This is a genomic window from Paraburkholderia sp. SIMBA_027 (assembly GCF_046535315.1).
Lineage (GTDB): Bacteria > Pseudomonadota > Gammaproteobacteria > Burkholderiales > Burkholderiaceae > Paraburkholderia > Paraburkholderia tropica.
The window spans coordinates 225,474-340,816 of record NZ_JAWRWY010000006.1 but is presented as its reverse complement, the minus strand read 5'-3'; the positions used below and the strand labels follow the sequence as shown (position 1 = coordinate 340,816).

Annotated in this window: 101 protein-coding genes, 2 tRNA genes and 1 pseudogene (1 of these 104 only partly in view); 45 read left to right on the top strand and 59 right to left on the bottom strand. The window is 65.1% G+C overall.

The genetic code is table 11. The annotated features are described in order from the left end of the window. The 3 genes in view from gspL to SB764_RS14180 are tightly spaced (at most 32 nt apart) and all read left to right on the top strand, a layout consistent with a single transcriptional unit that may run on beyond the window. Window positions 1–1,248, top strand: partial view of a type II secretion system protein GspL gene (gene gspL / locus SB764_RS14190; protein WP_410863844.1) — the 3' portion only. The gene continues 159 nt to the left of window position 1, outside the view; 1,248 of the gene's 1,407 nt are visible here — the last part of the coding sequence; its start codon lies off the left edge, out of view; it ends in the stop codon at window positions 1,246–1,248. A 32-nt stretch (window positions 1,249–1,280) separates the two neighbouring features. Continuing rightward, a complete protein-coding gene (locus SB764_RS14185) occupies window positions 1,281–1,775 on the top strand; it encodes a type II secretion system protein M (RefSeq protein WP_183713114.1) in 495 nt (164 codons plus the stop codon). 22 nt (window positions 1,776–1,797) lie between these two features. Then, window positions 1,798–2,577: a type II secretion system protein N gene (locus SB764_RS14180; protein ID WP_065061794.1), complete on the top strand. Its 780-nt coding sequence runs from the start codon at window positions 1,798–1,800 to the stop codon at window positions 2,575–2,577. Window positions 2,578–2,642: 65 nt separating this feature from the next. Here SB764_RS14180 and SB764_RS14175 read toward each other — a convergent pair whose 3' ends face one another. Further along, entirely contained in the window at window positions 2,643–4,301 is a 1,659-nt protein-coding gene (locus tag SB764_RS14175; protein WP_176079523.1) for an efflux transporter outer membrane subunit, read from the bottom strand. Between the two features lie 233 nt (window positions 4,302–4,534). Continuing rightward, window positions 4,535–4,843 carry a hypothetical protein gene (locus SB764_RS14170; RefSeq protein ID WP_410863841.1) on the bottom strand — a complete coding sequence of 103 codons (309 nt, stop codon included), beginning with the start codon at window positions 4,841–4,843 and terminating at the stop codon, window positions 4,535–4,537. A gap of 269 nt (window positions 4,844–5,112) precedes the next feature. Between SB764_RS14170 and SB764_RS14165 the strand changes: the two genes are divergently transcribed. Together SB764_RS14165 and SB764_RS14160 are read left to right on the top strand one after the other, a co-directional pair. Beyond that, window positions 5,113–5,658, top strand: coding sequence for a MarR family winged helix-turn-helix transcriptional regulator (locus tag SB764_RS14165; protein ID WP_074982879.1), 546 nt, complete (start codon window positions 5,113–5,115; stop codon window positions 5,656–5,658). A gap of 201 nt (window positions 5,659–5,859) precedes the next feature. Then, window positions 5,860–7,425, top strand: a complete 1,566-nt coding sequence (locus SB764_RS14160) for a DHA2 family efflux MFS transporter permease subunit (protein WP_410863839.1) — start codon at window positions 5,860–5,862, stop codon at window positions 7,423–7,425. Between the two features lie 33 nt (window positions 7,426–7,458). Here SB764_RS14160 and SB764_RS14155 read toward each other — a convergent pair whose 3' ends face one another. The 5 genes from SB764_RS14155 to ada all read right to left on the bottom strand — a co-directional run bounded on the left by SB764_RS14155 (window position 7,459) and on the right by ada (window position 13,251). Then, a complete protein-coding gene (locus tag SB764_RS14155; RefSeq protein WP_080180602.1) occupies window positions 7,459–8,184 on the bottom strand; it encodes an OmpA family protein in 726 nt (241 codons plus the stop codon). A 212-nt stretch (window positions 8,185–8,396) separates the two neighbouring features. Then, window positions 8,397–8,885, bottom strand: a complete 489-nt coding sequence (locus tag SB764_RS14150) for a hypothetical protein (RefSeq protein WP_183712980.1) — start codon at window positions 8,883–8,885, stop codon at window positions 8,397–8,399. A 239-nt stretch (window positions 8,886–9,124) separates the two neighbouring features. Then, window positions 9,125–10,747: a glutamate--cysteine ligase gene (gene gshA, locus SB764_RS14145; protein ID WP_410863837.1), complete on the bottom strand. Its 1,623-nt coding sequence runs from the start codon at window positions 10,745–10,747 to the stop codon at window positions 9,125–9,127. Window positions 10,748–11,050: 303 nt separating this feature from the next. Beyond that, on the bottom strand, window positions 11,051–11,998 hold the full coding sequence (locus SB764_RS14140) for a DNA-3-methyladenine glycosylase family protein (RefSeq protein WP_410863902.1): 948 nt from the start codon (window positions 11,996–11,998) through the stop codon (window positions 11,051–11,053). Window positions 11,999–12,057: 59 nt separating this feature from the next. Beyond that, a complete protein-coding gene (gene ada, locus SB764_RS14135; protein WP_410863835.1) occupies window positions 12,058–13,251 on the bottom strand; it encodes a bifunctional DNA-binding transcriptional regulator/O6-methylguanine-DNA methyltransferase Ada in 1,194 nt (397 codons plus the stop codon). Window positions 13,252–13,704: 453 nt separating this feature from the next. Here ada and SB764_RS14130 point away from each other — a divergent pair, with 453 nt between their 5' ends. Continuing rightward, window positions 13,705–14,127, top strand: a complete 423-nt coding sequence (locus SB764_RS14130; RefSeq protein WP_074982889.1) for a VOC family protein — start codon at window positions 13,705–13,707, stop codon at window positions 14,125–14,127. A gap of 34 nt (window positions 14,128–14,161) precedes the next feature. On the opposite strand, the gene SB764_RS14125 is transcribed toward SB764_RS14130, so the two are convergent. Next, window positions 14,162–14,716, bottom strand: a complete 555-nt coding sequence (locus SB764_RS14125) for a YaeQ family protein (RefSeq protein ID WP_065061802.1) — start codon at window positions 14,714–14,716, stop codon at window positions 14,162–14,164. A gap of 284 nt (window positions 14,717–15,000) precedes the next feature. After that, window positions 15,001–15,369 carry a surface attachment protein Sap1 gene (gene sap1, locus SB764_RS14120; protein WP_065061803.1) on the bottom strand — a complete coding sequence of 123 codons (369 nt, stop codon included), beginning with the start codon at window positions 15,367–15,369 and terminating at the stop codon, window positions 15,001–15,003. 370 nt (window positions 15,370–15,739) lie between these two features. Here sap1 and SB764_RS14115 point away from each other — a divergent pair, with 370 nt between their 5' ends. The 3 genes from SB764_RS14115 to SB764_RS14105 all read left to right on the top strand — a co-directional run bounded on the left by SB764_RS14115 (window position 15,740) and on the right by SB764_RS14105 (window position 17,323). Further along, window positions 15,740–16,366, top strand: coding sequence for a LysE family translocator (locus SB764_RS14115; RefSeq protein ID WP_065061804.1), 627 nt, complete (start codon window positions 15,740–15,742; stop codon window positions 16,364–16,366). 207 nt (window positions 16,367–16,573) lie between these two features. Then, window positions 16,574–16,735, top strand: coding sequence for a hypothetical protein (locus SB764_RS14110; RefSeq protein WP_167371405.1), 162 nt, complete (start codon window positions 16,574–16,576; stop codon window positions 16,733–16,735). A gap of 231 nt (window positions 16,736–16,966) precedes the next feature. After that, window positions 16,967–17,323: a hypothetical protein gene (locus tag SB764_RS14105; protein ID WP_065061805.1), complete on the top strand. Its 357-nt coding sequence runs from the start codon at window positions 16,967–16,969 to the stop codon at window positions 17,321–17,323. 104 nt (window positions 17,324–17,427) lie between these two features. On the opposite strand, the gene SB764_RS14100 is transcribed toward SB764_RS14105, so the two are convergent. The 4 genes from SB764_RS14100 to mnmE form a co-directional block, all read right to left on the bottom strand. Then, a complete protein-coding gene (locus SB764_RS14100) occupies window positions 17,428–18,450 on the bottom strand; it encodes a S1C family serine protease (protein ID WP_065061806.1) in 1,023 nt (340 codons plus the stop codon). 455 nt (window positions 18,451–18,905) lie between these two features. After that, window positions 18,906–19,118 carry a hypothetical protein gene (locus SB764_RS14095; RefSeq protein ID WP_231957654.1) on the bottom strand — a complete coding sequence of 71 codons (213 nt, stop codon included), beginning with the start codon at window positions 19,116–19,118 and terminating at the stop codon, window positions 18,906–18,908. 261 nt (window positions 19,119–19,379) lie between these two features. Next, window positions 19,380–19,580: a hypothetical protein gene (locus SB764_RS14090; protein WP_065062270.1), complete on the bottom strand. Its 201-nt coding sequence runs from the start codon at window positions 19,578–19,580 to the stop codon at window positions 19,380–19,382. 187 nt (window positions 19,581–19,767) lie between these two features. Beyond that, a complete protein-coding gene (gene mnmE, locus SB764_RS14085; protein ID WP_065061807.1) occupies window positions 19,768–21,168 on the bottom strand; it encodes a tRNA uridine-5-carboxymethylaminomethyl(34) synthesis GTPase MnmE in 1,401 nt (466 codons plus the stop codon). Between the two features lie 365 nt (window positions 21,169–21,533). Here mnmE and SB764_RS14080 point away from each other — a divergent pair, with 365 nt between their 5' ends. After that, window positions 21,534–21,959 carry a transcriptional regulator gene (locus SB764_RS14080; protein WP_065061808.1) on the top strand — a complete coding sequence of 142 codons (426 nt, stop codon included), beginning with the start codon at window positions 21,534–21,536 and terminating at the stop codon, window positions 21,957–21,959. Between the two features lie 139 nt (window positions 21,960–22,098). Here the strand turns inward: SB764_RS14080 and yidC are convergent, their stop codons facing one another. The 4 genes from yidC to rpmH all read right to left on the bottom strand — a co-directional run bounded on the left by yidC (window position 22,099) and on the right by rpmH (window position 24,811). Continuing rightward, window positions 22,099–23,772 (bottom strand): membrane protein insertase YidC, encoded by a 1,674-nt coding sequence (yidC, locus tag SB764_RS14075; protein ID WP_065061809.1) that lies wholly within the window; start codon window positions 23,770–23,772, stop codon window positions 22,099–22,101. Between the two features lie 29 nt (window positions 23,773–23,801). Further along, the gene (gene yidD / locus SB764_RS14070; protein ID WP_028211944.1) at window positions 23,802–24,032 is read right to left on the bottom strand and encodes a membrane protein insertion efficiency factor YidD; all 231 of its coding nucleotides are present in this window, start codon (window positions 24,030–24,032) and stop codon (window positions 23,802–23,804) included. A gap of 98 nt (window positions 24,033–24,130) precedes the next feature. Then, window positions 24,131–24,601, bottom strand: a complete 471-nt coding sequence (gene rnpA, locus SB764_RS14065) for a ribonuclease P protein component (protein WP_065061810.1) — start codon at window positions 24,599–24,601, stop codon at window positions 24,131–24,133. Window positions 24,602–24,676: 75 nt separating this feature from the next. Then, entirely contained in the window at window positions 24,677–24,811 is a 135-nt protein-coding gene (gene rpmH, locus SB764_RS14060) for a 50S ribosomal protein L34 (RefSeq protein ID WP_004198824.1), read from the bottom strand. Window positions 24,812–25,278: 467 nt separating this feature from the next. Between rpmH and dnaA the strand changes: the two genes are divergently transcribed. The 3 genes from dnaA (at window position 25,279) to gyrB (ending at window position 30,754) form a co-directional block, all read left to right on the top strand. Next, window positions 25,279–26,844, top strand: coding sequence for a chromosomal replication initiator protein DnaA (gene dnaA / locus SB764_RS14055; protein WP_183038439.1), 1,566 nt, complete (start codon window positions 25,279–25,281; stop codon window positions 26,842–26,844). Window positions 26,845–27,064: 220 nt separating this feature from the next. Beyond that, a complete protein-coding gene (gene dnaN / locus SB764_RS14050; protein WP_065061811.1) occupies window positions 27,065–28,168 on the top strand; it encodes a DNA polymerase III subunit beta in 1,104 nt (367 codons plus the stop codon). Between the two features lie 114 nt (window positions 28,169–28,282). Next, a complete protein-coding gene (gene gyrB / locus SB764_RS14045) occupies window positions 28,283–30,754 on the top strand; it encodes a DNA topoisomerase (ATP-hydrolyzing) subunit B (protein ID WP_074982903.1) in 2,472 nt (823 codons plus the stop codon). Between the two features lie 802 nt (window positions 30,755–31,556). Here gyrB and SB764_RS14040 read toward each other — a convergent pair. The 5 genes from SB764_RS14040 to adh all read right to left on the bottom strand — a co-directional run bounded on the left by SB764_RS14040 (window position 31,557) and on the right by adh (window position 37,441). Next, window positions 31,557–32,327, bottom strand: a complete 771-nt coding sequence (locus SB764_RS14040) for a PaeR7I family type II restriction endonuclease (protein ID WP_410863830.1) — start codon at window positions 32,325–32,327, stop codon at window positions 31,557–31,559. After that, window positions 32,317–34,143, bottom strand: a complete 1,827-nt coding sequence (locus tag SB764_RS14035) for an Eco57I restriction-modification methylase domain-containing protein (protein ID WP_410863828.1) — start codon at window positions 34,141–34,143, stop codon at window positions 32,317–32,319. Before SB764_RS14035 ends, SB764_RS14040 begins: the two co-directional genes overlap by 11 nt. Window positions 34,144–34,853: 710 nt before the next feature. Beyond that, the gene (locus tag SB764_RS14030; protein ID WP_410863826.1) at window positions 34,854–35,333 is read right to left on the bottom strand and encodes a GyrI-like domain-containing protein; all 480 of its coding nucleotides are present in this window, start codon (window positions 35,331–35,333) and stop codon (window positions 34,854–34,856) included. Window positions 35,334–35,437: 104 nt separating this feature from the next. Beyond that, a complete protein-coding gene (locus SB764_RS14025) occupies window positions 35,438–35,818 on the bottom strand; it encodes a DUF779 domain-containing protein (RefSeq protein ID WP_074983015.1) in 381 nt (126 codons plus the stop codon). A 102-nt stretch (window positions 35,819–35,920) separates the two neighbouring features. Continuing rightward, window positions 35,921–37,441 carry an aldehyde dehydrogenase gene (adh, locus tag SB764_RS14020; protein ID WP_074982907.1) on the bottom strand — a complete coding sequence of 507 codons (1,521 nt, stop codon included), beginning with the start codon at window positions 37,439–37,441 and terminating at the stop codon, window positions 35,921–35,923. 422 nt (window positions 37,442–37,863) lie between these two features. Between adh and SB764_RS14015 the strand changes: the two genes are divergently transcribed. Continuing rightward, on the top strand, window positions 37,864–38,064 hold the full coding sequence (locus SB764_RS14015; protein WP_065061815.1) for a hypothetical protein: 201 nt from the start codon (window positions 37,864–37,866) through the stop codon (window positions 38,062–38,064). Window positions 38,065–38,096: 32 nt separating this feature from the next. Here SB764_RS14015 and SB764_RS14010 read toward each other — a convergent pair whose 3' ends face one another. After that, a complete protein-coding gene (locus SB764_RS14010; protein WP_074982909.1) occupies window positions 38,097–38,414 on the bottom strand; it encodes a hypothetical protein in 318 nt (105 codons plus the stop codon). A gap of 241 nt (window positions 38,415–38,655) precedes the next feature. On the opposite strand from SB764_RS14010, the gene SB764_RS14005 reads away from it, so the two are divergent. Next, the gene (locus SB764_RS14005) at window positions 38,656–38,937 is read left to right on the top strand and encodes a hypothetical protein (protein WP_410863823.1); all 282 of its coding nucleotides are present in this window, start codon (window positions 38,656–38,658) and stop codon (window positions 38,935–38,937) included. A 108-nt stretch (window positions 38,938–39,045) separates the two neighbouring features. Here the strand turns inward: SB764_RS14005 and SB764_RS14000 are convergent. Continuing rightward, window positions 39,046–39,121: transfer RNA gene (locus tag SB764_RS14000), tRNA-Lys, on the bottom strand. 307 nt (window positions 39,122–39,428) lie between these two features. On the opposite strand from SB764_RS14000, the gene SB764_RS13995 reads away from it, so the two are divergent. Beyond that, window positions 39,429–39,833: a PaaI family thioesterase gene (locus SB764_RS13995; RefSeq protein ID WP_065061818.1), complete on the top strand. Its 405-nt coding sequence runs from the start codon at window positions 39,429–39,431 to the stop codon at window positions 39,831–39,833. A gap of 38 nt (window positions 39,834–39,871) precedes the next feature. Continuing rightward, the gene (locus SB764_RS13990) at window positions 39,872–40,765 is read left to right on the top strand and encodes a patatin-like phospholipase family protein (RefSeq protein WP_410863821.1); all 894 of its coding nucleotides are present in this window, start codon (window positions 39,872–39,874) and stop codon (window positions 40,763–40,765) included. A gap of 84 nt (window positions 40,766–40,849) precedes the next feature. Here SB764_RS13990 and SB764_RS13985 read toward each other — a convergent pair whose 3' ends face one another. After that, complete coding sequence (locus SB764_RS13985; RefSeq protein WP_065061820.1) at window positions 40,850–41,863, bottom strand: D-2-hydroxyacid dehydrogenase family protein; 1,014 nt, start codon at window positions 41,861–41,863, stop codon at window positions 40,850–40,852. A 420-nt stretch (window positions 41,864–42,283) separates the two neighbouring features. On the opposite strand from SB764_RS13985, the gene SB764_RS13980 reads away from it, so the two are divergent. Then, entirely contained in the window at window positions 42,284–44,134 is a 1,851-nt protein-coding gene (locus SB764_RS13980) for a phosphoenolpyruvate carboxykinase (GTP) (RefSeq protein ID WP_410863819.1), read from the top strand. Window positions 44,135–44,509: 375 nt separating this feature from the next. Continuing rightward, on the top strand, window positions 44,510–45,622 hold the full coding sequence (locus SB764_RS13975; RefSeq protein ID WP_065061822.1) for a LysR family transcriptional regulator: 1,113 nt from the start codon (window positions 44,510–44,512) through the stop codon (window positions 45,620–45,622). A gap of 165 nt (window positions 45,623–45,787) precedes the next feature. Here the strand turns inward: SB764_RS13975 and SB764_RS13970 are convergent, their stop codons facing one another. From SB764_RS13970 to dprA, 3 genes are all read right to left on the bottom strand, one after another. Continuing rightward, window positions 45,788–48,430 (bottom strand): DNA topoisomerase III, encoded by a 2,643-nt coding sequence (locus tag SB764_RS13970; protein ID WP_065061823.1) that lies wholly within the window; start codon window positions 48,428–48,430, stop codon window positions 45,788–45,790. Window positions 48,431–48,806: 376 nt separating this feature from the next. Further along, complete coding sequence (locus tag SB764_RS13965) at window positions 48,807–49,184, bottom strand: thioredoxin family protein (protein ID WP_410863817.1); 378 nt, start codon at window positions 49,182–49,184, stop codon at window positions 48,807–48,809. Between the two features lie 79 nt (window positions 49,185–49,263). Next, window positions 49,264–50,445, bottom strand: a complete 1,182-nt coding sequence (dprA, locus tag SB764_RS13960) for a DNA-processing protein DprA (RefSeq protein WP_410863815.1) — start codon at window positions 50,443–50,445, stop codon at window positions 49,264–49,266. Between the two features lie 490 nt (window positions 50,446–50,935). Here dprA and def point away from each other — a divergent pair, with 490 nt between their 5' ends. From def to htpX, 4 genes are all read left to right on the top strand, one after another. Further along, the gene (def, locus tag SB764_RS13955) at window positions 50,936–51,439 is read left to right on the top strand and encodes a peptide deformylase (RefSeq protein WP_065061825.1); all 504 of its coding nucleotides are present in this window, start codon (window positions 50,936–50,938) and stop codon (window positions 51,437–51,439) included. A gap of 56 nt (window positions 51,440–51,495) precedes the next feature. Further along, window positions 51,496–52,494: a methionyl-tRNA formyltransferase gene (fmt, locus tag SB764_RS13950; protein WP_065061826.1), complete on the top strand. Its 999-nt coding sequence runs from the start codon at window positions 51,496–51,498 to the stop codon at window positions 52,492–52,494. Window positions 52,495–52,657: 163 nt separating this feature from the next. Beyond that, window positions 52,658–53,305, top strand: a complete 648-nt coding sequence (locus SB764_RS13945) for a LysE family translocator (protein WP_065061827.1) — start codon at window positions 52,658–52,660, stop codon at window positions 53,303–53,305. A 214-nt stretch (window positions 53,306–53,519) separates the two neighbouring features. After that, window positions 53,520–54,371 carry a zinc metalloprotease HtpX gene (gene htpX / locus SB764_RS13940; RefSeq protein WP_065061828.1) on the top strand — a complete coding sequence of 284 codons (852 nt, stop codon included), beginning with the start codon at window positions 53,520–53,522 and terminating at the stop codon, window positions 54,369–54,371. Window positions 54,372–54,437: 66 nt separating this feature from the next. On the opposite strand, the gene SB764_RS13935 is transcribed toward htpX, so the two are convergent. Beyond that, window positions 54,438–55,562: a hypothetical protein gene (locus SB764_RS13935; protein WP_410863812.1), complete on the bottom strand. Its 1,125-nt coding sequence runs from the start codon at window positions 55,560–55,562 to the stop codon at window positions 54,438–54,440. A 261-nt stretch (window positions 55,563–55,823) separates the two neighbouring features. Between SB764_RS13935 and rsmB the strand changes: the two genes are divergently transcribed. The 10 genes from rsmB (at window position 55,824) to SB764_RS13885 (ending at window position 65,266) form a co-directional block, all read left to right on the top strand. After that, window positions 55,824–57,320, top strand: a complete 1,497-nt coding sequence (gene rsmB, locus SB764_RS13930) for a 16S rRNA (cytosine(967)-C(5))-methyltransferase RsmB (protein WP_176079476.1) — start codon at window positions 55,824–55,826, stop codon at window positions 57,318–57,320. Beyond that, window positions 57,317–57,907: a DUF4390 domain-containing protein gene (locus tag SB764_RS13925; protein WP_065061831.1), complete on the top strand. Its 591-nt coding sequence runs from the start codon at window positions 57,317–57,319 to the stop codon at window positions 57,905–57,907. The genes rsmB and SB764_RS13925 overlap by 4 nt, the downstream gene beginning before the upstream one ends. Next, window positions 57,897–60,323, top strand: a complete 2,427-nt coding sequence (locus SB764_RS13920) for a sensor histidine kinase (protein ID WP_065061832.1) — start codon at window positions 57,897–57,899, stop codon at window positions 60,321–60,323. Before SB764_RS13925 ends, SB764_RS13920 begins: the two co-directional genes overlap by 11 nt. Continuing rightward, complete coding sequence (gene esaR / locus SB764_RS13915) at window positions 60,324–61,013, top strand: response regulator transcription factor EsaR (protein WP_065061833.1); 690 nt, start codon at window positions 60,324–60,326, stop codon at window positions 61,011–61,013. A 93-nt stretch (window positions 61,014–61,106) separates the two neighbouring features. Next, a tRNA-Phe gene (locus tag SB764_RS13910) sits at window positions 61,107–61,182 on the top strand. 274 nt (window positions 61,183–61,456) lie between these two features. After that, window positions 61,457–62,191: a 7-cyano-7-deazaguanine synthase QueC gene (gene queC, locus SB764_RS13905; RefSeq protein ID WP_321890911.1), complete on the top strand. Its 735-nt coding sequence runs from the start codon at window positions 61,457–61,459 to the stop codon at window positions 62,189–62,191. A 184-nt stretch (window positions 62,192–62,375) separates the two neighbouring features. After that, window positions 62,376–63,008 carry a 7-carboxy-7-deazaguanine synthase gene (gene queE / locus SB764_RS13900; protein WP_065061835.1) on the top strand — a complete coding sequence of 211 codons (633 nt, stop codon included), beginning with the start codon at window positions 62,376–62,378 and terminating at the stop codon, window positions 63,006–63,008. Between the two features lie 21 nt (window positions 63,009–63,029). Beyond that, window positions 63,030–63,473 (top strand): 6-carboxytetrahydropterin synthase QueD, encoded by a 444-nt coding sequence (gene queD / locus SB764_RS13895; protein ID WP_110325590.1) that lies wholly within the window; start codon window positions 63,030–63,032, stop codon window positions 63,471–63,473. A 216-nt stretch (window positions 63,474–63,689) separates the two neighbouring features. After that, window positions 63,690–64,472: an HpcH/HpaI aldolase family protein gene (locus tag SB764_RS13890; protein ID WP_065061837.1), complete on the top strand. Its 783-nt coding sequence runs from the start codon at window positions 63,690–63,692 to the stop codon at window positions 64,470–64,472. Between the two features lie 41 nt (window positions 64,473–64,513). Continuing rightward, window positions 64,514–65,266 (top strand): tetratricopeptide repeat protein, encoded by a 753-nt coding sequence (locus tag SB764_RS13885; RefSeq protein WP_321941454.1) that lies wholly within the window; start codon window positions 64,514–64,516, stop codon window positions 65,264–65,266. Between the two features lie 106 nt (window positions 65,267–65,372). Here SB764_RS13885 and rodA read toward each other — a convergent pair whose 3' ends face one another. From rodA to SB764_RS13860, 5 genes are all read right to left on the bottom strand, one after another. Next, complete coding sequence (rodA, locus tag SB764_RS13880; RefSeq protein WP_110325259.1) at window positions 65,373–66,539, bottom strand: rod shape-determining protein RodA; 1,167 nt, start codon at window positions 66,537–66,539, stop codon at window positions 65,373–65,375. 9 nt (window positions 66,540–66,548) lie between these two features. Then, the gene (mrdA, locus tag SB764_RS13875) at window positions 66,549–69,008 is read right to left on the bottom strand and encodes a penicillin-binding protein 2 (protein WP_110325261.1); all 2,460 of its coding nucleotides are present in this window, start codon (window positions 69,006–69,008) and stop codon (window positions 66,549–66,551) included. A 102-nt stretch (window positions 69,009–69,110) separates the two neighbouring features. Further along, a complete protein-coding gene (gene mreD, locus SB764_RS13870) occupies window positions 69,111–69,623 on the bottom strand; it encodes a rod shape-determining protein MreD (protein ID WP_065061841.1) in 513 nt (170 codons plus the stop codon). Continuing rightward, window positions 69,623–70,747: a rod shape-determining protein MreC gene (gene mreC, locus SB764_RS13865; protein ID WP_176079473.1), complete on the bottom strand. Its 1,125-nt coding sequence runs from the start codon at window positions 70,745–70,747 to the stop codon at window positions 69,623–69,625. Before mreC ends, mreD begins: the two co-directional genes overlap by 1 nt. Before the next feature lie 326 nt (window positions 70,748–71,073). After that, window positions 71,074–72,117 (bottom strand): rod shape-determining protein, encoded by a 1,044-nt coding sequence (locus SB764_RS13860; protein ID WP_004189550.1) that lies wholly within the window; start codon window positions 72,115–72,117, stop codon window positions 71,074–71,076. A gap of 377 nt (window positions 72,118–72,494) precedes the next feature. Here SB764_RS13860 and gatC point away from each other — a divergent pair, with 377 nt between their 5' ends. The 5 genes from gatC (at window position 72,495) to SB764_RS13835 (ending at window position 77,809) form a co-directional block, all read left to right on the top strand. Continuing rightward, window positions 72,495–72,794 (top strand): Asp-tRNA(Asn)/Glu-tRNA(Gln) amidotransferase subunit GatC, encoded by a 300-nt coding sequence (gene gatC, locus SB764_RS13855; RefSeq protein ID WP_065061845.1) that lies wholly within the window; start codon window positions 72,495–72,497, stop codon window positions 72,792–72,794. A 182-nt stretch (window positions 72,795–72,976) separates the two neighbouring features. Beyond that, complete coding sequence (gene gatA, locus SB764_RS13850) at window positions 72,977–74,467, top strand: Asp-tRNA(Asn)/Glu-tRNA(Gln) amidotransferase subunit GatA (protein ID WP_065061847.1); 1,491 nt, start codon at window positions 72,977–72,979, stop codon at window positions 74,465–74,467. Window positions 74,468–74,470: 3 nt separating this feature from the next. Further along, a complete protein-coding gene (gatB, locus tag SB764_RS13845) occupies window positions 74,471–75,946 on the top strand; it encodes an Asp-tRNA(Asn)/Glu-tRNA(Gln) amidotransferase subunit GatB (protein ID WP_110325265.1) in 1,476 nt (491 codons plus the stop codon). Window positions 75,947–76,087: 141 nt separating this feature from the next. Next, window positions 76,088–76,930: a PPK2 family polyphosphate kinase gene (locus SB764_RS13840; RefSeq protein ID WP_074982927.1), complete on the top strand. Its 843-nt coding sequence runs from the start codon at window positions 76,088–76,090 to the stop codon at window positions 76,928–76,930. Window positions 76,931–77,029: 99 nt separating this feature from the next. Then, window positions 77,030–77,809 carry an exodeoxyribonuclease III gene (locus SB764_RS13835; RefSeq protein ID WP_065061851.1) on the top strand — a complete coding sequence of 260 codons (780 nt, stop codon included), beginning with the start codon at window positions 77,030–77,032 and terminating at the stop codon, window positions 77,807–77,809. A gap of 103 nt (window positions 77,810–77,912) precedes the next feature. Here SB764_RS13835 and SB764_RS13830 read toward each other — a convergent pair whose 3' ends face one another. The 8 genes from SB764_RS13830 to argB form a co-directional block, all read right to left on the bottom strand. After that, the gene (locus SB764_RS13830; RefSeq protein WP_234774572.1) at window positions 77,913–79,088 is read right to left on the bottom strand and encodes a M48 family metallopeptidase; all 1,176 of its coding nucleotides are present in this window, start codon (window positions 79,086–79,088) and stop codon (window positions 77,913–77,915) included. Further along, window positions 79,085–80,581: an AmpG family muropeptide MFS transporter gene (locus tag SB764_RS13825; RefSeq protein ID WP_410863807.1), complete on the bottom strand. Its 1,497-nt coding sequence runs from the start codon at window positions 80,579–80,581 to the stop codon at window positions 79,085–79,087. Before SB764_RS13825 ends, SB764_RS13830 begins: the two co-directional genes overlap by 4 nt. Window positions 80,582–80,649: 68 nt before the next feature. Next, the gene (gene metW / locus SB764_RS13820) at window positions 80,650–81,258 is read right to left on the bottom strand and encodes a methionine biosynthesis protein MetW (protein ID WP_065061855.1); all 609 of its coding nucleotides are present in this window, start codon (window positions 81,256–81,258) and stop codon (window positions 80,650–80,652) included. Beyond that, window positions 81,255–82,400, bottom strand: a complete 1,146-nt coding sequence (locus SB764_RS13815) for a homoserine O-succinyltransferase MetX (RefSeq protein ID WP_065061857.1) — start codon at window positions 82,398–82,400, stop codon at window positions 81,255–81,257. Before SB764_RS13815 ends, metW begins: the two co-directional genes overlap by 4 nt. A gap of 305 nt (window positions 82,401–82,705) precedes the next feature. Next, on the bottom strand, window positions 82,706–83,299 hold the full coding sequence (locus tag SB764_RS13810) for an HdeD family acid-resistance protein (RefSeq protein WP_065061859.1): 594 nt from the start codon (window positions 83,297–83,299) through the stop codon (window positions 82,706–82,708). A 103-nt stretch (window positions 83,300–83,402) separates the two neighbouring features. Then, complete coding sequence (gene slmA, locus SB764_RS13805) at window positions 83,403–84,089, bottom strand: nucleoid occlusion factor SlmA (RefSeq protein ID WP_410863805.1); 687 nt, start codon at window positions 84,087–84,089, stop codon at window positions 83,403–83,405. Between the two features lie 196 nt (window positions 84,090–84,285). Beyond that, complete coding sequence (locus SB764_RS13800; protein ID WP_410863803.1) at window positions 84,286–85,077, bottom strand: pyrimidine 5'-nucleotidase; 792 nt, start codon at window positions 85,075–85,077, stop codon at window positions 84,286–84,288. A gap of 51 nt (window positions 85,078–85,128) precedes the next feature. Then, complete coding sequence (gene argB, locus SB764_RS13795) at window positions 85,129–86,028, bottom strand: acetylglutamate kinase (RefSeq protein ID WP_065061865.1); 900 nt, start codon at window positions 86,026–86,028, stop codon at window positions 85,129–85,131. Between the two features lie 389 nt (window positions 86,029–86,417). On the opposite strand from argB, the gene SB764_RS13790 reads away from it, so the two are divergent. Next, complete coding sequence (locus tag SB764_RS13790) at window positions 86,418–86,681, top strand: cysteine-rich CWC family protein (protein WP_124260916.1); 264 nt, start codon at window positions 86,418–86,420, stop codon at window positions 86,679–86,681. Between the two features lie 56 nt (window positions 86,682–86,737). Here the strand turns inward: SB764_RS13790 and SB764_RS13785 are convergent, their stop codons facing one another. Further along, on the bottom strand, window positions 86,738–88,402 hold the full coding sequence (locus SB764_RS13785) for a hypothetical protein (protein ID WP_410863801.1): 1,665 nt from the start codon (window positions 88,400–88,402) through the stop codon (window positions 86,738–86,740). A gap of 131 nt (window positions 88,403–88,533) precedes the next feature. On the opposite strand from SB764_RS13785, the pseudogene SB764_RS13780 reads away from it, so the two are divergent. Next, a pseudogene (locus SB764_RS13780) lies at window positions 88,534–89,868 on the top strand (ATP-binding protein); the annotation flags it as partial. Between the two features lie 157 nt (window positions 89,869–90,025). Further along, complete coding sequence (locus tag SB764_RS13775; RefSeq protein WP_065061871.1) at window positions 90,026–90,568, top strand: response regulator transcription factor; 543 nt, start codon at window positions 90,026–90,028, stop codon at window positions 90,566–90,568. A gap of 69 nt (window positions 90,569–90,637) precedes the next feature. Here the strand turns inward: SB764_RS13775 and hslU are convergent, their stop codons facing one another. From hslU to SB764_RS13730, 9 genes are all read right to left on the bottom strand, one after another. Continuing rightward, the gene (hslU, locus tag SB764_RS13770; protein WP_065061873.1) at window positions 90,638–91,996 is read right to left on the bottom strand and encodes an ATP-dependent protease ATPase subunit HslU; all 1,359 of its coding nucleotides are present in this window, start codon (window positions 91,994–91,996) and stop codon (window positions 90,638–90,640) included. Between the two features lie 35 nt (window positions 91,997–92,031). Further along, a complete protein-coding gene (gene hslV / locus SB764_RS13765; RefSeq protein ID WP_065061875.1) occupies window positions 92,032–92,568 on the bottom strand; it encodes an ATP-dependent protease subunit HslV in 537 nt (178 codons plus the stop codon). Between the two features lie 360 nt (window positions 92,569–92,928). Further along, window positions 92,929–93,348, bottom strand: coding sequence for an RNA polymerase-binding protein DksA (dksA, locus tag SB764_RS13760; protein WP_065061877.1), 420 nt, complete (start codon window positions 93,346–93,348; stop codon window positions 92,929–92,931). Window positions 93,349–93,996: 648 nt separating this feature from the next. Next, a complete protein-coding gene (locus SB764_RS13755; protein ID WP_173816885.1) occupies window positions 93,997–95,103 on the bottom strand; it encodes a CobW family GTP-binding protein in 1,107 nt (368 codons plus the stop codon). Window positions 95,104–95,355: 252 nt separating this feature from the next. Beyond that, window positions 95,356–96,561 carry a class I SAM-dependent rRNA methyltransferase gene (locus SB764_RS13750; RefSeq protein ID WP_065061881.1) on the bottom strand — a complete coding sequence of 402 codons (1,206 nt, stop codon included), beginning with the start codon at window positions 96,559–96,561 and terminating at the stop codon, window positions 95,356–95,358. Window positions 96,562–96,705: 144 nt separating this feature from the next. Continuing rightward, a complete protein-coding gene (gene xerC, locus SB764_RS13745) occupies window positions 96,706–97,644 on the bottom strand; it encodes a tyrosine recombinase XerC (RefSeq protein ID WP_065061883.1) in 939 nt (312 codons plus the stop codon). Window positions 97,645–97,673: 29 nt separating this feature from the next. Next, window positions 97,674–98,375 (bottom strand): DUF484 family protein, encoded by a 702-nt coding sequence (locus SB764_RS13740; RefSeq protein ID WP_065061885.1) that lies wholly within the window; start codon window positions 98,373–98,375, stop codon window positions 97,674–97,676. Window positions 98,376–98,506: 131 nt separating this feature from the next. Continuing rightward, window positions 98,507–99,373 carry a diaminopimelate epimerase gene (gene dapF / locus SB764_RS13735; RefSeq protein WP_321903957.1) on the bottom strand — a complete coding sequence of 289 codons (867 nt, stop codon included), beginning with the start codon at window positions 99,371–99,373 and terminating at the stop codon, window positions 98,507–98,509. Window positions 99,374–99,433: 60 nt separating this feature from the next. After that, window positions 99,434–100,321 (bottom strand): lipid A biosynthesis lauroyl acyltransferase, encoded by an 888-nt coding sequence (locus SB764_RS13730; RefSeq protein ID WP_065061889.1) that lies wholly within the window; start codon window positions 100,319–100,321, stop codon window positions 99,434–99,436. 268 nt (window positions 100,322–100,589) lie between these two features. Here SB764_RS13730 and metK point away from each other — a divergent pair, with 268 nt between their 5' ends. Beyond that, complete coding sequence (metK, locus tag SB764_RS13725) at window positions 100,590–101,777, top strand: methionine adenosyltransferase (RefSeq protein WP_065061891.1); 1,188 nt, start codon at window positions 100,590–100,592, stop codon at window positions 101,775–101,777. A 103-nt stretch (window positions 101,778–101,880) separates the two neighbouring features. Here the strand turns inward: metK and SB764_RS13720 are convergent, their stop codons facing one another. Further along, window positions 101,881–102,237: a hypothetical protein gene (locus tag SB764_RS13720; protein ID WP_065061893.1), complete on the bottom strand. Its 357-nt coding sequence runs from the start codon at window positions 102,235–102,237 to the stop codon at window positions 101,881–101,883. Window positions 102,238–102,806: 569 nt separating this feature from the next. On the opposite strand from SB764_RS13720, the gene SB764_RS13715 reads away from it, so the two are divergent. Next, window positions 102,807–103,571 (top strand): phytanoyl-CoA dioxygenase family protein, encoded by a 765-nt coding sequence (locus SB764_RS13715; RefSeq protein WP_205994880.1) that lies wholly within the window; start codon window positions 102,807–102,809, stop codon window positions 103,569–103,571. Between the two features lie 86 nt (window positions 103,572–103,657). Here SB764_RS13715 and SB764_RS13710 read toward each other — a convergent pair whose 3' ends face one another. Then, complete coding sequence (locus tag SB764_RS13710) at window positions 103,658–103,864, bottom strand: DUF3185 family protein (RefSeq protein ID WP_065061896.1); 207 nt, start codon at window positions 103,862–103,864, stop codon at window positions 103,658–103,660. A gap of 228 nt (window positions 103,865–104,092) precedes the next feature. On the opposite strand from SB764_RS13710, the gene mgrA reads away from it, so the two are divergent. Further along, entirely contained in the window at window positions 104,093–105,136 is a 1,044-nt protein-coding gene (gene mgrA / locus SB764_RS13705) for an L-glyceraldehyde 3-phosphate reductase (protein WP_065061899.1), read from the top strand. Between the two features lie 188 nt (window positions 105,137–105,324). Beyond that, entirely contained in the window at window positions 105,325–106,410 is a 1,086-nt protein-coding gene (locus SB764_RS13700; RefSeq protein ID WP_080180595.1) for a fatty acid desaturase family protein, read from the top strand. Between the two features lie 178 nt (window positions 106,411–106,588). Here the strand turns inward: SB764_RS13700 and SB764_RS13695 are convergent, their stop codons facing one another. The 5 genes from SB764_RS13695 to SB764_RS13675 form a co-directional block, all read right to left on the bottom strand. After that, on the bottom strand, window positions 106,589–106,774 hold the full coding sequence (locus SB764_RS13695; protein WP_065061901.1) for a hypothetical protein: 186 nt from the start codon (window positions 106,772–106,774) through the stop codon (window positions 106,589–106,591). Between the two features lie 377 nt (window positions 106,775–107,151). Further along, window positions 107,152–108,420 (bottom strand): MFS transporter, encoded by a 1,269-nt coding sequence (locus SB764_RS13690; protein WP_410863797.1) that lies wholly within the window; start codon window positions 108,418–108,420, stop codon window positions 107,152–107,154. Between the two features lie 108 nt (window positions 108,421–108,528). Beyond that, window positions 108,529–110,109 carry an efflux transporter outer membrane subunit gene (locus tag SB764_RS13685; RefSeq protein WP_410863795.1) on the bottom strand — a complete coding sequence of 527 codons (1,581 nt, stop codon included), beginning with the start codon at window positions 110,107–110,109 and terminating at the stop codon, window positions 108,529–108,531. Further along, on the bottom strand, window positions 110,106–111,323 hold the full coding sequence (locus SB764_RS13680) for an efflux RND transporter periplasmic adaptor subunit (RefSeq protein WP_321903961.1): 1,218 nt from the start codon (window positions 111,321–111,323) through the stop codon (window positions 110,106–110,108). Before SB764_RS13680 ends, SB764_RS13685 begins: the two co-directional genes overlap by 4 nt. A 36-nt stretch (window positions 111,324–111,359) precedes the next feature. Beyond that, window positions 111,360–114,533, bottom strand: coding sequence for an efflux RND transporter permease subunit (locus SB764_RS13675; RefSeq protein ID WP_410863793.1), 3,174 nt, complete (start codon window positions 114,531–114,533; stop codon window positions 111,360–111,362). Window positions 114,534–115,343 lie beyond the last annotated feature (810 nt).

Genomic DNA, 115,343 nt, shown 5'->3' with positions numbered 1-115,343 from the left:
GTGCTGCTGATCGCCGCGCGCGACCTGCTGACCGTCTCCGCCACCGTGCCGCCGCTCAAGGGGCCGCGGCTGCGCCAGGCGTTGCCGAACGTCGTCGAGGATCATCTGATCCAGGACGCGCAGACCTGCCATCTGGCGCTCGATCCCGCGCGTCAGCCCGACGGCCGGCAGACTGTGGCCGCGATCGATCGCGGCTGGTTCCGCTTCCTCGTCGAAGGCTTCACGGGCGCGGGCCATCGCAACGTGCGTGCGGTGCCGGTGGCGCGCTGCCTGCCCGTGGCGCAGAGCGTCGTGGCGGAAGTCGCGACGGCCGAGGCGGCTGAGACTGCTGAAAGCGTCAAGGAAGCAGCCGCTTCAGCCGCTCCCGCTGCCACTGCCGCTGCCGCTGCCGCGCCCGAGATCGTCCCGGTGACGGCCTGCGTATTCGGCCCGGTGATGTCCACCGCGCCTACGCTGCTGCCCGATGCGGCGCTGCCGGTGTCCGCGGCCATGGGCGCGAGCGGCCTGCTCGAACTCGCGATCGTGCGCGGCGCGGCGGCCGAGGGCTTCGCGGTGCCGGCTGGGAGCCTCGCGGCCACCGTTTCGGCGCTGGCCGGCGACGCGCCCGTGACGCGCTATGTGCTGACCGGTTTGCCCGGCGAGCCCGCGAGCGCGGCCAGCAAGGCCGCGGCGCTGGCTGTTTTCCCCGGCGCGCAGCCGCTCGCCTTCGAGACACTCGCCAAGCGCGCGCTCGCCTGCAAGTTCGATCTGTGCCAGTTCGAGTTCGCCGCGCAGCCGTGGCGTCTCGACCGCGCGACGCTGCGCCGTCTGCGCGTGCCGATCGCGCTGGCGGCGGCGGCGCTGGTGGTGGCGATCGTCGGTGCGAATGTGCAGTGGCTGATGCTCTCGCGCCAGCAGGACGCCATGAACGCGCAGATGACCGAGCTGCTGCTCAACGCGTTTCCCAAGACGACCGTGGTGCTGGACCCGGCGGGCCAGATGGCGCGTCAGCTCTCGCAACTGCGCGTGGCGGCGGGTGAGCCGTCGCCCGACGATTTCCTCGCGCTCGCCGACGGCCTCGCGCGTTCGCTCGGCCCCGTGCCGGTCAACGGCATCGCGGCGCTCGACTATCACGACCGGCGTCTCGACGTGACCTTCAAACCCGGCGTGAACATCGACGCCGATCTGAACAAACGCCTCGCGCGCAACGGTCTCTCGGGCACGCAGGACAGCAGCAGCGGCAAGTGGACCATCAGGAGCGCATCGTGAAGACATCGGCTGTGGGCGGCGCTTGGGCCGACATGCTGCAGGAGCAGTGGAGCAATTTCTGGGACGCGCGCACGGTGCGCGAGAAGACCATGCTCACATGGGGCGGCGCACTGCTGGCCGTGGCGATCGGCTATTCGGTGCTGTGGGCGCCGGCCGCCGACGGCCGCGCGAGGCTGCGCGCCAACCTGCCCGCGATGCAGCGTCAGCTTGCGCTGATGACCGCGCAGGCTGACGAAGCGCGCTCGCTCGCGGGCGCGGCGGCGAGCGTCGCGCCGGGTGGTCAGGCGCTCAAGGACGCGCTGACCGCGTCGCTGTCCGATCACGGCATGCCGGGCGCGCAGGTGCAGATCATCGGTTCGTCGGTGCAGGTGCAGTTGAAGAACGCGTCGTTTCCCGCGTGGTCGGCCTGGCTCGACGACGTGCGCAAACAGTTCAAGGTGCAGGTGGTCGAGGCGCACATCACGACGCTCAAGACCGACGGCCAGGTCGATCTGACCGCGTCGCTGCAAAGCGCGAACGCACACTGAGCACGGCCGGGAGAACCGCTTCATGTCTTACTGGATGCGACGCGCGCGCGCCGCGCTGCCCTGGCTGTTCGTCGCCCTCGTTTCGGTGGCCGTCGTGCTGCTCGTGCGCCTGCCCGCGGCGTGGATCGCGCCGCAGTTCGCGCGCGCGACTCAGGGCCATGTCAATCTCGTCGATCCGCAAGGTTCGCTGTGGCACGGTTCCGCCACGCTGATGCTCGCGGCCGGCCACGACGTGCAGGGCGCGACGCTGCTGCCCGGCCGGATCGAATGGCGCGCCTCGTTCTGGGCACTGCTCACGGGCCGCGTGCGTCTGCAGATGCGTCAGACGGAGGCGATGCCCGACCCCGTCGACGTGGAAGCGACGCTGCGCGGCGCGAACATCACCGCGGGCGCGATCGCGGTGCCGGCCTCGCTGCTCGCCGGTCTCGGCGCGCCGTTCAACACGCTCGATCTCGACGGCAACGTGCGGCTCGCCTGGACGCCGTGGCGCGTGTTCGGCACCGACGCCTTCGGGCGGCTCACGGTCACGCTCGGCGACATGAGTTCGCGCGTCTCGCTGGTCAAGCCGCTGGGGTCGTATGAGGCGGTGTTGCAGGCGCAGGGCGCGTCGTCGACGCTCGATCTGAAGACGCAGAAAGGGCCGCTGCTGCTCGACGGCCACGGCACCTTCTCGCGCAACGCGTCGATGTTCAACGGCACCGCGAGCGCGACGCCCGATCAGCGCGAGAATCTCGCCGGTCTGCTGAATCTGCTGGGACGGCCGGTCGGGCCCGGCACGGTGGCGCTGAACTTCATGCGCTAAACCTCGCGCACAAGAAAAAACGGCGGCTCAGGCCGCCGTTTCTCGTTGTAGCGCGCTTGATGACGTTACTGCGCCCGCGTGCTCGCGGCGCCCTGCGTGGCCGCTTCGGTGGCGGTTTGCTGCGGTGAGGCGGAGGCGGAAGCGGAGGCAGAAGCCGCCGCCGCCGCGCCCGACGCCGGCACCGCTGCGGGCGCGCTGACGCTGCCGGTCTCGCGATCCATCTGCGTGGCGTCCCAGCCGCCGCCGAGCGCCTTCACGAGTCCCACCGACGACACCATGCGCTGCCCCGCGAGGCTCGCGAGCTTCTGCTGCGCGGTGAACGCCGTGGTCTGCGCGGTCAGCACGTTGACGTAATCGACCGTGCCCGCCTTGTACTCGTTCGTGACGATGGCCTGCGCATGCACCGCCGAATCCACCGCCTGCTGCTGCACGACGATTTCCTGCGCGAGGATGCGCTGCGAAGCGAGGTTGTCCTCGACGTCCTGGAACGCGGCCAGCACAGTTTGCCGGTAGGTGGCCACCTGCTGGTCGTAGGCGGCGCGCGCCGCTTCGGTCTGCGCGCGGCGCAGGCCCGCGTCGAACACCGTGGCCGCGAGCGACGGTCCGAGCGTCCAGAAGCGCGACGGCATTTGCAGCAGTTGCGAGAACACCGAGCTTTCGAAGCCGCCGCTCGCCGAAAGCGTGAGCGTCGGGAAAAACGCCGCGATCGCCACGCCGATCTGCTCGTTGGCCGAGGCCGCCTTGCGCTCGGCCGAGGCGATGTCGGGACGCCGCTCCAGCAGCGCCGACGGCATGGTGACCGGCACGACCGGCGGCGTGGCCGTGAGCGGCGATACCGGAATCGAGAACGACGAGGCCGGCTGGCCAACCAGCACGGCGATCGCGTGCTCGTCCTGCGCGCGCGCCACGCCGTTGTCGATGGCCGACGCCTGCGCGGATTGCAGCTGCGTCTGCGCCTGGATCACGTCGGCGCGCCCCGCTACGCCCTGCGCGTACTGGTTCTGCGTGAGCTTCAGCGACTTCTCGTACGCCGCGACGGTATCGTCGAGCAGCTTTTGCTGCGCGTCGAGCGCGCGCAGCGTGAAGTACGTCTGCGCGAGCGTGGCCTGCGCGGACAGGCGTGCGTTCGCGAGGTCGGCGGCCGCGCCCTGTTGGCTCGCCTCTTCCGAGCTGACCGTGCGGCTCACCTTGCCCCAGAGGTCGGGTTCCCAGGTGGCGTCGAGGCCCAGATTGACGTTGTTCGTGATGGTGCCGCTCGGGAAGCTGCCGCTCGCGTTCGAGACGCGCGTGGGCGTGCGCGAACGCGTGCCCGCGAACGAGGCGCTCACGACCGGAAAGTATGCGGCGCGCGCCTCGCCGACCAGCGCCCGCGCCTGGCGATATGCGGCGGCGTACTGCGCGACGGTCTGGTTGTTCGCGTTGAGCTGATCCATCAGGCCGTTGAGCTGCGCGTCATCGTAGATCAGCCACCACGGGCCGCGATCGGCGGCGTCGGCAGGTTGCGCGACCTTCCAGCCCTCCGGCGCTTCCTTGTAGGCCGCGGGCACGGCGCTGTCCGGCCGGTGATAGTCAGGCCCGACCGCGCAGCCGCTCAGGGCAAACGCGAGCGCCGCCGCCGCGCCCAGCAGCGCGAGCTTCGGCGTGCGGCGCGCACTGTGCAGATGAGCCGCGAACGTGGCGTCGCGGGCGGCATGAGAGGCGTGACGATCGATACGGCGGGACATGCAAGAAATTCCTGTCGATGCGGCTGGCGTGCAGGCGCGCGCGGCGATGAACGGTGTAATCGTTATGGCGACGTGGCCGCAGCGCGGTGGATCAGGCGGAACGGGCGCAGGCACACGGCGCGCGCGACGTTCGAGCGGTGCGGCCATGGTAGCGCACAGGCCGCGCGTCGCGCGCAATCTGTAAGGTTAAGCCGGGAACAGGGACGGATGTGTTACGGCGTGTGAGGTGCAGATTACGCGTCGTTACGGCAGCCTGCCGCGCAGAGCAGACGGCCGGTTGCCGAAGCCGGTGCGGCCTCGCTTTTCGCGCTGGCGGCGGCGGCCTTTGAAGCAGGCTTTGAAGCCGCGCCGCTGCGTGCGCGACGACGGTCGGCCCACAGCATCAGCACGACCGCGACCGAGCCGCCGGGCAGCAGGAACATGCCTGCGTAGAGCGCCGCCTTGCGCCAACGCGCCGCGCCGCCGGCCTGCGCAAAGGCAATCCGGGCAGTGCTGCTCACCGAGCGGCCGATGCCGCCGAGCGCGTGTTTGACGTACAGCATGGCGCGACCTACGTCGAAAAAAGTGAAGTGCGTGGAGTGTAAGTGGTTGCCTGTAATAATATTGACTATGCAATCAAATCACAACATACTTTGCGGCGCATCAATCCCGTTGTTGTTTTTACGCTGCGATAGCGACGAATCAATGACGAATGCTGCGACGCACTGACCGAATTTCCTGCGTATTTCCTGCCCAGGCAGAAAATTCTCAGGCTAGAATTCGCCCTGTTTTGCCCGTGTTTCGATTTGCCAGCGATGAGAGTGCTTTTCCCATGAACGACGGCTCCAACGTGTCCAGCAAGGTCGGCGTCGTGCCGAGTCTCGGCTACTTTCTGTCGACCGCCCGTAACGTGCTGGCCGCGCGCATGGACCGCGCCGTCGCGCCGCTCGGGCTGACCTCGTCGCAGATCGGCGTGATTCTGCTGCTCTGGTACGAACGCGCGCGCACGCCCAACGAAATGTCGCGCGTGCTCTCGTACGACACCGGCTCCATGACGCGCATGCTCGACCGCCTCGAGCGCAAGGGTTTCCTGTTGCGCCAGCGCAGTCAGGCGGATCGCCGCGTCGTCGAACTGGTGCTCACGCCGCTGGGGCGCGACGCAGCGCAGCAATTGCCCGCTGCGATTGCCGCGGTGATGGACGACCAGTTGCGCGGCTTCAGCGCCGAGGAAGTGACGACGCTCGTGCATCTGCTGCAGCGCTTTATCGCCAACGATGCCGAAACCGGGGCGGTTTGCACCGGCGGCGAATGCCCGGGCGGCGCGGCGGACGGCTCGTCGGGCAAGGACAGTAACGACAGCAACACTGGCAACGACTAAGGGCGAATCGACCCGGCGGCTGCCTTTCGGGCAGGCCGACCGCGCGAACTCAAGCCCGCACTACAACCAAATACCTGTCTGGGCAGAGAATGCCGCGACACGAAATCCCCAGCCGCACGCTCCGCCAGGCTGCTTGCACGCGGCAACGGTCTGCCTAACCGAAAGCACAGAAGCACCGAAAGCACCGCAAGGACACTGAAGATGGACGCCTCCACCGCAGCGCCCGCAGCACCCGCCGACGCGCCGCCCAAACCGCTCTCGGGCGGCACGCTCGCATTGCTCACCGTGGGCCTCGCCCTCGGCACCTTCATGGAGGTGCTGGACACCTCGATCGCCAACGTCGCCGTGCCGACGATCTCGGGCAACCTCGGTGTGGCCAACAGCGAGGGTACGTGGGTCATTTCCTCGTACTCGGTGGCGTCGGCCATCGCCGTGCCGCTTACGGGCTGGCTCGCGCGCCGCGTGGGCGAAGTGCGCCTCTTCACGCTCTCGGTGCTGCTGTTCACGATCGCGTCGGCGGCCTGCGGCTTCGCTTCGAACTTCGAGACGCTGATCGCCTTCCGGCTCGTGCAGGGGCTCGTCTCCGGCCCGATGGTGCCGCTCTCGCAGACTATTCTCATGCGCTCCTATCCGCCCGAGAAACGTGGGCTCGCGCTCGGTCTCTGGGCGATGACGGTGATCGTCGCGCCGATCTTCGGCCCCGTGATGGGCGGCTATATCACCGACAACTACACGTGGCCGTGGATCTTCTACATCAACGTGCCGATCGGGATATTTTCCGGCGTGTGCGCGTTCCTGCTGCTGCGCGGCCGCGAAACGAAGACCACGAAACAGCGCATCGACGCCGTGGGTCTCGCGCTGCTGGTGATCGGCGTGTCGTGCCTGCAGATGATGCTGGACCTCGGCAAGGACCGCGACTGGTTCAGCTCGAAGTTCATCGTCGCACTCGCGATCATTGCGGCGGTGTCGATCGCGTTCATGCTCGTGTGGGAGGCGACGGAAAAAGACCCGGTGGTCGATCTCTCGCTGTTCCGCGACCGCAACTTCGCACTCGGCGCGACGATCATCTCGTTCGGCTTCATGGCGTTTTTCGGCTCGGTCGTGATCTTCCCGCTCTGGCTTCAGACGGTGATGGGCTACACGGCCGGCATTGCCGGGCTGGCGACGGCGCCCGTCGGGCTGCTCGCGCTCGTGTTGTCGCCGCTGATCGGCCGCAACATGCACAAGCTCGATTTGCGTATGGTCGCGAGTTTTGCGTTCGTCGTGTTCGCGCTGGTGTCGATCTGGAATTCGACTTTCACGCTCGACGTACCCTTCAATCACGTGATTCTGCCGCGCCTCGTGCAGGGGATCGGCGTGGCCTGTTTCTTCGTGCCGATGACGACGATCACGCTATCGAGTGTTTCCGACGAGCGGCTCGCGAGCGCGTCCGGTCTCTCGAACTTCCTGCGCACGCTCTCGGGCGCGATCGGCACGGCGGTGAGCACGACGTTCTGGGAGGACGACGCGATCTATCACCACGCGGTGCTGTCGGAGTCGGTGAATCCGTATGCGGCGAACACGATTGCGTATCAGGACGCGCTGAAGTCGCTGGGCTACGCAGGCCAGAGCGTGACCGCGAAATTGAACGATGTGGTGACGTCGCAGGGCTACATGATGGCGACCAACGACTTCTTCCGCATTTCGTGCGCGGTGTTCGTGGTGCTGGCGCTGCTGGTGTGGGCGACGAAGCCAAGAAAAGGCGCGGGCGCGTCGATGGGCCATTGAGGTCCGGCCCCGCGCCTCGCGCGTGATGAACGGTCAGCGCGCCGTGATGCCGCTCGTTTCGATTTCGACGCGGCGGTTCTTCGCGCGGCCTTCTGCCGTGGCGTTCGACGCGACCGGCTTCGAGAAGCCATAGCCCTTCACGTCGTACTGGCCGGCGTGCAGGCCGTGCGACTGCAGATAGTTGCGCACCGCTTGCGCGCGGCGCATCGAGAGGCGGTCGTTGTAGGTTTTCGAGCCCTTCGAGTCGGTATGGCCGCTGATCACGATGGTGCCGATGTTCACGCCGTCGCTCTGCTGGATGAACTGGTCGAGCGCCTGCTTGCCGGCGGGCAGCAGGTCGGACTTGTCGAACGCGAAGTTGGCGTCGGCGTTCAGCGTGATGGTTTGCGGCTGCGTGTTGACGACCGGGGGCGGCGGAGGCGGCGGCGGAGCGGGCTGCGCGGCCGGTTGCGGCGTCTGGCAGATGAACAGGATTTCGCGCGGGTCGTTTTCGGGCAGGAAACCCGAGGCCGCACGGTCCACCGACGAGACGCGCAGCGGCTGCTTGTCGCCGCAGATCTCGTTGACCTTCTTCATACAGACCTTCGAGCTTTCGAGCAGGCCCAGACATTGGACGCGATAGGCTTGCGTGCCGTTGGCGAGCGTGACGATGTCGAGATTGTGCAGGGGCCCCGATGCCGTGGTGCAGCCGGCGGCCGCGACGAAGAGAGCGGCCAGCGGGACGGCCAGCGCACTAGCAGGCAGAAGTCGCATTTTCATTGTCGATTCGAGTGATGGAAGAGGAGTGAACTGCCCGGCGCGTGCCGAAGCAGCGCCAAGATACGAGTCCTTGGCGCTGCTGCTCCATCAGAAAGTGCTGAAATGCGTACTCGGAATGACGAGAATCGCGACAATCGATTCGGACTGCGTTCGATCTCGCGGCCTGACGGCGGGTCGATCGAACGCGGGGGCGTGAAATGTCGGCGGCGGCCTTATTGCGCCGCTGCGGCGGGCGCCGAGGCCGGCGAGGTCGCGGTGGTCTTGCCGGAGTCGTCCGTGCCGGCCGAGTCGCCGGCCTGATCGCGGACCGGCTGCTCGACGCCGGTGCGCACGTACTGCTTGAAGGCCGCGCCCGCAGCCCACGGATCGGGCTTGCAGCCGATCGAACTGTCGCAGTGTGCCGCGAAACCGATCGTGGCCGTGCCGTCGGCGTTCTTCGTCTTCGTGATCTCGTAGGCGAGCGCGCGCTTGCCGCCGCCGGGACCGGCGGTCTGGATCAGCGTGTCGGTCGCCGTCTGCACTTCATACTTCGAATGGCCGCGCACCCAGTCCTGGGCGCGTTGCCACCATGCGTCGCACTCGTTCTGGTCGCCGCAGGTGAGCGGCGCGGTGGCGATCTGCATCACGTCGGGATTGACCTGACCGCGCGGCGCGCAGGCCGCCGCCGTCACGCAGAGCAGGATCGGCAGGATTCGTTTCATCGCGTGGGTTCCTCGCAGAATGGGCGCGCGCCGTGCGCGCTCCGGTCGTTGTCGTTGGTGTCAGGTTCGTGTGGCAGGGCGGCGCGCGTCGATGCGAGACGAGGCGCGCGCGGTGCCAATATGACATTGGACTGCGTGTGCGCGCCAGTGTTTCGAGCAAATGCAATACCCGGCGTCTCGGGCGCGGGTACGCGGACGGCGGAGCGTCCGCGTACCGGCCGCAGCCGTCATCGGGGCGATCAAACGCTGTAGCGATTGAGCGTGTAGGCGCGATAAGCGGCGACGAAGGCGTCGAACGAGCCGATTTCCTCGCGTTCGAGCTTCGCCTGCTGGTCGAGCGACTCGCGCGCGAGCGCTTCGAACTGCGCCGTGACTTGCGCGTCGAGCGGACGCGAGAGGAAGTGCGCCGCGTGGCGCTCGCTCTGCGCAAGCGCAAATTGCAGGAAGGATTGCTGCTGCTCGCGCATCGTCTGCAACACGCGCGCGGACGGCGTGAGCGACGCATCGGCAAACTTCGCGCGCTGTGCGGCGAGCGAGCGCGCATGTTCGTCGCCACCCTTCGCCGCGTCGAGCAGCGCGGCCGCCTGCTCGATCTTCGCGAACAGTTCGGCGGCCCAGTCTTGCATCGCGACGCGCTGGCCGTCACGCGTGAGTTCGAGCCCGGGCTTGCGCCCTTCCTTCGTGACGATGCCGAAGTTCTCGTTCGCTTCCGCGTAATCGGCTTCCGGCAGCTTTGCGCTTTCGTCGAGCGCGCATGCGAGCAGATAGGCGTCGAGAAAACGCGCCGCTTCGAGCGAGATGCCGGTCGGCTCGAACGGATCGATGTCCATGCAGCGCACCTCGACGTACTGCACGCCGCGCGCGGCAAGCGCATGCAGCGGGCGCTCGCCCGGATACGTCACGCGCTTCGGGCGGATCGTCGAGTAGAACTCGTTTTCGATCTGCAGCACGTTGGTGTTGATCTGCACCCACTCGCCGTCGCGATGCGTGCCGATCGCCTCGTAGGGCGGATACGGCTGGCTCACCGCCTGCGCGAGCGCTTCGAGATAACCGGGCAGCGTGTCGTAATCGGCGTGCAGCGCGGATTGACCCGTGGTGTTCGAATAGCCGAGATCGCTCATGCGCAGGCTGGTCGCGTACGGCAGATAGAGCGTGTCGGCGTCGAAGCTGTCGAGCGTGTGCGCGCGGCCGCGCAGGAAGCGCGCGTCGAGCGCGGGCGACGCGCCGAACAGATACATCAGCAGCCAGCTCGTGCGGCGGAAGTTGCGGATCAGCGCGAGATAACGCTCCGACTGATAGTCGGTCTGCGAGGCCGTGGACTGATCGTGCGCGTGCAGCGCGTGCCACACGTCTTCGCTCAGCGAATAGTTGTAGTGGATCCCCGCGATGCACTGCATCGTGCGCCCGTAACGCAGCGCGAGACCCATTCGGTAGACGTATTTCAGACGGCCGATGTTCGAGTTGCCGTAACGCGCGATGGGAATGCCTTCGTCGCTTGCGGGCAGCAGGCCCGGCATCGATTCGTTCCACAGCATTTCGCCGTCGCGCGCGAGCACGGCGTAGACGAAGCGATGCAGTTCGTCGAGCTTGTCGAGCGTGATGGAGGCGTCGTGCTCGGCGGGCGTGATGATCTCGATCAACGCTTCCGAATAATCGGTCGTGAGCGACGGATGCGTGAGCGCAGAACCGAGCGCCGCGGCATGCGGCGTCGTGGCCAGATGGCCGTCGCGCGTCACCCGCAGGCTTTCCTTCTCGATGCCGCGCAGACCGCGCGTGAGCGCGTCGCGTTGCGGTCCGGCGCTCAGCACGGAAAGGCGCTGCGCGAGAACGTCGTTCGTGCGTGTGGAGGTCGTGTCTGGCATTGAAGGCAGGTCGGGCTCTGGCCGGCGAGACGGTGCTGCGCGCGCCGCCGACAGGGATATTTTCGGTAGCGGGCACTTTAACATCTCGCCGGAAGACCTGCTTGAGGCCGCCTCGGGCGGGGTTTTGCGGCCTGTGAGGCGGTTTCGGCGGCTGCGCCGCAGTGTGCGCTTCGGTACTGACGTAGCGCGGTTTCGATGGTGTATCGACGTCGAATTGCCGTAATCGCGGCGGTTTTTATGCGGTTGCAGAGATGCGTTTGCGAGGCGTTTCGCCGCGCGTTCGATCAGGCGTTGAACGACGCTTCAACCACCGCGCGCCCCACCCGCCCGATCGGCGATTTCGTTCCACAGATGCATCGCCGCATACGCGCGCCACGGGCGCCAGGTGTCGGTGCGCGCGCGCTGTTGCGTCGCACGCTCGAGCGACGGATCGCGTGCGGCGATCGCCTGCATCAGCACGAGATCGGTCGCGGGCCAGGCGTTCGGATCGCGCCATGCGCGCATCGCCACGTATTCGACCGTCCACGGGCCGATGCCAGGCAGCGCGAGCAGCGCGGCGCGCATGGCGTCGAGTTCCGCGACGTCGCCCGCCTGGGCCGCGCCCGGCAGATCGCTGCGTTCGATCGCGACTTCGCCGCTCGCCACCGCGCGCGCGAAGCCTTGCAGCGCCGCGACGCGCTTGCCCGGCATGCCGATACCGGCGAGATCGGCGGCGCCGAGCGCGGCGGGCGTCGGAAAACGCCACGCGGTGTGGGCGTGCGGATGCCCATCGATACGCTCGCCCACGCGTTGCACCAGTCGCCCGATGATGGTCGTCGCCGCCTTCACGCTCACCTGTTGCCCGACGATCGCGCGCACCACGAGTTCGAATCCCGACCACGCGCCGGGCACGCGCAGACCCGGCACCGCTTCGACGAGCGGCGCGAGCCAGGGATCTTGCGCGAGATGCGCGCCGATCGCCGCCGTATCGGCCTGAAGATCGAACATGCGCGAGAGCGGCGCGGCGAGCGCCTGCGCGTGCGCGCTCACCGGCCCGTCGATCTGCACGACGAGGCAGCGCTTGCGCGCGTGACGGCGCACGGCGAGCGTGCCGCTCGCGCCCTGGAAGTCGATGGCGCGCAGCCACGCGCCGTCCTCGACGGCTTCGACGCCCGGCGTCGCGCGGCCGCCGAAAAAGCGCAGCACGCGCGGCCAGTCGTAGGGCGCGCGAAACGGCAGTTCGAGCGTGGCGTTTTGCGTGGCGGATTCGATGCCGGCCGCCGTTTTGGGCGGCGTCGGCGGGGCTTTTTTCGAGGTCGACTGGACGGCGCTCAAGCAGCGGTCTCCGGCGTGGCGGGGGCGCGTTTCGCGCGGGGCTTTCGATCGGCCTTTTCGGGCGATTTAGCGCTCGATTGTGCCGGATCGGCGCGCACTTCGCCCGCGCGCGCTTCCGCATCGAGCAGCGCGGCCTTGCGCGTGATCCCCCAGCGATAACCCGCGAGCGAGCCGCCCTTTTGCACGACGCGATGACACGGAATCGCCAGCGCCACCGGGTTCGACGCGCAGGCGCTCGCCACGGCACGCACCGCGCGCGGCGCGCCCAGCGCTTCGGCGATCTGCGTGTAGCTGCGCGTTTCGCCGTAGGGAATGTGCTGGAGCGCATCCCAGACGCGCTGCTGGAACGCCGTCGGCGCGACGTCGAGCGGCAGCTCGAAGCGCTCGCGTCGGCCGTGCAGATAGGCGTCGATCTGCGCGACGAAGGGCGCGAGCGCGACGACGTCTTCCACGCAGCGTGCGTTTTCGAAGTCGGCGCGCAGGCTGGCCGTGAGCGCGTCGCCGTCGTCGCCGAATGCGATGCGGCAGATGCCTTTTTCGGTGGCCGCGATCAGCACGCGGCCGAGCGGCGTGGCCGCGTTCGCGAAGCGGATCGTCAGGCCCGCGCCCTTGCGCCGGAACGCCGACGGCTTCATGCCCAGCTCGCCCGCCACGCTCTCGTACAGCCGCGACGACGAGTTGAAGCCCGCATCGGCGCTGGCGCGTGTGACGTCGGCGCCCTGGGCCAGCGCGTCGCGCAGCACGGCGCCGCGGCGCGCGGCCTGATACTGGCGCGGCGACACGCCGAGCACGCGCTTGAACAGGCGCTGCAGGTGGAACGGGCTCAGATGCACGGCCTCGCCGAGCTGGGCGAGCGTGAGGCGCGATTGCGGATCGGCGTCGAGCGCGTCGCAGGCGCGGCGCACGATGTCCAGCTCGCGCGGCAGGCCGCCGGGACGGCAGCGCTTGCATTCGCGGTAGCCGGCGGCGCGCGCGGCATCTGCATCGACGAAAAATTCGACGTTCTCGCGGCGCGGCAGCCGCGACGCGCAGGACGGACGGCAGAACACGCCGGTCGTGCGCACGGCGTAGAAGAACTGGCCGTCGGCGCTCGCGTCGCGTGCTGCGACGGCGGCCCAGCGTCCGGCGTCGGCGTTCGTGTCGACAGGATCCGACGAGGCTTGGCGGTCGGCGTTCGGAATGGCGTTCATATGAGGACTCCCGCAGGGTGCGCGTGCTTGACTCGATGGCCTCACTGTAAAGGCCGCGCCGCGGTACGGCGTGCCGGATCTTGCGCTGTCGTTCGGGCCCGTGGAATCGCCCGGAACGACGGCCACGCGAGCCTGCTGCGAGCACCATTCATGCGCGCCGATGCCCTGTCAATGTGCGACTGCGACAAAATGGCACCATTGCGGGTTTTCCCTTAAAAACTTGTTGCGTCGCGTCAGACCGCTGTGTATAGTGATTCCTGTCTCCTCCATGTCTCCTCCTGATATGGATTAAGCCCGCTCACAGCAGCGGGCTTTTTTTCGTCCAGCGTTTTGGGGGCGCATTTCCGCGTCCCGGCCGCACGCCTCGCGAGATGACAAGACGTCATTCTCCGCCCAACTTCCCTCCTACACTGCAATGACTTTGTTCGGACACGCCAATCGGCGGGGACCGTCATGCAGATCCAGATTCGCGAAATCGATCATGTCGTCATTCGCGCCGCCCATCCGGCCGCGATGACGCGCTTTTACTGCGACGTGCTCGGCTGCCGCGTCGAACGCGAGGAAACGCAGCTCGGACTCGTGCAACTGCGCGCGGGCCGTTCGCTGATCGATCTGGTGTCGATGGGCGGTCCGCTCGATCGCGAGAAACCGGGCAACGGCGGCGCGACGCCGACGGGCGCGGGCCGCAACATGGATCATCTGTGTCTGCGCGTGGAGCCGTTCGACGGCGCGGCGCTCAAGGCGCATCTCGCCGCGCTGGGCGCGCGTCCTGGCGACGTGGTCGAGCGCTACGGCGCGGAAGGCTTCGGGCCGTCGCTGTATCTGTTCGATCCCGAGGGGAACATGGTGGAACTGAAAGGGCCGCCGAACGGCTAGCCCTGGGCGCGTTCAGAAAGTGCAGAACCGGCGCTCAGACGTTCTCGGGCGCCTTGAGCACGGTCCATTCGACCGCGACCGGCTCGCTCGTCGTGCTGCCGATCCACGCCGCGCCGTCCTGCACCGTGCATTGCAGGCGCATCGTCCGTTCGGCCAGCTTGCCGAGCGCCGCAGCCACGTCTTCGCCGAGCGACCAGACAGTGACGTTGCGCAGCCGTTCGACCTTGCCGCGCACGCCTTGCCACCAGATATCCGAGGTGCGGCCGCCGTAGGCGATCACGATTACCTCGTCCGCGCGCCCCGCCGCCTTGGCGATGCGGCGCTCGTCGGGCTGGCCGACTTCGATCCACGTCTGGATTGCGCCCGTGTAGTCCTTGCTCCACAGATCGGGCTCGTCGGTGTCCGACAGGCCCTTGCAGAATTCGAGACGCTCGCCCGCGAACAACGCGAAGGCGGCGATGCGCACCATCATCCGCTCATTGGTTTCCGACGGATGGCAGGCGATCGTCAGCGCATGGTCGGCGTAGTAGTGCCGGTCCATGTCCGCGATCTGAAGCTCTGCCTTGAAGATGGTCGATTTAAGTGCCATGCCGATTTCCGCCCCTCGATACCCGCCGCTGTCAGTTGTGCTGTCAGTCGTGCAACGTGCTGCGTCGCGGCGTAAAAGCCGCACATGATAGCGAGTTTCCAGCACGGGCTGTGCCGGTTTCATCAGACGGCGACGCAAGTCGAGCGCCGGTCATGTCGATGATCGGAAGCGAAAATGACGCGGCGATGAAGGGGGCAAAACAGGAAGCTCAAGCCGACAATCGTGACGCGCAAGCGTACGCACACACCGCGCGCCGGCGGTGAGCGCGCGTCTTGCGGCTGGGCTTATTGCTTGATGGAGCGGTCGCTGGTCCAGAGGCCCTGGTCGTCGGCGTTCGCGGCGTTCACGAACTCGACGTCGTGACCCACCACGCGCACCACGCGATACGACTGGTTCTCGGGCGTCGAGAGGCAGCGGAAATCGGCGAAATATTCCTGCATCTGCTGATGCTCGCCCGCCTGCTCGTGCTGGGAGACGGCGTCGAGCTTGTCCCTGGAGAGGCAGCCGTAGGAGCCGGGTTTGAGCTGCACGGTCTGTTGCGGCTTGACCGAGACCGCTTGCGCCTCTTGTGCCTCTTGCGCCGATGCCACGCCAACGAGACTCGCCGAGCAGACGGCAAGAACGGCCACGGCGGTTGCGGATAGCCTTCGCATGGTTCTGCCTCCTCGGCGGGTGGGTTGTCTTCGGTTAGCTATGTATTTAACGGCCACGATCGACCCGCATTTTTCAATCTAGAAGAGCACGAATAGAGTGCAAGAACAACTTGTGTGCGGGCGCAACAGGCGTTGTCACCGGCCTGGTCGCACGACGCTTGCGCAAGCGCCGATGCGGCGTGCGAGCATGATGCCGCGCCGCACATAAGGAAGCGTTACGCCGCCTTCATCGCGCGCCCGACAATTCGCAGGCCGCAGAATAAAAACGATGCCAGGCATGCCGTCGCCGCCCTTTTCCAGACCGCATCAAACCGACTTGCGCGCACGCCGTCTTCGTGGATAAATCGGGCATCCCTTTTGGAGAAATTCCATGACTCTCGCTCACTGGCTGCCGTTCGCGATCGCCTCGGCCATCCTCGTCGCCATTCCCGGGCCGACCGTGCTGCTCGTCGTTTCCTACGCGCTCGGTCATGGCCGCCGCTATGCGCTGGCCACCACCGCGGGCGTCGCGCTCGGCGACTTCACGGCGATGACGGCGTCCATGCTCGGCCTCGGCGTGATTCTGGCGGCTTCCGCCACGCTGTTTTCGGCGCTCAAGTGGGTCGGCGCCGCGTACCTGATCTATCTGGGCATCAAGCTCTGGCGCGCGCCCATCGCGAACCCCGAAGCGCCCGACACCAGCGAAACCCGCACCGGGCGCATCTTCGCGCACGCGTTTGCCGTCACCGCGCTGAACCCCAAGAGCATCATTTTCTTCGTCGCGTTCGTGCCGCAGTTCATCGATCCGCATATGCGCGCGTTGCCGCAGATCGTCGTTTTCGAGGCGACGTTCCTCGTGCTCGCCACGCTCAATGCCTTCGGTTACGCGCTGCTGGCCGCCGCGGCGCGCAAGGCCGTGCGCAGCCCGCGCGTGCAGCGGGCGGTCAATCGCACGGGTGGGTCGCTGTTGATCGGCGCGGGTCTGTTCGCCGCCGTCTGGAAGAGGTCGGCGGCTTGATTAGTGGCGGATTCGGCAGCGGAATCGGCGTGCGCGCGGTCGATTTCGCTCGGTGTTTTCCCGGCTTGCGAGGGCGGGCACGCGCGCTGCTCAAGCGCTTGCGTACGGCGGATCACGTTTGTTTCTGAATAAGTAGTCGTCCGGCGTGCAAACTGTAGCGTTCCAGCTACAATGCAATTGCAACCGCTTGACAGCCAGGAGGTAATCGTGATCGAGCACGTAATACTGGGCGCGTTTCTGGTCATCCCCCTCGTCATTGTCGTTTTCCTCTTCTCGGACGAGATTCTCGAGGAGCACCGGCAGCGAGTCCTCGCCGGGGATCATCACATCGACTGGCGTCATCCGTTACGCAGCATTCTTCATCATTGACGAAGCACGCTGCCGTTCCGCCCGGGCCAAGGGTCCGGGCTTCGCGCATCCGTCTGCTGGCGGGCGCGCCGTCTCTTGCGCGGGCTCCTGCGCAGTCTCCTGGTGAGCGCGGTCACTGATCGCGTTAATTCATCATCCGCGTAATTAGTCGTTACCCTTTGCTGCACCTGTATCCGCGTATCAGGGCCACAATCGCTCGCATGTTTTCATACAGTTCTCGAGGAGAACGACATGCGTAAGATTGCTGCTGTATTGGTGCTGGCGGGTTGCGTGGTGGCGGCAGGTCCGGCCAGCGCCCATGATCGAGGTGGCGACGTGGTAGGCGCGCTCGTGGGCGGCGCGCTGATCGGCGCCGTGGTGGGTGCGGCTGTCAGCGGTCCGGCTGTCTATCAGGCGCCGCCGGTTTATGCCGAGCCGGCGCCGGTGGCCGCGCCCGTGTATGCCGAGCCCGCACCGGTTTATGCCGCCGCGCCCGCGCCGGGCGGGTGCTACGACCAGTATTCGGGCCGCTACGTGCCCTGCGGCCCGCCGCAACCGGCGCCGCCCCCGCCGCCGTATGGCGCGTATGAGCAGCAGCCGGGCTGGTAAGCACGGTTTAAGCACGGTTCTGTCGATCGAAGCGGCCGCGCTCCGGTTTCCCGGAGGCGGCCGTTAGTCTTATGGGCGCGCGCTTTTGTGCGCCGCGACCACTTTCAGGACGTCTGCTCCACGGGCGTGATCTGCAGATTCAACTTCTGCGTCAAACGGATCACCGTGAATTCGACGACGCGATCGATACGCGAGGCGTCCAGCAGCCGTTGCAGCGCGTCGATGCTGTCCACGGGCAGGCCGTCGATCGCCACGATGGTGTCGTCCGCGCGCAGACCGCCTTGCGCCGCCGGACTGCCCTTCGCGCTCTCCATCACGCGCACGCCGGTCGTCGTCGCCAGTTCGAAATAACGCTGCACCTTGCGCGCGATCGGCACATTGGTCCCGGCGATGCCGACGTAGGCGCGGCGCACGCGTCCGTGCATGAACAACTGCGTGATGACCCACTTCGCCGTATCGATCGCCGTCGAAAAACAGATCGCCTGCGCGCCCGGAATGATCGCCGTGTTCACGCCGATCACCTGGCCCGCCGAATTGACGAGCGGCCCGCCCGAGTTGCCCGGATTGAGCGCGGCGTCGGTCTGGATGACGTCGTAGATCATGCGTCCGGAGGCCGAGCGCAGCGAACGTCCGAGCGCCGACACCACGCCCGTCGTAACCGTCTGCGCGAGTCCGAGCGGACTGCCGACGGCAATCGCGATCTGTCCGACGCGCAGTTTCGCCGATTCGCCGAGCGTGGCGTGCGGCAACGCCTCGGACGCGCCGATACGCAGCACGGCGAGGTCGGTGCTCGGGTCGTCGCCGATCAGGTCGGCGTCGTGCGTCGAACCGTCGGCGAGCGTGACGCGCAGCGCGTTCGCGCCGTGCACGACGTGGCTGTTGGTGAGCAGATAACCGTCGGGCGTGAACAGAAAGCCCGAGCCGGTGCCGCCGCGCGCGGCAGCCTGGCCGCTCGGGCGATGCTCGACGGCAATATGGGCGACGGCGTGCTGCACGCGCTCGAGCGCCCCGATGACAGTGTGCGAATAGGCGTCGAGAATCGCGTCGTCGCCGGGCGCGCGCACGTGAGCGCCGTCGGGCGAGAGATCCCGGGCCAGATCGTCGATGAAGGCAGGTCGGCTTCCCACGATCGGTGTTCTCCGATGAAAGTGGGCCCTACATGCAGGGAGGCCGGCGAGATTTCAAGATGGTTTCGTCAGCGAGGAACGCGCTGGATAAAGGGACATACCGCACGGCGGGAACGCGGAATCCGTGGATGGTTAACGATTGTCAGATCGGCCTGGCGGCCATTGAAGCGGCCGGAATCAGCCGTGACAATGGTTCGGCGGCGACGTCCCCTCGGCGCCGTGTTGTCAGTAGTGGCAAGCTCTTCGCCGCGGCCCCTGCCGCGGCTTTTTTTGTCCGCGCGAATTGAAGCGTGCATTCAAAGGCCGTCGCGCACGGCGTCCGCACGATGCTGCGGAATCCTTAGAAAGAAGCCCGCGCGAAGGCGGGCTAATCCATGCTCGGGTTACATGGCGAGGTAAATCGGCGGGACGTGCCGCTTGTCCGAATGCGGCATCGACCGGGACGACCGGACCGTTCAGGCGGCAGCGTGCGCTTGCAGGCGCTCGAGTTGCGTCATGAGCGAGTCGATCGTACGAAACTGGGCGTGGGAGAGTTGTGCCGTATCGAGCAGATTCGAGAGGCGCTTATGCCAGTACTCGAATGTGAGAATGGGTATCGCGCCCTCAGTCAGCAGCGACGGCACCATAACGCGCATGATGTGCGCAATTTCCTGATCGATGAACTTCACGTTTCTGCCCCCGGAAATCGTCGAAATCTCATTAACTGGATCTCGTGTAAGCACTGTAATTCGCCACTAAGAGGTGTATAGCTATCACATCTGATAGGGCGCTGGGAGGACGTGCCCGCTCCCGATGCGAAGCCTTGTCAGGCGGGCGTTTCAGCCATCCTGCCGTTCGGTTGACAGGCGCGGATCGGGGGATATCCTGGTGTTGCGTGCACGCCGTACACGCGCATTTCGCGGGATTTTCACGCGGTTCTACGGGAGTGCTTAATGTCGCCAGCCGCGCCCGTAATAGCCGCCGAAGCCGACGCCGACATCGACCGTAGGCGCCGCGTAATAGCCCGGCGCGTAGCCGTAACCGTAAGCCGGTGCGGGCGCGTAGGCATACGGCGGCGCCACGACACAACCCGTGAGGCTCGCCAACCCGGCGGCCAGTGCAATCGCGCAAAAGAGTTTGATCGTCTTCATCGTTTTCTCCTGATGCACGTATTGTCGGCGTGCATTTCGTTTGAAAACGAAACGATGTGTGACGATGGATTACCGCGCACAGGCGGCGCGGCGTCGGCGCGCGGGACGTGTTGCGAATCCTTACGATTGTGCGGAATTCGCAATCGTGGTCGGGCGATGAAAGCGCGCAGGCGCGCTATTTCACGCCTTATTTGCCGATGCAGAACCGGCTGAAAATCACGCCGAGCAGGTCGTCGGACGTGAACTCGCCCGTAATTGAATTAAGCGATTCCTGCGCGAGCCGCAATTCTTCGGCGAACAGATCGAGCGCCTGCGCGTTTTGATCGGCGTGCGCCGCGGCGTTCGCGAGTTGCTCGCGCGCCGCACGCAGCGCGATCAGGTGACGCTCGCGCGCGAGATAGACGCTTTGCGCGTCGGCCTGCCAGCCCGCGATACGCAGCAACTCGCCACGCAGCAGCGCCACGCCGTCGTTTTGTTTCGCCGAGAGCCGGACTTCGCAGACCTGCGTGCCGTTGTTCGCATCACGCGTGGCGACTTCGGGCGCCACGCCCGTGAGATCCGTCTTGTTGAGCACGCGCACGACCGGCACGCCCGCCGGAAAGCGCGCCGCGATGATCTCGTCTTCGGGCGTCATGCCCACGCGCGCGTCGAGCAGATGCAGCACCACATCGGCGCGGTCGATCTCGTTCCACGTACGCTCGATGCCGATCTTCTCGACTTCGTCCTCGGTGTCGCGCAGCCCCGCCGTGTCGATCACATGCAGCGGAATGCCTTCGATCTGGATGGTTTGCGAAATCTTGTCGCGCGTGGTGCCCGCCACCGGCGTGACGATCGCGAGCTCCGCGCCCGCGAGCGCATTGAGCAGCGACGACTTGCCGACGTTTGGTTGCCCCGCGAGCACGACCGCGAGACCCTCGCGCAGCAGCGCGCCCTGACGCGCTTCGGCCAGCACGTGGTCGAGCTGGGCGCGAATGTGCGTGAGCTTGCCGCGCGCATCGGCGGCTTCGAGGAAATCGATTTCCTCTTCGGGGAAATCGAGCGTGGCTTCCACGAGCATGCGCAGCGTGACGACGTCGTCGACGAGCGCGTGGATGTCGCGCGAGAACGCGCCGTCGAGCGAGCGGCCCGCCGAACGCACCGCCGCCTCCGTGCTGGCTTCGATCAGGTCGGCGACGGCTTCGGCCTGCGCGAGGTCGAGCTTGTCGTTGAGGAACGCGCGACGCGTGAATTCGCCCGGCTCGGCAAGCCGCAGGCCGAACGCGCGCCCCGCCTCGATGCAGCGCTGCAAGACGAGTTGCAGCACGATCGGGCCGCCGTGCCCCTGCAGTTCGAGCACATGCTCGCCGGTGTACGAATGCGGCGCCGGGAAATACAGGGCGATGCCGCGGTCGAGCGCGGTGTGGGCGCCGTCGAGAAACGGCACGTAGCTCGCATGACGCGGCGCGAGCGCCTGGCCGGTGAGCGCCTGCATCAGCGCCTCGGCGGCCGGTGCGCCCGCGCGCCCGAACGAGACCCGCACGACGCCGATCCCGCCGCGTCCGGGCGCAGTGGCAATGGCGACGATGGGATCGGAATCGGTGGCGAGCATGGCGGGATAACGAGACGTGGACTAAGCCGCAACGGGCAGGCCGGCGCCGCGACGGACGCCGGAAAGAAAGTGCGTGGATTGTAACGCGACGCGCACACGCGCCTCGGGCCTCCCCATTCTCGAGACTTATCTCAATTTATCTCGAATTAGCTAAGATTGATCTGATAGCCAGGTTGCGACATTCGGACTATGCGACCGAAAAACCTGGCCAAAACGCCGCATTAACAGGCCGCGGCGAATCGCGCCCCAATTCGCAACCGTTTTATTGCGCTACCTGCGGATTCGGGCGAAGTGTAGCTTCTTTGCGCTAGATCTAGCTCAACTGGTTGTCAACTTCGACAAAAGCCGATTGCACAATCTGGCCCATGCCAACGCCCGAAGAAAAAGCCGCTTTCGCCGACCGCCTGCAACTGGCGATGCGGCGCTCGCCCGACAAACCGCGCGGCAGCACCGACCTGGCGAACAAGTTCAACCTGCGCCACCACGGCGAGCACCCGGTCTCGCCGCAAACCGCTCACAAATGGCTGAGCGGCCGCACCATTCCCACGCACGACAAACTGCAAACGCTGGCCAACTGGCTCGACGTGGATGTGCACTGGCTGCACTACGGACCCTCGCCGCATACGCCGCCGGCGGGCGCCACGCCGAAGCCGCGCAAACCCGACGAGCGCTACCCGCTTTCCGAGGAAACGCTCGAACTCGCTTCGAAGATCGAGTCGCTGAGCCCGCATCATCGGTATTTGCTGGAAGAACTCGTGACGCAGTTCTACGGCGGCCCCGAGAAACGCTGAGCGCCCAGTATCGCCTGAGCGCGCTTTGCGGCTGCAAGCGGAGAACGCTCCGACCTTGGCCACGGACAATAAAAAAGCCGCCCGGTTTGCACCGGGCGGCTTTTTTTCTGGCTAAGGCCTGAGAGACCGGAACCCGCGCTTACGCGGCTTCCTTCTTCTTGCCCTTGCCCATCATGCGCGTGATGTAGTACTGCTGCGCGATCGACAGCACGTTGTTCACGACGTAGTACAGCACGAGACCCGCCGGGAAGAAGAAGAACATGACCGAGAACGCGATCGGCATGAACATCATCATCTTGGCCTGGACGGGGTCCGGCGGCGTCGGGTTCAGCTTGGTCTGCACGAACATCGAGACGGCCATCAGCACCGGCAGGATGAAGAACGGGTCTTGCTGCGAGAGGTCGTGAATCCAGAGAATCCACGGCGCGCCGCGCATTTCCACCGACGACAGCAGCACCCAGTACAGCGAGATGAACACCGGAATCTGGATCACCACCGGCAGACAGCCGCCGAACGGATTCACCTTCTCGGTCTTGTAGAGCTCCATGAGCGCCGCGTTCATCTTCTGCGGGTCGCTCTTGAAGCGCTCGCGCAGCGCCTGCATGCGCGGCGTGATTTCCTTCATGCGCGCCATCGACTTGTAGCTCGCGGCGGACAGCGGGAAGAACACGGCCTTGATCAGCAGCGTGAGCAGCACGATCGCCCAGCCCCAGTTGCCCACGTAGCCGTGGATCTTCTCCAGCAGCCAGAACAGCGGCTTGGCGATGATCGTCACCCAGCCATAGTCCTTCACGAGCTCCAGACCCGGCGCGACGCCTTCGAGCATGCGCTCTTCTTCCGGACCCGCGAACAGGCGCGCCTGCACGTTGTCGGTCGCGCCCGGCGCGATCGTGCCGAGCGGCTGCTTCACGCCGACGCGGTAGAGGTTGTTGTCGAACTTCTCGACGTAGATGTCACGCTTGACGCCCTGCTGCGGAATCCACGCCGTGGCGAAGTAATGCTGCACCATCGCGACCCAGCCGTTGTCGGCCTGGTTCACGTAGTCCGCCTTGTTCTTGTCGATGTCGCCGAACGTGATCTTCTGGAAGTGATGCTCGTTCGAGTACACCGCCGGGCCGATGAAGGTGTGCGAGAAACGCGGCGTTTCGACCGGCTGGCTGTCGCGCACGAGCTCCATGTAGAGCGTGGGCGAGACCGGCGTGCTGCCGACGTTCTGCACCTTCGTGTCGACGCCGATCACATAGCTGCCCTTCGTGAACGTGTAGGTCTTGGTGACCTTCACGCCGCCTTTTTCGGGCGACTCGAGCGAGATCTGGAACGACGTGGCGTCGCCGCTCAGGTCGCGCGGACCCGTACCATTGGCGACCGTGAAGACGTCGGTGTGATTCGGGAAGTCGCCACCCAGCAGACCCGTACGCGCGAGGTACGTGTGGTCGTTGGTGTGGTCGAACAGCGTGATGAACTGGTCAGGCTGCTTGCCGTCGCCTTCCTTCACGAGCGAGAGCTTCGTGAGCGTGCCGCCGCGCGTGTCGATCACGCCGTCGTAGACATCGGTGCGGAAGTGCACGAGCTGCGCGGCGGCTTCGGCGGGCTGGGCCGTGCCGGTGGGCGCCGTGCCTGCGGCCGTGGCCGGCAGATCGGAGGCGGCGTTAGCCGCGCTCGCGGGCGTCGCGCCGCTTGCGGCGTTCTGCTGCGTTTGCGTCGCGCTCGGGAAGAACATCGACTGACGTCCGTGGTCGCGCTGCCAGTTGTCGTACAGCATGACCGCTGACATGAAGAAGATGACCCATAGGACGGTGCGTTTGATATCCATGCGTTGTCTCAGTGTCGATGGAAGGCGCGTCAGCGCTTTTTCGGAGATGCAGGCGGGACCAGGTCGACGCCGCCCGCCGAAAACGGGTGGCAGCGGCAAAGCCGCCGCGCGGCGAGGTAAGTCCCGCGCGCGGCGCCATGATACTGGATTGCCTCGCGCGCGTAATCCGAACAGGAAGGGTAAAAACGGCAGCGGTTGCCGAGCAGGGGACTCACGGCAAGCTTGTAGAAGCGCAGTAAAGCGATCAGTACCGTTTGCATGGCGTGGCGACCGGACAGCGCCGCTAGGAAAGACGAACGTCGTGCCCGGCCAGCGGGCGCGGCCTGCACAGCAATCGCGACGGACCGGCGCGCGGCCCTCACGAGGCAGCGCCGCCCGTCTCGGGCGCGGCGCGCCGCCTGGCGACTTCGCGCGCGGCCTTGTCGAGCAACATCTCGATTTCGGTGCGACAAAGTGTCTTCAGCGGCGGCGACGAAGCGCACGGCATGGCCTTTCGGTCGAATTTCGTGTGCAGGCGCAGCAGCAGGTCGAAGCCTTCGAACTGCGCGCGGCGCACGCGAAACGCCTCGCGGGCGATGCGGCGCACCAGGTTGCGCGTGACCGCGCGCGGCGCGTACTTCTTGCCGATCACGAGCCCGAGCCGCGCCTCGTTGCCAGTGGCGCGGCCGTACACGACGAAGTGCGCGGCGCGGCGCCAGGGGCGCAAACGAAAAACGGATGAGAACTCATCCGTTTTCAGTAGCCTTGCGGCTTTCGGGAAAGCGGCCTGCGTTCGCGACGTGCCGTGAGGCACCTCGTTCGCGTTGTCCGCTTCGTCCGACAGTTTCACGTCTGGCCCGCTATCGTCGATCGTGGTCGATTGTGCTGATAGCGGTGCTATCGACAAAACTGGTAAGCGGCGCGCTTAGATGGCGAGACGCTTGCGACCCTTCGCACGGCGTGCGTTGATCACTTTGCGACCACCGGCGGTCTTCATGCGCACGCGAAAGCCATGGGTACGCTTGCGACGGGTAACGGAAGGTTGGTAAGTACGTTTCATGTTGCTCTCACTTATTGAGAAATGACCGCGGCGAGCATCGCGGAAAAAAGCAATGGCCGGTGGTACAAGGGATTGGTTTTCGCGGAACCCGCTATTTAATCCGGTTTTTCGTTGGCCGTCAATAGGTTAGGGCGTCGAAGCGCGCGCAAAGTGTGCTCGAAGGCAGCAAACCGTTCCGTCCCGCATTCGTGCGGAGCCTTGTTGCGCCACGTTCATCCACAGTATGAGAGAAGATACGGCACCTTGATCCGTCCCTGTGGATAACTTCCTGGCCAGGCCTTTTCGGCGTTAGAATCTCGCCTATCCCAAGAATCCTGCTTGCCGCTCCGGCCCGCCTGCTTGCCGCAACTCCTTGCCGCGCGGGCGTCCGGAGCATTTGTTTTCGCCCCGCCAGGGCCTTGTTGCATTTGTGCGACACGCGCGGCGCGAACGCATTTGCACGCAAACAAAACGACCACAGCATCTCGATGAACGAATTCTGGCAACACTGTTCCGCACTACTGGAGCGCGAATTGACGCCCCAGCAGTACGTGACGTGGATTAAACCGTTGGCCCCGGTTGCCTTCGACGCTGCGGCGAACACGCTGCAGATAGCCGCTCCCAACCGCTTCAAGCTCGACTGGGTGAAGAGCCAGTTCTCGGGCCGGATCACCGATCTGGCGCGCGACTTCTGGCAGACGCCCGTCGACGTGCAATTCGTCCTCGACCCGAAGGCGGGCATGCGCGCGCCTGTCGCCGCTCCCGCGCCGCGCGCGCCGCTGGCCGCCGCCGAAGCGGCGCCGGCCGTTCACCACGCCGCGCCGAGCCACGCGGGCGCCGCGGCCGTCGCCGCCATGAACAGCCTCGCCGCCGCGCAAACCGCGCATGCGGCCCAGGCCGCCCAGGCCGATGACGCCGCCGACCTCGACCTGCCGAGCCTCGACGCCAACGAAGCCGCCGCCGGCCGCCGCAGCTGGCGTCCGGGTCAGGGCGCGGCCGCCGCGGCCAGCGCCGAGCCGGATCCGACCTACGAGCGCTCGAAGCTCAACCCGGTGCTCACGTTCGACAATTTCGTGACGGGTAAGGCGAACCAGCTCGCACGCGCCGCAGCCATCCAGGTCGCCGACAACCCCGGCATCTCGTATAACCCGCTGTTCCTGTACGGCGGCGTGGGCCTTGGCAAGACCCACTTGATCCACGCGATCGGCAACCAGCTGCTGATCGACAAGCCGGGCGCGCGCATCCGCTACATCCACGCGGAACAATACGTGTCCGACGTGGTGAAGGCGTATCAGCGCAAGGCATTCGACGACTTCAAGCGCTACTACCACTCGCTCGACCTGCTGCTGATCGACGATATTCAGTTCTTCTCGGGCAAGTCGCGCACGCAGGAAGAGTTCTTCTACGCGTTCGAGGCGCTGGTCGCCAACAAGGCGCAGGTGATCATCACGAGCGACACGTATCCGAAGGAAATCTCGGGTATCGACGACCGCCTGATCTCGCGCTTCGACTCGGGCCTGACGGTCGCGATCGAGCCGCCCGAACTCGAAATGCGCGTGGCCATCCTGATGCGCAAGGCGCAGTCGGAAGGCGTGAGCCTGAACGAAGACGTGGCGTTTTTCGTCGCCAAGCATCTGCGCTCGAACGTGCGCGAACTCGAAGGCGCGCTGCGCAAGATCCTCGCGTACTCGAAGTTCCACGGCCGCGAAATCTCCATCGAGCTGACCAAGGAAGCGCTCAAGGATCTGCTGACGGTGCAGAACCGCCAGATCTCGGTGGAAAACATCCAGAAGACGGTGGCGGACTTCTACAGCATCAAGGTCGCCGACATGTACTCGAAGAAGCGCCCCGCGAACATCGCGCGGCCGCGCCAGATCGCGATGTACCTGGCCAAGGAGCTGACGCAGAAAAGCCTGCCGGAAATCGGCGAGCTGTTCGGCGGGCGCGATCACACCACGGTGCTGCACGCCGTGCGCAAGATTGCCGACGAGCGCACCAAGGACGCCCAGCTCAACCACGAGCTGCACGTTCTGGAGCAAACGCTCAAGGGCTGACGGGGCGGGCCCCCGAGGTTCCCCCTGTTTATTGCGTGGATCGCCCCCAATTTAGGGAAGCGGTCCGTTTTCAGGCACAATATGGGTTTAACCGTCCGGCGCTCCGGCCGACCGGGCGGATTCCACGCCACGGCCTGTGCTGCGGGACGGCGCCGGGATCGGGCGCACGACGCCCGGCCCGGACAGGGTGCGCAGACCGTCACATCAACGAAGGAACTCTATGCAACTGGTCAAGACCGAACGCGATAACCTGCTGAGGCCGCTGCAAACGGTGAGCGGCATTGTCGAACGCCGCCACACGTTGCCGATCCTCGCCAATCTGCTGATCACCAAAACCGGTTCCGACGTTTCGTTCCTGTCGACCGACCTCGAGCTGCAGATCACCACGACCGCCGACTTCGGCGTCGGCAGCGAGCAGGTCGCGACCACGGTCGCCGCACGCAAGCTGCTCGACATCCTGCGCGCGATGCCCGACGGCCAGGTCACGCTCACGCTCGCCGACAAGCGCCTGACGGTGCAGTCGGGCAAGAGCCGCTTCGCCCTGCAAACGCTTGCCGCGGACGAGTTCCCCACGGTGGCGCAGGCCAAGGACTTCGGCGCGAACCTCTCGGTGCCGCAGAAGACCTTCCGCCAGTTGCTCGGCATGGTCTATTTCGCGATGGCGCAGCAGGACATCCGTTACTACCTGAACGGCATGCTGCTGGTGGTGGACGGCGACCAGCTGATGGCCGTGGCCACCGACGGCCACCGCCTCGCGTTCTCGTCGATGAAGATCGAAGGCTCGTTCGCGCGCCAGGAAGTCATCATCCCGCGCAAGACCATTCTCGAACTCCAGCGCCTGCTCGAAGACATCGACGACACGCTGAAGATCGACATCGGCTCCACGCAGGTCAAGTTCACGTTCGGCCAGGTCGAGCTCGTTTCGAAGCTCGTGGAAGGCAAGTTCCCCGACTTCCAGCGCGTGATTCCGAAGGCGCACAAGAACACCTTCCAGATCGGCCGCGAAGAACTGCAACGCTCGCTGCAACGCGCTGCGATTCTCACGTCCGACAAGTTCAAGGGCGTGCGCTGCATCATCGAGCCGGGCCAGCTCAAGATCATGTCGACCAACGCCGACCAGGAAGAGGCGCAGGAAGAGCTGGAAATCGCCTATCAGGGCGACACCATCGACATCGGGTTCAACGTCACGTATCTGCTCGACGTCCTCGCGAACCTGAAGGTCGACACGCTGGAAGTGAGCCTCGGCGACGCCAGCTCCAGCGCGCTCATCACGATTCCCGAGAACGAGGAATTCAAGTACGTGGTGATGCCGATGCGCATTTAAAAAGCGCGACAGAAGAAGAACACCAGGGGGCGCTGCGCCCCTTTGGCGTTTTTATGGCTTTTCAAAAAGTCTCGAGCAGTAACGCTGGCAGTACAGCAGAACCGGAAAAATTCCATGACTGATACGAACAACTCGCAACCCGACAACAGCTACGGCGCCTCGTCGATCCAGATCCTCGAAGGTCTGGAAGCGGTGCGCAAGCGTCCCGGGATGTACATCGGCGACACGTCGGACGGCACCGGTCTGCACCACCTCGTCTTCGAAGTGCTGGACAACTCCATTGACGAAGCGCTCGCCGGCTATTGCAACGACATTCACGTCGTCATTCACGCCGACAACTCGATCTCGATCACCGACAACGGCCGCGGCATTCCCACGGACGTGAAGATGGACGACAAGCACGATCCGAAGCGCAGCGCCGCTGAAATCGTGATGACCGAGCTGCACGCGGGCGGCAAGTTCGACCAGAACAGCTACAAGGTCTCGGGCGGCCTGCACGGCGTGGGCGTCTCGTGCGTGAACGCGCTGTCGAGCTTCCTGCGCCTGACCGTGCGCCGCAACGGCAAGAAGCACTTCATGGAATTCCACCGTGGCGTGCCGCAGAACCGCATTCTCGAAGAGCGCGACGGCGTGACGGTCTCGCCCATGCAACTGCTCGGCGACACGGAAAACCGCGGCACCGAAGTGCACTTCATGGCCGATGAAACCATCTTCGGCAGCGTCGAATATCACTACGACATTCTCGCCAAGCGCATCCGCGAACTCTCGTTCCTGAACAACGGCGTGCGTATCCGCCTGACCGACCAGCGCTCGGGCAAGGAAGACGATTTCGCGTTCGCGGGCGGCGTGAAGGGCTTCGTCGAGTACATCAACAAGGCGAAGACGGTCCTGCACCCGAACATCTTCTACATCTCGAGCGAGAAGGACGGCGTGGGCGTGGAAGTCGCCATGCAGTGGAACGACAGCTACAACGAAAGCGTGCTGTGCTTCACGAACAACATTCCGCAGCGCGACGGCGGCACGCACTTGACGGGCTTGCGCGCGGCGATGACGCGCGTGATCAACAAGTACATCGCCGACAACGAAATCGCCAAGAAGGCCAAGGTCGAAACCTCGGGCGACGACATGCGCGAAGGTCTGTCGTGCGTGCTCTCCGTGAAGGTGCCGGAGCCGAAGTTCAGCTCGCAGACGAAGGACAAGCTGGTGTCGTCGGAAGTGCGCGCACCGGTGGAAGACGTCGTGGCGAAGGCGCTGGAAGACTTCCTGCAGGAAACGCCGAACGACGCGAAGACCATTTGCAGCAAGATCGTCGACGCCGCGCGTGCGCGTGACGCCGCGCGCAAGGCGCGTGAAATGACGCGACGCAAGGGCGTGCTCGACGGCGTGGGCCTGCCGGGCAAGCTCGCGGACTGCCAGGAGAAGGATCCGGCGAAGTCCGAGGTGTATATCGTCGAGGGCGACTCGGCAGGCGGCTCGGCCAAGCAAGGCCGCGACCGCAAGTTCCAGGCGATCCTGCCGCTGCGCGGCAAGGTGCTGAACGTCGAGAAGGCGCGCTACGACAAGCTGCTGTCGTCGGAGCAGATCGTCACGCTGATTACCGCGCTCGGTTGCGGTATCGGCAAGGAAGATTACAACCTCGAGAAGCTGCGTTATCACCGCATCATCATCATGACCGACGCGGACGTGGACGGCGCGCACATCCGCACGCTGCTGCTGACGTTCTTCTATCGCCAGATGCCGGAGATGATCGAGCGCGGTTACGTGTATATCGCGCAGCCGCCGCTTTACAAGCTCAAGGCGGGCAAGGACGAGCGCTATCTGAAGGACGATGCCGATCTGAACGCGCATATGCTGCGTCTGGCGCTGAACGGTTCGGAGCTGGTGCCGACGGAAGGCGCGACGCCGATTTCGGGCGATGCGCTGGGCGAGCTGGCGCGGTCGTATCAGTTGGCGCGCGCCGTGGTGGATCGCTTGTCGCGTCTGTATGACGTGCGGGCGCTCGAAGCGATCATGGATGGCGTCGCGATCGATCTGTCGAGCGAGGAGTCGACGGAGGCTTCGGCTCGTGCGCTTGAGGCGCATCTGCGCGACGATCCTTTGAAGCCGGAAGTGTCCGTTGTGCCGATGTATGACGCGGTGCGCGAGCAGCGTTCGCTGCGCGTGGAGCGTCGTCATCATGGCAACGTCAAGGTTTCCGTGATCGACGAAGAGTTCCAGCTGACGGCGGATTATCAGCAGCTCGTGAATACCGCGAATACGTTCAAGGGTTTGATCGGCAAGAATGCGCTCATCAAGCGTGGCGAGCGCAGCATGGCGGTGACGGACTTCAAGAGCGCGATGAAGTGGCTGATCGCGGACGCTGAGCGCAATGTCTCGAAGCAGCGTTATAAGGGGCTCGGTGAGATGAACCCTGAGCAGCTGTGGGAAACGACGATGGATCCGACTGTGCGTCGTTTGTTGCGCGTGCAGATCGAGGATGCGATTGCCGCGGATGGGATTTTTACTACGTTGATGGGTGATGACGTGGAGCCGCGTCGCGCGTTTATCGAGAGCAATGCGCTGCGGGCGGGGAATATTGATGTTTGAGGGGTGTTTGGCCAAACTTGCACAAAATTGCTTACGAAGACGTTTGTGCGAACTACGGCTGTCGCCAATGACGACTCCTATGTTGATGCGAAAATCTGCACAAACTAGCGGTCCAAGCGGTCTCGGATAGCGAGTTTATTCCGCGAGTATCTGCTGACATGGCTAGTACAAATGCCCGGTATATCCGGGCATTTTCTTTTGGATGTCGTTCGGCCGCTCAGCGGCTTAGACGCTTCTCAAAAGGTGAGAGTTTTGACAATTTTATGGAATCGACAGAGTCAAACATGGTGCGAGTTTAATATCCCGAGACTAATCCCTCTGACCATCATAGTGTTTGTCGTTAGTCGCTAAACACGGGCTTGCTAAGAGGCTTTGTTTTGTCCGGCGGTCGAGCCATGTTGGGCGCGTGAAGCCACAGATCTCGTGCAACAGCTCAGAAAAGCCTCAAAGAGTGAATCGCGTTGTCCATCGGAGAGCAAACGCCCTTCCGTAGTTACAATGGCGTCAAGTGACCGTGGTGGGATGTCTGCCCATACATTTGATAATGTCCTTTCTCATATAGCCGAGAGGCTGCTATGCGAGAGCTTTTGACTGAGCTTCCGGACGTTGACGTGCTGCTTGAGTTGGAACCAGAAGAACTCGCTGGCAAGATGCATCTGCTGCGCGCCTCCAGAACATCGACTTTTATCCGATCCTCAACTTCGCGATGACTTATCGGCACGTCGCAGCCAAGCCGTCGCTGACGGTACTGAAGTTAGAGAGGCTTGCCAAATAGCAAGCCCGATCGTTTTAAGCCAAAGCGTTACTTGCGCTGCTCATTTATCCGTGCGGCAACTTGACAGTGCGCAGCGAGCTTCGCAAGGAACGTCACAATGCTGGTCTCCGCGCTCACGTGTTCATACGAACCCAAATGATGATCTTGATTCGGTACTGCCACAAGTGAAGCTGCTGAATAGAGTTTTTTCAACATGAGACGCTTGCACATTACGTCATAGCGATGCAGGTACGAAATTCCACGAAGGGAAGGATACCCACCATCTTTCCCTTTTTGATACTCAGTATCGCGCTTCGTCTCATCCAGTAAAAAGCCCTGCATTACCGGGAAGAACTTCATCTGAATCTTTGGAGTGACGTCCGTCGAAGCACTTTTCTCGACGACGATGATGTACCCAGTGAAGATATTTGCATCGTCACCGAAAGCATCCTCTTCGACCGCGTTCTTCAGGTCAATTGCACTGCCTAGCACTTCCTCTGTGCGATTATTGAAATTGTTTCCAATCGACCCGACTTGCGATTTGAACTCGATTGCAGCGACCAGTTCGCCATGATTTATTACAACAGCATCCCAGCACTTGTGCGGGCGAAAAAATCCGGGCAATTGAGACGTATTCTTCCCTGTATAAATTTCAGCGTCGGGAAGGCCGTTTTCTTTGACGACCTTTTTGATGATCTCAAGAAATTCATGCAAAGTCTTCCCGGCAAGAACCCCTTTCCCGCCGTCTCGTACCGTCCAAAACGTCCTGACAGCGTGTTTTATATCTTCGTCATAGTCGCGAACGTCTCTAGCAATCACTGAGTAACTCCTTTTCTTCTGAAGTCAAATCGTAAAGTCTTGCAGCTATTTCAGCGCAGCGCTGCCGATCTCCTATTTTTCCCGCATCGATTAGAGCTGATCTCATTTCATGCGAAATAGAATTCCATAGCGGAACTCTAATGCGACGCAGATGCTGCGCTTGAAAACGCATGAAGCCATTTGCCACCTTGGTCGTATAGGTGTGGACAAATAAGATCCCTATCCCGGATATCAGTACGCATCTGAGGGCGTGCAAATCCCATTCGTCGGAGCAGATATAGTAGATGGAATTATTTGGATGAAACCTTCCTTCTTCATAAACTACAGTCAGCTCCGACTTAATATCGGGAATCATCAATTTCGGACGACGGGCTCGTTCTGGATAGACCCTGTCGATTGTTTTATACCACGCCGAAGGCGAGTTCTTTGCGACATGTCGCTCCTTGAGCTGGTCTTCATATTGCGTGAGGTGAGCTTCAAGCAATGGATGCTCTGAAAGATCGACTACACCATCCTTGTCATACGTATTTATGATGAAGCGTCCTCGGGGCTTTATCTCGCCGGTTTTTATTTCGGACGCAGTTATGACAGGTAATTTTCTGCTTTTTTCTAGCGTGACGGATTTATCAACTATGAAAACTTCGTTGTTTCCCGTCGCAGCCCCAATGTAAACCTTGCAGCCCGCGTTTTCAAGGGGCACGAACCTCTCTTCGAGTTTTTTTACGAGCTCGACCTGATCGGCGCTTCCTAGCAGCCAAGGGTGCTCACCATCCACTACATCTTTGCGAAACTGCAATTGCGGATGCTCATGAGTGGTTCCTGACAAAAGAGCTTGCCGTATCACTTGCGACAGTTGTACGTCCAGAACTGGATCGTGGCAGAGTAGCGTGGCCGTCGGTCTCCGGTTACGGATAAGCGTTATGGCAGGATAAGTAAGTACTTTCGTTTTGAATGCGTCCGATCCATAAAGATCAACGAACAAATCGAAAGAGAACTTCTCACTGATCAGTTTTCTTAGCCTTCTGCCATATTTGTTCTTGGTCCAACGATCGGTGCAAATAAAGCATAGTTTTCCGTCATTTTCGAGCAGCGACAACGATTTCTCAAAAAAAGGAACGTATAAATCCGCTCGATCACCCATCGTATGGAATTGGGATCGATATGCATCCAACAGCGTCTTCGGAATGTTCTCGACACGCACGTAAGGCGGATTTCCAACTACATGCGTAAAAACGCCGGCTATATTCGCCTGTAAGAAATCACCATGCCTCACCCATTGGTTGGCCAGCGAATTCGCCTGTTTGTTTGAAAAATTGAAAGCTTCGAGCGTCTTCTTCACTCGATTTCGCGTCTCGTCAGCGTTCTTTTTGACTATATCGAACGCCACGATCATATCCGCGAGCGCACTTGGCTCGGGTACATTGCGATCTTTCGCCAATTTTTGCAACAAGCACTTTACGATAGGGATCAAGAAATCCCCGTGCCCACAAGAGGGCTCTAGAATTCGCCAGTTGCCTAACGGCTCCGTATCGTTCAGGCCGACTATGTCGATCATGAAGTCGACCACTTCAGCCCGTGTGAAGACTTCGCCTTTTTCTCCATGAGACGATTCCCACTCGTCAACTGCTTGCGACAACTCGTCCTGAGGCAATGTGGGAAAGAAGTTCAAAGTTGCTCGTATGAAAGTATATTGAAAGTATTCTCGCCGCATAACGTGCGAATAGGCCGACTGGACTTTTGTGCGCAGCCTTCGTCCCGGCGACAGTATACCTACGACCGTCAACAGTAGAATCGAAGCAATAGCTTGCTGATTCAAGCGAGCTCCAAAAGATCAGCCCAGGGCATTACAGCACTAACCGTTCTCCTCAAAGATCAGGTCATTGGCGTCCGTATCATCGGCTCCGGTAACCTTCTTGCCCACCCCGAGGTACCAACTTCTTGGCCGTTTTCTCAAACGAGAAACACCATCATCGGGCGCCGGAAGGCGGGGGCGTCGCGGGGTAGAAGCACCGAAGTTGCTGACGTGAGTTTTCCATTCTGAAAGCGAAGGTCGTGAGTTCGATCCTCCTCCGCGCAATGCGAATAACAAAGCCTCTACGCCACCCACCTCACCCCATTCCCCTAGCGCCTCGACAAAAAAAGCGCCCTCAAGGCGCTTTTTCTTCGCCCAAACGAAGCTCCCCAACCTATCCACACCCCCTCTGGATAACCCCCCTTAAAACCCCCGGAACATCCGGTGCATGAAACCTGAACAACTCTGCCCCTGGATAAAACAGTGGAAAAGTTGTCAGCAACTGCCTGGGATTGTCCCGTTAACGCCCGCAGGGTTATGAATTTTCCACAGCCTTGTTTACTCAATAGTTTTCCGGGGTTATCCACAGAAAACCCAGGGACTTGTTAACTATTACTACGTTTACGTATACATAGATTGAAAAACCCTAAGAGACCGCGCATCGGAAACGAAAAAGCCGCTGGACAACCTCTCCAGCGGCCTCGAAAAAACCCGGCAAGCCCCGAAACAAGCCCTCAAGCCAGCGGAATATAAAGCTCGGTTTTCAGATCATCAGGCGCGACCTCATCTGGCGTATTCAGATACACCTCGAACGAAGGCACCGAAAAGTCCGCATTCCGCCCGAGCTGCTTCAATCCCTCGTTGTAAAGCCACATCCACGCCTGTTGCAGACCCTGATACGGCCCGCTGTGCAGCACTATCGCGTGCTCGCCGCCGCGCAACTGAAACTTCTCCACCGGCGCCACAACCTGCACATCGCGATCGTGCACAAGCTGCACCGCCGCCTTCGAGCGCAGCTTCGATTCCTCGGCCGAATTCGGATCGTCGTAGTAAATGCCGACGAGCCTCGAACCCGACGTCCGCACCTTCCGCTCGCCGAGCCATTGCGCGAGCGTATAAAACGCATCGCCGATCTTCATATACGGGCCGGTATGGCTCACGGCGAGCAGATCCATCGGATCGAGCTTGAGCAGCTTCACGTCGCGGTTTTGCATGATGTCGTCTCCAGGTTCGGCGCGCGCGAATGCGCGAATGCGCGGATGCCGGCCAGGATAGCATCGCCCTCGAAATCCCTCCCGCTACCTGTCTCAGCTCAAAGTCACAAACTCACCCGCGCCACCGGATGCGCCTCAAGCCACGCGTTCTCCTCATCGTCATAAAGCCGCGAGCGCGTGAGAAACCGCAACCCCGTCGGCCGCTCAAGCGAAAACATGCCGCCATTGCCCGGCACCGCATCGATGATCAACTGCGTATGCTGCCAATACTCGAATTGCGACGCGGTCATATAAAACGGCACGCCGCCAATCTCGCCGAGTTGCACATCGGCGTTGCCCACGAGAAATTCCCCGGCGGGAAAACACATCGGCGCGCTGCCATCGCAGCAGCCGCCGGATTGATGAAACAGCAGTGAGCCGTGCTCGCGCGCGAGTTGCTCGATCAGCGCGAGCGCGGCGGGCGTGGCGGTAACGCGTTCGACCATGTCGCGGCGCTCCTCGAAAAAGACGCTCGCCGGAACGCCCCACACGGCGCCCGGCGAGCCGGTACAACACCCGCAATCGATCAGAAGAAGATCACACGCCCATCAGAAGAAACCCAGCGGCTGGTCGCTATAGCTGACGAGCAGGTTCTTCGTCTGCTGATAGTGATCGAGCATCATCTTGTGGTTCTCGCGGCCGATGCCCGACTGCTTGTAGCCGCCGAACGCCGCGTGTGCCGGATACGCGTGATAGCAGTTCGTCCACACGCGCCCGGCCTGGATCTCGCGACCGAAGCGATATGCGCGCGTGCCGTCACGCGTCCACACGCCCGCGCCGAGGCCGTAGAGCGTGTCGTTGGCGATCTCCAGCGCTTCCTCTTCGGTCTTGAACGTCGTCACCGAAACGACCGGCCCGAAGATCTCTTCCTGGAAGATGCGCATCTTGTTGTGGCCGCGGAACACGGTCGGCTTCACGTAGTAGCCCGCGCCGAGTTCGCCGGCCAGCGCGTTGCGTTCGCCGCCAATCAGGCATTGCGCGCCTTCCTGCTTGCCGAGGTCGATGTACGAGAGGATCTTCTCCAGCTGTTCCTGCGAGGCCTGCGCGCCGATCATCGTCTTCGTGTCGAGCGGATGGCCTTGCTGGATCGCCGCCACGCGCTTGAGCGCGCGCTCCATGAAGCGGTCGTAGATCTTTTCGTCGATCAGCACGCGCGACGGGCAGGTACACACTTCGCCCTGATTGAGCGCGAACATCGCGAAGCCTTCGAGCGCCTTGTCGAAATAGCTGTCGTCGTGATCGAGCACGTCGGCGAAGAAAATGTTCGGGCTCTTGCCGCCCAGTTCCAGCGTCACGGGAATGATGTTCTGGCTCGCGTACTGCATGATCAGGCGGCCCGTCGTCGTTTCGCCGGTGAAGGCGATCTTGGCGATGCGCTTGTTCGAGGCGAGCGGCTTGCCTGCTTCGAGGCCGAAGCCGTTCACGATGTTGAGCACGCCCGGCGGCAGCAGATCCTGAATGATCTCGGCGAACACGAGCATCGAGGCGGGCGTCTGCTCGGCGGGTTTGAGCACGACGCAGTTGCCGGCCGCGAGCGCGGGCGCGAGCTTCCAGGCGGCCATCAGGATCGGGAAATTCCACGGGATGATCTGGCCGACCACGCCGAGCGGTTCATGGAAGTGATAGGCGACCGTGTCGTGATCGATTTCGGAGATGCCGCCTTCCTGCGAGCGCACGCAGCTCGCGAAATAGCGGAAGTGATCGGCGGAGAGCGGAATGTCGGCGGCCAGCGTTTCGCGCAGCGGCTTGCCGTTGTCGATGGTTTCGGCCACGGCGAGCTTGTGCAGGTTCTGCTCGATGCGGTCGGCGATGCGATTGAGGATGTTGGCGCGCTCGGTCGACGAGGTCTTGCCCCAGGCGGTCTTGGCTTTGTGTGCGGCGTCGAGCGCCAGCTCGACGTCGGCTTCGCGCGAGCGCGGAATCGACGTGAACGGATGGCCGGTGATCGGCGAGATGTCGTCGAAATACTCGCCGCCCAGCGGCGCGACCCACTCGCCGCCGATGAAGTTGCCGTATTGCTTCTTGTACGGGAACTCGGTCGTCAGGAACTGCATGTCCGCGTGATTCATCTACGTGCTCCTCGTTTTGTCTGTGTCGATATGGGTGGGCGCGTCAGGCCGAGACCGCGCAACCGGTGCTCGTCAATGCCAGAAGCGTGCCAATCGCGGATCGAGAGGAGCGCGGGCGCGAGGCGAAGGGGCGTGCAGGGCCGCTGCGGCGCGCGGACGCATGCGGCCCGGTCTGTGCGGGGCGCGGAGCCTGAACGGCTTAGCGAGACAGGCGAGGGCGCCGGTGCGGCCACATTGCGCCGCCACGGCACAGCAAAGCGCAGAAGGACGCGCACGCGTTGCTCAAAAACTGAACAACGCGCGGGAAAACGAGCGAGGGTGAAGAAAACGCGAGGAAAGGATGGCGGAAAGCGCGACGAATTGCGGCGCGCGGGGCCCGCATGCTGTAGGCTTTGCAGCCGTAACAGCAAGGAGAATCTGCAATGTCTGAAACTGAATCGTTCGTCTGCCGCAATCAGTCCTGCGGCACGCCCTGGGAACAAAGCGAAGTGGTCATCAAGAACGAGGGCCAGGGTCCGTTGTTCCGTTGCCCACTGTGCGGCGCCCGCAACTATCTGGAGCAATTCGAGGACGACGAAGGCAACGTCGTCTACGAACAGGTCGACGGCAAGCCGTTCCTGTGAGCCTGTGAGCGGACGCGCGCCTCAGAAGTCCCTCAGAGAATTTCCGAGGCCAGCGAAATGCCGAAAATGATGCCGCCGACGAGACCCAGCGCGCGGCCCACGAGCAACAGGTTCAGATCTTCGTCGAGCAGGCCCGGATCGCGCCGTTCTCGCAGCAGCGTGCGATGCAGAATCGGGCGCGGGAACAGCAGCAGGGCGGACAGGGCGGCGGGCACGGCAAGCCGTACGGCCGCGCCATAGCCCCGGTCCGACGGAAAGTCGAGCCAGACCATCAGCACGACGAGCGCGGCGGTGAGAATGCCGCCGATGACCGCGCCGGCGACGAGTTTGTCGGTTGGATGCCCGTGCATGGCAATCACCTCTGGAGTGTTTTTCGATCACTCCATGATCTGATGCAGGTCAGAAAAACCCTATCGGATCAGTCTTAAAACGCGCGCGGCACGGCGCGTCGGGCCTGAGCATCGCGCGTGCCCGTCGATGCGTTCTGGCTGGATTTTCGCCCTATCCAATCGGGTAGGCTGGCGTCGCGCCCCGGTCGTCCTACAGTTACGTCATACGATAAGAAACACTGTCGGAAACGGGGAGTTCGCCATGACATTCGTTGAACAGGAAATCGCGCATATCGCGCGCGTGATGCCGGCGTCGCTATCGAGCGACTTCGAAGAGCCGATCATGGACGCCGACTACTGGCGCAAACGGCTGCACGCCTTGCTCAAGCAAAACCATCTGTCTCACGTTCAGCTCGCTACGGTCGACACGCTGCTGCGTCAGCTCGACGGTTTCGAGTCGCTCGGCCGCTGGCTGCCCCAGCCGCCGCGCTCCGTGCGTTTTTCGATGAAAGTGAGAGATCGCAGCGCCGACGTGCTGGTTTGAGCGGCGAAAGCGCAGCGCCACCGCTGCGCAGACAAGCGCGCGCAGGAAAAACGGCGGGAGAAATGCAAAAAGCCCGGTCAGAAGACCGGGCTTTTCACATGAATTGGCTGGTGGGGCGTGAGTGACTCGAACACTCGACCTACGGATTAAGAGTCCGCTGCTCTACCAACTGAGCTAACGCCCCCAACAGAAGAAAGATTATGCCCTGCCTTTTGAGTCTTGGCAAGTCCTTTTCGCAAATTTCCCAAAAAAGTTGCTGGCGGCCTGGAACGGCAAGCTGGCGCGTCGCGGCAGCTCGGTCGCCTTATCTTCAATATCAACAGGACGCGGTACCACCCGGTATCATGTGGCCACGCTGGCGGGTCCGCGCTTCGGATCGCTTCCGATCGTTTCGGGCCGCGAGCCGGCGTGCCGCGCGCTACCCGCCGGGTCCGTCGCCACGAGGACATCCGCCACGCGGCACGCACTCCATAAAAGGCACAAGAGAGACGATGGACGACAAGGCAATCGACGCGCTGCTCGAGCGCGTGCTGGCGCCGTGGGTGAAGGCGCTCGGGTTGAAGCCGCTCGACGTGACGGAAGACAGCGCCACGCTGCGGCTGCCGTTTTCCGGCGAGCTGCGCCACGCGGGCGGCGTGATCTGCGGCCAGGTGTTCATGGCGGCCGCCGACACGGCGATGATCGTGGCGATCTCGGCGGCGCTCGGCGAATTCAAACCGATGACCACGGTCGCACTCAACACCAACTTCATGCGCGCGGTGCGCAAGGGCGACGTGAAGATCACGGCGCGCGTGCTGCGCATGGGCCGCAATCTGGTGTTCGGCGAAATAGAACTCTATGACGAAGACGGCCGGATGGCCGTTCACGCGACCTCGACTTACGCGCTGCTCGACTAAGCTGTCGCATTCAGGACGAATCGAAGGAAAGAGGGCGCATGTTCGATCAGGTTGTCTTTGCCGGCGGCGGCAACCGCTGCTGGTGGCAGGCGGGTTTCTGGGACGTCGTCCAGCCGAAGCTGGATCTGCGCCCGCGCGTCATCACGGGCATTTCGGCGGGCGCGGCCACCGCGTGCATGATCTACACGCGCGATTCGCAGTGGGTCATGCGCTATTACGAGGAAGCGCTCAAGCACAACAAGCGCAACGCGTACTGGGGCAACCTGCTGCGCGGCGAGTCGGTGTTTCCGCACTACCGCATCTATCGTCAGGCGCTGCTCGACATCTACGGGCCGCGTTTCGAGAAGCTCCAGGACGCGCCCGAGATCCGCATTGGCGTGTCGCATCTGCCGCGCTGGCTCGGCGCGCGCAGCGCGGTGGCGGCAGGGCTCATCGCGTACAACATCGAAAAGCACATCCGCAAGACGCTGCATCCCACGCTTGGGCGCAAGCTCGGTTTTCATCCGGAATTCGTGACGGCGCAGGCTTGCCAGAGCGTCGACGATCTCGCCGACCTCGTGCTGCAATCGTCGTGCACGCCGCCTTTTACGCCGGTGCTGCGCCGAAACGGTCGCGCCGTGCTCGACGGCGGCATGGTCGACAACGTGCCCGTCGGCGCGCTCGACGACACGCCCGGGCGCGTGCTGGTGATGGTCACGCGGCTGTATCCGCGTCCGCAGATGTTCGTGGTGAAGCACCGCACGGGCGGCGACGGCGGCCGGCCCGGCGAGCAGCTGCGCCTCTATGTGCAGCCGACCGCGAAGGTGCCGATTTCGAGCTGGGACTACACGAGCCCGCAGCAGATGCAGCACGCCTGGAACCTCGGCGCCGAAGACGGCGAGCGTTTTCTCGCGCGTCTGCCGGAGATGTTCGAGGCGGCCTCGCACGTCTGAGCCGCATCGCGCGGCGCGCGCATCGACGCAAAAAAGGCGGCCTGATGGCCGCCTTTTTGTTGGCTACGCGCGCAGCTTGCCGCCTTACTTGCGGCGACCGCCTTGCAGCGCTTCCGGATTCGCGACGTGCGAGAGATCGCCCGCATCGAACGACAGGATGTTGCGGAAGGCCGCGCCGAAATACAGCTCGTAGCTTTCGCGCTCCACATAGCCGATGTGCGGCGTGCAAATCACGTTTTCCATACGCAGCAGGCTGTAGCCCTGCAGGATCGGCTCGCTCTCGAACACGTCGATCGCGACCATGCCCGGCCGGTTGTGCGCGAGCGCGCCGAGCAGCGCGTTCTCTTCGAGCAGTTCGGCGCGGCTCGTGTTGACGAGCAGCGACGTCGGCTTCATGCGCAACAGGTCTTCCTGCTTGACGATGCCGCGCGTGTCGTCGTGCAGACGCAGATGCAGCGAGAGGATGTCGCTTTCCTCGAACAGCGCCTCGCGGCTGGCGGCGGCTTCGTAGCCGTCGGCGCGCGCGGCTTCGAGCGAATGCTCGCGGCCCCAGATGATCACGCGCATGCCGAACGCCTTGCCGTAACCGGCGACCAGGCGGCCGATCTTGCCGTAGCCCCAGATGCCGAGCGTCTGGCCGCGCAGCACCTGGCCGAGACCGAAGTTCGGCGGCATCGCCGAGGTCTTCAGGCCCGACTGCTGCCACGCGCCCTGCTTGAGGTTGGCGACATACTGCGGAATGCGCCGCTGCGCCGCCATGATCAGCGCCCAGGTGAGTTCGGCGGGCGCGACCGGCGAACCGGTGCCTTCGAGCACGGCGATGCCGCGTTCGGTACAGGCTTCGATATCGATGTGCGGACCGGCCTTGCCCGTCTGGCTGATCATGCGCAGATGCGGGAGTTTGTCGAGCAGTTGCGAGGAGATGCGCGTACGTTCGCGAATCAGCACGAGTGCTTCGACTTCCGAGAGGCGGCTCGCGAGCTGACCGAGCCCGCGCACGGTGTTGTTGAAGACCTTGACCTCGTGATCGGCAAGCAGCTGGAAGCAGTCGAGCTTGCGGACGGCGTCCTGGTAGTCGTCAAGGATGGCAATTTTCATGGCGGCAAAAGTGATAGGCAGCGCACCGTACGTGGCGCGACTCGATGTTCATCTGGTGGTTATCCCACTATGCAGCGTTTGGCAGGCTGGTATGAATACGGGGTCGCCTCACGTTGCATCGGCCGCAACGAAGAAATAGCGCTCGCGGGTACCGCAATTGCTGTTTCGTTCGATGGCGCTCAATGCGGCTGCACGAGGTTTGAACGAGAATTTTTCCCCTTTTATCAGCTTGTCGGGTCGCCATGCAAGCCGCTTTACAGACGGTTGCGAACCCCTGCTGATTGGGCCTTGACGACCTGCACAACTGCGCGGACCGCAGCCCCGGTTTCGCCGTTGAATCGCTTAAAAAAAGTGCCTCTCGCACGCAGCGTCGAAAAGGGCCTGAAACGATTTTTTATCAGCCCCTATGGAGACTTTTCGATGAATCATCCCGACTTCCCCGCCCAGGCCGCCATGCAGGCGCCGTCCTGGGTCCGACACCGGAAACTGGTGGAATGGGTCAAGCAGATCGCCGCGCACACGCAGCCCGAACGCATCGTCTGGTGCGACGGCTCGCAGGAGGAATACGACCGCCTGTGTCAGCAGATGGTCGACGCGGGCACGATGCGCCGCCTCAATCCGCAGAAGCGCCCCAACTCGTATCTGGCCTGCTCCGATCCCTCGGACGTGGCGCGCGTCGAGGATCGCACCTTCATCTGCTCGCAGAAGAAAGAAGACGCCGGCCCGACCAATAACTGGATCGCGCCCGCCGAAATGCGCTCGACGCTCGACGGCCTGTTCGCCGGCTCGATGCGCGGCCGCACGATGTACGTCGTGCCGTTCTCGATGGGGCCGCTCGGCTCGCCGATCGCGCATATCGGCGTCGAACTCTCCGATAGCCCCTACGTGGCCGTCAACATGCGCATCATGACGCGCATGGGCCGCGCGGTGTACGACGTGCTGGGCGAAGACGGCCCGTTCGTGCCCTGCGTGCACACCGTGGGCGCGCCGCTGGCGGCGGGCGAGCAGGACGTGCCGTGGCCGTGCAACAAGACCAAGTACATCGTCCATTTCCCGGAAACGCGCGAGATCTGGAGCTATGGTTCGGGCTACGGCGGCAATGCGCTGCTCGGCAAGAAGTGCTTTGCGCTGCGCATCGCTTCGACGATGGGCCGCGACGAAGGCTGGCTCGCCGAGCACATGCTGATTCTCGGCGTGAAATCGCCGGAAGGGCGCAAGTACCACGTCGCGGCGGCGTTCCCGTCGGCGTGCGGCAAGACCAACTTCGCCATGCTGATTCCGCCGGCCGCCATGAACGGCTGGGAAATCAGCACCATCGGCGACGATATCGCCTGGATCAAGCCGGGCGCGGACGGCCGCCTCTACGCGATCAACCCGGAAGCGGGCTACTTCGGCGTGGCGCCGGGCACGAGCGAGAAGACCAACTTCAACGCCATGGCGACGCTCAAGGAGAACGTGATCTTCACGAATGTCGCGCTCACCGATGACGGCGACGTCTGGTGGGAAGGCATGACCGACACGCCGCCCGCGCATCTGATCGACTGGCAGGGCCAGGACTGGACGCCGGCCATTGCGAAGGAAACGGGCCGCAAGGCCGCGCATCCGAACGCGCGCTTCACGGCGCCCGCGTCGCAATGTCCGTCGATCGACGCCGAATGGGAGAACCCGAAGGGCGTCGCCATCGACGCGTTCGTGTTCGGCGGCCGCCGCTCGACCACCGTGCCGCTCGTGACCGAGGCGCGCGACTGGACCGAAGGCGTCTACATGGCCGCGACGATGGGCTCGGAAACCACGGCGGCGGCGGCAGGGCAGCAGGGCGTGGTGCGCCGCGATCCGTTCGCCATGCTGCCGTTCTGCGGCTACAACATGGCCGACTACTTCGGCCACTGGCTGAAGGTGGGCGGCCGCCTCGAACAGCTCGGCGCGACGCTGCCGCGCATCTTCTGCGTGAACTGGTTCCGCAAGGGCGACGACGGCAAGTTCGTGTGGCCGGGCTTCGGCGAGAACACGCGCGTGCTCGAATGGATGGTGCGCCGTATCGAAGGTCAGGGCGAGGGCGAAGCGCACGCGTTCGGCGTGTCGCCGCGTTATGGCGATCTCGACTGGCGCGGCCTGAACTTCACGCCCGAGCAGTTCGCGCAGGTGATTTCGGTCGACGCCGACGCCTGGCGCGCGGAGCTGGCCCTGCATTCGGAGCTGTTCGACACGCTTGCGCAAGGTTTGCCGCCGTCGCTGCGCGACACGCGTGCGGATCTGGAAAGCCGCCTTTGAACGGCGTTTTTCGATGAATGTGAGCGCTCACTATCGGTGTGAGCGGGTATGAGCGCTCGAATTGAACAAAAAGATCGCCTGCGGGCGATCTTTTTATTTGGGGTCGCACTTAGTTAGTGGAAAAAGGCGGGCAAAAATCTGCTCTCAAACGCGTGTTCTGTTCACGATGATCCGGGCTTTTCGCTGCGATGCAGAAAATTGTTTCGAAGCGGGAAACAATAGCGGCTGTGATACTGCGTAAACAGTGACAGTAGCGAAAATTTCGAAGAAATTCAGTGCTTCTTAGGCAACTTCTGCACGATTTCTCATGTCGTAGGAGAATTCGTGGTTTCCTCCGTCGGATTCCGACGGACAGTAACAGGCAGGAGTTGTCTCATGGATCATTTGCAGTCGATGCGAGTTTTCGTCAAAGTGGCCGACCTCGGCAGTTTTGCCCGGGCCGCTTCCGCGATGGATATCTCGAATGCGGTTGCGACGCGTCACGTGGCGGACCTCGAAGGTCGTCTTGGCACGCGTTTGCTCAACCGCACGACCCGCAGTCTTTCCCTCACCGAGTCCGGTCAGGTCTATCTCGAACGCGCCCGCCAGATTCTCGACGAGCTCGAAGATGTGGAGCAGATGGTGGTGGCGCGCAACCACGAACCCGTCGGCACCTTGCGCATCGTGGCGCCGGTGGTGTTCGGGCTGCACAATCTCGCGCCCGTGCTGCAGACCTACACGCAGCGCTATCCGCAAGTCATTCCCGATGTCACGCTGGTCGACCGCCAGGTCGATCTGGTCGAAGAAGGCTTCGATCTCGGCGTCGTGACCGCGCGCCAGATGCGCAGCGCGAGCATCGTGACGCGTCGTCTCACGACGGGCTGCATGACCGTGTGCGCGACGCCCGCGTATCTGGAAAAGCACGGCACGCCCACGCGTCCCGAGCACCTGATGGAGCATCCGTCGCTGTCGCTGCCTTCGGAATACTGGGGCGACGAGCGCGTGTTCACCGGTCCGGAAGGCGAAGTGCGCGTGCGCCCGAGCAACGTGATCGTCGCGAACAATACCGAAATGCTGCGCCAGTTCGCGCTGCTCGGCATGGGCATCGCGATTCTGCCGAGCTACCTGATCGGCCGCGACATGACGCGCGGACGCCTCGTGCGCCTGCTCGGCGACTACCGTCTCCCGCAGGTCGAGATCAACGTCGCATACCCGAGCCGCCGCCATCTGCCGGCCAAGGTGCGTACGTTCATCGACCATCTGGTGGAGCATTTCAGCCAGACGCCGAACAGCCAGCTCGGCGAACAGTGGGTCAAGGACGGTCTCGCGCGCCCGGCAAACGCCCGCAACGGCGCGCCGGAAGCCTTCGATGGTGCAGAGCCGATTTCGGATCTGCTCGACGGTTCGCGCGGCGCGGAAGGCGAGCACAACGGCGCGGAAGAGCGCGCGCCGAAGGCGGGCCGCGCATCCGCCGGCCGCACGCGTTCTTCGGCGATTTCGCCGCTTTAATTCGCGTTTGGGGTCGATCGTCGCATGATTGCGGCGATCGATTCAGGCGATAAAAAAGGCGCAGCTTCGTGAGAAGCTGCGCCTTTTTTGCTGGGCGATGCGTCGAACGACGCCGCGCGCCGCTTGCCTGAATGGCGCACGGCGCGCGCGATGCGCGCCTAAGACTTAAGAACCCGTCTTGCGCGCGGCGGTTTTCTTCGCCGCGGTCTTGCGCGCAGGCGCGGTCTTCGCAGCCGCCGTCTTGCGTGCCGGCTTCGCAGTGGCTTCCGCGCCTTCGGCTGCGTCGTTGGCGGCGTCGGCGCTCGCGGTGGACTTCTTCGCCGCGGTCTTGGCCGCCGTCTTCGCGCTCGGTTCCTTCTTCTCGAACTCGAAGCCGATCTTGCCGTCGGGCTGCTTCACGAGGAACGCCTTGAAGTTACGCCCCGTGCGCGATGACTTGAAGTTCGTCAGCAGGTCCGTGCGGCCTTCGGACAGCAGCTTGGCCATCTGCTCGCGCGCGATCTCCTGCTGGAGAATCACCTTGCCCGAACGGAAGTCGCAGGTCTTCGGATTCGCCACCGAGTTTTCGCAGACATAGCTCATGCCGTGCTCGAACACGCGGCCCTTGCACTTCGGACACGCGCCCACGGCCTCCTGCTGCGAGAAGTCGGGCGCTTCGCCGTCTTCCGTGCCCTGATCCTGACCGAAGTCGAATTCGAGCTTGTAGTTCTTGATCTCGTCGTCGAACGACAGCTTGAGGATCGCCGAGAACGGACGGCCCATCTTGCTGCGGAAGCCCGAAAGCGGACCGATCGTCTTGTTCTGCAGCAGTTCCTCGACTTCGGGAATCTCGAACTGACGGCCGCCCGGAATCTTCGAAATCGAGAATTCGCACTTCGTACACGCGAAGCGTCGGTAGTTTTCCTTCACCTGACCGCCGCAATTCGGACACGGCGTTTCCAGCGTGGCGTAGTCGCCCGGAATGGTGTCCGAATCGTATTCCTTCGCGCGCTTGACGATGGTCTGCGTCATGCGGGCGATTTCCTGCATGAACGCGTCGCGCGGGAGCTTGCCGCGCTCCATCTGCGAAAGCTTGTATTCCCACTCGCCCGTGAGTTCCGGCGCGGTCAGTTCTTCCACGCCGAGGCCGCGCAGCAGCGTCATCAGCTGGAATGCCTTGGCCGTGGGAATCAGCTCGCGGCCTTCGCGCACGAGATACTTTTCGCCGAGCAGACCTTCGATGATCGCCGCGCGCGTGGCCGGCGTGCCGAGCCCCTTGGCGGCCATCGCCTCGCGCAGTTCTTCGTCGTCGACGAGCTTGCCCGCGCCTTCCATCGCCGAGAGCAGCGTCGCTTCGTTGTAGCGCGCGGGCGGCTTGGTCACGAGCTGGTGCGCGGCGATCTTGTCGGTCTTGACCTTCTCGTCCTTCTGCACCGGCACGAGGTTCGCGTCTTCGCCGCTCGTGTCGCGGCCATAGATCTGCAGCCAGCCCGGCTCGACCATCACCTTGCCTTCGGTCTTGAAGTGATGACCGGCGACTTCGGTGATACGCGTGGTCACGCGGTACTCGGCCGCCGGGAAGAACACGGCGAGGAAGCGCTTGACGACGAGGTCGTACAGCTTCTGCTCCGGCTCCGACAGATTCTTCGGCGCCTGCAGCGTCGGGATGATTGCAAAGTGGTCGCTGATCTTCGAATTGTCGAAGATGCGCTTGTTCGGCTTCACCCAGCCCTTGTCGAGCGCCTGCTTGGCGAACGGCAGATAGTTGTTGCTCTCCTTGAGCATCTCCATCGTCTCTTTCACGGTGCTGAGGTAGTCCTCAGGCAGCGCGCGCGAGTCGGTACGCGGATAGGTGAGCACCTTGTGCTTTTCGTACAGCGCCTGGGCGAGACCGAGCGTGTTCTTGGCCGAAAAGCCGAAGCGGCCGTTGGCTTCGCGCTGCAGGCTCGTCAGGTCGAAAAGCGCGGGCGAGAGCTGCGTGGACGGCTTCGATTCTTCCGTGACCGTGCCTTCGCGGCCATGGCAGGCGGCGACGATGGTTTCGGCGGCCGGCACGCTCCAGAGACGCGAATCGCGCTTTTCCGGATCGTGCTCGTCCTTCTTGAATTTCGGGTCGTACCAGCGGCCTTCGTAGAAGCCGCCCGCGCAGACGAATTCGGCGCGCACTTCCCAATAATCGCGCGGCACGAAACGGCGGATTTTCTCTTCACGTTCGACGACGATCGAGAGCGTTGGCGTCTGAACGCGACCGACCGTGGTCAGAAAGAAACCGCCGCCCTTGCTGTTGAAGGCCGTCATGGCGCGCGTGCCGTTAATGCCGACGAGCCAGTCGGCTTCCGAGCGGCAGCGCGCGGCGTCGGCCAGCGGCAGCATGTCGTCGTCGCTGCGCAGGTTCGCGAAGCCGTCGCGGATTGCCTGCTGCGTCATGGACTGGAGCCAGAGGCGCTGCACGGGCTGCTTCGCCTTCGCGTGTTGCGCGATCAGGCGGAAGATCAGCTCGCCCTCGCGCCCCGCGTCGCAGGCGTTGATCAGCTTCGTGACGTCCTTGCGCTTGAGCAGCTTCGTGAGCACCTTGAGCCGCGATTCGCTCTTGGCGATCGGGTTCAGGTCGAAATGGGGCGGGATGACGGGCAGGTTCGCGAAGCTCCATTTGCCTCGCTTGACCTCGTACTCCTCGGGTGCGGCGATTTCCAGCAGATGGCCGACCGCCGACGAGAGCACGTAGTCGTCGCTCTCGTAGTACTCGTCATGCTTGGTAAATCCGCCCAGAGCGCGCGCGATGTCGTTCGCGACGGATGGCTTCTCGGCGATGATCAGAGCTTTGGACATGACTGATTGTGTGTGGGTGTATCCGGTGGGCGCCCCGTCTATGCCATGTGACTCGCGGTGGCGGGGCCGTCGCGCCCTTGGGGCGCCTCGTTAACGACCGCTTTATAGCACATGGCGCGGCGGTGGCGATTTTCGTGTCATCGGTGCGTGCTGTCCGCGCGCCGCTGGCTGCGGCTTTTTCGGGCGCCAATCATAAGGGCGCGGCGCGGCGGCGAGCAAGCTGGCAGTAAGGCGGCGGCGCGGCGCATGCGGTCAAGCTGCGCGGGCGCAAGCTCAAGATCACGCTCAAGCGCGCGACCCGGCGGCGTAGCGCCCGGCTAGCGGGGTGCGATCAACATGTGTGCGTGCCGACTGCGGTTGGACGGCAGCGTTCGCGTCACGCTTCGAGCAGCGCTGGGCGCAGCTTCGGCGCGTCGGCGACGCCCGGCAGCGCGGTGAGGTCGGCGAGCATGCGCTCGACCACCGCGCCATGCGGCATCACCGTGCCGAAGAAGCGCGTGGCGTTGCCGTCTTCGATCAGGATAGTCGGGAAATTCTCCACGTCGAGGTCGTCGAAGCGGTCGGCGTGGGTTTCGATATCGATGTACGCGAAGCAGATGTCGGGATGCGCGTCGGCGATGCGGTCAAAGGTCGCCCGATAGTCGCGACAGGTGCCGCACCACTCGGCGCACAGACACGCGACGAACAGCGTCTCGCGGTCGGCGACGCGCTCGGCGATCTGGTCGGCGTCGGTGTCGAGGTCAAGCGCGGGCATGGTCGTTCCTTGCGTTCTCTTCTATATAGAGGCAATGCGTGGGGCGGTGCATTTGGCGCGAATGTAACACGGCGCGCCGCTAGCAGTGGGACGCCCGGGCGAACCAGCCGCCGGGCAGCGCGCTCACGTGGCCGGCCAGTTCGAGCCGCAGCAGCGTGGCCTGGAGCACCGCTTCGGCCATGTCGGTGCGCTGCGCGAGAATTTCAAGCGTGGCGGGCGCGTGACCGATTGCGACGAGCACGGCCTGGGCTTCTTTATCGTCGAGACGATTGGGCGCGGGCGGGCGGCCTGGCGGGGTGTCGAGCGGCAGGGCGATCTGGCTGGCAGCGCTTGCCGTTCGCGGATGCGTGGTTTCGTTCGAGTGCTGTTCTTGCCTTCCGTGCCGTGCGCGCTTCTGGGCGGGAGCTATCGCGACTGTTGCCGCCGCCGGCGCTGCGAAACCCAGCGCTTCGAGCACCTCCTCGGGCGTTTCGACCAGTTGCGCTCCCTGCTTGATGAGCCGATGACACCCGCGCGCCAGCGGCGCGTGAATCGAGCCGGGCAGTGCGAACACGTCGCGGCCCATCTCGTTGGCGAGCCGCGCCGTAATGAGCGAGCCCGAGCGCATGGCGGCTTCCATCACGATCACGCCTTCGACGAGCGCCGCGATCACGCCGTTGCGCTGCGGGAAGTTGGCCGAGCGCGCGGGCGTGCCGAGCGGCCATTCGGAGACGATCGCGCCGCGCGCGGCGATCTGCGTGGCGAGCGCGTGGTGCGCGGACGGATAGACGAGGTCGGCGCCCGTGCCGATCACGGCGACGGTGCCGCCGCGTTCGTCGAGCGCGCCGCGATGTGCGGCTCCGTCCACACCGAGTGCGAGGCCCGAGACGACGGTCACGCCCGCCGCCGCGAGCGTGCGGGCGAAGCGCGCCGCGTCCTCGACGGCCTGCGGTGTGGCGCTGCGGCTGCCCACCACCGCGACGCTGCGCGCATGCAGCAGGTCGAGCCGCCCTTTCACGTAGAGCAGCGGCGGCGGATCGGTCATCGCCAGCAAGCGCGGCGGATAGGCGGCGTCTGCGAGCGTCACGAGCGCGTTGCCGGGCTGCGCGCACCAGTCGCGCACCGCGTCGGCCTGTGGCGCGAACCCGGGTGGCGGTGCGGCGAGCGCGGCTTGTGCCGCCACGCTGCCCGCGACGGCTGCAAGCGCACTGAAGGATTGCGCGAGCACCTGTTGCGGCAACCCGAACGCGCCCAGCAATGCGCGCAGCGCGGCGGGCTTCAAGCCGCGTGCACAGGCGAGACGCAGCCAGGCGTGGAGTTCGTCCGATGCCAGCGGCAGCGGAGCCGGCGGCGGTGGCGCGAGCGACTGAGGACGCGACTGAGGACGTGACTCGGGAAGCGACGGCGGAAGCAACGGCGGAAGCAACGGCGGAACGAGCATGGGCGATTCTCCCGTGGGCGGGCGAAGCGCAGCCCGTCGTGTTAAAATTTTCACCATCCGAAATTTGTTGGCGGCGCTCGTTGAGGTACGCACCGAGGCGCTGCTGCAACGCGCCGCAGCGAGGCATTGCCCTTGCGCGGCCGCGTTGGCCCGTGCGAGTGCGCGAGTGGCACGGAGCCGGCTGCCCGAGGCGGCCGGCGCGTTGAATCCGGCCGTTTTGTCCGTATATCCTCCGTATCCTGTACTGGGCCCGCAAGCTGGCCGAACGGCCAGTCCGCGCGCGATCCGCAACATCGGCGCGGCCTGCCGCCCAACGAGAAACCGTGAAATCATGGCTCTACTGAATATTCTTCATTACCCGGACAAGCGCCTGCACAAGGTCGCCAAGCCGGTCGAAGCGGTCAACGACCGCATCCGCAAGCTCGTCGCCGACATGGCCGAGACGATGTACGCAGCGCCCGGCGTTGGCCTCGCCGCCACCCAGGTGGACGTGCACGAGCGCGTCGTGGTGATCGACGTGTCCGACGCGCACGACGAACTGCAGGTGTTCATCAACCCGGAAATCGTCTGGTCGAGCAACGAGCGCGAAGTGCACGAAGAGGGCTGCCTCTCGGTGCCGGGCATCTACGACGAAGTCGAGCGCGCGGAGAAAGTGCGCGTGCGCGCCCTCAACGAGAAGGGCGAGAGCTACGAAGTCGACTGCGAAGGCCTGCTCGCCGTGTGCATCCAGCACGAAATGGATCACCTGATGGGCAAGGTGTTCGTGGAATACCTTTCGTCGCTCAAGCAGACGCGCATCAAGAGCAAGATGAAGAAGCTCGAACGCGCCATGTAAGCGCCGCGCACGCCAGCCGTGCGCCTCACTGTTTCACCCCGTATTCGCTTGTGCCCATGAGCCACTCTCTTCGCGTGATCTTCGCCGGTACGCCGGAATTCGCCGCCGCGGCGCTCGCCGCCATTCACGAGGCGGGCTTTCCCGTGCCGCTCGTGCTGACCCAGCCCGATCGTCCTGCCGGACGCGGCATGAAACTCCAGGCGAGCCCGGTCAAGCGTTACGCGCAGGAGCACGGCATTGCCGTGGCACAGCCCACTTCGCTGCGCCGCGCGGGCAAGTACCCGCAGGAGGCCGCCGAGGCCATCGACCTGCTGCGCGCCACGCCGCACGACGTCATGGTGGTGGCGGCTTACGGCCTGATCCTGCCGCAGGAAGTGCTCGACATTCCGACGGACGGCTGCATCAACATTCACGCTTCGATCCTGCCGCGCTGGCGCGGCGCCGCGCCGATCCATCGCGCGATCGAGGCCGGCGACGCCGAAACCGGCATCACGCTGATGCAGATGGACGCGGGCCTCGACACCGGTCCGATGATCTCGGAAGTGCGCACGCCGATCACGCCCACCGACACCACGGCGACGCTGCACGACCGCCTCGCGAATCTGGGCGCGCAACTCGTGGTGGATTGGCTCACGCAGCTCGAACGCACCGGCCAGTTGCCGCTCACGCCGCAGCCCACCGACGGCGTGACCTACGCCGAGAAGATCGGCAAGCAGGAAGCCGCGCTCGATTTCCGCCGCCCCGCCCTCGCGCTCGCGCGCCAGATTCGCGCGTTCGATCCGTTCCCGGGCGGCGCGGCCACGCTCGACGGCGCGCAGCTCAAGCTGTGGGCCGCCGAACCGGCCGCTGGCGTGACGCTGCCCGAAGGCGCCGCGCCGGGCCAGATTCTCGAAGTCTCGCCCACGGGCGTGGTGGTGGCGTGCGGCGAGGGCGCATTGCGCCTCACGCAGTTGCAAAAGCCGGGCGGCAAGCGCCTGCCCGCGCGCGAATTCCTGGCCGGCATGCCGCTTTCGGCAGGCCAGCGTTTCGCGTTGCCCGACGAATCCGCAGCGTAAATCCAGGCGCGTTCGCGCGCCAGTCATCCGTTCGGCCAGGTGTCGCGCGCCATGCGGTGCGCGTTAGAATCGGTGGGTTGCTTCGAGGCCCGGTCGCGTCTCGATCGAGCCCCGCGCGACCGCGTTCGTGCGCTATTTCTTCACCGTATTTGCAGAGAAAGTCATGTTCGGCATCACCCATTTCGGCTTCTTCGTGGTCGCGGTTTTCCTCCTGAACGTCACGCCCGGCCCGGACACCGCGTACATCGTCGGTCGCAGCGTCGCGCAGGGCCGCAGCGCCGGTCTGGTGTCGGCGCTCGGCATCTCGGCGGGTTGCTGCGTGCACGCGCTCGCCTGCGCGTTCGGTCTCACGGCGCTGCTGGCGGCGTCGGCCACCGCTTTCACGGTCATCAAGCTGGTGGGCGCGTGCTACCTGGTGTATCTCGGCGTGCGCCTGATTTTCGCGAAGAGCGAAGCGAAGGCCAGTGAGCCCGAAGCCGGCGAAGCGCGCGCCGCCGCGCCGCGTCCGCTGCGCCAGTTGTTCCTGTCGGGCTTCTGGACCAATGTGCTGAATCCGAAGGTTGTGCTGTTCTTCGTCTCGTTCTTCCCGCAGTTCGTGAGCGTGACGAGCCCGCACAAGGTGATCGCGTTCCTCACGCTCGGCGTGGTGTTCGTGCTGATGAGCTGGGTCTGGAACAGCTTCGTCGCGTGGATCGCGGGCAGCGTCACGCAGCGTTTCTCCGGCAAGCCGGGCATCAAGAAATGGCTCGACCGCACGGTCGGTACCGCGTTCGTCGGGCTTGGCGTGAAGCTCGCGACCACCACGCGTTGAAGCTGGCGCTGAATACCGAGCTGAGCGTCGAACTGAACGCCGGGCTGAAACCGCGCGTCACCCGAAAACGGCGCGCGGAGATTGAATTTTTCGCACCCGCCCTTATCTAACAGATCGCTTACAATGCGCTCGCTGCCGCGGCCTGTCCCTTTGAGGGATGGCGCGCGGCGGGCGTCCAACGGTTTGATCCCCACTGGGTTAAGGAGCACAGCACATGTTCAACTGGGTCAAGACCGCGATGTTGATGGCCGCGATTACGGCCCTGTTCATCGCGATTGGCGGTTTGATTGGCGGGCGCAGCGGGATGATGTTCGCGCTCGTGATCGCGCTTGGCATGAACTTCTTCTCGTACTGGTTCTCGGACAAGATGGTTCTGCGCATGTACAACGCGCAGGAAGTCGACGAAACCACGGCGCCGCAGTTCTACCGCATGGTTCGCGATCTGGCCACGCGCGCGAATCTGCCCATGCCGCGCGTCTATCTCATCAACGAAGATGCGCCCAACGCGTTTGCCACGGGCCGCAATCCCGAGCACGCGGCGGTGGCGGCGACCACGGGCATTCTGCGCGTGCTGTCCGAGCGCGAGATGCGCGGGGTGATGGCGCACGAGCTCGCGCACGTGAAGCACCGCGACATCCTCATTTCCACGATCTCGGCCACCATGGCCGGTGCGATTTCGGCGCTCGCCAACTTCGCGATGATCTTCGGCGGCCGCGATGAAAACGGTCGTCCGACGAACCCGATCGCGGGCATCGCCGTCGCGCTGCTGGCGCCGATCGCGGGCGCGCTCATCCAGATGGCGATTTCGCGCGCGCGTGAATTCGAGGCCGATCGGGGCGGCGCGGAGATTTCGGGCGATCCGCAGGCGCTGGCGTCGGCGCTCGACAAGATCCATCGCTACGCGCAGGGCATCCCGTTCGCGGCCGCCGAGCAACATCCGGCCACCGCGCAGATGATGATCATGAATCCGCTCTCGGGCGGCGGCATCCAGAATCTGTTCAGCACGCACCCGTCGACGGAAGAACGCATCCGTCGTCTGATGGAGATGGCGTCGGGCCAGCGCTAAACCGGGAACGGTCGCGCACGCAGCGCGAGCTGCATTACGAAAAACGCTTCTTTCCGAGGCGTTTTTTTATGCCTGCCTGATGCCGATGTGTGACGGCGGGCGCGCGTGACCGACCTTGCGCAACGCGCGCTGGCGCATCGAAATCGCAAGAAAGAGACCGTAGACGCTCACAATCCACATCAGGTCGAGGAAGAGGAAAACGTGCGTGAGCCGCGCCAGCATCCACGCGGCGGCGAACGCAACCGGAACGACATAGGCGATCAGCCGTTGCGCGCGATCCTCGGGCCGTGTGCTCTGAAAGAGTGAGATATAGCAGCATGCGAACAACGCGCCGATATCGTATTCCTTCAGGCGCGGATTCAGGATGATCGCGAACGCGATCACGTAGAACAGCTTGCCCGAGACCTCGTCGAAGCCGATCATGCGCGGCTCGCGCAACGGGTTGATCCCGTAAAGAAATAGCGCGACGACGATGGCTTCGTGGATCAGCACGTCCTGAAGCGCCGAGAGGCTCGCGACGCGCTGCTGCAGGATGCCGGAAAGCACGAGACCCGAGTCGTGCTGCGTCAGCACCTGCCAGCGCAGGCGCGTCTCGAAACCGGCCCACAACTGCGGTTCGAGCAGCATTTGCGCGGCGTCCACGCACGCGACGCAAATCGGGATGATGAAAAAGTAGCGGATACCTTTCGGCAAAAATAGAAAGACGAGCGCATAGGCCCCGAAGTAAATCTTGATCGACGCGAACAGCACGATGACGAGCGTGGCGAGGCCGTAGCCGAGCGCGGCGCGACGCTCGCTGCGCGACGCCGAATAGAGCAGCATGACAATCAGCAAGTGCGAAAAGATCGCGAAATTCGCTGTGAGCAGCGCGCCGACGCCCGCGCCGCCCGCGAGAAAGCCCACGCTGGCGGCCCAGACGAAATCCGTCCTGCGCACGCGGTACACCACGTAGGCAAGCGTCGCGAGCGCGAACAGCAGATACACGGCGAGAAACGGCACGTTCGCGAACAGATTCAGAAAGATCGGCGGATAGACCAGCGGAAAGTCCGAAGCCGCGATGCCGTACGGATCGACGCCGAGGTGGTAGCGCGTGAGCGCGGACGTGTAACTGCTGTAGTCCCAGAAGGGCGCGAGCAGCTTGTGAGATCCCTGAGCGGCCACCGCGAACAGCGCGACAAAGACCAGGAACACGAGATCGAATCTTTTTCCGAACAGTTTCATGGCGGCCTTTACGGGGCGTAGCAGGGCGTTTGCCATTTTGCAGCGGAAACTCAGGCGAAATCGGCGGTTTTCTAGTGCACGAGCGCCGCGTCTGTCGGCGGTTCGGCGCGGCGAAGCGTCGGCTTCGCTGCGCCGCATGGACAGCGTTGCGCCCACGCCACGCTACAATGGCTCGCTTGTGCTTTGCTTATGCCAGTACGCCGCGCCATGCGGCTCGCATCCGGTTTTTTCATGACATCCAGCCATTCCCGTCGCCCGTCGGGCACTGCCGGCAAAGCCGGCCAGACCCGCGCAGGCCGTTCCGCACGATCCGCTTCGCCTGCCCGGCAATCCGGCGCACCGGCGACGCTTGCGCCCGTGCATCTGGCCCCCGACTCGCTCGGCTTCGCGCTCGATCAGGCTGCCCAGGCCGTCGGCGCGGTACGGGCCGGCGCGGCGTTGCCCGCCGCGCTGTCGAACGCGTTCGCGTCCTTGCCGCATGAGCTTGCTTCGGTCGCGCGCGGCGCGGTGCAGGACATCGCGTATCGCACGATGCGTCGCCTCGGCACGGTCGACTGGCTGATCAAGCAGCGCGTGAGCAAGGCGCCGCCCGCCCATGTGACGAACCTGCTGGCCTGCGCGCTGGCGCTCCTCGTCGACGACGAAGCGCACGCCGCCTACACGCCGTTCACGGTCGTCGATCAGGTCGTGCGCACGGTGGGCGCGCGCCGCGAAATCGCTTTTGCGAAGGGCCTCGTGAATGCCGTGCTGCGCGGTTTCCTGCGCGAGCGCGATCAGGCGCTGGCCGCCGCGCAAGCCGACGACGTCGCGCGCTGGAACTATCCGCAATGGTGGATCGACGCGGTGCGCCGCGCGTGGCCCGCGCAATGGGAAGCGATTCTCGCCACGGGCAACACGCACGGTCCGCTGACGCTGCGCGTGAACGCGCGCCGCGCCAACGCCGCCGACTATGTGCAGCGCCTCGCCGCCGAGAACATCGCCGCGACGCAGATCGGCACGCACGCCGTGCGGCTGGCCACGCCGCTGCCGGTGGATCGCATTCCGGGCTTTCTCGCGGGCGACGTGTCCGTGCAGGATGCGGGCGCGCAGATCGCCGCCGAAATCCTCGGTGTTCGCGACGGCATGCGCGTGCTCGATGCATGCGCGGCGCCCGGAGGCAAGAGCGGCCATCTGCTCGAACTCGCCGACATCGACCTGATCGCGCTGGAAAGCGACGCGTCGCGCGCGGGGCGTATCGGCGAGAACTTTGCGCGTTTGGGTTTCGCGCAGGACGATGCTGCGCATCCGTTGCGTCGCGCGCGCGTCGTGATCGGCGATGCGGGCGAGCCGCAGGCGTGGTTCGAAGGTGAAGGCGGCGAGGGCGGCGACCAGCGCTTCGACCGCATTCTCGCCGACGTCCCGTGCTCGGCCTCGGGCATCGTGCGACGTCATCCCGATATTCGCTGGCTGCGCCGCGAGCGCGATATCGCGACGCTCGCCAAGGAGCAGCGCCGTATCGTCGAAGCCTTGTGGAGCCTGCTCAAGCCGGGCGGCGAACTGCTCTACGTGACCTGCTCGCTGTTCCCCGAGGAAGGAGAGGCGCAGGCGGCCTGGTTTGAAAGCAGCCGTGAGGATGCGGTACGATTGGATGCTCCGGGGCAACTGTTGCCCACCGCGGCCGATGGCGCGCCGGCCGATCGCCCCGCGGATCACGACGGATTCTTCTACGCGCGCTTCCAGAAACGGTGACCATCAAACGCTTCTTCCCGCTGCGCTTCGCGGCCCTGCTCTGGGTCGCGTTGTTCTTTGGCTTCATGGCCGCCGCGCCGGCGCGCGCCGATTCGATCTCGGTGCAGCGCGCCTCGTTGCAGGCCGACGGCTCCGGCTGGAGCCTCGACGCCCGCTTCGATTTCGATCTCAACAGCAGCCTGGAAGACGCGGTCAACAAGGGCATTCCGCTCTACTTCACCACCGATTTCGAACTCACGCGCCCGCGCTGGTACTGGTTCGACGAGCAACCCGTGAGCGTCTCGCAAAGCATTCGCCTCTCGTTCCAGCCGCTCACGCGCGAATATCGCGTGTCGAGCGGCGGTCTCCAGCTCGGCTTTTCGACGCTGGCGGACGCGCTCGCCGTCATCAAGCACGTCACGTCGTGGCACGTGATCGAGCGCAATCAGGTGCATCCGGGCGAGACCTACACGGCCTCGGTGCGCATGCAGCTCGACGTCGCGCTCATGCCCAAGCCGTTCCAGATCGACGCGGTCAACAACCGCGACTGGAACCTCGCTTCCGACTGGAAGCGCTTTAGCTTCACGGTGACCGAACGTGCTAAATAAAGTGCGCCGCGCCACCGGAGGCAGTGTCAGCAGCTTCGTCGTGAGGCTGCTGGTGTCCACCGTCGCGTTCACCGCGGCGCTGCTGCTCGTGCTGCTCGCCGCCGCGAGCGCGAACACGGAATTCTTCGACCGCTATTACGGCTGGCTCTACGCGGCCAACATCGGCGTCGCGATCATCTTCATGTCGGTGGTCACGGCGCTCGTGATCGTGATCGTCGTGCGTTTGCGGCGCGGCAAGTTCGGCACGCGATTACTCGCCAAGCTCGCATTCTTCTTCGCGCTCGTGGGCGTGGTGCCGGGCGGCATCATCTACATCGTCTCGTATCAGTTCGTCTCGCGCTCGATCGAATCGTGGTTCGACGTGAACGTGGAAACCGCGCTCACGGCGGGTCTCAATCTCGGGCGCGGCATGCTCGACGCCTCGCTGTCCGATCTGCAGACCAAGGCGCGCCTGATGGCCGAGCAGATCGCGAGCGGCGACGCGGCCGGCACGACGCTCACGCTGCTGCGCGCGCGCGACCAGTTCGGCGTGCAGGACGCGACCATCGTCGAGCCGGTGCGCAGCATGTCGGGCGCGGCGCCGGACATGCACGTGGTCGCGCAGGCGTCGAGCAACTTCTCCTCGCTGATGCCGGCGGACCTGCCCACCGCACTGATGATCGATCAGGCGCGCGGGCGCGGTTATGCGGCGATCGAAGGCGAAGTCGACGGCGATCCGCATCTGCATGGGCCCAAGGGTGCGCTGAGGTTGCGCGTCGTCACGCGCATTCCCGACGGCAACACCACCGACCTGCAGCCCGCCGAACGCTTCCTGCAACTCGAACAGCCCGTGCCCGCCGCGCTCGCGCGCAACGCGGACGCCGTGCAGCGCGCCTATCGCGAATATCAGGAAAAGGCGCTCGGCCGCACGGGCCTGCGCAAGATGTACATCGGCACGCTCACGCTCGCGCTGTTCCTCGCGACCTTCGTGGCGATGATGCTCGCGCTCGCGCTCGGCAACCAGCTCGCGCGGCCGCTGTTCCTGCTCGCGCAGGGCACGAAGGAAGTGACCGAGGGCGACTACACGCCCAAACGCGAAATCAAGTCGCGCGACGAGCTGGGCTTCCTCACGCAATCGTTCAACGCGATGACGCGGCAGCTTTCCGAAGCGCGCCAGGCCGTCGAGAAGAACCGCGTCGCGCTCGAACATTCGAAGGCGTATCTCGAAAGCATCCTCGCCAATCTCACGGCGGGCGTGTTCGTGTTCGACCGGCAGTTCCGCCTGACCACGGCGAACCCCGGCGCGGAACGCATCTTCCGTCATCCGTTCCAGACCCAGGTGGGCTTGCCGATCGACCACGTGGCCGCGCTCGGCGACTTCGCGGCGATGGTGCGCAAGGCGTTCGCCGATCAGGAAGCGTCGCGCATGGGCGGCGACAACGGCGGCGTCGATCGAGGCCACTGGCAGCAGCAGTTCTCGGTGCCCGTGCCGGGCGAAACCGATCCGCTGACGCTGCTCGTGCGCGGTGCGCGTCTCGTCTCCGACACCGGCCGCGACGCGGGCGACATGCAGACTTCGGGCTACGTCGTCGTGTTCGACGACATTTCCGACGTGATCTCGGCACAGCGCTCGGTCGCGTGGGGCGAAGTCGCGCGGCGTCTCGCGCACGAGATCAAGAATCCGCTCACGCCCATTCAGCTGTCCGCCGAGCGTCTGCAGATGAAGCTCTCGGATAAGCTCGCGCCCTCGGACGCCGAAGTGCTCAAGCGCGGCGCGACGACCATCGTCAATCAGGTCGCGGCCATGAAGCAGATGGTCGACAACTTCCGTGACTATGCGCGCACGCCGCCGGCGGTGCTCGCGAGCCTGCAGTTGAACGACCTCGTGAGCGAAGTGCTCACGCTCTATGGCGCGGAAGAAGGCAAGAGCGCGATCAAGGTCGAGCTGTCGACGCTGCCCGTCATTCGTGGCGACGCGACGCAATTGCGCCAGGTCATCCACAACCTCCTGCAGAATGCGCAGGACGCCGTGGCCGATGTCGCGCAGCCTCGTGTAACGCTCGAAACGCGGGCCGTAGAATACGGCGAAGCGGACGCGCAAGGTCACACGCGCGTTGCGGTGCGTCTCACGGTCTCGGACAACGGTTCGGGTTTTCCGGCACGCATCCTCACGCGTGCCTTTGAACCCTACGTGACGACCAAGGCCAAAGGAACAGGACTCGGGCTTGCGATGGTCAAGAAGATCGTCGACGAGCACGGCGCGCGCATCGACATTCGCAACCGCATGAAAGCGGGCGATGTGATCGAAGGCGCGCAAATATCGATTCTCTTTCTCCAGCTCGCCGACGACGTCGACCCGGACGCCAACGCAAACGCACGTTCAAGCGTTACAGCGGAGCAGGGATCAAAAGCAACAGTGCAGACAAGGGCAGCGTAAATGGCAACCATCCTGGTGGTAGACGATGAAATGGGCATCCGGGAATTGCTCTCGGAGATCCTCAGCGACGAGGGACACGTCGTGGAGCTCGCGGAGGACGCGCAACAGGCGCGCGAATTCCGTCAGCGTCAGGTGCCTGACCTGGTGCTGCTCGATATCTGGATGCCCGACACCGACGGCGTCACGCTGCTCAAGGAGTGGGCCGCGCAAGGCCAGCTCTCGATGCCGGTCATCATGATGTCGGGACATGCGACTATCGACACGGCGGTCGAGGCGACCAAGATCGGGGCGCTCAACTTCCTCGAGAAACCGATCGCGCTGCAAAAGCTGCTGAAGGCAGTCGAGCAGGGCCTCGCGCGCGGCACCGCCGCGCCGGTGCCGGCGGCGGGTGCGCCTGGCGCGAAGCCGGCGGCGGGCGGTCCGGCCGTGGTGGCGTCGGCGGCGGCGCTGCCGGTGCTGGGCGCGGACGGCGCGCCGGGCGTCAGCGTGGCGCAGACGGCCTCGATCTCGTTCGACATTCCGTTGCGCGACGCGCGCGACGCGTTCGAGCGCGCGTACTTCGAGTATCACCTCGCGCGCGAGAACGGCAGCATGACGCGCGTGGCCGAGAAGACCGGCCTCGAGCGCACGCATCTGTATCGCAAGCTCAAGCAGCTCGGCGTCGACCTCGGCAAGAGCAAGGGCGAATGACTGAATGACTGAGTGAACGAGCCCTTTCCCAGAATCTTTTGAGAAAGGGCTTGCGCAAGTCGGAAAAGCTCTCTATACTTTCCCTTCTTCGTTGGCCCGGTAGCTCAGTTGGTAGAGCAGCGGATTGAAAATCCGCGTGTCGTTGGTTCGATTCCGACCCAGGCCACCAGAATGCAGAGAGCCCCAGGAGATCGTACGATTCCTGGGGCTTTTTCGTTGGAGGGCGCCGATCGCCCTGCGTGAGTGCCCAGCGTGTTGCGCGCAAAATGGGCCTCGGGCAGACGCCAGCGCGCGATCAGGGCTAATCAGCGGTATAAAGTGGCGCCGATATCCCCCGGGAGGGCGCGCCCTATACTGCTTGGGCCGGCGCCGGATCGAGCCGGTCCGCCCGGCGGGTTTCGACAGCTTGCGACCGCGCGGAACCTCATACACGGAGTTTCACGGTGACTCGAACAGAAACCAGAAACGGCGCGCTCGTGCTGTTTTCCGGCGGCCAGGACTCGGCAACGTGCCTCGCCTGGGCGCTCGACCGCTACGATACCGTCGAGACGCTCGGCTTCGATTACGGCCAGCGTCATCGCGTCGAACTGGAATGCCGTGAGGGCTTTCGCGCCGCTGTCGCGAGCCGGTTCCCCGAGTGGGGCGAGCGTCTCGGCGACGATCACACGATCGACCTCTCCGTGCTCGGTTCGATCAGCGACACCGCCATGACGCGCGAAATCGAGATCGAAACGGCCGCGAACGGCCTGCCGAACACCTTCGTGCCGGGCCGCAACCTGATGTTCATGCAGATCGCCGCGGCCATCGCGTATCGGCGCGGGCTCAAGGTGCTGGTCGGCGGCATGTGCGAGACCGATTTTTCGGGCTATCCCGACTGCCGCGACGACACCATGAAGGCGCTGCAAGTCGCGCTCAATCTCGGCATGGACAGCCGCTTCGTGCTGGAAACGCCGCTGATGTGGCTCGACAAGGCCGACACGTGGCGTCTGGCCGAAACGCTCGGCGGCGAAGCGCTCGTCGAGCTGGTGCGCGTGGAAACGCATACGTGTTACGTCGGCGAGCGCGCCGAGCTGCACGCGTGGGGCTTCGGCTGCGGCGAATGCCCGGCGTGCAAGCTGCGCAAGCGCGGCTACGAAGCGTACCTCGCGGGCGAGAAAGTAACGGAAGCGCCGGTCTGATCCGACGACGGGCGCGCAGCCGCGCAGGCAGTCTTCTCAGGACTGCGCGGCGTTGGAACGCGGCAAGACCGAAGCGGCGCACGGGCGGCGCACTTCGCGACGCGACGAGCGAGCCGAAAGGCTCAACAAGCGCCCGCCATCATGACGGCTCCCCACGAGCCCCGAGTCGATATCAGGCAGCAGCATGACTTACGCGGTAAAGGAAATTTTCTACACGTTGCAGGGCGAAGGCGCGAACGCCGGGCGTCCGGCCGTGTTCTGCCGGTTCGCCGGCTGCAATCTGTGGTCGGGCCGCGAGGAAGATCGCGAGTCGGCACAATGCCGTTTTTGCGACACCGACTTCGTCGGCACCGACGGTGAGAACGGCGGCAAGTTCCGCACGCCCGAAGAGCTGGTCGCGAAGATCGCGTCGCTGTGGCCCGAGGGCGAGAACCACCGCTTCGTGGTCTGCACGGGCGGCGAGCCCATGCTGCAGATCGACCCGCCTTTCGTCGATGCACTGCACGCGGCGGGCTTCGAGATCGCCATCGAAACCAACGGCTCACTGCCGGTGCTCGACACCATCGACTGGATCTGCGTGAGCCCGAAGGCCGACGCGCCGCTCGTGGTCACCAAAGGCAACGAACTCAAGGTCGTGGTGCCGCAGGACAACCAGCGTCTGGCCGACTACGCGAAGCTCGACTTCGAGTATTTTCTCGTTCAGCCGATGGATGGTCCGTCGCGCGACCTGAACACGAAGCTCGCCATCGACTGGTGCAAGCGTCATCCGCAATGGCGCCTTTCGATGCAGACGCACAAGTACCTGAACATTCCCTGAATTTGCCCCGGAAGCGCCGTGCTGACGATCACCCGAAAACTCGAATTCGACGCGGGCCACCGCATCCCCGACCACCGCAGCCAGTGCCGTAACCTGCACGGCCATCGCTACGTGCTCGAAATCACCCTGCAGGGCGATACCGTCGAGACGGAAGGCGCGCCCGATCGCGGCATGGTGATGGATTTCGCCGACGTGAAGTCGCTCGCGAACCAGCATCTCGTCGATCTGTGGGACCACGCGTTCCTCGTCTTCGAAGGCGACACGCAGGTGCGCGGTTTCCTCGAAACGCTGCCGGGCCACAAGACGGTCGTGATCGACCGCATTCCGACCGTGGAAAATCTCGCGGCCATCGCGTTCGAGATCCTCGCCAATGTGTACGACGCGCATTACGGCGTGAACCTGCAGCTGCACAAGGTGCGCCTGTACGAAACGCCCAACTGCTGGGCCGAAGTCGTTCGCGACTGATCTCCCGCTGATCTCCGCCGGCGCCGTCGCGCGCCGCGCAAGACGGGTTTTCCATCCGTCCCTGCAAACTTTTGTCGCGGTATGATCGCTCCGGCAAGGCCTGCGCAGCTCGCGCGGCCCGACAACACAACGGAGCGAGACTTGCCGGCTGCCGCACCGCCGGGCCACGCGGCCCGCGCGTGACGCGCATCGCGCACGCTCGCCGGGAGCACGGCGATGAGCACCTTCACCAATCCCCTCAAGGAACGCCTCAAGGACGCCGAGCCGCTGTTCGGGCTATGGCTGTCGATGGGCAGCGAAACGGCCGCCGAAGCGCTCGCGCACGCCGGTTTCGACTGGCTGCTGATCGACATGGAGCACACGCCCAACGACAGCGGCGACACCATCGCGCAACTGCGCGCGATCGCGGCGGCGCATCTGCCGACCGAGCCCGTGGTGCGCGTGGCGGCCAACGAGCCGTGGCTCGTCAAGCACGTGCTCGACGCGGGCGCGCGCACGGTCATGTTCCCGAATATCGCCTCGGCGGCCGAAGCGGCGCGCGCGGTGAGCACCACGCGCTATCCCGATGCGCAGTCGCCTGACGGCCAGCGAGGCGTCGCGGGCGTGGTGCGCGCGGCGGCCTACGGCATGCGGCGCGACTATCTGCACGGCGCGAATGCGCAGATCGCGACGCTCGTGCAGATCGAGTCGGCGGCAGCGCTCGCGGAAGTCGAGCAGATCGCGGCGGTGCCGGGCGTCGATTGCCTGTTCGTCGGGCCTGCCGATCTCGCCGCGAGTCTCGGACATCTTGGCGATTCGAAGCACCCGGATGTTCAGGCGGCGATGACGCGCATCGTTGCCGCCGCGCGCGCCGCGGGCGTGGCCGCAGGCATCTTCGCGATGGATGCGGCCCAGGCGAAGCAATATCGCGAGATGGGCTTCTCGTTCATCGCGCTGGCCGCCGACGTGATCTGGCTCGTGCGCGCCACGCGCCAGGCGCTGCAGGAGGCGCGGTCATGAGGCATCCGCAAGAGTGGAGCGCGCAGGTTGGGCGCGTGACGATGGCGTCGATGGTGGCGGCGGTGGTTGCCGTAGTCGCCATAGTCGCATTCACCGCCAACGCGGCTTACGCAGCCGATAACGGCGCGAAGCCAGCAACCCAACCTGCAACGACGGTCGCCGCTTCGAGCGCAGCCGCGTCGAACGCCGAGGACGATCCGCAAACGGCCAGCGCCGTCGCCGACTACAACGCGGGCAATCTTGCGGCCGCGCGCAAGGAGTTCCTGGCAGCGGCGGCGCGCGGCAACCGGCTCGCCGAATTCAATTACGCGATGATGCTCGTGAACGGCGAGGGTGGCGGCGCCGACGTCGCCGAAGGCCGCAAGTGGCTGCGCAAGGCCGCCGATGCGAACATGTCCCACGCGCAATACGTGTACGGAAAAATGTACGACGACGGCGACTTCGTCGGGCGCGATCCGGCGCAAGCGCATCAGTGGTTTATGAAGGCCGCGAAGCAGGGGCACGTGCAGGCGGAACTCGCGCTCGCGAACCAGTTCCTCGACGGACGCGGCACCGCGCGCGACAACAAGCAGGCGTTCTACTGGTACAAGAAGGCGGCCGAGGGCGGCGACATGACCGCGCAATACGTGACCGGCTCGTTCTACGAACGCGGCGGCGACGGCGTGCCGAAGAACCTCAACGTCGCGCGCGCGTATTACGCGGCGGCGGCGGCCCAGGGCGATCCGGTGGCGCGCCTCAAGTTTCAGCAGTTGAGCGCGCAATTGATGAAATCCGCGCCCGCGCAGCCGCAGTGAGTTCGCGGTGAATCCACGCTAGATCGCGTGCCGAAATGAAAAACGCGCCGGTGAAAACCGGCGCGTTTTGTTTTGTGCGGCCTGCTGTGTACTAATGCAATGCCCGTCAGCTTTGCATCAGCCGCTTCTGGCGCCCCACACTCATGATCAGCCCGATGGCGATGCCGAGCGTCGTCAGCGCGGTGCCGCCGTAGCTCATGAACGGCAACGGTACGCCGACCACGGGCAGGATCCCGCTCACCATGCCGATGTTGACGAACGCGTAGGTGAAGAACGCCATCGTCAGCGAACCGGCCAGTAATCGCCCGAACAAGGTCGCGCCGTTGGCCGCGATATAGAGCCCGCGCGCGATCAGACACATGTAGAGCGTGAGCAGCACGATGCCGCCCGCCATGCCGAACTCCTCCGAGAACACCGCGAAGATGAAGTCGGTGTGCTTTTCGGGGATGAACTCCAGATGCGACTGCGTGCCCTTGAGCCAGCCCTTGCCGAGCGGCCCGCCGGAGCCGATCGCGATCACCGCCTGAATTGTGTGGAAGCCCTTGCCGAGCGGGTCGGACGTCGGGTCCAGCAGCGTGCAGATACGGTGCTTCTGGTAGTCGTGCATGAGCGGCCAGTTGACCTGCGGCTGGCAGATCTTGTCCTGGAACGCCGCGATCGAGGCCACGGCGATCACGCCCGCGATCAGCACCGGCACGATCAGCTTGAACGAGAGTCCGGCGAAATAGATCACGAACACGCCCGAGGCGAAGACCAGCACGGCGGTGCCGAGGTCGGGCTGCTTGGCGATCAGGCCGACCGGCACGAGCAGGATGGCGAAGCCCACCACGAAGTCGTACCAGCGCGTGACGCCTTCGCGGCGCTGGTAATACCACGCGAGCATCAGCGGGGTGGCGATCTTGAGAATTTCCGACGGCTGGATGACCACGCCCACGTTGATCCAGCGCTTCGCGCCCTTGCGGGTGAGCCCGAAGAGCGCGACCGCTATCAGTAACGCGATGCCGAAGGTGTAGATTGGCACCGCGAAGCGCATCAGCGTATTGGGCGGCACGTTGGCGAGCACCCACATCAGCACGAAGGTCAGCATGATGTTGCGCAGCTGGTCTTCGACGCGGCCCGGCACGTCGAGGCTCGCGCTGTAAAGCGTGACGATGCCCACGCACAGCAGCAGGAACACCGTGAGCGCGAGCGGGCGATCGAAGCCCAGGAACATCTTGCGCAGCGTGTCGAGCACGGCGCGCTTGTCGATCTTGTCGAACTGGAGGAGAGGCATGGTGTGTCCTTACTCGTCGGCGTTGCCCGTGGCGGCCTTGGGCGGCGGCGCGAGCGTGGCGTTGCCGGACGCGCTCGCGGGGCGGCGCGGACGATGCGGGCCGGGGCCGAAATGGCGCGGCAGCGAGGCGGCGGCGGGACGCGCCGGGACGCCGTCGTCGCCGATCGCGGTGCCGCCGTTCACGGCGTCGGCGATGTCGGCGTTCATGCCGGCGCTGTTGTTCGCGGGTTTGGCTTTCGGTGCGGCAGGCGCGTGCGCGCCGCTCGCGGCTGAGGCGTTCGACGCCGCTTCGGCGTTCGCCGCCGCGGAGGCCGCCGCCGCAGCGGACGCCGCCTCGGCCGCCGAAGCCGCGCCGGGAAGCGGCAGCGGCGTGAAGCCCGCCGCAACCTTGACGCTCGATACGGGCGCGCTGGCGGGCGCGGGCGCCGAAGCGCCGCCCGTAGCCGATGCACTTGCGGCACCCGACGCACCCGCAGCACCCGACGCTTCCAGCGGCGCGCCGCCGATCACGGGCGCGGACGCATCCTGCGTCGCCGACGCGGCAGCGGCCACGGCCGCCTGTTCCGCGCCCGGCTTCAGACGGTCGACGAGCCAGTAATCGAGCACGCGGCGCGCGATCGGACCGGCCGCCTGTGCGCCCCAGCCGCCGTTTTCGACGATCAGCGCGAGCGCGATCGTGGGTTTGTCGGCGGGCGCGAAGGCGGTGAACAGCGCGTGGTCGCGCAGATGCTCGGCGACCGCGTGCGCCTGATACTTCGCGCCTTGCAGCGAGTACACCTGCGCCGTGCCGGTCTTGCCCGCCGACGTGTACGGCGCGTTGCGGAACAGCTGATACGCGGTGCCCGACGGATTCATCGTCACGTTTTCCATGCCGCGTTTCACGACGTCGATGTCGGACTGCTTCACGTCGAGTCGTCCGCTTTCGGCCGGCACGGTCAGATGCTCGGCCTTCGTGATCGGATTCTCGATGGCCTTCACGAGGTGAGGCTTCATGAGCACGCCGTTATCGGCGAGCGTGGCCGTGGCGTGCGCGAGCTGCAGGATCGTGAACGAGTTGTAGCCCTGACCGATCCCGAGGCTGATCGTCTCGCCTTCGTACCACTTCTGTTGCTCGGGCTTGCGGTAGGCCTTCTTCTTCCACTCGGTCGAGGGCAGGATGCCGCGCGCCTCGCCCGCGATGTCGATGCCGGTGAGCTGGCCGAAGCCGAGCGGCTTCATGAAGTTGGCGATGGCGTCCACGCCCAGATCGTGCGCGAGCATGAAGAAGTAGGTGTCGTTCGACACCATGATCGCCTTGTTCATGTCGACCCAGCCCTGGCCGGAGCGCACGTCGTTGTTGAAGCGGTGGCCGCCGAACATGTAGTAGCCGGGGTCCGAGAAGCCCCACTGCGGCGTGCGCTTGTGCAGCGTGAGCGCGGCGAGCGCCATGAACGGCTTGTAGGTCGAGCCCGGCGGATAGGTGCCGTGCAGCGGACGGTTGAGCAGCGGGTGATCGGGCGAGTTGTTGAGTTCGTCCCAGGTTTGCTGGTCGATGCCGTCGACGAACGAATTCGGGTCGAAGCTCGGCGCGGAAACGAAGGCGAGAATGTCGCCCGTCGACGGCTCGATGGCCACGAGCGCGCCGCGCTTGCCCGCGAAAGCCTGCTCGGCCACCTGCTGCAAACCGATGTCGATCGACAGCACGAGGTTGTTGCCCGGCGTGGCCTGCGTGCGCGAGAGCGTGCGCACCGGACGGCCGCCCGCCGTCACTTCGACTTCCTCGAAACCGGTCAGGCCGTGCAGCTCGGTTTCGTAGCTCTGCTCGACGCCGATCTTGCCGATGTAGTCGGTGCCGTTGTAGTTGTTGGCATCGAGACGCGGATCGTAATGCTCGGTATCGCTGTCATTCTTGTCGCTCATGTCGTCGATCCGTTCCTGATCGCGCTGCGAGATGCGGCCGATATAGCCGATCACGTGCGCGGCCGTCGGACCGAGCGGGTACTGGCGGAACAGACGCGCGCGCACTTCCACGCCGGGGAAGCGGAAGCGCTGCGCGGTGAAGCGGGCGACTTCGTCGTCGGTGAGGCGCGTGCGGATCGGCAGGCTCTCGAAGTTCTTCGAATCTTCGAGCAGCTTCTTGAAGCGGCGGCGGTCGCGCGCGTCGATCGGAATCACGGTCGAGAGTTGATCGATCGTGTTGTCGAGCGTGTCGGTGAGCTTCGACGGCGTGATTTCGAGCGTGTACGCCGAGTAGTTCTTCGCGAGCACGACGCCGTTGCGGTCGGTGATGATGCCGCGATTCGGCACGATCGGCGCGACCGAAATGCGGTTTTCGTCCGCTTGCAGCGAGTATTTGCTGTGGTTCCAGACCTGCAGATAGAGGAAACGGAACGCGATCAGCCCGAAGCAGACGAACACGAACAGGCCCGCCGCCGCGACGCGCAGGCGGAACTTCGTGAGCTGCTGCTGGGTGTCCTTGAATTCGGTCATGCGATCAGGCGACGAGGCCCGCGCCTCGCGCGAGCGCTGCGGCGGGCCGGTAGGAAGAGTGAGTCATCGGGCGTCCAGCAACGGCGAGCGGCGCGCGGCCGCTCAGATGGGCCGCGTGTCGTCGGGATCGACGGGGCGGCGCTGCGGCAGCAGCAGCAGCACGCTCGTGACCGGCCACAGCACGGCTTCCACGAAACCGCTGATCAGATAGCCCCAGCCGGGAAACGACGCGCCCATCAACAGGCGGATCACGAAGGGTACGACCTGCGCGCCCACGAGCAGCGGGGTGACGGCGAACATTTGCAGCCCGATCGACATCCACAGCACGCGGCGGTGGATCGTGATCGCGCCGAACGAAAGCAGCGTGTAGGCGAGCGCGTGCTCGCCGAGCAGATTCGCGTTGTGCACGTCCATCAAGAGGCCGAGGCAGAACGCGATGCCCATGCCGACCTTGCGCGGCTGGTGGATGTTCCAGAACAGCAGCACGAGCGCGACGAAGTCGGGCACGCCGGGCAGCTTGCCCCACGGCAGCAGGTTCAGCAGGAACGCCGCCGCGAGACTGAACGCGATGAAGTACGGGTTGACCGGTTGAAGAATGTATTGCGGACGCGGCATCAGTGGCTGCCCCCTTGTGCGGCAGGCTTGGCCGGCGCGGGCGCCGGAGACTTCGCGGGCGCGGCGCTGCTCGCGGCGGCGGGTTTGGCCGCCGGGGCTGCCGCGCCAGGTGCCGCGCTGGTTGCCGCGTTAGTTGCCGCGTTAGTTGCCGCATTAGCTGCGGGCTTGGCGTCGGCTTTCTTGTCGCCCTTCTTGTCGCCGCCCTTGGCGGCCTTCTTCTTCGCGTCCTTGGCTTCTTTCGCTGCTTCGGCAGCGGCGGCGTCGGCGGCCTCTACCGGATTCGGCGGCAACTGCGCCGTGAAATGCAGCACCAGCACCTGACGCGCGCCGCGCACGGCCGCGAGCGGCACGCACACCACGCGCGCGAAAGCCGTGTCGGCCTGCTTGTCGACGCGCAGCACCTTCGCGACTGGCAGACCTTGCGGATACACGCCGTCGAGACCGCTGGTGACGAGTTCGTCGCCGGCTTGCACGTCGGCGCTGATCGGCACGAAACGCAGATCGAGCAGATCGCCGCGCGCCGTGCCGTAGATCACGCTGCGCAGACCCGTGCGGACGATTTCCACCGGCACGGCCTGGTCCTTGTCGGTCACGAGCGTGACTTCGGACTGCATCGGGAACACGCGGGTGATCTGGCCGATCACGCCGTCTTCGGTCACGACGGGCGAGCCGTTCTGCACACCTTGCTGCGAGCCGCCGCCGATCACGACCTTCTGCGTGAACGGATCGCGCGTGTCGTACTGGATTTCGGCGGGCGTGGTCTGCGCGCCGATGCGCTGCGACAACTGCAGCAGCGCGCGCAGATGCGTGTTTTCCACCGCGAGCGAGGCGGCCTCGTTGGCCTGCTGGGCGAGCTGAAGATTGCGCGTGTGCAGTTGCGCGTTGTCCTGGCGCAGCGAGGCGCTCGTGACGGCGAGGTCGGCGGCGCCCATGAAGAGGTCGCGCGGCACGAGCGCGGCGCGCTGCAGCGGATAGAGACCGGCGCCGAGCACGCCGCGCACGACTTCGAGCGTCTTGAAACGGGCGTCGGAGACGAGCAGCGCGATCGACAGCACGACGAAGAACAGCAGTCGTGCGAGTGCCGATGGGCCTTGTTTGAACAGAGGCGGCGGACTGTATTCCATGGTCGGCGCCGGGGGCGTGTGCGGTTCGGTGAAACTAACGGTGAAACTGGAGGCGCGAGGGCCGGGCCGCGAAGCGCGCCGCGAGCGCCGCCTCGACATGGGCGGCACGAACGTCACGAGCGGCACATTCGGCCTGAGCGGCGCGGGCGACGAGGCGGGGCGGCGTCTGCCGCCGCCGAACCGTCAACCGTTCGACAGTCTCACCCACTGCGGCGCGATAAGTCGCACCAGATGTCGCGCCAGATGTGACACCACATTCAGCGCCAGGTTCCAGAGCTGGGGCGCCGGATTGCAAATGCACCGTTGCGCCCGCAGCGAAGGGCTGCTTACTCGTACGAGAAGATGCTGCCGAGCTTGTCCATGCGCTCGAGCGCCATGCCCGAACCGCGCACGACGCAGGTGAGCGGATCTTCCGCCACCAGCACCGGCAGACCGGTTTCTTCGGCCAGCAGGCGGTCGAGGTCGCGCAGCAGTGCGCCGCCGCCCGTGAGCATCATGCCGCGTTCGGCGATGTCGGCGCCCAGTTCCGGCGGCGTTTGTTCCAGCGCGATCTTCACCGACGAGACGATCTGGTTCAGCGGGTCGGTGAGCGCTTCGAGAATTTCGTTGCTCGAAATCGTGAAGCTGCGCGGAATGCCTTCCGACAGGTTGCGGCCCTTGACTTCCATTTCCTTGACTTCGGAACCCGGGAAGGCCGAACCGATTTCCTTCTTGATGGCTTCGGCGGTCTGCTCGCCGATCAGCATGCCGTAGTTGCGGCGGATGTAGTTGACGATGGCTTCGTCGAACTTGTCGCCGCCCACGCGCACCGAGCCCTTATAGACGATGCCGCCGAGCGAGATCACGCCCACTTCGGTCGTGCCGCCGCCGATGTCGACGACCATCGAGCCCGTGGCCTCCGACACCGGCAGGCCGGCGCCGATTGCCGCGGCCATCGGTTCTTCGATCAGGTAGACCTGCGAGGCGCCCGCACCGTGCGCGGCTTCCTTGATCGCGCGGCGCTCGACCTGGGTCGAACCGCAGGGCACGCAGATGATGATGCGCGGCGACGGCGAGAACATGCGCGATTCGTGTGCAGTCTTGATGAACTGCTTGATCATCTGCTCGGTGACGGTGAAGTCGGCGATCACGCCGTCCTTCATCGGGCGGATGGCCTCGATGTTGCCCGGCACCTTGCCGAGCATCTGCTTGGCTTCCTTGCCGACTGCCTGAATGGTCTTTTTGCCGTTCGGGCCGCCTTCCTGGCGGATGGACACGACCGAGGGTTCGTCGAGGACGATGCCCTTGCCGCGCATGTAGATCAGGGTGTTGGCGGTGCCGAGGTCGATCGCGAGATCGTTGGAGAAGTAGCTACGCAGAAAACCGAACATTCAAAAATCCTGTCTCGCTGGTGGCCGACCTGTGGAACGAGCGGGTCACGGGCGGCAGCGGAAAAAATAACAGCCTCAGGACGGGCGGAAAGTGCCGCCGCGAGGAGCCTGAAACTGCGGGAATGGTGACCGGAGGCAACCCCGTTGCGCGCCTGCTGAACGCAAATTGCTGCGATCAGGCTTGAAAGGCGGGTGCAAGGCGGTCCGGGTTTGAGTCGAACGCGTAATGATACCTTATAATTTTGCCTGTTTTGCAGGATCCGGAGGTCAGTTTTTGACCGCGTCGAAGCTTTCTTCGCTCCCCGGATCCGGCGCGATAAACCGCTGTTGCAGCACTGATTTTCTGCACTGCTTCAGCCTCATTTTCCGGTGACCGCATGGCCCTGACCCTGACCGATGTGAAGCGCATCGCGCATCTCGCGCGCCTCGAACTGGCCGAAGCCGAGGCCGGCAATACGCTCGAGCGCCTGAATAACTTCTTCGGGCTCGTCGAGCAGATGCAGGCCGTGGACACCACGGGCATCGCGCCGCTCGCGCACCCGATCGAGCAGATCGAGGACGTCGCGCTGCGCCTGCGCGAGGACGCCGTGACCGAAACCGTGGATCGCGAGGCCTTCCAGCGCCCCGCGCCCGCGGTACAGGACGGACTGTACCTCGTCCCGCGCGTGATTGAGTAAACACGCTGGCATTTACCGTTATTTTCGAAGAAATCCGAGTTATCGGACCTTAACTTCGCGGACTTTAATTTCGCGAACGGCGGCAAGACCGAACGGCCGGCGCCTCGCGCACCGGCGCGCAGCGCCCCTCGCGGCGGCGTGCGCAATTCGAAGCGCCGTCACGTTCTTCCAGGAATCACGCAATGCATGACAAAAGCTTGACCGAACTGCGCGCCGCGCTGGCTGCGAAGGAATGCTCCGCAGTCGAACTGGCCCAGCATTTTCTGGGTCGGATTGAGGCGCATCAAGACCTGAACGCGTTCGTCGACGTCAATCCCGAAGCGACGCTCGCGCAGGCCAAGGCCGCCGACGCGCTGCTGCATTCGGGCCACGCCGGCCCGCTCGCGGGCATTCCGCTCGCGCACAAGGACGTGTTCGTCACGCGCGGCTGGCGCTCGACGGCCGGCTCGAAGATGCTTGCAAACTATGTGAGCCCGTTCGATGCGACCGTGGTCGAGCGCCTCGGGCGCGCGGGCATGGTGACGCTCGGCAAGACCAATATGGACGAATTCGCGATGGGCTCGTCCAACGAGAACTCGCACTTCGGCGCGGTGAAAAACCCGTGGGACAAGAATGCGGTGCCGGGCGGCTCGTCGGGCGGTTCGGCCGCCGCCGTGGCCGCGCGCCTCGCGCCCGCCGCAACGGGCACCGACACGGGCGGCTCGATCCGTCAGCCCGCGTCGTTCTCGGGCATCACCGGCATCAAGCCCACGTACGGCCGCGTGTCGCGCTACGGCATGATCGCGTTCGCCTCGTCGCTCGACCAGGGCGGCCCGATGGCGCAGAGCGCCGCCGACTGCGCGCTCCTGCTCAACGCGATGGCCGGTTTCGACGAGCGCGATTCCACGAGCCTTACGCGCGACGACGAAGACTACACGCGCCATCTGGGTGAGCAGTGGGGCGCGAACGCGAGCGCCGACAAGCCGCTCGCGGGTCTGCGCATCGGTCTGCCGAAGGAATACTTCGGCGCGGGCCTCGCCGACGACGTGCGCGCCGCCATCGACGCCGCGCTCAAGACTTACGAGTCGCTCGGCGCGACGCTCGTCGAAGTCACGCTGCCCAAGACCGAGTTATCGATTCCCGTCTATTACGTGATCGCGCCGGCGGAAGCCTCCTCGAACCTCTCGCGTTTCGACGGCGTGCGCTTCGGCCATCGCGCCGACCAGTACACCGATCTGCTCGACATGTACAAGAAGTCGCGCGCGGAAGGTTTCGGCCCCGAAGTGAAGCGACGCATTCTGGTCGGCACCTACGTGCTTTCTCACGGCTACTACGACGCGTACTACCTGCAGGCGCAGAAAATCCGACGCATCATCGCGCAGGATTTCCAGCAAGCGTTCAAGCAGTGCGACGTCATCATGGGCCCGGTCGCGCCGAGCGTGGCATGGGACATCGGCGCGAAGGGCGACGATCCCCTGCAGATGTACCTCGCGGACATCTACACGCTGTCGACCAGCCTCGCGGGCCTGCCCGGCATGAGCGTGCCGTGCGGCTTCGGCGCGGGCGCGAACGCGCAACGTCCGGTCGGTCTGCAGATCGTCGGCAACTATTTCAACGAGGCCCGCATGCTGCAGGTCGCCGACGCTTTCCAGCGCGCGACCGACTGGCATCGCAAGGCGCCGGCAGGGGTGTAAAGCATGAGCACGCAATGGGAAGTCGTTATCGGTCTTGAGACGCACGCGCAGCTGTCGACGGTCTCCAAGATCTTCTCGGGCGCATCGACGCAATTCGGCGCGGCGCCCAACACGCAGGCCTGCCCCGTCGATCTCGCGCTGCCGGGCGTGCTGCCGGTGATGAACCGCGGCGCCGTCGAGCGCGCGATCCAGTTCGGTCTCGCGATCGGCTCGACGATCGCGCCGCGCAGCATCTTCGCGCGCAAGAACTACTTCTACCCGGATCTGCCGAAGGGCTATCAGATCAGCCAGTACGAGATTCCGGTCGTGCAGGGCGGCCAGATCACGATCCAGGTGCCCGCCAATGAAAAGGCCGGCAAGGAAGCGTACGAAAAAACCGTCAACCTGACGCGTGCGCATCTGGAAGAAGACGCGGGCAAGTCGCTGCACGAAGACTTCGCGGGCATGACGGGCATCGACCTGAACCGCGCGGGCACGCCGCTGCTCGAAATCGTCACGGAACCTGAAATGCGCAGCGCGGCGGAAGCCGTGGCCTACGCGAAGGCGCTGCACACGCTCGTCGTGTGGCTCGGCATCTGCGACGGCAACATGCAGGAAGGCTCGTTCCGTTGCGACGCGAACGTCTCGGTGCGTCCGGTCGGTCAGAAAGAGTTCGGCACGCGTGCGGAAATCAAGAACCTGAACTCGTTCCGCTTCCTCGAAGAAGCCATCCAGTACGAAGTGCGACGTCAGATCGAGCTGATCGAAGACGGCGGCACGGTGGTGCAGGAAACGCGTCTCTACGATCCGGACAAGCGCGAAACGCGCTCGATGCGCAGCAAGGAAGACGCGCACGATTACCGCTATTTCCCGGATCCCGACCTGATGCCGCTCGTGATCGACGCGGCGTGGGTCGAGCGCGTGAAGGGCGAAATGCCGGAGCTGCCCGAGTCGATGCAGGCGCGCTTCGTCGAGCAGTACGGTCTGACCGCGTACGACGCGAACGTGCTGACGTCGAGCAAGGCGATGGCCGCGTACTTCGAGGCCGTGGTCGCGAAGGCCGGCGCCGCGCAGGCGAAGGCCGCCGCGAACTGGCTGATGGGCGAAGTCTCGTCGCAGCTGAACCGCGAAGACCTGGAGATCGGCGCGTCGCCGGTGTCGGCGGCGCAACTCGCGCTGCTGCTCGCGCGTATCGCCGACGGCACGATCTCGAACAAGATCGCCAAGGAAGTGTTCCAGGCGATGTGGGACGAGAAGGCCGCCGACGAAGGCGCGGCCGACCGCATCATCGAAGCGAAGGGTCTCAAGCAGATTTCGGATACCGGCGCGCTCGAAGCGATCATCGACGAGGTGCTCGCCGCGAACCCGAAGTCGGTCGAGGAATTCCGCGCAGGCAAGGAAAAGGCGTTCAACGCGCTGATCGGCCAGGCGATGAAGGCCACGAAGGGCAAGGCCAATCCGCAACAGGTCAACGAGTTGCTCAAGAAGAAGCTCGGCTGACCGGCTTGCAGACGGGCGGCTGAAACGCGGGCGCATGGGCGAAGTCGACATCGCCCTGCGCCCGTCCTCGTTTTCGACGCTGCGCTTTGCGCGGCGCTGGCATGCAGCAGCGGTTACCCCGAACCAGGAGGAGAGCAGAGCATGACGAAGTCCCCGTCCCCGAGTCTCGACGATTACCGCGTGCCGCTATTCGGCGACAAGAAAGCCGGCAAGTTTGCGTTGGCTGACGTCGATCCGTCCGCCAAGCCGTTTTCCACCGGCAGCAAGGACGGCGACCGCGACCATCTCACGGAAGTCGGCCAGAAGATCGATGTGCAGCAGGAACGCCTGCACGCGCAGCGTCACGACCGCGTGCTGCTGGTTCTGCAGGGCATGGACACGAGCGGCAAGGACGGCACGATTCGCGGCGTGTTCCACGAAGTCGATCCACTCGGCCTGCGCATCGTGGCGTTTCGCGCGCCCACGCCCATCGAGGCGTCGCGCGACTTTCTCTGGCGCGTGCATATGCAGGTGCCGGGGGCGGGCGAGCTGGCCGTCTTCAACCGCAGCCATTACGAAGACGTCCTGGTGCCGCGCGTGCTGGGCCAGATCGACGCGGCCGAGTGCGAGCGCCGCTATGCGCAGATCCGCGACTTCGAGCGCATGCTTGCCGAGACCGGCACGACCATCATCAAGTGCATGCTGCACATCTCGAAGGACGAGCAGAAGCGCCGCATCCAGGCGCGGATCGACGATCCCACGAAACACTGGAAGTTCGATGTGTCCGACCTCGAAGCGCGCAAGCAGTGGGACGCGTATCAGCTTGCCTATCAGGACGCGCTCGCGGCCACGTCGACCGACTACGCGCCGTGGTACGTGATTCCCGCCGACTCGAAAACGCATCGCAACGTCATGGTGGCCGAGCTGCTGCTGCGTCTGATGGACGGACTCAAGCTCGAATTTCCGCCCGCCAAACCGGAACTCAATGGCATGAAGATCGAGTGACGCTTCGAGTGAAGACTCGATGAGCGCCTCGCTTCACGCCGCTCGCGCGCGCCGCGCCGCCGCGAGCTCCCTGAAACGCAAACCACAAGGAAACACAACATGCTGCGTGTGATCACCGCGAACCTCAACGGCATCCGTTCGGCGGCGAAGAAGGGCTTCTTCGAATGGTTCGGCGACCAGAAAGCCGACGTGCTCTGCGTGCAGGAAATCAAGTGCTCGCAGGACGACATGACGCCCGAATTCCTCGCGCCGCACGACTTCAAGGGCTACTTCCAGCACGCGGTGAAGAAGGGTTATAGCGGCGCGGGCGTCTACACGCGTCACGAGCCGGACGACGTGATCATCGGCTTCGGCAGCGAGGAATTCGATGCCGAAGGCCGCTACGTCGAAGTGCGTTTCGGCAATCTGTCGGTCATTTCGGTGTACGTGCCGTCGGGTTCGAGCGGCGAAGAGCGTCAGGCCGCGAAGTATCGCTTCATGGACGCGTTCATGCCGCATCTGGCCGAACTCAAGCGCGAGCGCGAAGTGGTGCTGTGCGGCGACGTGAACATCGTCCACAAGGAAATCGACATCAAGAACTGGAAGGGCAATCAGAAGAATTCCGGCTGCCTGCCCGAAGAGCGCGCGTGGCTCACGCAACTGTTCGACGACGTCGGTTACGTGGACGTGTTCCGCACGATCGATCAGCGCCCCGAGCAGTACACGTGGTGGAGCAACCGCGGCCAGGCTTACGCGAAGAACGTGGGTTGGCGTATCGATTACCAGATCGCCACGCCGGGCATCGCGGCGACGGCGAAAGACGTATCGGTGTTCAAGGACATCAAGTTCAGCGACCACGCGCCGCTGACGATCGACTACGACTGGAAGATGAAGAAGTAAGGTCGATCCACGCAATTCCACGCAATTCGCAGGCAGAAAAATGGGCGCTCGGGCGCCCATTTTTTTCGTGCTTCGTTCGCGATCCGGCGCCGCGCGCCGTGCTTCAGGGCGACGCCACCACCTTGCGCTTTTGCACGGCCGGCATGCCCTCGTAGTCGGGCAACTGCGCGAGCGGCTTGCCGATCGCTTTCGCGTAGAGCGGCATCATGTCGGCGAGACGCTTGGCGATGTCGGCGCGCCGCGCGGGCGTGTACGGATGCACGTAGATGAAGCCCTGATCGCGATCGGCGCGCGTGGCCATCGCGAGCTTGTCCCAGAGCGTGAGCGCGGCGCGCGGATCGAAGCCCGCGCGCGCGGCGATATCGCTGCCGATCACGTCGGCTTCGGTTTCGTCGGCGCGGCCATAGTGCATCTCCACGAGCCGCGAGCCGATGCCGAGCGGGAACATGCCGAGATCGGCGAGACCGAACAGTTGCGGCACCGCGCCCGATTCGATCTGCGCGGCCTGCTGTTCGCCGAGACGCTCGCGCACGTGCTCGCGCACCGCATGCGCGATCTCGTGGCCGAGCAGCATGCCGAGTTCGTTGTCGTTGAGCTTCACGCGGTCGAGCAGGCCGCCGTAGACGACGATCTTGCCGCCCGGCAGGCAATACATGCGGATATCGGGCGAGCGCACCACGGCCACTTCCCACTTCCACGATTTCACGCGGTCGCTCCACTTGAGCGCGTAGGGCGCGAGCTTGTCGACGAGCTGGCGCACGCGCTGCACGTGCGGATCGCTATCGGGATAGAGGCGGTTCGAATGCGCCGCGCCGCGCACGATCTCGTTGTATTCCGCGGTGGCCTGGGCTTCGAGCATCGGCGACGGAATCAGGCTGCGGAACACGGCGATATTGCCGAAGCGCACCACGCGGCCGGTGCTCGGGCCGCTGCTTTGCACGCCGGTTTGCGCACTGCCGGAGATGGCGTTCGGCGCGGCGCTGCCCGATGCGCCGCTGGACGCGGCGCCCGTCGGGGCGCTCGACTCGGTGGCGGGCGTGGACGTGGCGCCGGCCGGGTTGGCGGCCGGATTTTCCGTGGCGTGCGCGATCTGGCCGACACCCGCCTGCAGCGTGGCGGCGAGCGTCAGCGCGAGCGCGCGCAACGCGGTGCGAAGCGGCGGACGAGCGGGCGTGCCTTTGCGCGGACGTTGCCGACCCGCCGCGCCGCCCGCATCGCTTCCCTCCGGACGGCGTCGCGTCGAACGGAAAGCGAAAACTGCTGGCTGAGGCGGGGTCACGACCGGTTTCTCCACGGGGCGATACGAATGAGCAGGAGCATACCCGGTACGGCGAGCAGCGTGCAGACGACGAAGTAATCGAACCAGCCAATTTTAGCGACGACATAACCGCTCGCGGCGGACGCGAGCGTGCGCGGAATCGAGGCGAGGCTCGTGAACAGCGCGAACTGCGTGGCGGTGTAGCGCGGATCGGTGGTGCTGGCGATATAGGCGGTGAACGCGGCGAGCGTGAGGCCGGTCGCGAAGGTCTCGAAGCCGTAGACGAGCGCGAGCGCCACCGCGCGCGGATCGAGCGTGAGCTGCGTGTGCGCGCCGAACACGCTCGCGATCTGCGTGACGCCGTGGCTCACTGCGAGCACGACGTCGTAGATCGCAGCGAGCGACGGCGAGCCCGGTCCGAGCTGCGCGAGCCACGCGAAGCCGAGCGTCGAAATCATCTGCAGGAAACCGAAGATCCACAAGCCGCGCCCGATGCCGATCTTCACCAGCGCGATGCCGCCGAGAATGCCGCCCGCGAGACTCGCGCCGAACGCGGTCATCTTGGCGATCACGCCGATCTCGGTGCGCGAATAGCCGATGTCGAGAAAGAACGACGTCGAGAGCGTGGTCGCCATCGTGTCGCCGAGCTTGTAAAGGAAGATGAACGCGAGCACGAACAGCGCGGCGGCGAGGCCGTCGCGGTTCACGAATTCGGCGAACGGCTGCACGATGGCTTCGCGCAGATTCTTCGGCGGCGCGCCGTGAATCTCCGGCTCCGTCACGACGAGCGAGAGGATCATGCCGGGAATCATGAACGCCGCCGTGACGACGAACACCGTGCTCCACGGCAGGTGATCGGAGAGGATCAGCGCGAGCGAGCCGGGCACGAGCGCCGCGATCTTGTACGCGTTCACGTGGACCGCGTTGCCCAGACCCTGTTCGGTGTCCTTGAGCAGTTCGCGCCGGTAGGCGTCGACCGAAATGTCCTGGCTCGCGCCGAAGAACGCCACCAGCGCGGTGAGTGCGGCAACGGTCCAGATCGACTCTTTCGGGGAGACGAAACCGAGCGCGGCGATCGCGCCCGCCACGAGTATCTGCGTGACCAGCATCCAGCCGCGGCGGCGTCCGGGCTTCCAGCCCGGCAGACGCGGCACGTAGCGGTCCATCAGCGGCGCCCAGACGAATTTCCAGGTATAGGGAAACTGGATCAGCGCGAAGAGGCCGATTTCCTTGAGATTGACGCCCTCGGAGCGCAGCCACGCCTGCACCAGATAGACGAGCGTGAAGAGCGGCAGCCCCGAGGTGAAGCCCAGAAACACGCAGATCAGCATGTGCGTGTTCAGGTACGCGCGCCAGCCCGGATGGTCTTCGTGAGCCGACAGGTCGTGCGCGTCGTGAGCGCCAACGTCGTGCGTGTCGTGCGTGTCGTGCGCGTCGGGCGCGTCGGGCGCGTCGGGCGCGTGGCGCGCCTCGTGTGCGTCCTGCTTGGTGGCCTCTTGGGGCGGATTCGGCATGTCGTCGGGCGGCGGCGCGTGTGTATCGAGATGAATTCGGCGAGAAACGCGCGGCGCCGGTCCCGGCGTCAGCGTTTCTTCACGCGATAGACCGCAAGACTACCACGCCAGTTCACACCCCAACGCACGGTCTGGCCCCCATGCAGCACGGCGCGATCGAGAATTTCGATGCCGACTTCGGGCGCGAGCGCCTCGAAATCCTTCACCGTGAGCACGCGCACGTTCGGCGTGTTGTGCCATTGGTAGGGCAGCGACTTCGAGACCGGCATGCGACCGCGCAGGACCGAAAGCCGGTGCGGCCAGTAACCGAAATTCGGGAACGAGACGATGCATTCCTTGCCCACGCGCGCCGTCTCGCGCAGGATCGCGGCGGTCTGGTGAATCGTCTGCAGCGTCTGCGAAAGAATCGCGAAATCGAAACTCGCGTCTTCGAACAGGCGCAAGCCGTCTTCCAGATTCTGCTGGATCACGTTGATGCCGTTCTTCGTCGAGGCGAGCACGCCCGCGTCGTTGATCTCGATGCCGTAGCCCGTGCATTCGAGCTCTTCGGAGAGCAGCGAAAGCAGCGCGCCGTCGCCGCAGCCGAGGTCGAGCACCTTCGAGCGCGGTTCGATCCAGCGCGCGATGGTGCGAAAGTCGGGACGGGCGGAAAGACTGTCGAAAGCGCTCTGGTTCATGCGCCCACCTCAGCAGCAATGCGTTCGTAATAGGCGCGCACCACGTTGTGATAGCGCGCGTCGTCGAGCAGGAAGGCGTCGTGGCCGTGCGGCGCGTCGATTTCCGCGTAGGTCACCTGACGATTGTGATCGAGCAGCGCCTTCACGAGTTCGCGCGAGCGCGCGGGCGCGAAACGCCAGTCGGTCGAAAAGCTCGCCACGAAATATTTCGCTTTCGTGTGCGCGAGCGCGCGGGTCAGGTCGCCGTCGAAGGTGCGGGCGGGATCGAAGTAATCGAGCGCGCGCGTGATCAGCAGATAGGTGTTGGCGTCGAAGTAGTCGGCGAACTTGTCGCCCTGGTAGCGCAGATACGACTCCACTTCGAACTCCACGTCGAAGTTGAAGTTGTACTCGTTCTGCGCGCCCTCGGCGCGGCGCAGCGCGCGGCCGAATTTTTCGGCCATGTCGTCGTCGGAGAGATAGGTGATGTGCCCGATCATGCGCGCGACGCGCAGGCCGCGCTTCGGCTTCACGTCGTGCGCGTAGTAGTCGCCGCCGTGGAAGTCCGGGTCCGAGAGAATCGACGAGCGCGCCACTTCGTTGAACGCGATGTTCTGCGCGGAGAGCTTGGGCGTGGAGGCGATCACCAGACAGTGGCCGAGGCGGTCCGGATAGCGCAGGCTCCAGGCCAGCGCCTGCATGCCGCCGAGGCTGCCGCCCATCACCGCCGCGAACTTCTCGATGCCGAAGCGATCGGCCACGCGCGCCTGCGCGTCGACCCAGTCTTCGACGGTCACGACGGGAAATTTCGCGCCCCAGGGCTTGCCGGTGGCGGGATCGATGCTCATCGGGCCGGTCGAGCCGAAGCACGAGCCCAGATTGTTCACGCCGATCACGAAGAAGCGGTTGGTGTCGAGCGGCTTGCCCGGCCCGACCATGTTGTCCCACCAGCCGACGTCTTTGGGGTTGTCCGCGTAGACGCCCGCGACGTGGTGCGACGCATTGAGCGCGTGACAGACGAGCACCGCGTTGCTGCGTGCGGCATTGAGCGTGCCGTAGGTTTCGACCACGAGGTCGTACCCGGCCAGCGCCGTGCCGTTCTGCAGTTGCAGAGGCTCGTCGAAATGCAGTGTTTGAGGAGCGACGATGCCGATCGATTCCATTCGTTCCGCCTGTGTTTTTCGGGCGGCTAAACGGTGTCGGCGAGCGCGGAGTGCGAAGGAGTTGGCGCAGCTGACGACCTCTTTAGCCGCATTTATATCGAACTCCGGGCCCATGCCGTGGGAGTTCACGCGCCCGCAATCGAGTCAGCAAATCGGCGCGTGGGTGAAGCAAGTGAAGGCAGAGTATAGCGGAAAACGCCGGCGTCAATGCGGCGGACGGGTTGTCGCTGGAGCGGCGCGCGGGCGGGCGGCGTGCGATGCCGCCCGCCCTTACGACGCTGTACCAGCGCAACCCCAACGCAGGCTCAGACGCCGTTCGGATGCGTGTTGCGCCAGCGCCGCAGCCCGAAGGCGGCGACGATCATCAGGATGCCGTAGAGCACGGCGTAGGCGGCGATCACCCAGATCAGCGAGAGCGCGCCCGCACCCGGAAACATGACGATGAAGAAGCCCACGGCGGCGGAGAGCAGGCCCGAGAGGCCGACCGCCCACGGATGCGCGATCGCGCGGCGGTACTGGAATGCGTAGATGATTTCGAAGACGCCGACCGCGAGCGCCCAGAAGCCGATGATCATCACCAGCACGATGGCCGTCTCGCCGGGCCAGAAGAGCGCCACGAGACCCGCGATCACGCCGATCAGCCCGACCACGACGTAGGTCCAGCGCCGCGTGCCGCCGCCGCGCGCGCCGTAGAGCAGCGCGAACGCGCCGTCGACGATCGCATAGGCGCCCCAGACGATGGCGAGCGTGATGACGGTGAAGCCGGGCCACATGAAGGCGAGCACGCCGAACACGATGGCGGCGATGCCGCGCGCGAGCAGCCAGCCCCAGTGCGCGGACAGGCCCGCGAGGATGGACAGGGCGGCGGGAGGAATGGGACGGGTGTCGGGACGGTTCATGCGTTCTTCTCCTTACGGGCGGAAACGAAGCGCACGGCCGCGACAGGCGACAAGACGCGCCGAACGTGCCGCAAAACAGGCGGAAAGAGCGGGCGCGGCCGCGCTACTGAAGAATCACGCGAATCTGCTCGTCGGCGTGCTCGCTGGGCGAGCGTGTGAAGCCGCTTTGCGCGTAACGGTGCCAGCAGCCGATCACGTAGCGCACCACCAGATTCGCGCGCACCGCCGGATCGTAACCTTTTGGCGCGGCCCCTGCGCCGGGGTTGGCCGACGCGCTCTCCGCGAGTTCGGCGATGCCCACGCGCAGGCACTGGCGCAGCGTGGCCTCGATGCGGTCGAGCATCTGGTTCACGCGTTCGGCGAGGCGCTCGTGCTCGCCCACCAGCGCTTCGCAGGTCAGCACGCGCGTCATGCCGGCGTTTTTCGCCGAAAACTGGACCAGCATCAAGGCAATGGCGCGCGCCTGCAAAACGCCGCTCGGCTCCTTCGCGACGATCTGGTTCACGAGCGCGAACAGCGTCTGCTCGATGAAGTCGATCAGCCCTTCGTACATCTGCGCCTTGCTCGCGAAATGGCGATACAGCGCCGCTTCGGAGACGCCCAGCTTCGCGGCGAGCGCGGCGGTGGTGATCTTCTCGCCGCGCGGCGCTTCCAGCATGGCGGCGAGCGTCTGGAGAATGTGCACGCGGCGCTCGCCCGGCTTCGGACGGCTGGCGCGGCGCGGCGGTGCGTCGGCTGAGTCCGGTGATTCTGCTGCTACGACTGCGTCACGCGTTTCGGTCGGCTGCATGAATGTCGCCCCTGAGTCCGGATCGCGGCCCGCGGCGAGTCCGCCGGGCCGTCGAATCTTGCGGTGTGGTGTGCGTCCGGATGCGCGCTGGCGTCAGCGCCGGCTCCGGATTCGTGTGCTGCGTGCTGCGTGCTGCATGACGCGCCCGTGGTCCGTCGGGCGCGGCGCGGTCGGCGTTCGCTGTTGGCGTTCGCGGTCAGTCTGTTACGTGCCGATACGTGCCGGTGACGCTGCGCGGTGGCTTGCGCGATTGGCCCCGCAGTTGCCCTGTCCGCAGTCCGCGTCCCAGCGATTTTAGCGAACGAATGCGATGGTCGACATAGTGAGGCCGCCCGCCGCGCGCGAGCGCTGCGGGAAGGTGGCCGGTGATCCACACCGTCTGGATGCCGAGGCGGCGGTAGCGCTTCAGATGCCCGCGCGTGTCCTCGACGAGAATCGCGTCCTCGAAGGCCACGCCGATGTCGCGCAGCGTCTTGCGCAGCATCGACGCATCGGGCTTGGCGCGCCAGCGCTCGCGCGTGCGCATGTGCTCGATGGCCAGCACGCGCTCGAAGATCCGCTCGATGCCGAGCGCGTCGAGCACCGCGTGGGCGTACTCGGTCGGACCGTTGGTCAGCACGATCTTGCGGCCGGGCAGCGCGCGCAGGATGCGCGCGAGGCCGCGCTCCGCGTGCAGCATGGCGCTCAGATCGTCGAAGGTGTGGACGACCTTGAGGAAATCGTGCGGATCGATGGCGTGGTGGCGCAGCAGGCCGAGCAGCGCCGCGCCGTAGCGGTGCGTGTAGCTCGTGCGCAGATGGTTCGCGACGTCGCGGCTCACGCCCAGCGAGTCGATGATGTACTGCGTCATGCCGCGGTTGATGGCCGGAAAGACCGCGCGCGACGCGCCGTGCAGCGTGTTGTCGAGGTCGAACAGCCAGACGGGGCGGTGTGCGGCGCGCGTCGGCCGCCGCCTGGGCGACCTGGACTGCGGGCGATTCACGTTCATGGGGGAGACAGCGTTGGCGGCGCGCGAGGCGCCGCCAACGCAGAGGGGGCGTCAGTGGGAGCGGATCATCGTGCCGAACGGCTGTTCGGTCAGGATTTCCAGCAGCACCGAGTGCTCGATGCGGCCGTCGATGATGTGCACCGAGCGCACGCCGCTCTTGGCCGCGTCGAGCGCCGACGAGATCTTCGGCAGCATGCCGCCGGAAATCGTGCCGTCTTCAAACAGCGCATCGATCTCGCGCGCCGAAAGATCGGTCAGTAGAGTGCCCGACTTGTCCATCACGCCGGGGATGTTCGTCATCATGACGAGCTTCTCGGCGTTGAGCACGACCGCGAGCTTGCCCGCCACGAGGTCGGCGTTGATGTTGTACGACAGACCGTCTTCGCCGAAGCCGATCGGCGAAATGACCGGAATGAACGCGTCGTCCTGGAGCGCCTTCACGACGGCCGGGTTGATCGCCTCGACCTCGCCCACCTGGCCGATGTCGATGTACTGACCGGGGTTGTCGCGGTCCGGCATCATCAGCTTGCGCGCGTGGATCAGGCCGCCGTCCTTGCCGGTCAGGCCGACCGCGTGGCCGCCGAAATGGTTGATCAGCGTGACGATGTCCTGCTGCACCTCGCCGCCGAGCACCCACTCGACGACTTCCATGGTTTCTTCATCCGTGACGCGCATGCCCTGGATGAAGGTGCCTTGCTTGCCGATCTTTTTCAGCGCCGTGTCGATCTGCGGGCCGCCGCCGTGCACGATGACCGGGTTGATGCCCACGAGCTTCAGCAGGATCACGTCGCGCGCGAAGCCTTGCTTGAGCCGCTCTTCGGTCATGGCGTTGCCGCCGTATTTGATGACCACGGTCTTACCGTGGTACTGACGGATGTAGGGCAGCGCTTCGGCCAGAATTTCGGCTTTCAGGGTGGGCGCGATCTGCGTGAGGTCGAGAGGCTCGGACATGGCGGCGGAGACTGGACAGAAAACGGGACAAAAACGAGACGAAAAGCGCGAAGAATCCGGCGAAACCGGCCGCGCGGGTCTGTGCGGGTCAAACAGGCCGAATTGTACAGGACTGGCGCGGCGCAACAGGGTTTGCGACCGGGTTTTAGAGAAGGCGCCGTTGCAGTGTGGCAGGCTTACAGCCGCGCTCGTAATTTTGGGAAAATGCACTAATTCATCGTCGATATCGGGAAATTTATTCCTTTGAGCGGCGATGTCGCGGTGGGGAATGGGCGGCGGACAGTCCGCGATGCGTTGTCTGGAACCAACGGGCCGCGCGGCTGCCCGGACGCGCGCCGCGCTGTGGCATCATTTCCCTACCGCCGACGCCGGCACACGAGGAGCGCGCCATGACCGCCTCCAGGCCCCACGCCGCCACGCAGTCCGCGACTCGGGACACCTCTTCGGACACGACCCGCAGCGTCCGCTGTCCGCGCTGCGGCAACCGCTTCGACTGCGGCCGCCACGCCGAGCCGTTCGACTGCTGGTGCAAGTCGCTGCCCGCGCTGCCCGCGAGCCAGCTCGATCCGCGCGGCCGCTGTCTGTGTCCCGAATGTCTCGCCGCCGCGGTCGCCGCGGGGCAGACGCCGTCAGGAAGCTCGCCGGGCCGTTGACGCCGTGCGCCGGCTCGTCGAACCGGGCCAAATCGAGCCTCTGAATGGACCCCGGCCTAAGCGAGCGCCTCGCGATGCGCTCGCGCGAGCCCGGCCAGATCGGCGCTGACGGCGTCGAGCACGGGCTGCCAGTCGCGGAACTGCTTCTGCCGATACAGCGTGGTGTTCGGATACCACGGGCTGTCACGGCGATCGAGCTGCCAGACCCAATGCGGATTCACGTCGAGCAGCAGCCACGCGCGCTTGCCGAGCGCGCCCGCCAGATGCGCCGCCGACGTACACACCGAAATCACCAGATCGAGTCCGTCGACGAAGGCGGCGGTGTCGTCGAAGTCCGGCCATTCGGCGCTGTAATCGGCGATCTCGAAGCCCGCCGCGCGCGCCGCGTCGACATCGGCTTGCGCGCCCGGCTGCAGCGAGTAGAACGCCACGTCGGCGTGCATGCCCGCGAACGCCTGCGCGAAGCGCTCCAGCCCGACGCGCCGGAACGGATTGCGTTGATGCGTGAGGCTGCCGGTCCAGGCGAGGCCGACTTTCAGGCGGCGCTCGCCGGCATCGTCGGCGAGCCGCTTGCGCCAGTAAGCGGCGCGCGCCGGATCGGGCGCGAGATAGGCGGCGGGGCCGGGAATGGTGTCGTCGCGCGTCTCGAAGAGGAACGGCAGGCTCAGCAGCGACACCTCGCAGTCATACGGCGGCAGCGCTTCGACCGGACCGCCCGCGCAATAGAGATCGCAGTGGGCGCCGAGGCTGCGCGAGAGCAGCGCGCCCATCTGCGGAAACGAATTCCAGACCAGTTTGCCGCCTTCGCGATGCACGCGTTCGGCGAGCATCGGCACGTAGCGGGCGAATTGCAGCAGGTCGCCCATGCCCTGTTCGCCCCACAGCAGCAGCGTGCGCCCGGCGAGCGGTTCGCCGCGCCATTGCGGTTTCGGAAACGCGGGCCGTCCCGCCGCGAGTTCGCGCGAACCTTGCCAGCGCAGTTCGTGTCCGGCCCAGCCTTCGGCATACCCGCCGCGCACGAGCCGCAGAATCGCCAGATTGAAACGCGACGAAGCCCCGTTGGGCGCATACTCGCAGGCGGCGCGCGCCATGCGTTCCGCTTCGTCCCAGTCTTGCGCTTCCTTGCACACCATCGCGTAGTTGTTGAGCGCGAGCGGGTCGTGCGGCGCGAGCGCGACGGCCCGCCGGGCTGCGTCATGAGGTCGCGCAAGATCGATGTCGGTCGGACGCAGCAACGCGAGGTTGACCCATGCCCGACTGTCGTTCGGATCGGCCGCAACGGCTTCTTCGAGAAGCCAATCGATCTCGCTTCTCTCAGAATTGATAAGCATCAAAGAGATTGCAAGATTGTTGCGAAGATTTGGAAACGTTTGGTCGATTGCAAGCGCGCGGCGGTATGGTTCGACGGCATCGGCATGACGATTCGCGAATTGCAGGGCCAGTCCGGCGGCGAACTGCGCCGCCGCGCGAGCGGGTGCGAGACGGGCCGCGGCCAGCGCAATCCGCAGCGCGGCGTGGGCTTTGGCGGGATCCTTCACCTCGGCGGCGATGCCGACCAGCGCGTCGTCGCCGAGCGCGAGCAGCGTGGCGCGCGTATTGGTTAGCAGTGCAATGGCTTCTCTGGAAGCCGTCTGTTCCGGGTCCGCCCGCACGGCGGCATCGACGAAATCGAGGAAGAGATTCCTTACCGGCTGAAGCGGATCGTGAGTATCCGTTTGCATGTTTTATTGGCCTTAGATGATTAACGCGGCTTCAGGCAAATCTATTTCGAGCAGATTCGACTATGAGCAATATTCAAACAAAGCTGCTCAGGTTAAGGAATCGGACAAGTACGAACAGGTAAACTGACAGCATGCATCGAATAACCGTCAGTGCTCGCGTCAATCTCAGCCATCTGTTCTGGCTGCGCAGTCTCGCCATCATCGGCCAGCTCTGCACGATTGCGTTCGTGCAATTTTTCTTCGGCGTGCAATTGCCGCTGCCTGCCATGCTGTTCGTGATCGCCCTCGAAGTGGCGTTCAACGGCGTCACCTGGCTGCGCGTCACGCAGGATCGTCCCGAATCCAATCTCGAACTGTTCGGCCAGATCTGGGTCGACCTCGGCGCGCTCTCGGCGCTGCTGTTTCTGTCGGGCGGCACGACCAATCCGTTCGTCTCGCTCTATCTGCCTTCGCTCGCCATCGCGGCGGCCGTGCTGCCCTGGTATCTCACGGCGTGGCTCGCGTGCTTCGCGGTCGCCTGCTACGTGCTGCTCGGCTTCGACAACGTTCCCCTCAATCTCGACAACCCGTCGAACCTGTTCGATTACTACCGCGCCGGCACGTGGGTGAACTTCATGGTGAGCGTGGCGCTCATCGTCTGGTTCGTCGCGCGGATGTCGCGCGCGTTGCGCCAGCGCGAATACGCGCTCGCCGACGCGCAGCAGCGTCTCCTGCGCGACGAACGCGCGGTCGCGCTCGGCGTGCAGGCGGCCACGGTCGCGCACGAGATCGGCACGCCGCTCTCCACCATTTCCATGCTGACCGAAGAGCTGCGCGACATCGCGCGCACCGACCAGGGCCTCGCGCCCTACGGCGCCGACCTCGAACTGCTCGACAAGCAGATCACGCTCTGTACCTCGGCGCTCGCGCGCCTGCGCAGCCGCGCCTCGTCGGCGGGCAGCCGTCAGTTCGTGGGCGAATGGCTCGGGCCGTTCGTCGAGCAATGGCGGCTGCGCCATCCGCACGTGAAGTTCGAGCTGCAGGGCGAACCGCCCGCCGACCTGAGCCTCGACGACACCGTTGCGGTCGGCCAGATCCTCACCATTCTGCTCGACAACGCCGCGCGCGCGAGCCGCGACTTCGTTTCGCTGCGCGCGTATCCGTCGCCGCGCCTGAACGACTTTATCGATTTTGAAGTCTGCGACGCGGGGCCGGGCATTCCGGCTTCACTGCGCGCCTCGCTGGGCGCCGCGCCCGTTGACAGCACACAGGGCGGTCACGGCGTCGGGCTCTATCTGGCGTTTTCGTCGGCGGCGCGGCTGGGCGGTTCGATCGAACTGACCGACGCGACGACGGCGGGCGCGGCGTCCGAGGGCGGCGCGTCCGAAGGGAGCAGTGGAGGAGTCGCAGCGAGTGCTGCGGCCGCGGTGGGCGGCGGCACGCGCGCGCGCAAGGCGCGCGGCACGCGTGCGGTGCTGCGGGTGCCTGTGAAAACGGGCGGCCCGGCACAGGCGCCGGCATCGCCGGGCGAGACGGACCAGGTTGCGGGCTCGCGCGATGGCGCGGCGGCCAAGGGTCCGGATATTGAATCAGGCGAGGGGCCGGCCCGGCCCGACGCGGCCTAAACAACACGGAGAAAGTGGCATGAGCGATATGAATTTTCTGGTGATCGACGACGACGAAGTCTTCTCCGACATCCTGACGCGCGGTCTCACGCGACGCGGTTATCAGGTCCAGCAGGCGCACAACGCCGACGAGGCGGTGCGTTTCGCCAACCAGCAGAAGTTTGCGCAAATCACCGTCGACCTGCATCTGGGCAACGACTCGGGCCTGTCGCTGATCGCGCCGCTGCGCGACCTGCAGCCCGACGCACGCATGCTGGTGCTCACGGGTTACGCGAGCATCGCCACGGCGGTGCAGGCGGTGAAAGACGGCGCGGACAACTATCTGGCCAAGCCCGCGAACGTCGAAATGATTCTCTCGGCACTGCAAAGCGACGCGAGCGCGCTGCAAGCCGAAGCGGCCATCGAGCATCCCACGCCGCTGTCGGTTGCGCGCCTCGAATGGGAGCACATCCAGCGCGTGCTGGCCGAGCACGGCGGCAACATCTCCGCCACGGCGCGCGCGCTCAACATGCACCGCCGCACGCTGCAACGCAAGCTCGCGAAGCGCCCGGTCAAGCAGTAAGCGTCACGGCGCAGCCATGAAAAAAGCCCTGCATCGCAGGGCTTTTTTCGTTGGCGAGACGCTTGAAGGTCAGAGCACGTAGCGCGACAGATCTTCGTCCTGCGCCACTTCGCCGAGCGCCTTGTCGACGTAGGCGGCGTCCACCGTCACGCTCTGGCCCGCGTGGTTGCCGGCCGCGAACGACACGTCTTCCAGCAGCTTTTCGATGACCGTATAGAGGCGGCGCGCGCCGATGTTTTCGGTCTTCTCGTTGACCGAGTAGGCGATTTCCGCGAGGCGGCGAATGCCGTCTTCCGCGAAGTCGAGCTGCACGTCTTCGGTCGCGAGCAGCGCCTGATACTGCTTCACGAGGCTGGCGTCGGTCGAGACGAGAATCGCTTCGAAGTCCTTCACGGACAGCGATTCCAGTTCCACGCGAATCGGGAAACGGCCCTGCAATTCGGGGATCAAATCGCTCGGCTTCGACAGATGGAACGCACCGCTCGCGATGAACAGGATGTGATCGGTCTTGATCATCCCGTACTTCGTGTTGATGGTGGTGCCTTCCACGAGCGGCAGCAGATCGCGCTGCACGCCCTGGCGCGAGACTTCGCCGCCACCGCTGCCTTCGTTGTTGCGCGAGGCGATCTTGTCGATTTCGTCGAGGAACACGATGCCGTTCTGCTCGACGTTCTGCACGGCCTTCTGCTTGACCTCTTCGTCGTTGAGCATCTTGGCCGCTTCTTCGTCGGTGATCAGCTTGAGCGCTTCCTTGACCTTCACCTTGCGGCGCGTTTTCTTGCCGCCGCCGAGGTTGGCGAACATCGAACGGATCTGCTCGGTCATGTCTTCCATGCCCGGCGGCCCCATGATGTCCATGCCCGCTTGCGGCATCTCGACGTCGAGTTCGATTTCCTTGTCGTCGAGCTGGCCTTCGCGCAGGCGCTTGCGGAAGGTCTGGCGCGTGGCGTTGTCGCCGCCGTCGGCCGGCGCCGACGCCGACGCATCCGACGAACCGAAGCCGACCGGGCGCGCGCTCGGCAGCAGGATGTCGAGAATGCGGTCTTCGGCCTGATCGGTGGCCTTGCTGCGCACCTTGCGCATTTCCGTTTCGCGCGTCTGCTTCACGGCGATTTCGATCAGGTCGCGCACGATGCTGTCGACGTCGCGGCCCACGTAGCCCACTTCGGTGAACTTGGTGGCTTCGATCTTGATGAAGGGCGCGTCGGCGAGCTTCGCCAGACGGCGCGCGATTTCGGTCTTGCCGACGCCCGTCGGCCCGATCATGAGAATGTTCTTCGGCGTGATTTCCTGGCGCAGCGGGTCGGCGACCTGCTGGCGGCGCCAGCGGTTGCGCAGCGCGACGGCCACGGCCTTCTTCGCTTTCGCCTGGCCGATGATGTGCTTGTCGAGTTCCGAGACGATCTCGGCGGGGGTCATGGTGCTCATCCTGATTCCTTCTCGTCGGTTCGGTCTGGGTACGCTTACTCGATCGTCTCGATCACGCGGTTGTGATTCGTATAGATACACATGTCGCCGGCGATTTCGAGCGACTTTTCGACGATCTCGCGCGGCGAGAGGTCGGTGTTCTGCATGAGCGCGCGGGCCGCGGCCTGCGCATACGCACCGCCCGAACCGATGGCGCAGATGCCTTCTTCGGGATCGAGCACGTCGCCGTTGCCGGTGATGACGAGCGTGGTGCTGGCGTCGGCGGCGATCAGCATCGCTTCGAGACGACGCAGCATGCGGTCGGTGCGCCAGTCCTTCGCGAGCTCGACGGCCGCGCGGGTGAGATTGCCTTGATGCTTTTCGAGCTTGGCTTCGAAGCGGTCGAGCAGCGAGAACGCGTCGGCGGTGCCGCCGGCGAAGCCGACCATGACCTTGCCTCCGTAGATGCGCCGCACCTTCTTCGCGCCACCCTTCATGACGATGTTGCCGAGGGTGACCTGACCGTCGCCGCCGAGGGCGACCTTGTCGCCGCGTCGCACCGATACGATGGTCGTGCCGTGATATTGCTCCATGTGCGTTCCTTTTTACCGTTGATGCCAGCGTGTTGCGTGGACTTCGCGCGGCGGCATGTGCGCCGCGCTTGCGGATCCGGTGACGCGCCGTACGCGGCGCGAGGCGCGCGAGCGGGCGTGTCGGTAGAAGTTTAGGGCGGCAGCGGGCAGTTCAAGGTCTGACAGCGCAGAAAAGCCGTGTCGGCATGCGATCCGGCGTGGCGCTCAGGTCGTTCGCGAGGCGCGAAGCAATGAGGGAGGGAACGGGAAAGCGCAGGCGGGAAGGAAGCGAAACGCAAATGAAAAAGCGCACGGGACTCCGTGCGCTTCGAAAGAAGGCAGTCGATCCGGCACGCGCCGCGCGGCGCCGCCGGCGGCCAATCAGTCGCCGAACAGCTTCTGGCGCAGTTCGCGGCGCTCTTGCGCTTCGAGCGAGAGCGTGGCGGTCGGGCGCGCGAGCATACGCGGGATGCCGATCGGCTCGCCCGTTTCCTCGCACCAGCCGTAGTCGCCGGAGTCGATGCGCGCGAGCGACTGCTGCACCTTCTTCAGCAGCTTGCGCTCGCGGTCGCGCGTGCGCAGTTCGAGCGCGTGCTCTTCTTCGATCGTCGCGCGGTCGGCCGGATCGGGAACGATCACGGTTTCGCGCAGATTCTCGGTGGTCTGGCCCGCATTGCGGAGGATTTCCGCCTGCAGCTGTTCGAGCCGGTTCTTGAAGAAGGCGAGCTGATCCTCGTTCATGTAATCCTTGTCGCTCATCTTCAGGATTTCGGCTTCGGTCAAGAGTCGTTTCGTCGTCATCTGGCTTGCTTCTTCAATGAGTGAGGCAAAACTGGCACATCTTGCCTGCACTTGGGTGTTGCCCGCAGTGGCTTTGACCACGTTTGGCGCGCGCTGCTCGCGCGTCAAACTGCGCGCTGGCGGGCACGACGGTGCATTGTCGGTGACGCCTGAGCGCCGCTGCGGGGCCGAACTCCTCTGGAAACCGTTCTTCAGATGCTCCTGAGGCATATTTCGTACCGGCTGCGCGCTGCGACGCGATGCGCGGCCGGGGATGCGCGTTTTTTCCGGATAGCTTATCGAGCTATTTCCGGCGGGCGCCCTGTCTTCCAGTGGGGCCGTATTGTAACCGAACCGCAAACTCGCGCCGCAAGCGGGAAATCCCTGCGTCGGCGGCATTCGTCTGCCGGTCGATATCCAGAAAATATAACGCGCCAATCGTGAAAAAGCGATGGTCGGGTACGTTATTTGACGCTCGATGCGTGAATCGGCGCCGGAAAGGCGCTTTTGAGGCCGCCAGGAGGCGCGTTAGGCGCACTTGCGAGCGGGTTTTCGCTGGCGCCGGCCGTGAACTCGCGCGCTGTCAGGCCTTCGTTCGCCAGACGATCGTGGCGCGCACAAACAAAAACGCCCGGCGCGAAGCCGGGCGTCGCATTCAGCGCGCGTCGCTTACTTCACGAGGCAGGCGTCGAGGCCGTCGGTGATCAGGTCCTGCGGCAGTTCGATGCCGATGAACACCATCTTGCTGGTCTTCTTCTCGACCGGCAGCCACTTGGCCGCGAGGTCGCTGCCCATCATCTGGTGCACGCCCTGGAACACCACCTTGCGGTCCACGCCCTTCATGTAGAGCACGCCCTTGTAGCGCAGCAGGCGCTCGCCGTAGATCTGCAGGATGCCGCCGAGGAAGTCCTCGAGGCGGTTCGGATCGAACGGCTTGTCGCTGCGGTAGACGAACGACTTGATCTTGTCGTCGTGGTGCGCATGGTGGTGGTGATGGCCGTGGTCGTGGCCTTCGTGCGTGCACTTGCCGTGGTCGTGATCGCAATCGGCGTGGTCGCCGTGATCGTGACCGTGGCCGTGTTCATGGCCGTGATCGTGATGATCGTGCGCGTGGTCGTGCTCGTCTTCGGCGAGGAAGTCGGGATCGATTTCGAGCTTGGCGTTCAGGTTGAAGCCGCGCAGATCGAACACTTCCTTGATGTCCGCTTCGCCGAAATTCACCTCGCGCACCTGCGCCTTCGGGTTCATGTGCAGCACGCGGTGACGCAGGTCGGCGACTTCCTTCGCGTCGACGAGGTCGGCCTTCGTGATGAACAGGCGGTCGGCGAAACCGACCTGGCGCTGCACCACTTCGTGCTCGTCGAGCTGCTTGTTGCCGTGCTTGGCGTCGACCAGCGTGATGATCGCGTCGAGCAGGAATTCGTCGGCGATCTCGTTATCCATGAAGAAGGTCTGCGCGACCGGACCCGGATTCGCAAGGCCCGTGGTCTCGATCACGACGCGCTCGAAGTCGAGCTTGCCGTCGCGCTTTTGCTGCGCGAGGTCGGCGAGCACGCGCGAGAGGTCGCCGCGGATCGTGCAGCAGATGCAGCCGTTGCTCATCTGGATGATCTGCTCGTTGCTGTCCTGCACGAGAATTTCGTTGTCGATATTCTCTTCGCCGAATTCGTTCTCGATCACGGCGATCTTCATGCCGTGGTTTTCGCCGAGGATGCGCTTGAGCAGCGTGGTCTTGCCGCTGCCGAGGAAGCCGGTCAGGATGGTGACGGGAATCATGCTGTTTGCCATGCTCTTTGCCTGGTAAGTGTCTCGTATGGGCGGCGCGGCGCAAGCGCCCGCGTGCCGGAATCTCGCGGTGTTACAACATAACCAGCTATTGAAACATATCTGCGGCGAGGGCGCTGGCACGGCTTCGATTCAATGGACACGCGAAGGCGATTCGGGGTCGAATCCGCGCTTCGCATCCCGACTTCGAGTGCATAGCGATGAACAGCGCCGCTCGCGAACCCAGTCGCAGATAAGGCCGCCTCAGGCGATTTGCAACAGCAGGCCCTTCAGATACTCGCCTTCCGGGAACGCCGTGAGCAGCGGATGATCGACGCCCGCGCCGAGGCGCTTGATGATGCGCGCATCGACCTTCGCGTCGGCGGCCGCGCCCGCGACGATCTTCTGGAACAGCTCCGCGTCGATCGCGCCCGAGCACGAATACGTGAACAGCAGGCCGCCCGGGCGCAGCAGCTTGAAACCGGTCAGATTGATGTCCTTGTAGGCACGCGCGGCGCGGTCCACGTGCTCGCGCGACGCCGCGAACTTGGGCGGATCGAGCACCACGAGGTCGAAGCGCTCGCCTTCTTCGTGCAGCCGGCGCAGCGTCTTGAACGCGTCGGCGTCGAGCCAGGTGGCGCGCCCGGCGTCGAAGCCGTTGGCCTGCACGTTCTTCTGCGCGGTGTTCAGCGCCTCGCCCGACGAGTCGATCGACACCACGCGTTTCGCGCCGCCCTTCATCGCCGCGAGCGAGAAGCCGCCCGTGTAGCAGAAGCAGTTGAGCACGTCGCGGTCTTGCGCACAGGTCTGCACGAGCGCGCGGTTGTCGCGCTGATCGACATAGAAACCGGTCTTGTGGCCGTTGCGCACGTCGACGTGATAACGCACGCCGTTTTCGTTCGCGATGATCGTTTCGGGCGGTTCGTCGCCGGCGAGCAGGCCGGTGATCTGTTCGAGCCCTTCCTTGTCGCGGATCGAGACGTCCGAGCGCTCGTAGACGTTCGGGCAGCCGGTCGCCGAGGTCAGCGCGTTGACGATCGCCTCCTTCCACGCCTCGACGCCCGCCGCCATGAACTGGCAGACGAGCTGGCCGCGCGGGTTCTGCGCGACGTCCTCGGTGTACCAGTCGACGATCAGGCCGGGCAGACCGTCCGCCTCGCCGAAGATCAGACGCACGGCGCCGGTGTCGCGCACCATCGCCTGACGATGGGCGAGCGCGCGCTGCACGCGGCGCTTGAAGAACGCGTGGTCGATGGGTTCGCTTTCGTCGAAGCTCCAGACGCGCGCGCGGATCTGCGAATGCGGGCTGTAGGCGGCGCGCGCGAGGAAGCGGCCGTCGTGGGCGCGCACGATCACCGTGGCGCCGGACGCGGGCTTGCCTTCGACGCGGTCGATCGCGTTCGCGTAGACCCAGGGATGGCGGCGCAGCAGGGATTTTTCTTTCGACGGCTTGAGGGTGACGATATTCATGATGGCTTCGCTAAAGGTGATGCGGCGGCGGGCGTTGCGCCTGCCGCTTGCGGGCGCGCCGCGTGTCGCTCAGGATCACGCGCGCGCCGGAGTGTTCGGGCCGGTCGCGGCGGAGGCCGCTTGATTGCCTCCGTCTGATTGCCCCTAATCGCGCTTCTTCGCGCGTGGATGGGCGTTGTCGTAGACCTTGGCGAGATGCTGGAAATCGAGCGACGTGTAGACCTGCGTGGCCGAAATGCTCGCATGGCCCAGCAGTTCCTGCACGGCGCGCAGATCGCCGCTCGATTGCAGCAGATGCGTGGCGAACGAGTGCCGCAGCACGTGCGGATGCACGTTCGCCGGAATGCCCGCCGCGAGCGCCGCGCGCTTGACGCGCTCGCGCACCACGCCCGGCGCCATGCGGTTGCCGCGCACGGAGACGAACAGCGGCGCGTCGTCGTGCTTGATCCAGGCGTCGCGCACCGCGAGCCAGGCGTCGAGCGCGGCGAGCGCCTTGCTGCCGACCGGCACGACGCGATGGCGGTTGCCCTTGCCGTGCACTTCGACTTCGGCGGCGTCGCGCTTGAACCAGCTCGACGACTCGTAACCGTCGCGGCGGATGTAGCGCACGTCGAGTCCGACCAGTTCCGCGAGGCGCAGGCCCGACGAGTAAAACAGTTCGAGCATCGCGTGGTCGCGCAGCGTTTCGAGGCTGTCCGCGCCTGTGCTCGCGGGATTCGGCGCCTCCATGAGGCGCGTGGCGTCGTCGACGGACAGCGCCTTGGGCAGCGTCTTCGCGCGCTTGGGCGCACGCACGGCGGCGACGGGATTTGCGTCGAGCTCGACACGCCCCGCATACCAGCGATAGAACGCGCGCCACGCCGACAGCCGGTGCGCGATCGAGCGCGCCGCGAGGCCGCCCGCGTGCGCGCGCGCCACCGCGCCGCGCACCTCGGCGGCTTCGACGCGTTCGAGCGGCCGGCCCTTGGCGAGCTTCTTCAGCTCGTCGAGTTCGTGCGCGTAGGCGCGCAGCGTGTGCGCCGACAGGCGGCGCACGTGCTCGAGCTCGGCAAGGTAGTCGGCGATCGGATCGGGCGCGTTCACGGCTTCAGTGCGAATTCAGTGCGGCTGCGTCAGTGCGGCAGCAGGCGCGAGAGCGCCGCGCTCGCGAGCGTGCCGATCTGGCGCAGGAAATCGGTGGCCATGCCGTCGTGGAAGCGGCGCGGATCGGGCGAGCCGAGCACGATCAGACCGAACGCTTCGCCGCTCGGGTCGCCTTCCTCGTCGTTCGCGCGGCGGCGCAGCGCGACGATCGCGACCGACTGCGTCGGCTGCTCCTCGCCTTCGGCGCCCGGCGCGGCGGCGAGCCACTGCGCGGCTTCGAAGCCGGTGTTCGCGCCGCAATACGGCACGTCGAGGCTGTTGGCGAACAGGCGCACTTCCTCGCCCGTGTGCTTCGCGAAGTCCGCTTGCGCATAGGCGTCGGCGACGTCCCAGACGCGCAGGGCCGCGAGCGGCACGTCGAATTCGGCGCGCAATTGCCCGGCGATCGTGCGCGGCAGCGCATGCGGATCGCGCTCGGCGACCACCTGCGAAGTCCAGCGCACGAAGCGCGCGGCGATGCCGTCGTTCTCGTGGCCGTAGCGCAGCAGCTCGGCGAGGCGCAGTTCGAGGTGCTTGTTCTTTTCGCGCAGCATTTCCATCTGGCGCTCCTGCAGCGACACGGCGGCCTTGCCGTGCGGATTGCCGAGCTTGATCGTCGCCAGCAGTTCGGCGTGCTCGACGAAGAAATCGGGGTGGGCGAGCAGGTAGTCGGCGACTTCGCGATCGTTCATGTTGTAGACGCTTTCGGTGAAGAAGCGGCGCGCGGCGGCGCGCCATGCGTGATGCGATGCTGCGGTGCTTCTGATGTGTACTGCCGATGGGTGTTGCGTGTGCCGCAGTGGCTCGGGCGGCCCGAGCCGACTCAGACTGTCAGCTCGATCTCGCCTTCGAAGACGGTCGTGGCCGGACCGGCCATGAAGAGCGATGCGTTTTCGTCGCGCGCGCCGTCCCAGTCGATCGTGAGCGTGCCGCCGTGCGTGTGCACCTTCACGGGCGTATCGAGCAGACCGCGGCGAATGCCCGCCGCCACCGCCGCGCACGCACCCGTGCCGCACGCGAGCGTTTCGCCCGCGCTGCGCTCGAACACGCGCAGACGCACTTCGGTGCGCGACACGATTTCCATGAAACCGGCGTTGACCTTGTTCGGGAAGCGCGCATGCGTTTCGACGAGCGGACCTTCCGTGAGCACCGGATACGCCTCGACGTCCTCGACCACCTGCACCGCATGGGGATTGCCCATCGACACGGCCGAGATCCAGCGCGTCTCGCCGTTCACGTCGATCGGCCAGAGCGTGTCGTTGCCTTCGCGGCGGCCTTCGAGACCGCTCGCGTCGAACGGCAGACGCGCCGGTTCGAACACCGGGCTGCCCATGTCGACCACGACTTCGCCGTTCGGCTGCATGGCGGGCGAGATGATGCCGTTCTGCACCTGCACGCGGATGCGGTCCGCCGTGGTGAGCTTGCGATCGCGCACGAATTTCACGAAGCAGCGCGCGCCGTTGCCGCAATGCTCGACCTCGCCGCCGTCGCAATTGAAGATGCGATAGCGGAAGTCGACACCGTCGACGGTCGGCTTTTCGACCAGCAGCAACTGATCGGCGCCGACGCCGAAGTGGCGGTCGGCGAGCGCGCGCACGCGCTCGGGCGTGAGCGCAAGGTCTTCGCTGTAGCCGTCGAGCACGACGAAGTCGTTGCCCGCGCCGTGCATCTTGGTGAATTTGAGTTTCATGCCGTTATTGTAAGCGACGCGCGGACCCGCGCCCGCGCGCCTTCGGTCGTGGCGAGACGCTTACGAGTAGACGCTCGGTTCGCCGGGCGGCCGCGTCTTGAAGCGCTTGTGCACCCAGTAATACTGCTCGGGAATGCGCGGAATCTGCTCTTCGAGGAAGGCGTTCATGCGGCGCGCGTCTTCCTCGTCGTTGCCGGTCGGGTAATTGTCCCAAGGTTTGAAGATTTTCAGCCGATAACCTTTGTAATTGGGCAGCACCTCGCCGATGAACGGCACGACCTGCGCATGGCCCACTTTCGCGAGACGCCCGACCGCCGTGAGCGTGCACGCGGGCACGCCGAAGAAGGGCACGAAGGTGGAATTGCGCATGCCGTAGTCCATGTCGGCGCCGAGCATCACGGGCTTGCGGTCGCGCAGCCAGCGCAGCACGGCGCGCGCGCTGTCCGCGCGGCTGACCATTTCGGCGCCGAAGCGGCTGCGGCCGGCTTTCGCGGCGGCTTCGAACTCGGGGTTCGAGAACGGCTGATACAGCGAGCCGCACGGGCGATGCAGCGAGTAGTTCAGGAACATCGACCCCGCCTCGATCCCCACGAAATGCAGGCCGAGGAACAGCGTGGGCGGCAGATCGGGATCGGTGAGATCGACTTCGCTGTCGAGCTGGATCAGCTTTTCGAGCTTCTTCGCCGAGCCGAACCACTGCACGCTGCGCTCCATATAGCTGCGGATGGCCTGGCGGAAATGCTTGCCCGCCACGTCCTCGCGCTTCTCGTCGCTCCACTCGGGGAAGCACAGGCGCAGATTGGTGTGCACGACGCGCTTGCGGCGGCTCGGGATCTGATAAAGCAGCCAGCCGAGGCCGTCGCCGAGGCGCGCGACGAAGCCATAGGGCAAGATCGCGAACAGCTTGAGCAGGCCGATGGCGAAACGGGAGCCTAGCTTGCCGAGCATGATGCGGCTCCCAAGACTGGCATAAACGAACTGGAGAAGGCGATTGACAACACGCGCGGCGACTCTGCGACAAATTAGGGAAGTCGCTATAATACGGGCTTCGCCGAGTTAACTGACAACTTGCGGGGCGAAGCCGGTTTGCCGCACATCGTTCTTTTCGACCGATCTGCAGGCGCGCCGGTCTGGTAATCCGCTAAAGCGTCGCCGCTTCGAGGCCCGAAGCTGGCAACGTGAGTACCACCGTCACCAGCTACAAGGAGCCTTACACGTGGCAAACGATTATTTCTTCACCTCCGAATCCGTTTCGGAAGGCCATCCGGACAAGGTCGCCGACCAGATCTCGGACGCGATTCTCGACGCCATCCTTACGCAAGACAAATACTCGCGCGTTGCAGCGGAAACGCTCTGCAACACGGGTCTCGTCGTGCTCGCCGGTGAAATCACCACCACGGCCAACGTCGATTACATCCAGGTCGCGCGCGACACGATCAAGCGCATCGGCTACGACAACACCGACTACGGCATCGACTACCGCGGCTGCGCGGTGCTCGTCGCCTACGACAAGCAGTCGCCGGACATCGCCCAGGGCGTGGACCGCGCGCACGACAACAATCTCGATCAAGGCGCGGGCGACCAGGGCCTGATGTTCGGTTATGCGTGCGACGAAACGCCCGAGCTGATGCCGCTGCCGATCCACCTTTCGCACCGTCTGGTCGAGCGCCAGTCGAACCTGCGCCGCGACGGCCGTCTGCCCTGGCTGCGTCCGGACGCGAAGTCGCAGGTCACCGTGCGCTACGTCGACGGCAAGCCGCACGCGATCGACACGGTCGTGCTGTCCACGCAGCACTCGCCGGACATCGACCTCGGCACGCTGCGCGAAGCCGTGATCGAAGAAGTCATCAAGCCCGTCCTGCCGGCCGACCTGATCAAGGGCGACATCAAGTTCCTCGTGAACCCGACCGGCCGTTTCGTGATCGGTGGCCCGCAAGGCGACTGCGGTCTCACGGGCCGCAAGATCATCGTCGACACGTACGGCGGCGCAGCTCCGCACGGCGGCGGCGCGTTCTCGGGCAAGGATCCGTCGAAGGTCGACCGTTCGGCTGCCTACGCCGGCCGTTACGTCGCGAAGAACATCGTGGCCGCCGGCCTCGCGTCGCGCTGCCTGATTCAGGTCTCGTACGCGATCGGCGTGGCCGAGCCGACCTCGGTCATGGTCAACACGTTCGGCACCGGCAAGGTTTCGGACGCGACCATCACGAAGCTCGTGCGCGAACACTTCGACCTGCGTCCGAAGGGCATCATCCAGATGCTCGACCTGCTGCGTCCGATCTACGAAAAGACCGCTGCTTACGGCCACTTCGGCCGCGAAGAGCCGGAATTCTCGTGGGAAGCCACCGACAAGGCGCTCGCGCTGGCTGAAGCCGCCGGCACGGAACCCGTCGTCGCGCTGGCGTAAGCACGCTGCGCCGTTCGATGCCGCACAAGCGGCGTCGCACGCGCCATGAAAAACCCCGCAGGGCTCGCGCCCGTGCGGGGTTTTGTTTTTCTGCGCGTGTCTTTTAACGCATCGCGAAACCGAACCAGCCTTCGCTGCTCGCGCCCATGCGGCGCGGCCGGCGCGTGTTGCGCGCCGTATGGACGGTCGAGGGCGCGGCGAGCGTGCGCAGCGTCGTGTTCGGACGATAGAGCAGCGTGCGCAGCGAGAAGTGGCGCGAACCGGCGCGCTGACGCAGCACCGAGAAGAACGCGTGGAACCAGGCGCGCATGCCGTCGACGGGGCGCGCTTCACGCACGTGCTGGGCGAGCGCGTGCGTGCGTGCGGCGTGATGGCGCAGCGCGCGGACGACATGACGGCGGGGGCGCGCGGCCTTCAGTGCGGCGCGAGTCATACGGCGAGTATCAAAAAGGGTATGCATGGCGTGTGCGGAATCGGGTTCGGTGTGCGCCTCGCGCGACGTGATGCTTCGAGCACCAAACGTGCCTGTTTGCAGGGAAGTCACGATAGCGGAATTCGCGCGGCGAGACGCTGGGCGTGCGCAAGGCGAAAGAGTGAGCGCGGGGATCGGCCCGAAGAGGCGAGCGCCTTGCTGGGCAAGGTCTGGCTGGCGGTCCGTCCGCGCATTGGAGGTGAAGTGCGATGAAACTGCATGCGCGCAGACTACACGCGAATCGTGACGCCAGAAAGTCGGTTAATACCCGCGTGTGCTCAATAAAGAAGCATGTCATCGCGCCCTTTCTCGCCATCGCGGTGCGCGTGCGCCATCGGCGTGCTCCGGATACGTTCGCCGCCGGCGCGGGATTGCGCACGCACACATATCATCCGGATGGCTAACGCTTGCCTCCGCCCGAGCCCGCACGCTTTACAATCGAGCGAACGGCGCAGGCTCGGGCAAACAGGCCTCGGGGCGCCGCTGCTGCGCGCCTCGCGCGTCATCGGAGCCGCTTCGGTGCGCAGCCTTCGCAGGCCTCGAATAACGGAAGTCTCATGTCAGTTCAGTCAAAGAAAGAACAGGTGCAGGCGCTGCGCGAGCGCGGTTTCGTGGTCGTGCCGGGCCTCGTCGCGCCCGAGCGTTGCGACGAGATCAAGCGCACCGCGCAGGAGCAGTTGAAGGCGGCGCAGGCGCCGGTCGAATTCGAAGCCGACCTGCGTTATCCTGGCGCGCCGGATTCGAAAGACGCGCCGGGCGGTCATACGGTGCGGCGTCTGCTCGACGCTTATGGGCGTGATCCGCAATTCGCGTCGTGGGCCACGTCGCCGGAAATCGCGGGCTGGATGGAGCTGTATTTCGGCGAGGAGCCGATGCTCTCGCGCGTGCATCACAACTGCATGATGACCAAGCATCCCGCGTACGGCAGCCTCACGGGCTGGCATCGCGACGTGCGCTACTGGTCGTTCGAACGCGACGACCTCGTTTCCGTGTGGCTCGCGCTCGGGCCGGAAACGGTCGAGAACGGCGGCCTGTGGTTCGTGCCGGGTTCGCATACGGCGCCGTTCACGTCGTCGAGCTTCGACGCCGCCAAGTTCTTCCGCTCCGACGTGCCCGAGAATCAGGCGTGGATCGAGCAGGCCATTTCGCCCACGCTGCAAAAGGGCGACGTGGTGTTCTTCCACTGCAACACGCTGCATTCGGCGGGCCAGAACCAGAGCAACGACGTGAAGTTCTCGCTCGTCTACACCTACCACGGCGCGAGCAACGTGCCGCTGCCGGGTTCGCGCTCGGCCTCGAAGCCCGAGGTCAAGCTGGTTTGACGGTGCAGGTTCGACGATAAAGGGCGCGCGCGTCACGCATCGCGCCCTTCGTGCAACAGACGTGCAGCCGATGTAAAGCCGATGCGCTAGCGGCGGCGGCCGCTGAGCGCGAGACCGGTGAGGCCCGCAATGGTCGCGGCCACGCCGGCCACGATCAACGTCATCGTGCGGTCGGTGGGCGCGCCCGTCACGAGGCGCGAAACGTCGTTCGAGAACGAGTGAAACGACTGGCCGCCGAAGTAGAGCAGCACCACGCCGCAGGCGATCAGCGCGAACGAAACCGCTTTCATCATAAGAGACCTCCCGGGGTTGGACGGACGCCGCAGTGTAGGCGAGCCGCGCTTTGGCGTCCATGTTCGCATCCCACATGATGGGCCTCTGCACGCATCGCGCGGATTGGCTAACATGGCAGCCCGCGCGGCGTATCGAGCGGGCGCAAACCGCTGCTGGAGCGGCATTCGCGTGTATCGGGCGCCGCCGCCGGACTTCCTGAAAACCTGTTCTCGTCGAGGATTCAAACGATGGCCTACGAAGCAGCTGCTGAACGCTATTCGGAGATGCAATACCGCTTTTGCGGCAAGTCGGGACTCAAGCTGCCGGCGCTCTCGCTCGGCCTGTGGCACAACTTCGGCGACACCACGCCGATTTCGACGCAGCGTGACATTCTGCGTACGGCCTTCGATCTCGGCATCACGCACTTCGACCTCGCGAACAATTACGGCCCGCCGTACGGCAGCGCCGAAACCAATTTCGGCCGTATTTTCAAGGACGATTTCCGTCCGTACCGCGACGAGCTGCTGATCTCGTCGAAGGCCGGCTGGGACATGTGGCCGGGTCCGTACGGCCAGGGCGGCGGCTCGCGCAAGTACGTGCTCGCGAGCCTCGACCAGAGCCTGCAGCGCATGGGCCTCGATTACGTCGACATCTTCTACTCGCACCGTTTCGATGTGGAAACGCCGCTCGAAGAAACCGCCGGCGCGCTCGCCACGGCCGTGCAGCAGGGCAAGGCGCTGTACGTGGGCATCTCGTCGTATTCGGCGCAGAAGACGCGTGAAATGGCGAAGCTGCTGGCCGAATACAAGGTGCCGCTGCTGATTCATCAGCCGTCGTACAACCTGCTCAACCGCTGGATCGAGCACGATCTGCTCGACACGCTCGAAGACATCGGCACGGGCAGCATCGCGTTCACGCCGCTCGCGCAGGGCCTGCTCACGAACAAGTATCTGAACGGCGTGCCGGAAGATGCGCGCGTGAACCGTCCGGGCGGCGGTTCGCTCAAGAGCGAGCATCTGAGCGCGCAGAACATCGAGCACGTGCGCAAGCTCAACGAACTCGCGCAGCGTCGCGGCCAGAGCCTCGCGCAGATGGCGATCGCCTGGACGCTGCGCGGCGGCCGCGTGACCTCGGCGCTGATCGGCGCGAGCCGCGCGGAGCAGGTGCGCGAGAACGTGGCGGCGCTGAAGAACATCGAGTTTTCGGCGGAAGAGCTGGCCGAGATCGATCGTTTCGCGACCGAAGGCGGCGTGAATCTGTGGGAAAAGCCGTCGACCGATCAGCACATCTGATCGCGCGCGTCCGTTTTGCGGACGCGTGAAGATGGACGCCCGACGCCTCGCTGCATGCGAGGCGTTTTTTATTCGGCATCAACGTTGTCATGCGCGGTGACAGGCCTTGCGACGCCGAAGGCTGCGCGTCCTGGGGCTGTCACGGAGCGCTGCTAACGTCGCGGCAGTCTTTGCACTGAGGATTGCCGATGGAGTCGACGAGCGCCGTTCGTACCCTGGGCGAGGCAGTGTCCGCACCGCCTGCCGCTGCGCCGCGCGCGTCCGCCGGCACGGCAGGCCGCCGCATGCCCGGGCGCACACCCGCACGCAAACCCGATCTGCGCGCCAACACCGCGCTCATCGCCGTCGCCACGCTTGCGCTCGCGTATCAGTTGTTCGGTTTGCCACTGCTGTTGCGCGCGGCGGGCGGCCCGACTTTCGCGCTGATGGCGTCGCTCGTGCCGGTCGTGCTCGCCACGCCGATCCACTGGGGATTGATTCACGAAGGCATCCACGGGCAATTGCTGCGCTCGCGACGCGCGAACGAAATCGTCGCGCGCTTGCTGGCCATCGGCATGGCGATGCCGTTCGACGCCGTGCGTTTCGGACACCTGATGCATCACCGCTTCACGCGCGAGGCGTTCGATCGTCCCGACGTCGATGATGCACACGGCCCGCGCTGGCTGCGTCGCCTCGCGTGGTACGTGCGGCTGCTCGGCGGCCTGTATGTGGGCGAACTGCTCGTGCCGCTGCTCGCGTTTCTGCCGGTGCGGCTCGCGCGCACGCTCGTCGCGCGCGGCGTGGGCACGCCCGGCGAACGCGCGAGCGCCGAGGACGTTCAGGTGCAGCGTCTTTTTGTGAATCACGCGACCGATCCGCAAAAGCGCCGCCGCGCACGGCGCGACTGGCTCTGCTCGCTGGCGCTGTATGCGTGCGCGTTCGCGCTGTACGGGAAGGCGTGGCCGGTGCTGGCCGCGGCGATGTTCGCGCGCGGCTTGTGGCTGTCGCTCGCGGATAACCTGCCGCATTACGGCGTCGCGCTCGACGAGCCGGGTCGCTCGCGCGACTTTCGGGTGCCGCGCGTGATCGGCTTGATGCTGATGAATCATCATCTGCATCGGCAACATCATCTGTATCCGACGCTGCCGTGGGTCGCGCTGCCCGCGCTCGTCGCCGACCATGATGATGCGGACGATGCCGCCGCATCCGCGACGACGCGCGAGGCGTACTGGCGCGCGGCCGCGCGTCAGCTCAAGGGATTGCAGCCGGGTGTAGGGGAGTGCGGTTTGCGCTGACATGCGCGGCACGTAGCGCGGCACGTAGCGCGGCACGCCCAGGCGTCCGCGCAGGACGGCGCGCCTGCATGCGCCTGAGCGGACTCAAGCGCACGTCAGCCACGCCAGACAACCTCGCAGACGACGCGGAACCCCCAAACGTCCGCAGTGTCCGCGCCGTTGCGCGCCGTCTGAATCGCTACATCAGCGCCGGCAACGTTTCGACCAGCGCGACCGCGACCATGGCGCCGATCAGTGCGCCGATCACGCGCAAGGTGTTGTGCCGGAATTCGGTCGCGCAGGGCAAGGCGCCGAGAAAGAGCGCGCCGGCAAGGGCCATCGGGATGATCATCACGAAATCGCCGATCGTGAAATATCCTTCCATGCTCGTCTCCTTTTTTCGTGGGGCGGCAGGCGCGGCGCGTTCAAACGGCTTTCTTCTGTCGCACGGCGTGCGGCGCTGCGGCTGCGGGCCTGAATCGAGTATAGGTGAGGCTTGCAAACGAGACGCCTCCCACGCGTGTCGCGTGTGCGCCGCCGCACGGCCGCGCAGGCCCGTGTGGCGGGACCTCGCGGCGTCGCGACGGACACCGTGCGGTGCGCGCGCGCAGCGACTTCAGGTTACGAACAGCTTTCGATTCGATGCGTGCTGCGTCGAATGCCGCTTCGAATGCAGCTTCGAATGCGCGCTCGAATGCATCCGGGCTGCGCCGTTTGATGCACCGTTGATGCACCCTCAGCCGCCCCGCCGGACCTGACCGATCAAGCCGCGCCTTCGCGTTCGCGCGCGCGCAACACGCTTGCCAGCGCCAGCCCGGCCACCAGCAGCACGGCGACCAGACCCGCGACGCCGCCCCAGCCCCAGCCGGCCCAGAAGTGGCCGCCGACCGAACCCATGATGCTCGAACCCAGGTAATAGGCCAGCAAATAGAGTGCCGCGGCCTGGCCCTTGGCTTCGCGCGCGAGCCGGCCGACCCAGCCGCTCGCGACCGCGTGGCCCGCGAAGAAGCCGATCGTCAGGCACGCGATGCCCGCGGCGATCGCGTAGAGCGGCGTGAACATCGTCAGCACGACGCCCGCGAGCATCAGCGCGAGGCTCGCGATCAGCACGCGTCCGCGACCGAAGGTGTCGGCCATGCGGCCCGACCACGGCGAGGCCACCACGCCGGTCAAATAAACGAGGAAGATCGCGCCGATGGCCGCCTGGCTCATGCTGTACGGCGGCGCGATCAGCCGGTAGCCGATGTAGTTGTAGAGCGTGACGAAGCTCCCCATCAGCACGAAACCCATCACGAACAGCACGGGCAGGCCGGGCCGTCCGAAGTGGCGGATGAGCGCCGCGTGGTGATGCGAGAAGCCGAGCCCGCGTTTGGGCACGAAATGGCGCGACGGCGGCAGCAGCGAGCGAAACGCGAACATCGAGCAGAGCCCCAGCACGCCGATCACGGCCACGGCCACGCGCCAGCCGAACAGGTCGGTGCAGATGCCGGTGATCACGCGTCCGGCCATGCCGCCGATCGCGGTGCCGCCGACGTAGAGACCCATCGAGAGGCCGAGCCCTTCGGGATGCATTTCCTCGGCGAGCCAGGCCATCGCGACTGCGGGCACGCCGCCGAGCGCGATGCCTTCGAGCGTGCGCAGCACCAGCAATGTTTCCCAGTGGGGCACGAACGCGACGGCGAGCGTCAGCAGCGACGAGGCCGTGAGCGAGGCCGTCATCATCGCGCGTCGGCTCCAGCCTTCGGAGAAGAAGCCCGCGACGAAGATCGCGCCCGCGAGCGCGGCGGTGGAAAACGAGAGCGAGAGACTGCTTTGCGCGGGGCTCACGCCGAACGTCTGCGAGAACGCGGGCAGGAGCGGCTGGACGCAGTAGAGCAGCGAAAACGTGGCGTAGCCCGCGAACAGCAGCGCGAGACTCGCGCGCCAGAAGGCGGGGCTGCCGCGCTCGATATAGGGAAGGGTCGCGCTCGGGGAAGCGGCGGAGGCGCTGCTGGGCGCGGTCTTGCGGTCGGCGCCCGGTGATGCGGTCACGACTGGAACTCCTTGCGGAAAATGGCAAAGGCGCAACGATACGCCTGTTGCACGATCCGTGCCGCGTGGATTGGCAGCGTGGGGCGGGTTTTGCGTGCTGCGACAGCGTCAGTTGTGCGAAGGAGCGGACGAAGCAGAGGAAGAGGCCGCGTCGCTGGTTGCGTGAGCAACCGACGCCGACGCCGACGCCGACGCCGACGTCGGCGCGCCCCCATCGACCGAATCCAGCGCCGCCGCGCGCCATCCGCCGCCAAGCGCCTTCACGAGCGCGACGCTCGCCGCAAGCCGCCGCCGCGCGATCGCCACCGCCTGGCGCTCGTTGGACAGTGTCGTGGTCTGCGCGACCACCACATCGAGATACGTGATCGCACCGTTCTTGTAGCGATCCTCGACGATCGCCAGCGTGCGCTTCGCGGCGTCCACCGCGCGATCCTGCGCCACGGCTTCCTGTTCGAGCATGCGCAGCGCCGCGAGGTTGTCCTCGACCTGGCCGAACGCGTCGAGCACGGTTTGCCGATACTGCGCGACGCTGGCGTCGTATTGCGCGCGCGCCTCGTCGCGCACCGCCTCGCGTCCGCCGAAGTCGAGCAGCGTGCCCGCGAGCGCCGGGCCGAGCGACCAGAAGCGCGCGGGCGCGACGAGCCATTGGCTGTAGTTCGTCGCCTCCAGACCGCCCGTCACCGCGAGCATCAGGCTCGGGAAGAACGCCGCCGTGGCCACGCCGACCTGCGCATTGGCGGCGGCCACGCGACGCTCGGCGGCGGCGATGTCGGGGCGGCGCTCCAGCAGCGTCGACGGTACGCCGGGCGGCGAGGCGAACGGTTGCGCCGAGAGCGGCGCGCCGGGCAGCACAGCGAGCGTGAACGTGGAAGGCGGCTGTCCCGTGAGAATCGCGATGGCGTGTTCGAGCTGCGCGCGCTGCACGCCGAGATCGATCGCCTGCGCCTCGGTGGTCTGCAATTGCGTCTGCGCCTGGCCGACATCGGCGTCGGTGGCGATGCCGCCGTCGTAGCGATGCTGCGTGAGCGCGAGCGACTCGCGATAGGCGGCGAGCGTGTCGTCGAGCAACTGGCGCTCGCGGTCGATGCCGCGCAGTTCGAAGTAATCGGTCGCGAGTTCGGCCTGCATCGAGAGCAGCACGGCCTGCATGTCCGCGGCGCTCGCCTGCGCGTTGGCGCGCGCGCTTTCGACGCTGCGCGCGACGCGTCCCCAGACGTCGGGTTCCCAGGTGGCGTCGAGGCCCACGCTGTAGTCGTTGATCGTGCGCCCGGCCTTCGAGGTGTACGCGAGGTTCTCCGAGGTGCGCGCGCGCGAAAAGTCGCCGCCGGCGGTCACGACCGGAAAGAAGCTGGAGCGTTGCTGCGCGACGTTCGCGCGCGCCGCGCGAAAGCGCGCCTGTGCGGCCTGCACGTTCTGGTTCGCTTCGGCGACGCGGGTTTCCAGCGCGTCGAGTTCGGTGTCGCCGTAGATCTGCCACCACGCGCCGCGCGGCGCGCCGTCGGCGGGCTGCGCGAGCGCCCAGCCGGTGCCGTCGAGCGCTTTTGCGTCGGCGTCGGTTTCCTTGTAAGTGGCGGCGACCTGCGCCGTCGGCCGTACGTAGTCGGGGCCGACCTTGCAGCCGGCGACGAGCGCGCTCACGCCGACGATGCACAAGGCCCGCGCGGTGAGATCGAGAAAGCGCCGCGTCATGATCCCTCCGACTCCGAACCGGCGGGCGCGGCTTTCTTCGCGTTCGGCTCGACGATGCGCACCGGCGTGCCGTCGACGATCGAATCCTGCGGATTGACGATCACGCGCGCCTGCGCGCCGAGTCCGTCGGCGACGGCCACGCGCGTGCCGAAGTCGGTGCCGAGCGTCACCTTCACGAGCTTCACGCGATCGTTTGCATCGACGGTCGCGACCATCACGCCATGCGGCCGGAACAGAAACGCATTGCCGGGCAGCGTGAGCGGCGTCGCCGCGCCGTCGAGCGCGAAATGCACCTGCGCGTAGGCGCCGGGCAGCAGCGTGCCATCGGCGTTGTTCACGTCGACTTCGACGAGCATCGTGCGCTGCTGCGGATCGACCGCGCCCGCCGAGCGCGCAATCACGCCCGGATAGCGCGCGCCCTGCGTTTCGTTGAGCGTCAGATACGCGTGCGCGCCGGGCCGGATCTGCTGCGCGTACGCTTGCGGCACGTTCGCATAGACGCGCAGCCGGTCGGCCTGCGCCACATGAAACAGCTCCTTTTGCGGACCGCCCGAACTGCCCGCGTCGATCAGCGCGCCGACGTCCACGTTGCGCGCCGTGACGATGCCGTCGAACGGCGAGGTCACGCGCTGATACGACTGCAACTGCGTGAGCCGCGACACGTTGAAACGCGCCGCGTCGAGCGTGGCTTTTTTCGCCAGCATGTCGCCGACCTTTTCGTCGGTTTCCTGCTTCGAGACCGAGCGGTTTTGCAGCATCTGCGTCCAGCGGTCGGCGGTGGTTTTCGCGAGTGCGTAATTGGCCTCGGCGTTCGCGAGATCGGCGCGCGCGGCGCGCAACTGATCGTCCACTTCGGGCGCGTCGATTTCCGCGAGCAACTGACCCGCCTTCACATGCGCGCCGATATCGACGTACCACTTGCGCAGATAGCCGTTGGTGCGCGCGTAAATGGGCGTGTCGAGAAAGGCCTGCACGTTGCCCGGCAGCACGAGATCGAGCGCGTGTTGCGAACGCTGCGGCGAGACCACCTGCACGCTCAGCACGCTTGCATGCTGCGCGTCCTGTTCGAGCGCCGCGTGCGCGCTGTGGCGCGACCAGATGCCTTGCGCCGCGAGCGCGATCACGACGAGCGCGGCGACGGCCAGCGGCCAGCGGCGCGTGCGGCGATGTTCGCGAGGTTCACGAGAATCGGGAGGCGGCGCGTCAACGTGCATGATCGGTCGGCGTGAAAGTGAGAAGGGGAGAAGTCGTCATGGTTTCGGTACGACGCGTTCGATGGCGCGCTGGCGGCGCGCGGCGAGCTTGCGATAGACGAGCGAGAACACCACGGGCACGAACACCAGCGTCGCGAGCGTGCCCACGAGCAGGCCGCCGATCACCGCGCGCCCGAGCGGCGCGTTCTGCTCGCCGCCTTCGCCGAGCCCGAGCGCCATCGGCACCATGCCGATGACCATCGCGAGCGCGGTCATCAACACGGGACGAAAGCGCGTGAAGCCCGCTTCGATGGCCGCGCGCGCGGCGTCGCCATGTTCGCGCAACTGCTCGCGCGCGAAGCTGATGACGAGAATCGAATTCGCAGTGGCGATGCCGATACACATGATCGCGCCCGTGAGCGCGGGAATGGAGAGCGTGGTGTGCGTGAGAAACAGCATCCAGACGATGCCCGCGAGCGCGCCCGGCAGCGCCGTGATGATGATGAACGGATCGAGCCACGACTGGAAATTCACCACGATCAGCAGATAGACGAGCACGATCGCGAACACGAGTCCGCCGAACAAGCCCGAGAACGAGTCGTTCATCGTCTGCACCTGGCCGCGCAGTTCGATGGCCGAGCCCTTGGGCAACTGGGCGCGCGAGTCGTCGATGATCTTGCGGATGTCGTCGGAGACCGCGCCGAGATCGCGGCCGTCGGCGCTGCCGTAAATATCGACGGCGGTCTGCGCGTTGTAGTGCGAGACCACGGCCTCGCCCGCCTCGCGCTGCATGCTCGCGAGCGAGCCGAGAATATTGCTGCGGCCGTTCGCGGTGAGCGGAATGTTGGCGAGCGACTGGAGCGAATCGATCGAGTATTGCGGTGCTTCCGTGACCACGTTGTAGCTCACGCCGTTCATCGGATTGAGCCAGAACGTGGGCGTGGTCTGCTGGCTGCCCGAGAGCGTGATGAGCAGATCGCTCGCGATGTCCTTCTGCGTGAAGCCCGCCTGTTGCGCGCGCGTGCGATCGACGTCGATGAAGATGCGCGGCAGGTCGGCGGGCTGCTGGATGCGCGCGTCGGCGAGACCGGGCACGCTGCGCAGCTTCGCGAGCAGGCGCGCGGCGAAGGCGCGGTTGGCGGTGGCGTCGCGGCCCGTGATCTGCACGTCGATAGGCGCGGGCATGCCGAAGTTCAGCGTCTGGCTCACGATATCGGCGGGCAGGAAGGCGAACTGCACGCCGGGGAATTCGTCGTTGAGCGTGCGGCGCAAGCTGCGCACGTAGTCCGCGGTCGGATGATGGTCTTCGTTCAGCGAGATCAGCACGTCGGCGTCCGAGGTGCCGATGGTGCCGGTGTTGCTGTACGAGAGATTGATGCCCGACACCGGCAGGCCGATGTTGTCGATGATCGAATGCAGCTCGCGCGCGGGAATCAGCGCGCGAATGCGCGCGTCGACGCGGTCGGTGAGCACCGCCGTTTCTTCCACGCGCATGCCGGTCTTCGCGCGCAGATGCAGCGCGATGGTGCCCGCATCGACTTGCGGAAAGAAGTCGCGTCCGAGGAAAGGCATCAGCAGCAGCGAGGCGCCGCAACAGGCCAGAAAGAGCGTGACGAAGCCCACGGGATGCGCGACGCGCGCCGCGAGAAACGCGCGATAACGCCCGCGCGTGCGCTCGAAGCCGCGTTCGAACGCGAGGTGCACGCGCATGAACAGATTGCGCGTGGTTTCGTGATGAAGGTCCGCGCTCTTGTGATGGCGCAGCAGGTATTTCGCGAGTGTCGGCACCAGCGTGCGCGAGAAGAAGTACGAGGCGAGCATCGCGAACACCACGGCTTCCGCGAGCGGAATGAACAGATAGTGCGCGACGCCCGTGAGCAGGAACATCGGCACGAACACGATGCAGATCGAGAGCGTGGACACCAGCGTGGGAATCGCGATCTGATGCGCGCCGTCGAGAATCGCCTGTTCGAGCGTCTTGCCCTGTTCGAGCTGCTGGCTGATGTTTTCGATCGCGACCGTTGCGTCGTCAACGAGAATGCCGACGGCGAGCGCGAGGCCGCCGAGCGTCATGATGTTGATGGTTTCGCCGAGCGCTGCGAGCGCGATGATCGAGGTGATCATCGAGAGCGGAATCGACACGGCGATGATGAGCGTCGCGCGCCAGTTGCCGAGAAACAGCAGGATCATCAGCGCGGTGAGCGCGGCGGCGATCAGCGCCTCGCGCAGCACGCCCTTGATCGAGGCGCGCACGAACAGCGACTGGTCCGCGACCGGGTCGATGTTCAGCGACGACGGCACGAGGTTGCGCAGTTGCGGCATCATCGCCTTGATGTGGTCGACGATGTCGAGCGTCGAGGTGTTGCCGCTCTTGTTGATGGTGAGCAGCGCGGCGCGCTGGCCGTCCACGCGCACGATGTTGGTCTGCGGCACGAAGCCGTCGCGCACGTGCGCCACGTCGCGAATGTAGACCGTGCCGCTCGCCGTGGTTTTCACGGGGATGTCGTTGAGGCCCGCGATGGTGTCGGGGCTCGCGTTCATCAGCACCGAATACTCGGTCGCGCCGATCTTCGCCGTGCCCGACGGCAGAATCAGATTCTGCGTGCTGATCGCGCTGACGACGTCCATCGGCGAGAGATTGTGCTGCTGCAATTCGCGCTGGTCGATGTCGACCATGATCTGCCGCTGCTTGCCGCCATACGGCAGCGGCGCGCTCGCGCCCGGCACGGTCGCGAGCTGCGTCTTGAGGAAGTTGTTGCCGTAGTCGAACAGTTCCTGCTCGGTGAGTTGCTGCGAGGACAGCGAGAGCCGCAGGATCGGCACGGTCGAGGCGTTGTAGCGCAGGATGTTCGGCGGCGTGATGCCGGGCGGCAGCTGGCGCAGTTGCGTCTGCGAGAGCGCGGTGACTTCGGCGAGCGCTTCCTGCACGTTCGCGTGCGGCTGGAAGAAGATCTTCACGATCGCGATGCCGTTGAGCGACGTCGATTCGGTGTGCTCGATGTCGTTCACGGCCACGGAAAGCCCGCGCTCGTAGTTGAGCGCGATGCGCCGCGACATCTCGTCGGCGGGCAGGCCCGTGTAGGTCCAGATGACCGAGAGCACGGGAATGTCGATGTTCGGGAAGATGTCCGTGGGCGTGCGCACGATCGTCAGCGGCCCGACGATCAACAGCAGCAACGCGAGCACGACGAACGTATACGGGCGCTTGAGTGCGAGCCGGACGATCCACATGGAACAGCGATTCCTTCGCTCAGGGCGATGCGCCGCGCCGATGCGTGCGCAGCGCGCGCGCCTGGTCCGGACGGCTTGTGTTTATCTGGTGGTGGTCCGATCGCTATCGGGGGTGGTCGGTGGCGGCTCGCCCTTGCGGCGCGCCGTTTGTCTCCTTGGGACTGGACTATAGCGCCTGCGCGCGCCCGTGTGCACCCGTGTTGCAGCCTCGCTGCATGTGGGTTTCACGCGTGGCGCACCGGCTTCGGCGGCTGGGCGCGTGCTCGCGTATGGGGTTGCGTGTGTGCTTGCGCGTGCTTGCGTGTGCTTGCGTGCGCTCGTGTGCGTGTTCTTTCGCGTGGACGTGTGTGCCGGCGCACTTCGCGTGCCGAACGCGAAAGGGTGGAAAGGCGGGCGCCGGTTCACCATCTGGTACAGTCAGCGTCTCGTAAGTGTTGTGGGCGACGCAATCGCGCAACGCGAGACGGGTCTTCGCGGCCCGGGCGGGATTCGCCGAACAGCGCCACGGAATACGCTGTATTCGACGCTGCACAAAGGCGCGCGGCGTGCGAAAGTAACAGCATGCCCGTCTGCGGCGGGCTTTGCCATTGTTCGGCCCCCCTATTTTTTTGCTTTGCGGGCGTGCCCAAACAGGCAACAATGGGGAAACCGGTTGGCCCAAAACGCGCTTGCACAGCGAATCCGAAGCTGCATGCCGTGGTGAACGCAATCGTGCATGCCGTCGTGCACGCGGGCCGTCGGAGCAGGTTGGATGCATGCGCAACCTGGTGGTGTGCGCAGCGGTTTTTGTCAGTACAGTGACCGGTCTTT

Coding starts and splice junctions, on each gene's coding strand:
- gyrB (WP_074982903.1), top strand. CDS start 28,283: ATGACTGATACGAACAACTCGCAACCCGACAACAGCTACGGCGCCTCG.
- SB764_RS14180 (WP_065061794.1), top strand. CDS start 1,798: ATGTCTTACTGGATGCGACGCGCGCGCGCCGCGCTGCCCTGGCTGTTC.
- SB764_RS13775 (WP_065061871.1), top strand. CDS start 90,026: ATGAGCGATATGAATTTTCTGGTGATCGACGACGACGAAGTCTTCTCC.
- dnaN (WP_065061811.1), top strand. CDS start 27,065: ATGCAACTGGTCAAGACCGAACGCGATAACCTGCTGAGGCCGCTGCAA.
- SB764_RS13785 (WP_410863801.1), bottom strand. CDS start 88,402: ATGCAAACGGATACTCACGATCCGCTTCAGCCGGTAAGGAATCTCTTC.
- SB764_RS14115 (WP_065061804.1), top strand. CDS start 15,740: ATGACTCTCGCTCACTGGCTGCCGTTCGCGATCGCCTCGGCCATCCTC.
- gshA (WP_410863837.1), bottom strand. CDS start 10,747: ATGCCAGACACGACCTCCACACGCACGAACGACGTTCTCGCGCAGCGC.
- SB764_RS13720 (WP_065061893.1), bottom strand. CDS start 102,237: ATGCATACCCTTTTTGATACTCGCCGTATGACTCGCGCCGCACTGAAG.
- SB764_RS13990 (WP_410863821.1), top strand. CDS start 39,872: ATGTTCGATCAGGTTGTCTTTGCCGGCGGCGGCAACCGCTGCTGGTGG.
- gatC (WP_065061845.1), top strand. CDS start 72,495: ATGGCCCTGACCCTGACCGATGTGAAGCGCATCGCGCATCTCGCGCGC.
- dksA (WP_065061877.1), bottom strand. CDS start 93,348: ATGACGACGAAACGACTCTTGACCGAAGCCGAAATCCTGAAGATGAGC.
- SB764_RS13885 (WP_321941454.1), top strand. CDS start 64,514: ATGGCGTCGATGGTGGCGGCGGTGGTTGCCGTAGTCGCCATAGTCGCA.
- SB764_RS13975 (WP_065061822.1), top strand. CDS start 44,510: ATGGATCATTTGCAGTCGATGCGAGTTTTCGTCAAAGTGGCCGACCTC.
- SB764_RS14030 (WP_410863826.1), bottom strand. CDS start 35,333: ATGCAAAACCGCGACGTGAAGCTGCTCAAGCTCGATCCGATGGATCTG.
- argB (WP_065061865.1), bottom strand. CDS start 86,028: ATGTCCGAGCCTCTCGACCTCACGCAGATCGCGCCCACCCTGAAAGCC.
- SB764_RS13675 (WP_410863793.1), bottom strand. CDS start 114,533: ATGTGGATCGTCCGGCTCGCACTCAAGCGCCCGTATACGTTCGTCGTG.
- SB764_RS14105 (WP_065061805.1), top strand. CDS start 16,967: ATGCGTAAGATTGCTGCTGTATTGGTGCTGGCGGGTTGCGTGGTGGCG.
- SB764_RS13985 (WP_065061820.1), bottom strand. CDS start 41,863: ATGAAAATTGCCATCCTTGACGACTACCAGGACGCCGTCCGCAAGCTC.
- SB764_RS13715 (WP_205994880.1), top strand. CDS start 102,807: ATGTCAGTTCAGTCAAAGAAAGAACAGGTGCAGGCGCTGCGCGAGCGC.
- SB764_RS14165 (WP_074982879.1), top strand. CDS start 5,113: ATGAACGACGGCTCCAACGTGTCCAGCAAGGTCGGCGTCGTGCCGAGT.
- rsmB (WP_176079476.1), top strand. CDS start 55,824: ATGACATCCAGCCATTCCCGTCGCCCGTCGGGCACTGCCGGCAAAGCC.
- rpmH (WP_004198824.1), bottom strand. CDS start 24,811: ATGAAACGTACTTACCAACCTTCCGTTACCCGTCGCAAGCGTACCCAT.
- SB764_RS13970 (WP_065061823.1), bottom strand. CDS start 48,430: ATGTCCAAAGCTCTGATCATCGCCGAGAAGCCATCCGTCGCGAACGAC.
- SB764_RS13815 (WP_065061857.1), bottom strand. CDS start 82,400: ATGGAATCGATCGGCATCGTCGCTCCTCAAACACTGCATTTCGACGAG.
- SB764_RS13730 (WP_065061889.1), bottom strand. CDS start 100,321: ATGCTCGGCAAGCTAGGCTCCCGTTTCGCCATCGGCCTGCTCAAGCTG.
- SB764_RS14090 (WP_065062270.1), bottom strand. CDS start 19,580: ATGAAGACGATCAAACTCTTTTGCGCGATTGCACTGGCCGCCGGGTTG.
- mreD (WP_065061841.1), bottom strand. CDS start 69,623: ATGCCGCGTCCGCAATACATTCTTCAACCGGTCAACCCGTACTTCATC.
- SB764_RS13890 (WP_065061837.1), top strand. CDS start 63,690: ATGAGCACCTTCACCAATCCCCTCAAGGAACGCCTCAAGGACGCCGAG.
- SB764_RS14015 (WP_065061815.1), top strand. CDS start 37,864: ATGTCTGAAACTGAATCGTTCGTCTGCCGCAATCAGTCCTGCGGCACG.
- esaR (WP_065061833.1), top strand. CDS start 60,324: ATGGCAACCATCCTGGTGGTAGACGATGAAATGGGCATCCGGGAATTG.
- SB764_RS13695 (WP_065061901.1), bottom strand. CDS start 106,774: ATGGAAGGATATTTCACGATCGGCGATTTCGTGATGATCATCCCGATG.
- hslV (WP_065061875.1), bottom strand. CDS start 92,568: ATGGAGCAATATCACGGCACGACCATCGTATCGGTGCGACGCGGCGAC.
- SB764_RS14010 (WP_074982909.1), bottom strand. CDS start 38,414: ATGCACGGGCATCCAACCGACAAACTCGTCGCCGGCGCGGTCATCGGC.
- SB764_RS13685 (WP_410863795.1), bottom strand. CDS start 110,109: ATGACGCGGCGCTTTCTCGATCTCACCGCGCGGGCCTTGTGCATCGTC.
- SB764_RS13755 (WP_173816885.1), bottom strand. CDS start 95,103: ATGATTCCCGTCACCATCCTGACCGGCTTCCTCGGCAGCGGCAAGACC.
- SB764_RS13840 (WP_074982927.1), top strand. CDS start 76,088: ATGACGAAGTCCCCGTCCCCGAGTCTCGACGATTACCGCGTGCCGCTA.
- SB764_RS14185 (WP_183713114.1), top strand. CDS start 1,281: ATGCTGCAGGAGCAGTGGAGCAATTTCTGGGACGCGCGCACGGTGCGC.
- SB764_RS13980 (WP_410863819.1), top strand. CDS start 42,284: ATGAATCATCCCGACTTCCCCGCCCAGGCCGCCATGCAGGCGCCGTCC.
- slmA (WP_410863805.1), bottom strand. CDS start 84,089: ATGCAGCCGACCGAAACGCGTGACGCAGTCGTAGCAGCAGAATCACCG.
- SB764_RS14150 (WP_183712980.1), bottom strand. CDS start 8,885: ATGAAACGAATCCTGCCGATCCTGCTCTGCGTGACGGCGGCGGCCTGC.
- SB764_RS14025 (WP_074983015.1), bottom strand. CDS start 35,818: ATGGTCGAACGCGTTACCGCCACGCCCGCCGCGCTCGCGCTGATCGAG.
- SB764_RS14160 (WP_410863839.1), top strand. CDS start 5,860: ATGGACGCCTCCACCGCAGCGCCCGCAGCACCCGCCGACGCGCCGCCC.
- yidC (WP_065061809.1), bottom strand. CDS start 23,772: ATGGATATCAAACGCACCGTCCTATGGGTCATCTTCTTCATGTCAGCG.
- SB764_RS13750 (WP_065061881.1), bottom strand. CDS start 96,561: ATGAATATCGTCACCCTCAAGCCGTCGAAAGAAAAATCCCTGCTGCGC.
- SB764_RS14125 (WP_065061802.1), bottom strand. CDS start 14,716: ATGGCACTTAAATCGACCATCTTCAAGGCAGAGCTTCAGATCGCGGAC.
- dapF (WP_321903957.1), bottom strand. CDS start 99,373: ATGAAACTCAAATTCACCAAGATGCACGGCGCGGGCAACGACTTCGTC.
- SB764_RS13710 (WP_065061896.1), bottom strand. CDS start 103,864: ATGATGAAAGCGGTTTCGTTCGCGCTGATCGCCTGCGGCGTGGTGCTG.
- gatB (WP_110325265.1), top strand. CDS start 74,471: ATGAGCACGCAATGGGAAGTCGTTATCGGTCTTGAGACGCACGCGCAG.
- fmt (WP_065061826.1), top strand. CDS start 51,496: ATGAGCCACTCTCTTCGCGTGATCTTCGCCGGTACGCCGGAATTCGCC.
- def (WP_065061825.1), top strand. CDS start 50,936: ATGGCTCTACTGAATATTCTTCATTACCCGGACAAGCGCCTGCACAAG.
- SB764_RS13740 (WP_065061885.1), bottom strand. CDS start 98,375: ATGAACGATCGCGAAGTCGCCGACTACCTGCTCGCCCACCCCGATTTC.
- SB764_RS13825 (WP_410863807.1), bottom strand. CDS start 80,581: ATGCCGAATCCGCCCCAAGAGGCCACCAAGCAGGACGCACACGAGGCG.
- SB764_RS13700 (WP_080180595.1), top strand. CDS start 105,325: ATGGAGTCGACGAGCGCCGTTCGTACCCTGGGCGAGGCAGTGTCCGCA.
- htpX (WP_065061828.1), top strand. CDS start 53,520: ATGTTCAACTGGGTCAAGACCGCGATGTTGATGGCCGCGATTACGGCC.
- SB764_RS14080 (WP_065061808.1), top strand. CDS start 21,534: ATGCCAACGCCCGAAGAAAAAGCCGCTTTCGCCGACCGCCTGCAACTG.
- sap1 (WP_065061803.1), bottom strand. CDS start 15,369: ATGCGAAGGCTATCCGCAACCGCCGTGGCCGTTCTTGCCGTCTGCTCG.
- SB764_RS13800 (WP_410863803.1), bottom strand. CDS start 85,077: ATGAACGTGAATCGCCCGCAGTCCAGGTCGCCCAGGCGGCGGCCGACG.
- SB764_RS13790 (WP_124260916.1), top strand. CDS start 86,418: ATGACCGCCTCCAGGCCCCACGCCGCCACGCAGTCCGCGACTCGGGAC.
- SB764_RS13835 (WP_065061851.1), top strand. CDS start 77,030: ATGCTGCGTGTGATCACCGCGAACCTCAACGGCATCCGTTCGGCGGCG.
- SB764_RS13995 (WP_065061818.1), top strand. CDS start 39,429: ATGGACGACAAGGCAATCGACGCGCTGCTCGAGCGCGTGCTGGCGCCG.
- SB764_RS13945 (WP_065061827.1), top strand. CDS start 52,658: ATGTTCGGCATCACCCATTTCGGCTTCTTCGTGGTCGCGGTTTTCCTC.
- hslU (WP_065061873.1), bottom strand. CDS start 91,996: ATGAGCACCATGACCCCCGCCGAGATCGTCTCGGAACTCGACAAGCAC.
- SB764_RS13680 (WP_321903961.1), bottom strand. CDS start 111,323: ATGCACGTTGACGCGCCGCCTCCCGATTCTCGTGAACCTCGCGAACAT.
- SB764_RS14130 (WP_074982889.1), top strand. CDS start 13,705: ATGCAGATCCAGATTCGCGAAATCGATCATGTCGTCATTCGCGCCGCC.
- gatA (WP_065061847.1), top strand. CDS start 72,977: ATGCATGACAAAAGCTTGACCGAACTGCGCGCCGCGCTGGCTGCGAAG.
- mrdA (WP_110325261.1), bottom strand. CDS start 69,008: ATGACCGAATTCAAGGACACCCAGCAGCAGCTCACGAAGTTCCGCCTG.
- dnaA (WP_183038439.1), top strand. CDS start 25,279: ATGAACGAATTCTGGCAACACTGTTCCGCACTACTGGAGCGCGAATTG.
- SB764_RS13860 (WP_004189550.1), bottom strand. CDS start 72,117: ATGTTCGGTTTTCTGCGTAGCTACTTCTCCAACGATCTCGCGATCGAC.
- mnmE (WP_065061807.1), bottom strand. CDS start 21,168: ATGCTCGCCACCGATTCCGATCCCATCGTCGCCATTGCCACTGCGCCC.
- SB764_RS14170 (WP_410863841.1), bottom strand. CDS start 4,843: ATGCTGTACGTCAAACACGCGCTCGGCGGCATCGGCCGCTCGGTGAGC.
- ada (WP_410863835.1), bottom strand. CDS start 13,251: ATGAACGCCATTCCGAACGCCGACCGCCAAGCCTCGTCGGATCCTGTC.
- adh (WP_074982907.1), bottom strand. CDS start 37,441: ATGAATCACGCGGACATGCAGTTCCTGACGACCGAGTTCCCGTACAAG.
- mgrA (WP_065061899.1), top strand. CDS start 104,093: ATGGCCTACGAAGCAGCTGCTGAACGCTATTCGGAGATGCAATACCGC.
- mreC (WP_176079473.1), bottom strand. CDS start 70,747: ATGGAATACAGTCCGCCGCCTCTGTTCAAACAAGGCCCATCGGCACTC.
- SB764_RS14155 (WP_080180602.1), bottom strand. CDS start 8,184: ATGAAAATGCGACTTCTGCCTGCTAGTGCGCTGGCCGTCCCGCTGGCC.
- yidD (WP_028211944.1), bottom strand. CDS start 24,032: ATGCAAACGGTACTGATCGCTTTACTGCGCTTCTACAAGCTTGCCGTG.
- SB764_RS14005 (WP_410863823.1), top strand. CDS start 38,656: ATGACATTCGTTGAACAGGAAATCGCGCATATCGCGCGCGTGATGCCG.
- queE (WP_065061835.1), top strand. CDS start 62,376: ATGACTTACGCGGTAAAGGAAATTTTCTACACGTTGCAGGGCGAAGGC.
- metW (WP_065061855.1), bottom strand. CDS start 81,258: ATGAACCAGAGCGCTTTCGACAGTCTTTCCGCCCGTCCCGACTTTCGC.
- SB764_RS13810 (WP_065061859.1), bottom strand. CDS start 83,299: ATGAACCGTCCCGACACCCGTCCCATTCCTCCCGCCGCCCTGTCCATC.
- SB764_RS13965 (WP_410863817.1), bottom strand. CDS start 49,184: ATGCCCGCGCTTGACCTCGACACCGACGCCGACCAGATCGCCGAGCGC.
- rodA (WP_110325259.1), bottom strand. CDS start 66,539: ATGCCTCTCCTCCAGTTCGACAAGATCGACAAGCGCGCCGTGCTCGAC.
- SB764_RS14175 (WP_176079523.1), bottom strand. CDS start 4,301: ATGTCCCGCCGTATCGATCGTCACGCCTCTCATGCCGCCCGCGACGCC.